The 86725-nt window shown below is 70.4% G+C and carries 81 protein-coding genes, 7 tRNA genes and 1 pseudogene; 29 read left to right on the top strand and 60 right to left on the bottom strand.

Annotated elements, in window-relative coordinates; genetic code table 11:
* From J7E87_RS19380 to J7E87_RS19370, 3 genes are all read right to left on the bottom strand, one after another.
* A partial coding sequence (locus J7E87_RS19380) for a vitamin K epoxide reductase family protein (protein ID WP_285427350.1) occupies positions 1–258 on the bottom strand: 258 nt, incomplete at its 3' end.
* A 283-nt stretch (positions 259–541) separates the two neighbouring features.
* Positions 542–1804 carry a histidine--tRNA ligase gene (gene hisS, locus J7E87_RS19375; protein ID WP_215095640.1) on the bottom strand — a complete coding sequence of 421 codons (1263 nt, stop codon included), beginning with the start codon at positions 1802–1804 and terminating at the stop codon, positions 542–544.
* A 12-nt stretch (positions 1805–1816) separates the two neighbouring features.
* Positions 1817–2524, bottom strand: coding sequence for an MBL fold metallo-hydrolase (locus J7E87_RS19370; protein WP_215095638.1), 708 nt, complete (start codon positions 2522–2524; stop codon positions 1817–1819).
* A gap of 175 nt (positions 2525–2699) precedes the next feature.
* On the opposite strand from J7E87_RS19370, the gene J7E87_RS19365 reads away from it, so the two are divergent.
* Both J7E87_RS19365 and J7E87_RS19360 read left to right on the top strand, forming a co-directional pair.
* Positions 2700–3494 carry a peptidylprolyl isomerase gene (locus J7E87_RS19365; protein ID WP_215095636.1) on the top strand — a complete coding sequence of 265 codons (795 nt, stop codon included), beginning with the start codon at positions 2700–2702 and terminating at the stop codon, positions 3492–3494.
* Positions 3495–3669: 175 nt separating this feature from the next.
* Positions 3670–4899, top strand: coding sequence for a DUF349 domain-containing protein (locus tag J7E87_RS19360; RefSeq protein ID WP_215095634.1), 1230 nt, complete (start codon positions 3670–3672; stop codon positions 4897–4899).
* A gap of 141 nt (positions 4900–5040) precedes the next feature.
* On the opposite strand, the gene J7E87_RS19355 is transcribed toward J7E87_RS19360, so the two are convergent.
* From J7E87_RS19355 to pgsA, 15 genes are all read right to left on the bottom strand, one after another.
* Complete coding sequence (locus J7E87_RS19355) at positions 5041–7611, bottom strand: bifunctional (p)ppGpp synthetase/guanosine-3',5'-bis(diphosphate) 3'-pyrophosphohydrolase (protein WP_215095632.1); 2571 nt, start codon at positions 7609–7611, stop codon at positions 5041–5043.
* 288 nt (positions 7612–7899) lie between these two features.
* On the bottom strand, positions 7900–8442 hold the full coding sequence (locus J7E87_RS19350) for an adenine phosphoribosyltransferase (RefSeq protein WP_215095630.1): 543 nt from the start codon (positions 8440–8442) through the stop codon (positions 7900–7902).
* Complete coding sequence (secF, locus tag J7E87_RS19345; protein ID WP_215095627.1) at positions 8439–9533, bottom strand: protein translocase subunit SecF; 1095 nt, start codon at positions 9531–9533, stop codon at positions 8439–8441. Before secF ends, J7E87_RS19350 begins: the two co-directional genes overlap by 4 nt.
* Before the next feature lies 1 nt (position 9534).
* Entirely contained in the window at positions 9535–11280 is a 1746-nt protein-coding gene (gene secD / locus J7E87_RS19340) for a protein translocase subunit SecD (protein WP_215095625.1), read from the bottom strand.
* 146 nt (positions 11281–11426) lie between these two features.
* Positions 11427–11996: a preprotein translocase subunit YajC gene (gene yajC, locus J7E87_RS19335; RefSeq protein ID WP_215095623.1), complete on the bottom strand. Its 570-nt coding sequence runs from the start codon at positions 11994–11996 to the stop codon at positions 11427–11429.
* A gap of 166 nt (positions 11997–12162) precedes the next feature.
* On the bottom strand, positions 12163–13242 hold the full coding sequence (ruvB, locus tag J7E87_RS19330; RefSeq protein ID WP_215095621.1) for a Holliday junction branch migration DNA helicase RuvB: 1080 nt from the start codon (positions 13240–13242) through the stop codon (positions 12163–12165).
* 76 nt (positions 13243–13318) lie between these two features.
* On the bottom strand, positions 13319–13936 hold the full coding sequence (gene ruvA, locus J7E87_RS19325; RefSeq protein ID WP_215095619.1) for a Holliday junction branch migration protein RuvA: 618 nt from the start codon (positions 13934–13936) through the stop codon (positions 13319–13321).
* Complete coding sequence (ruvC, locus tag J7E87_RS19320) at positions 13933–14463, bottom strand: crossover junction endodeoxyribonuclease RuvC (protein WP_215095617.1); 531 nt, start codon at positions 14461–14463, stop codon at positions 13933–13935. The genes ruvA and ruvC overlap by 4 nt, the downstream gene beginning before the upstream one ends.
* A 225-nt stretch (positions 14464–14688) precedes the next feature.
* On the bottom strand, positions 14689–15441 hold the full coding sequence (locus J7E87_RS19315) for a YebC/PmpR family DNA-binding transcriptional regulator (RefSeq protein WP_215095615.1): 753 nt from the start codon (positions 15439–15441) through the stop codon (positions 14689–14691).
* A gap of 63 nt (positions 15442–15504) precedes the next feature.
* The gene (pdxT, locus tag J7E87_RS19310) at positions 15505–16104 is read right to left on the bottom strand and encodes a pyridoxal 5'-phosphate synthase glutaminase subunit PdxT (RefSeq protein ID WP_215095613.1); all 600 of its coding nucleotides are present in this window, start codon (positions 16102–16104) and stop codon (positions 15505–15507) included.
* A complete protein-coding gene (pdxS, locus tag J7E87_RS19305; protein WP_215095611.1) occupies positions 16104–17018 on the bottom strand; it encodes a pyridoxal 5'-phosphate synthase lyase subunit PdxS in 915 nt (304 codons plus the stop codon). The genes pdxT and pdxS overlap by 1 nt, the downstream gene beginning before the upstream one ends.
* Positions 17019–17214: 196 nt before the next feature.
* Positions 17215–17760, bottom strand: a complete 546-nt coding sequence (locus tag J7E87_RS19300) for a hypothetical protein (protein ID WP_215095609.1) — start codon at positions 17758–17760, stop codon at positions 17215–17217.
* A 238-nt stretch (positions 17761–17998) separates the two neighbouring features.
* Entirely contained in the window at positions 17999–19159 is a 1161-nt protein-coding gene (locus J7E87_RS19295; protein WP_215095607.1) for a glycosyltransferase family 4 protein, read from the bottom strand.
* Positions 19156–20052, bottom strand: a complete 897-nt coding sequence (locus J7E87_RS19290; protein ID WP_215095605.1) for a phosphatidylinositol mannoside acyltransferase — start codon at positions 20050–20052, stop codon at positions 19156–19158. Before J7E87_RS19290 ends, J7E87_RS19295 begins: the two co-directional genes overlap by 4 nt.
* Positions 20052–20717, bottom strand: coding sequence for a phosphatidylinositol phosphate synthase (gene pgsA, locus J7E87_RS19285; protein WP_215095603.1), 666 nt, complete (start codon positions 20715–20717; stop codon positions 20052–20054). Before pgsA ends, J7E87_RS19290 begins: the two co-directional genes overlap by 1 nt.
* 271 nt (positions 20718–20988) lie before the next feature.
* Between pgsA and J7E87_RS19280 the strand changes: the two genes are divergently transcribed.
* Both J7E87_RS19280 and J7E87_RS19275 read left to right on the top strand, forming a co-directional pair.
* Positions 20989–23196, top strand: coding sequence for an elongation factor G-like protein EF-G2 (locus J7E87_RS19280; protein WP_215095601.1), 2208 nt, complete (start codon positions 20989–20991; stop codon positions 23194–23196).
* Positions 23197–23363: 167 nt separating this feature from the next.
* Positions 23364–25019, top strand: a complete 1656-nt coding sequence (locus tag J7E87_RS19275; RefSeq protein WP_215095654.1) for a hypothetical protein — start codon at positions 23364–23366, stop codon at positions 25017–25019.
* A gap of 21 nt (positions 25020–25040) precedes the next feature.
* Here J7E87_RS19275 and J7E87_RS19270 read toward each other — a convergent pair whose 3' ends face one another.
* Positions 25041–25598: an HIT domain-containing protein gene (locus tag J7E87_RS19270; RefSeq protein ID WP_215095598.1), complete on the bottom strand. Its 558-nt coding sequence runs from the start codon at positions 25596–25598 to the stop codon at positions 25041–25043.
* Positions 25599–25665: 67 nt separating this feature from the next.
* On the opposite strand from J7E87_RS19270, the gene J7E87_RS19265 reads away from it, so the two are divergent.
* A complete protein-coding gene (locus tag J7E87_RS19265; protein ID WP_215095596.1) occupies positions 25666–26331 on the top strand; it encodes a potassium channel family protein in 666 nt (221 codons plus the stop codon).
* Positions 26332–26431: 100 nt separating this feature from the next.
* Here the strand turns inward: J7E87_RS19265 and thrS are convergent, their stop codons facing one another.
* The 3 genes from thrS to J7E87_RS19250 all read right to left on the bottom strand — a co-directional run bounded on the left by thrS (position 26432) and on the right by J7E87_RS19250 (position 30618).
* Complete coding sequence (gene thrS / locus J7E87_RS19260; RefSeq protein ID WP_215095594.1) at positions 26432–28408, bottom strand: threonine--tRNA ligase; 1977 nt, start codon at positions 28406–28408, stop codon at positions 26432–26434.
* A 423-nt stretch (positions 28409–28831) separates the two neighbouring features.
* Positions 28832–30052, bottom strand: coding sequence for a hypothetical protein (locus J7E87_RS19255; protein ID WP_251017674.1), 1221 nt, complete (start codon positions 30050–30052; stop codon positions 28832–28834).
* Positions 30052–30618, bottom strand: a complete 567-nt coding sequence (locus tag J7E87_RS19250; RefSeq protein ID WP_215095592.1) for a DUF4365 domain-containing protein — start codon at positions 30616–30618, stop codon at positions 30052–30054. Before J7E87_RS19250 ends, J7E87_RS19255 begins: the two co-directional genes overlap by 1 nt.
* A gap of 172 nt (positions 30619–30790) precedes the next feature.
* Here J7E87_RS19250 and J7E87_RS19245 point away from each other — a divergent pair, with 172 nt between their 5' ends.
* Entirely contained in the window at positions 30791–31516 is a 726-nt protein-coding gene (locus tag J7E87_RS19245; RefSeq protein WP_215095591.1) for a 3'-5' exonuclease, read from the top strand.
* Positions 31517–31606: 90 nt separating this feature from the next.
* Here J7E87_RS19245 and J7E87_RS19240 read toward each other — a convergent pair.
* Positions 31607–31678 (bottom strand) — tRNA-Val (locus tag J7E87_RS19240).
* Between the two features lie 39 nt (positions 31679–31717).
* A complete protein-coding gene (locus J7E87_RS19235; protein WP_215095589.1) occupies positions 31718–32164 on the bottom strand; it encodes an SRPBCC family protein in 447 nt (148 codons plus the stop codon).
* A gap of 91 nt (positions 32165–32255) precedes the next feature.
* Between J7E87_RS19235 and J7E87_RS19230 the strand changes: the two genes are divergently transcribed.
* Positions 32256–35039, top strand: coding sequence for an SCO7613 C-terminal domain-containing membrane protein (locus tag J7E87_RS19230; protein WP_215095587.1), 2784 nt, complete (start codon positions 32256–32258; stop codon positions 35037–35039).
* A 57-nt stretch (positions 35040–35096) separates the two neighbouring features.
* Here the strand turns inward: J7E87_RS19230 and J7E87_RS19225 are convergent.
* Positions 35097–35168, bottom strand: a tRNA-Val gene (locus J7E87_RS19225).
* Positions 35169–35222: 54 nt separating this feature from the next.
* A complete protein-coding gene (locus J7E87_RS19220; RefSeq protein ID WP_215095585.1) occupies positions 35223–35678 on the bottom strand; it encodes a TIGR02611 family protein in 456 nt (151 codons plus the stop codon).
* A gap of 189 nt (positions 35679–35867) precedes the next feature.
* Between J7E87_RS19220 and J7E87_RS19215 the strand changes: the two genes are divergently transcribed.
* Together J7E87_RS19215 and J7E87_RS19210 are read left to right on the top strand one after the other, a co-directional pair.
* The gene (locus J7E87_RS19215; protein ID WP_003959770.1) at positions 35868–36281 is read left to right on the top strand and encodes an SsgA family sporulation/cell division regulator; all 414 of its coding nucleotides are present in this window, start codon (positions 35868–35870) and stop codon (positions 36279–36281) included.
* Between the two features lie 191 nt (positions 36282–36472).
* The gene (locus J7E87_RS19210; RefSeq protein ID WP_215095583.1) at positions 36473–37030 is read left to right on the top strand and encodes a CGNR zinc finger domain-containing protein; all 558 of its coding nucleotides are present in this window, start codon (positions 36473–36475) and stop codon (positions 37028–37030) included.
* Positions 37031–37033: 3 nt separating this feature from the next.
* Here the strand turns inward: J7E87_RS19210 and J7E87_RS19205 are convergent, their stop codons facing one another.
* Both J7E87_RS19205 and J7E87_RS19200 read right to left on the bottom strand, forming a co-directional pair.
* Entirely contained in the window at positions 37034–37186 is a 153-nt protein-coding gene (locus J7E87_RS19205) for a hypothetical protein (protein WP_215095580.1), read from the bottom strand.
* Positions 37187–37338: 152 nt separating this feature from the next.
* Positions 37339–37782 carry a hypothetical protein gene (locus tag J7E87_RS19200; RefSeq protein ID WP_215095578.1) on the bottom strand — a complete coding sequence of 148 codons (444 nt, stop codon included), beginning with the start codon at positions 37780–37782 and terminating at the stop codon, positions 37339–37341.
* A gap of 166 nt (positions 37783–37948) precedes the next feature.
* Here J7E87_RS19200 and J7E87_RS19195 point away from each other — a divergent pair, with 166 nt between their 5' ends.
* Positions 37949–38479: a DsbA family protein gene (locus tag J7E87_RS19195; protein ID WP_215095576.1), complete on the top strand. Its 531-nt coding sequence runs from the start codon at positions 37949–37951 to the stop codon at positions 38477–38479.
* Positions 38480–38506: 27 nt separating this feature from the next.
* On the opposite strand, the gene J7E87_RS19190 is transcribed toward J7E87_RS19195, so the two are convergent.
* The 3 genes from J7E87_RS19190 to J7E87_RS19180 all read right to left on the bottom strand — a co-directional run bounded on the left by J7E87_RS19190 (position 38507) and on the right by J7E87_RS19180 (position 41347).
* Complete coding sequence (locus J7E87_RS19190) at positions 38507–39346, bottom strand: GNAT family N-acetyltransferase (RefSeq protein WP_215095574.1); 840 nt, start codon at positions 39344–39346, stop codon at positions 38507–38509.
* Positions 39347–39460: 114 nt separating this feature from the next.
* Entirely contained in the window at positions 39461–40291 is an 831-nt protein-coding gene (locus tag J7E87_RS19185) for an aminotransferase class IV (protein ID WP_215095572.1), read from the bottom strand.
* A complete protein-coding gene (locus J7E87_RS19180) occupies positions 40292–41347 on the bottom strand; it encodes a chorismate-binding protein (RefSeq protein ID WP_215095570.1) in 1056 nt (351 codons plus the stop codon).
* A gap of 145 nt (positions 41348–41492) precedes the next feature.
* On the opposite strand from J7E87_RS19180, the gene J7E87_RS19175 reads away from it, so the two are divergent.
* The 5 genes from J7E87_RS19175 to J7E87_RS19155 all read left to right on the top strand — a co-directional run bounded on the left by J7E87_RS19175 (position 41493) and on the right by J7E87_RS19155 (position 41963).
* Positions 41493–41565 (top strand) — tRNA-Gly (locus J7E87_RS19175).
* 33 nt (positions 41566–41598) lie between these two features.
* Positions 41599–41672 (top strand) — tRNA-Cys (locus tag J7E87_RS19170).
* A gap of 1 nt (position 41673) precedes the next feature.
* Positions 41674–41745 (top strand) — tRNA-Val (locus J7E87_RS19165).
* A gap of 47 nt (positions 41746–41792) precedes the next feature.
* Positions 41793–41864: transfer RNA gene (locus J7E87_RS19160), tRNA-Val, on the top strand.
* A 24-nt stretch (positions 41865–41888) separates the two neighbouring features.
* Positions 41889–41963 (top strand) — tRNA-Val (locus J7E87_RS19155).
* A 223-nt stretch (positions 41964–42186) separates the two neighbouring features.
* Here J7E87_RS19155 and J7E87_RS19150 read toward each other — a convergent pair.
* The 4 genes from J7E87_RS19150 to J7E87_RS19135 form a co-directional block, all read right to left on the bottom strand.
* The gene (locus J7E87_RS19150) at positions 42187–42468 is read right to left on the bottom strand and encodes a zf-TFIIB domain-containing protein (RefSeq protein WP_215095568.1); all 282 of its coding nucleotides are present in this window, start codon (positions 42466–42468) and stop codon (positions 42187–42189) included.
* A gap of 68 nt (positions 42469–42536) precedes the next feature.
* Positions 42537–43502 carry an aminoglycoside phosphotransferase family protein gene (locus tag J7E87_RS19145; RefSeq protein ID WP_215095566.1) on the bottom strand — a complete coding sequence of 322 codons (966 nt, stop codon included), beginning with the start codon at positions 43500–43502 and terminating at the stop codon, positions 42537–42539.
* Positions 43503–43743: 241 nt separating this feature from the next.
* Positions 43744–43950 carry a hypothetical protein gene (locus J7E87_RS19140; protein WP_215095564.1) on the bottom strand — a complete coding sequence of 69 codons (207 nt, stop codon included), beginning with the start codon at positions 43948–43950 and terminating at the stop codon, positions 43744–43746.
* A gap of 189 nt (positions 43951–44139) precedes the next feature.
* Entirely contained in the window at positions 44140–44397 is a 258-nt protein-coding gene (locus J7E87_RS19135; protein WP_215095562.1) for a hypothetical protein, read from the bottom strand.
* 233 nt (positions 44398–44630) lie between these two features.
* Here J7E87_RS19135 and J7E87_RS19130 point away from each other — a divergent pair, with 233 nt between their 5' ends.
* Positions 44631–45803, top strand: a complete 1173-nt coding sequence (locus tag J7E87_RS19130) for a serine/threonine-protein kinase (protein WP_215095560.1) — start codon at positions 44631–44633, stop codon at positions 45801–45803.
* Between the two features lie 105 nt (positions 45804–45908).
* Here the strand turns inward: J7E87_RS19130 and J7E87_RS19125 are convergent, their stop codons facing one another.
* The 9 genes from J7E87_RS19125 to J7E87_RS19085 form a co-directional block, all read right to left on the bottom strand.
* On the bottom strand, positions 45909–46757 hold the full coding sequence (locus J7E87_RS19125) for an RNA methyltransferase (protein ID WP_215095558.1): 849 nt from the start codon (positions 46755–46757) through the stop codon (positions 45909–45911).
* A 70-nt stretch (positions 46758–46827) separates the two neighbouring features.
* Entirely contained in the window at positions 46828–48066 is a 1239-nt protein-coding gene (gene cobA, locus J7E87_RS19120; RefSeq protein ID WP_215095556.1) for a uroporphyrinogen-III C-methyltransferase, read from the bottom strand.
* Between the two features lie 146 nt (positions 48067–48212).
* A complete protein-coding gene (gene cobT, locus J7E87_RS19115; protein ID WP_215095554.1) occupies positions 48213–51443 on the bottom strand; it encodes a nicotinate-nucleotide--dimethylbenzimidazole phosphoribosyltransferase in 3231 nt (1076 codons plus the stop codon).
* 332 nt (positions 51444–51775) lie between these two features.
* Positions 51776–53065 (bottom strand): precorrin-6y C5,15-methyltransferase (decarboxylating) subunit CbiE, encoded by a 1290-nt coding sequence (gene cbiE, locus J7E87_RS19110; RefSeq protein ID WP_215095552.1) that lies wholly within the window; start codon positions 53063–53065, stop codon positions 51776–51778.
* A 104-nt stretch (positions 53066–53169) separates the two neighbouring features.
* The gene (locus J7E87_RS19105; protein ID WP_215095550.1) at positions 53170–53820 is read right to left on the bottom strand and encodes a GNAT family N-acetyltransferase; all 651 of its coding nucleotides are present in this window, start codon (positions 53818–53820) and stop codon (positions 53170–53172) included.
* Positions 53821–53967: 147 nt separating this feature from the next.
* The gene (locus J7E87_RS19100) at positions 53968–54828 is read right to left on the bottom strand and encodes a MetQ/NlpA family ABC transporter substrate-binding protein (protein ID WP_215095548.1); all 861 of its coding nucleotides are present in this window, start codon (positions 54826–54828) and stop codon (positions 53968–53970) included.
* Positions 54829–54898: 70 nt separating this feature from the next.
* Positions 54899–55570, bottom strand: a complete 672-nt coding sequence (locus J7E87_RS19095; RefSeq protein ID WP_215095546.1) for a methionine ABC transporter permease — start codon at positions 55568–55570, stop codon at positions 54899–54901.
* Positions 55567–56649 (bottom strand): methionine ABC transporter ATP-binding protein, encoded by a 1083-nt coding sequence (locus J7E87_RS19090; protein ID WP_215095544.1) that lies wholly within the window; start codon positions 56647–56649, stop codon positions 55567–55569. The genes J7E87_RS19095 and J7E87_RS19090 overlap by 4 nt, the downstream gene beginning before the upstream one ends.
* 375 nt (positions 56650–57024) lie before the next feature.
* Positions 57025–57672 carry an HAD family hydrolase gene (locus J7E87_RS19085; protein WP_215095542.1) on the bottom strand — a complete coding sequence of 216 codons (648 nt, stop codon included), beginning with the start codon at positions 57670–57672 and terminating at the stop codon, positions 57025–57027.
* A 70-nt stretch (positions 57673–57742) separates the two neighbouring features.
* Between J7E87_RS19085 and J7E87_RS19080 the strand changes: the two genes are divergently transcribed.
* Positions 57743–58102: a hypothetical protein gene (locus J7E87_RS19080; protein ID WP_215095540.1), complete on the top strand. Its 360-nt coding sequence runs from the start codon at positions 57743–57745 to the stop codon at positions 58100–58102.
* Between the two features lie 2 nt (positions 58103–58104).
* Positions 58105–58539, top strand: coding sequence for a hypothetical protein (locus J7E87_RS19075; RefSeq protein ID WP_215095538.1), 435 nt, complete (start codon positions 58105–58107; stop codon positions 58537–58539).
* Between the two features lie 27 nt (positions 58540–58566).
* On the opposite strand, the gene J7E87_RS19070 is transcribed toward J7E87_RS19075, so the two are convergent.
* The 3 genes from J7E87_RS19070 to J7E87_RS19060 form a co-directional block, all read right to left on the bottom strand.
* Complete coding sequence (locus J7E87_RS19070) at positions 58567–59070, bottom strand: GNAT family N-acetyltransferase (RefSeq protein WP_215095535.1); 504 nt, start codon at positions 59068–59070, stop codon at positions 58567–58569.
* A 36-nt stretch (positions 59071–59106) separates the two neighbouring features.
* Positions 59107–59646: a sigma-70 family RNA polymerase sigma factor gene (locus J7E87_RS19065; protein ID WP_215095533.1), complete on the bottom strand. Its 540-nt coding sequence runs from the start codon at positions 59644–59646 to the stop codon at positions 59107–59109.
* Between the two features lie 84 nt (positions 59647–59730).
* Positions 59731–60888, bottom strand: coding sequence for a glycerophosphodiester phosphodiesterase (locus J7E87_RS19060; protein WP_215095531.1), 1158 nt, complete (start codon positions 60886–60888; stop codon positions 59731–59733).
* A 232-nt stretch (positions 60889–61120) separates the two neighbouring features.
* Here J7E87_RS19060 and J7E87_RS19055 point away from each other — a divergent pair, with 232 nt between their 5' ends.
* Positions 61121–61810: a 1-acyl-sn-glycerol-3-phosphate acyltransferase gene (locus tag J7E87_RS19055; protein ID WP_215095529.1), complete on the top strand. Its 690-nt coding sequence runs from the start codon at positions 61121–61123 to the stop codon at positions 61808–61810.
* Between the two features lie 112 nt (positions 61811–61922).
* On the opposite strand, the gene J7E87_RS19050 is transcribed toward J7E87_RS19055, so the two are convergent.
* The 4 genes from J7E87_RS19050 to J7E87_RS19035 all read right to left on the bottom strand — a co-directional run bounded on the left by J7E87_RS19050 (position 61923) and on the right by J7E87_RS19035 (position 66848).
* Positions 61923–63467, bottom strand: a complete 1545-nt coding sequence (locus J7E87_RS19050) for an MFS transporter (protein ID WP_215095527.1) — start codon at positions 63465–63467, stop codon at positions 61923–61925.
* Complete coding sequence (locus J7E87_RS19045) at positions 63464–64015, bottom strand: TetR/AcrR family transcriptional regulator (protein ID WP_215095525.1); 552 nt, start codon at positions 64013–64015, stop codon at positions 63464–63466. Before J7E87_RS19045 ends, J7E87_RS19050 begins: the two co-directional genes overlap by 4 nt.
* Positions 64016–64149: 134 nt before the next feature.
* A complete protein-coding gene (gene argH / locus J7E87_RS19040) occupies positions 64150–65577 on the bottom strand; it encodes an argininosuccinate lyase (RefSeq protein ID WP_215095523.1) in 1428 nt (475 codons plus the stop codon).
* Between the two features lie 77 nt (positions 65578–65654).
* Entirely contained in the window at positions 65655–66848 is a 1194-nt protein-coding gene (locus J7E87_RS19035; RefSeq protein ID WP_215095521.1) for an argininosuccinate synthase, read from the bottom strand.
* A gap of 231 nt (positions 66849–67079) precedes the next feature.
* On the opposite strand from J7E87_RS19035, the gene J7E87_RS19030 reads away from it, so the two are divergent.
* The 4 genes from J7E87_RS19030 (at position 67080) to J7E87_RS19015 (ending at position 70858) form a co-directional block, all read left to right on the top strand.
* Positions 67080–67664, top strand: coding sequence for a pyridoxamine 5'-phosphate oxidase family protein (locus J7E87_RS19030; protein WP_215095519.1), 585 nt, complete (start codon positions 67080–67082; stop codon positions 67662–67664).
* A 130-nt stretch (positions 67665–67794) separates the two neighbouring features.
* Positions 67795–69162 carry a ferric reductase-like transmembrane domain-containing protein gene (locus tag J7E87_RS19025; RefSeq protein ID WP_251017671.1) on the top strand — a complete coding sequence of 456 codons (1368 nt, stop codon included), beginning with the start codon at positions 67795–67797 and terminating at the stop codon, positions 69160–69162.
* Positions 69163–69200: 38 nt separating this feature from the next.
* Entirely contained in the window at positions 69201–70082 is an 882-nt protein-coding gene (locus tag J7E87_RS19020) for an FMN-binding protein (RefSeq protein ID WP_215095517.1), read from the top strand.
* Positions 70082–70858 (top strand): FAD:protein FMN transferase, encoded by a 777-nt coding sequence (locus tag J7E87_RS19015; protein WP_251017670.1) that lies wholly within the window; start codon positions 70082–70084, stop codon positions 70856–70858. Before J7E87_RS19020 ends, J7E87_RS19015 begins: the two co-directional genes overlap by 1 nt.
* A gap of 71 nt (positions 70859–70929) precedes the next feature.
* On the opposite strand, the gene J7E87_RS19010 is transcribed toward J7E87_RS19015, so the two are convergent.
* The 6 genes from J7E87_RS19010 to J7E87_RS18985 form a co-directional block, all read right to left on the bottom strand.
* On the bottom strand, positions 70930–71466 hold the full coding sequence (locus tag J7E87_RS19010) for an arginine repressor (RefSeq protein WP_215095646.1): 537 nt from the start codon (positions 71464–71466) through the stop codon (positions 70930–70932).
* Between the two features lie 7 nt (positions 71467–71473).
* Positions 71474–72682, bottom strand: a complete 1209-nt coding sequence (locus J7E87_RS19005; protein WP_215095514.1) for an acetylornithine transaminase — start codon at positions 72680–72682, stop codon at positions 71474–71476.
* Positions 72679–73578, bottom strand: coding sequence for an acetylglutamate kinase (gene argB / locus J7E87_RS19000; protein WP_215095512.1), 900 nt, complete (start codon positions 73576–73578; stop codon positions 72679–72681). Before argB ends, J7E87_RS19005 begins: the two co-directional genes overlap by 4 nt.
* 6 nt (positions 73579–73584) lie before the next feature.
* On the bottom strand, positions 73585–74739 hold the full coding sequence (gene argJ, locus J7E87_RS18995) for a bifunctional glutamate N-acetyltransferase/amino-acid acetyltransferase ArgJ (protein ID WP_215095510.1): 1155 nt from the start codon (positions 74737–74739) through the stop codon (positions 73585–73587).
* Positions 74740–74809: 70 nt separating this feature from the next.
* Positions 74810–75838, bottom strand: a complete 1029-nt coding sequence (gene argC / locus J7E87_RS18990; protein ID WP_215095508.1) for an N-acetyl-gamma-glutamyl-phosphate reductase — start codon at positions 75836–75838, stop codon at positions 74810–74812.
* Between the two features lie 45 nt (positions 75839–75883).
* The gene (locus tag J7E87_RS18985) at positions 75884–77248 is read right to left on the bottom strand and encodes a pyridoxal-dependent decarboxylase (protein ID WP_215095506.1); all 1365 of its coding nucleotides are present in this window, start codon (positions 77246–77248) and stop codon (positions 75884–75886) included.
* Positions 77249–77668: 420 nt separating this feature from the next.
* On the opposite strand from J7E87_RS18985, the gene J7E87_RS18980 reads away from it, so the two are divergent.
* From J7E87_RS18980 to J7E87_RS18970, 4 genes and pseudogenes are all read left to right on the top strand, one after another.
* Complete coding sequence (locus J7E87_RS18980) at positions 77669–79888, top strand: NADP-dependent isocitrate dehydrogenase (protein ID WP_215095503.1); 2220 nt, start codon at positions 77669–77671, stop codon at positions 79886–79888.
* A 164-nt stretch (positions 79889–80052) separates the two neighbouring features.
* A pseudogene (locus J7E87_RS35150) lies at positions 80053–80279 on the top strand (4-hydroxybenzoate 3-monooxygenase); the annotation flags it as partial.
* 211 nt (positions 80280–80490) lie between these two features.
* Positions 80491–80844 carry a YciI family protein gene (locus tag J7E87_RS18975; RefSeq protein ID WP_215095501.1) on the top strand — a complete coding sequence of 118 codons (354 nt, stop codon included), beginning with the start codon at positions 80491–80493 and terminating at the stop codon, positions 80842–80844.
* Between the two features lie 8 nt (positions 80845–80852).
* Positions 80853–82091, top strand: a complete 1239-nt coding sequence (locus J7E87_RS18970; RefSeq protein WP_215095500.1) for an RNA polymerase sigma factor — start codon at positions 80853–80855, stop codon at positions 82089–82091.
* A gap of 133 nt (positions 82092–82224) precedes the next feature.
* Here J7E87_RS18970 and J7E87_RS18965 read toward each other — a convergent pair whose 3' ends face one another.
* Positions 82225–82800 (bottom strand): histidine phosphatase family protein, encoded by a 576-nt coding sequence (locus tag J7E87_RS18965; protein ID WP_215095644.1) that lies wholly within the window; start codon positions 82798–82800, stop codon positions 82225–82227.
* A gap of 120 nt (positions 82801–82920) precedes the next feature.
* Positions 82921–84360, bottom strand: a complete 1440-nt coding sequence (locus tag J7E87_RS18960; protein ID WP_215095499.1) for a PLP-dependent aminotransferase family protein — start codon at positions 84358–84360, stop codon at positions 82921–82923.
* Between J7E87_RS18960 and J7E87_RS18955 the strand changes: the two genes are divergently transcribed.
* Both J7E87_RS18955 and J7E87_RS18950 read left to right on the top strand, forming a co-directional pair.
* Positions 84359–85255: a DMT family transporter gene (locus J7E87_RS18955; protein ID WP_215095498.1), complete on the top strand. Its 897-nt coding sequence runs from the start codon at positions 84359–84361 to the stop codon at positions 85253–85255. The two genes, J7E87_RS18960 and J7E87_RS18955, sit on opposite strands and share 2 nt — an antisense overlap.
* Positions 85256–85322: 67 nt before the next feature.
* Positions 85323–85514: a DUF1918 domain-containing protein gene (locus J7E87_RS18950; protein ID WP_215095497.1), complete on the top strand. Its 192-nt coding sequence runs from the start codon at positions 85323–85325 to the stop codon at positions 85512–85514.
* A gap of 38 nt (positions 85515–85552) precedes the next feature.
* Here J7E87_RS18950 and J7E87_RS18945 read toward each other — a convergent pair.
* Positions 85553–86725: glycoside hydrolase family 10 protein (locus J7E87_RS18945; RefSeq protein ID WP_251017669.1), on the bottom strand; the 1173-nt coding region annotated here is incomplete at its 5' end.

The raw sequence follows: 86725 nt of genomic DNA, 5'->3' as shown, positions 1-86725 counted from the left end.
TTCCGGGAACCCGAACGCCGACGCCTGCTCGCTCTTCATGATGTTCCCGCACGACACCACCGGATTCAGACTGCACCCCGGCGTGAAGGACGGGTCCTCGAGCAGCTTGAACTTGTCGATCGTGATCACCCACGAAGCCAGCAGACCCGCCGCACCCGTGATCACCAGAAGCCACGCCAGAGCGCGGCTGCCACCGATCGTGCCCTTGGAGCCGTTGTCACGCGCGGAGGACACGTCGTCCACTGCTGCAGTCGTCATATCGCCGTTCCATCGCTCAGTAGCCTGCTCTGGCACGGTCATTCTGCCGCACCCACACCGGTGTCCACCGTTCGATGGACATAAGGATGTACGGACGGCCGTCCCGCGGGACTCAGCCCGGGAGCGGGATCCCGCGACCGGAAACCGCCTTGGGCGGTCCCGGATCGGCATTGCCCGGCAGGACGAATCCGCGCCCGCCGAGTTGACGCTACGTACGGGAGACGGAGGGGCAGCGGCGCCGGCTGACGCCCTGTCCCGGGGGCAGCGCCCCCGGGACAGGCCGTCAGGCCAGGCGTTCGCGGATCGCGGTCACCGCATCCGCCAGCGCCACCGGCGACTGCTCGCCCGACTCCATGTCCTTGAGCTGGATCACACCCTCCGCGAGGTCACGCTCACCGGCCACGATCGTGTACCGCGCCCCCGACCGGTTCGCGCTCTTCATCGCGCCCTTGAGGCCCTTCCCGCCGTAGCTGAAGTCTGCGGCGACCCCCGCCCGGCGCAGCTCGGTGACCACACCGAACAGCACACGCCTCGCCTCTTCGCCCAGCGGAACGGCGAACACGCTTGTCGTGGCGGGGAGTTCGAGCTCGATGCCCTCCGCCTCGAGCGCCAGGACCGTGCGGTCCACGCCGAGCGCCCAGCCGACCGACGGCAGCGCCGGGCCGCCGATCATCTCGGACAGGCCGTCGTAGCGGCCGCCGCCGCCCACCGCGGACTGCGAGCCGAGACCGTCGTGGACGAACTCGAAGGTCGTGCGGGTGTAGTAGTCGAGGCCGCGCACCAGCTTCTCGTCGTCCTCGTACTCGACGCCCGCCGCGGTCAGCAGCTCACGCACTTCCTCGTGGTACGCCTTGCACGCGTCGCACAGGTAGTCGCGCAGCATCGGCGCGCCCACCAGCTGCTTCTGGACCTCCTGACGCTTGTCGTCGAGGATCCGCAGCGGGTTGATCTCGATCCGGCGCCGGGTGTCCTCGTCCAGTTCGAGACCGCGCAGAAAGCTCTGCAGCGCGTCCCGGTAGACGGGGCGGCACTCCTTGTCGCCCAGCGAGTTCAGCAGGATGCGGAACTGGCGCAGCCCGAGCGAGCGGTATGCCTGGTCGGCCAGGATGATCAGCTCGGCGTCGAGGGCGGGATCCTCCGCGCCGATCGCCTCGGCGCCGACCTGCGAGAAGTGCCTGTAGCGGCCCTTCTGCGGGCGCTCGTAGCGGTAGTACGACCCCGAGTACCAGAGCTTGACCGGCAGATTGCCGGCCTTGTGGAGGTTGGCCTCCAGCGCCGCGCGGAGCACGGACGCGGTGCCTTCGGGGCGCAGCGCGAGCTTGTCGCCGCCCTTGGTCTCGAAGGCGTACATCTCCTTGGAGACGATGTCGGTGGACTCGCCGACGCCGCGCGAGAAAAGCTCGACGTTCTCGAAGCCGGGCGTCTCGATATAGCCGTAGCCGGAGTTCTTCAGCGGGGCGGCGATGGCGTCGCGCACCGCCAGGTACTTCGCCGAGTCCGGCGGGATCAGGTCGTACGTGCCCTTGGGGGCCTGAAAGGTGCTCACGGGAAACTCTCGTCACATTCCTCGTCGGGGAGCTTCGACGCTCCCGAGGCCGGCGGCCACATCCCGCAGGTACGGATTGGTGGCGCGCTCGCGGCCGATGGTCGTCTGGGGGCCGTGGCCGGACAGCACCACGGTCGAGTCGTCGAGCGGCAGGCACACACGCGCCAGCGACTCGAGCATCTCGTCCATGTCGCCGCCGGGCAGGTCCGTGCGTCCGATGGAGCCGGCGAACAGCAGGTCGCCCGAGAAGAACACGGACGGAACGTCCGCGGACTCGGGCATCCGGAAGGACACCGACCCCTTCGTATGGCCGGGCGCATGCGCGACCGAGAAGTCGAGACCGGCGAGGCGCAGCTCCGCGCCGTCGGCCAGTTCTTTGACGTCGTCCGGCTCTCCCACGGTCAGCTCGCCCATCAGCGGCATTCCGATCGACCGGCCCAGCGCCTTCTCCGGGTCGCTCATCATGTACCGGTCAGCGGGGTGGATCCACGCCGGTACGTCATGAGCTCCGCACACCGGGACGACTGAGGCGACGTGGTCGATGTGGCCATGGGTGAGGACGACGGCGACGGGCTTGAGCCGATGCTTCTTGAGCGCTTCCTCGACGCCTTCGGTGGCCTGGTGGCCCGGGTCGATGATCACGCACTCCTCGCCGGCGGCGGGGGCGACCAGGTAACAGTTGGTCCCCCAGGCCCCGGCGGGGAACCCGGCAATAAGCACGATCGTCCTCTGTGTTGGTCGTCGAGAGGGAATTGCTGTGTCGAATTGCAGCAGATCAGAGCCTACCGGCGCTGCTCGTCCCACAGCCAACCCGTATACCGTACGGGGCACACTCGGCCGGTCGGCATCATGCGACGCCGGCGTACAGGACTCGGACGTACAAGGAGAAGACCCGGTGGTCAGCAGCGATCAGCGGCGGCGGCAGCTCGCCAGGGAAAAGTTCGAGCGCCAGCAGCAGCGTCGGCAGCAGTCACGCAAGAGGAAACAGCGGAACACGGTGATCGCGGCCGCGCTCGCGGTGATGCTCGCGGCGGGCGCCGCGGCCTACGCCTCGGTCGGGCTGTCCGACGGGGACACCAAGGCCGACGGTTCGTCGGCCGGCGACAGCCAGTCCCCCAGCGCCAAGCCGTCCCAGAGCGAGAGCGCCGCGCCCGAGCCCGCCATGTCGATCGACAAGCGGGCGAAGTACTCCATGGCGCTCACGACGAATCACGGCGACATCAAGATCGCGATGGACGCGGCGAAGACGCCGCACACCGTGAACTCCTTCAAGTCTCTTGCGGACAAGGGCTTCTTCAACGGCACGAAGTGCCACCGGCTGACGACGCAGGGCATCTTCGTGCTGCAGTGCGGCGATCCGAAGGGCGATGGCACCGGCGGCCCGGGCTACACGATCCCCGACGAGAATCTGACCGGCCTGGGCAAGGCGGGCGCCGACGGCAAGGTGACGTATCCGGCCGGGACCGTGGCGATGGCCAATACCGGTCAGCCGCACTCCGGCGGCAGCCAGTTCTTCCTCGTCTACAAGGACACCAAGCTGCCGCCCGGCTACACGCCGTTCGGAACCATGGACGCGGCGGGCCTGAAGGTCGTCGAGGACGTGGCGAAGGGCGGCGTCTCGGGCGGGGCCCAGGACGGGGCTCCGACGAAGGCCGTCACCATTGAGAAGGCGGTCGTACCGAAGGTGTGAGCGGGGGAATTCGGCCGTGCTGAGTGCGGACAGCCGGGCGGCCGGTCGCCTAGATTGGCGTTGTGCAGCGCGGACCTCGATTCGCGCTGCGGAAGGCGGGCGAGGCCCGTCCAGGAAACTGTGGACGATGCCCGGGGGGCGAACCCCCTCGCAGGCATCAGGTGGAGGAGGCGCTGTGAGCAGCGACCCGTGGGGCCGTGTCGATGAGACGGGCACCGTGTACGTGCGTACAGCCGATGGCGAGAAGGTCGTCGGATCGTGGCAGGCCGGTTCTCCCGAGGAGGCCCTGGCCTATTTCGAGCGCAAGTACGAGGGCTTGGTGGTCGAGATCGGCCTCCTCGAGCGGCGGGTGAAGACCACCGATCTTTCGGCCAAGGACGCCCAGACCGCCATTGACCATCTGCGCCAGCAGGTGGACGAGCATCACGCCGTGGGTGACCTCGGCGCGCTGGGCAAGCGCCTCGACGCGCTGGTCGCGACGGTCGAGAAGCGCCGCGAGGAGCGCAAGGTCCAGAAGGCGAAGCAGAGCGACGAGGCGCGGCACGCCAAGGAGGCCCTGGTCACCGAGGCCGAGGAGCTGGCGCAGAGCGAGCAGTGGCGCGCGGCCGGTGAGCGGCTGCGGGCCCTGGTGGACACCTGGAAGGGTCTTCCCCGGCTCGACCGGAAGTCCGACGACGAGCTGTGGCACCGCTTCTCGCACGCCCGCTCGGCGTTCTCCAAGCGTCGCAAGGCGCACTTCGCCTCGCTGGACGCGCAGCGCGAGGAGGCCCGTAAGGCCAAGGAGAAGCTGGTCGCCGAGGCCGAGTCGCTCTCCGGCTCCACCGAGTGGGGCACGACGGCCGCCCGGTATCGCGATCTGATGACGGAGTGGAAGGCCGCGGGCCGTGCCCAGCGCGAGGCCGAGGACGATCTGTGGAACCGTTTCCGCGGTGCGCAGGACGTCTTCTTCGCCGCGCGCAGCGGCGTCTTCGCGGAGCGCGACGCGGAGCAGGGCGAGAACCTCAAGCTCAAGGAGGAGCTCGTCGCCGAGGCAGAGAAGCTGGTGCCGGTGACGGATCTGAAGGCGGCGCGTGCGGCCTTCCGTTCGATCAATGAGCGCTGGGAGGCCATCGGCCATGTGCCGCGGGACGCCCGTCCCAAGGTCGAGGGCCGGATGCACGCGGTGGAGCGGGCGCTGCAGGAGTCCGAGGAGAACGAGTGGCGCCGGACGAACCCGGAGGCTCGTGCGCGTGCCGAGGGTCTGACGGGCCAGCTGCAGGCGGCCGTCGACAAACTGCGCGGGCAGATCGACACGGCGCGCGCGGCGGGCAACAACGCCAAGGCCGACAAGCTCGCCAAGGAGCTCGAGGGGCGGCAGGCGCTGCTCGATCAGGCGCTGAAGGGCCTTGAGGAGTTCGGCGGCTGACGCTGCCTCTGCGCCTTGAGCCGGCGCCGCTCTCGCGGAGGGGGTTGCTCTCCGTACGGGTTGCTCATTGCTGGCTGATGCAGCTGTCGCGAAAAGGCGGCCCAGGTACGCGAGTACCTGGGCCGCCTTTCGTATGCGCTGCTACGGCCTGCGGGCCGAGGTGACCCGGTACACGTCGTAGACGCCCTCCACGCCCCGCACGGCCTTCAGTACGTGCCCGAGGTGCTTCGGGTCGCCCATCTCGAAGGTGAAGCGCGAGGTGGCCACCCGGTCGCGGGAGGTCTGGACGGCCGCCGAGAGGATGTTGACGTGCTGGTCGGACAGTACGCGCGTGACGTCCGAGAGGAGCCTGGACCGGTCGAGCGCCTCGACCTGGATGGCGACCAGGAAGACCGAGGACTGGGTCGGCGCCCACTCGACGTCGAGCATGCGCTCAGGCTGCTGCGAGAGCGAGTCGACGTTCACGCAGTCCGCGCGGTGAACCGATACGCCGCTGCCGCGTGTGACAAAGCCGATGATGGGGTCGCCGGGGACGGGCGTACAACAGCGGGCGAGCTTGACCCAGACGTCGTCGACGCCCTTGACGACCACGCCGGGGTCGGCGTTGGCACGCCGCTTGCGGCCGCGCGCGGGCGGTGCGCTCTCGGCGATGTCCTCGTTGGCCGCCTCCTCGCCGCCGAGGGCCTGCACCAGCTTCTGGACGACGCCCTGCGCGGCGACATGGCCCTCGCCGATCGCCGCGTACAGGGACGAGATGTCGGGGTAGCGCATCTCGTGCGCGAGTGTGACGAGCGAGTCGCCGGTGAGGATGCGCTGGATCGGCAGGTTCTGCTTGCGCATCGCCCGGGCGATGGCGTCCTTGCCGTGCTCGATCGCCTCGTCGCGGCGCTCCTTGGAGAACCAGGCGCGGATCTTGTTGCGCGCCCGGGGCGACTTGACGAAGCCGAGCCAGTCGCGCGAGGGGCCCGCGCCTTCGGCCTTGGAGGTGAAAACCTCCACCAGGTCGCCGTTGTCGAGGGTCGATTCGAGCGGTACGAGCCGCCCGTTGACCCGCGCTCCTATGGTCCGGTGGCCGACTTCCGTATGGACGGCGTACGCGAAGTCGACCGGCGTAGCCCCGGCCGGAAGCGCTATGACGTCGCCCTTCGGCGTGAAGACGAAGACCTCGTTGCGGGAGAGGTCGAAGCGCAGGGACTCCAGGAACTCGCTGGGGTCCTCGGTCTCCTTCTGCCAGTCCAGCAGCTGGCGCAGCCACGCCATGTCATTGACGGCATCGTCCTTGCCGGCCCGTTTCGGCACGTCCGTACGCACCTTGGAGGCACCGGCGGAGGGCTCCTGCTTGTACTTCCAGTGGGCGGCGATGCCGTACTCGGCACGCCGGTGCATGTCGAAGGTGCGGATCTGCAGCTCGACGGGCTTGCCGTTGGGACCGATCACCGTGGTGTGCAGCGACTGGTACATGTTGAACTTGGGCATCGCGATGTAGTCCTTGAACCGGCCGGGGACCGGATTCCATCGCGCATGGACGGTGCCGAGCGCCGCGTAGCAGTCGCGGACGGTGTCGACGAGTACGCGGATGCCCACCAGGTCGTAGATCTCCGCGAAGTCACGGCCTCGGACGATCATCTTCTGGTAGACGCTGTAGTAGTGCTTGGGCCGCCCGGTGACGGTGGCCTTGATACGGGCGGAGCGCAGATCGGACTGGACCTCGTCGGTCACTATGGCCAGATACTCGTCGCGCTTGGGTGCCCGCTCGGCGACGAGCCGCACGATCTCGTCGTACATCTTGGGGTAGAGGATCGCGAAGGCGAGGTCCTCCAGCTCCCACTTGATGGTGTTCATGCCGAGCCGGTGGGCCAGCGGGGCGTAGATCTCAAGGGTCTCGCGGGCCTTCTTCTCCTGCTTCTCCCGCTTGAGGTAGCGCATGGTGCGCATGTTGTGCAGCCGGTCGGCGAGCTTGATGACCAGGACACGCGGGTCCTTGGCCATGGCGACGACCATCTTGCGTACGGTCTCGGCCTGCGCGGCCTCGCCGAACTTGACCTTGTCCAGCTTGGTGACGCCGTCGACCAGGAGGGCCACCTGGTCGCCGAAGTCGCGGCGCAGGGTGTCCAGACCGTACTCGGTGTCCTCGACGGTGTCGTGCAGCAGCCCGGCCATCAACGTCGCCGGGTCCATGCCGAGCTCGGCGAGGATGGTGGTGACGGCGAGCGGGTGCGTGATGTACGGGTCGCCGCTCTTGCGCTTCTGGCCGCGGTGCCAGCGCTCGGCCACCTGGTAGGCGCGCTCGATCTGGCGGAGCGTGGAGGTCTCGATCTTGGGGTCATTGCTGCGCACTATCCGCAGCAGTGGCTCCAGGACGGGGTTGTACGGCGAGGAGCGCTGCACACCGAGGCGGGCGAGGCGGGCGCGCACCCGGTTCGACGAGCCGCCGGTCCGGGGGACGGCCGCGGGAGTGGGATTGGGCCGGGGGGCGGGCGTCGGGGTGGGAGCGGGAGTAGAGGCGGGGGCCGCACCGTTCGCCCTCTTCCCGGAGGCACCTTCCAGCGGTAGCTGGGGGGCTTCGGCCGCAGGGACGCGCGTCTCGCTCCGCTCGGGCGCTGCCGGCTTCGGGTTCTCGGCCGGCTTGCTCTCGGGCGTGACAGGGGCTGCCGCGGCCATTTCGGCCTGCTGGTCGGGCTGCGCGGCGGCGGGGTGGGCCTTGTCTGGCAAGAGCACTCCTCGTGCAGTTCCGGGTCCCCAGGTCAGGTCCGGAGAAGCCATGGTATCGACCTCGGGGTCCCGGTGCTCATGAGGCGGTGGGTCCGGGCATGACGCGTAGGACACACACGCCTGTGCGGGCGCCGTCTCATCATCCGCGTGCCGACCTGGGATCGCGGCCCCGCGGGGCGCCGTGCGGTCGTAGCAGGAGAGAACACGCTGTGCGGTCGTAGTACCGGACAACGAATGGGCGCCCCGGGAAGATTCCCGGGGCGCCCATCGGTACGACGACGCGTCGCGTCAGAGCGTGATCAGAGCCTCCAGCGGGGCCCCGCGCAGCGCCGGCTCCAGACGCGCCCGGCCGCCGAGGAAGCCGAGCTCCATCAGGACCGCGACGCCCGCGACATCGGCTCCGGCTCGCCGGATCAGCTCCAGCGACGCGCCGGCGGTGCCTCCGGTGGCAAGGACATCGTCGATGACCATGACGCGGTCGCCCGCCCGCAGATCCTCGGCGTGCACCTCGATCTCGGCCTGGCCGTACTCCAGCTCATACGCCTGCGAAAGCGTCGCTCCGGGGAGCTTGCCCGCCTTGCGTACGGGAATGAAGCCGAGCCCGGCACGGACAGCGACCGGTGCGCCCAGGATGAAGCCGCGCGCCTCCAGACCGACGATCTTCGTGGCCTCGTGGCGCTCGCACAGGGCGGCGAGCATGCCGGTGAGAGCCGCGAAGGCCTCCGGGTCCGCGAGCAGGGGCGTGATGTCCTTGAACATCACCCCCGGCTTCGGGTAGTCGGCGACGTCCCGGATGCGGCTGAGCAGCAGCTCCTGCGTGCCGACCGTCATCGGCGCCTGCCCGAGGCACGGCCGTGGCCGCGGCCACGCGGGCCCACGACGCCGGCCGTAGCGGCGTCGCCCGGCCCCACGTCCTGCGGCTCGTCCGAGTCGTCCGGCGACTCGCCCTTGGCGGCGGCCGCCGCGCGCTTGGCGAGCACCCGCTTCTTCAGGGCCTTCATCTGCGGCTCGCGTTCCTTGAGGTCGGCGACGAGCGGCGTGGCGATGAAGATCGAGGAGTACGCGCCGGCCGCCAGGCCGACGAACAGTGACAGCGAGATGTCGTTGAGCATGCCCGCGCCGAGGACACCGCCACCGATGAAGAGCAGCCCCGCCACCGGCAGCAGCGCGACAATGGTGGTGTTGATGGAACGCACCAGTGTGCCGTTCAGGCTGCGGTTGGCGATCTCGCTGTATGTGTAGCGGGTCTGCTTGGTGATGTCCTTCGAGCCCTCCTTGAGACCGTCGAAGACGACGACGGTGTCGTAGAGGGAGTAACCAAGGATGGTCAGCAGACCGATCACGGTGCCGGGTGTGACCTCGAAGCCGACCAGCGCGTACACACCGACGGTGATGGTGAGGTCGTGGATCAGCGCGATGAGGGCCGCGATCGCCATCCGCCATTCGAAGGCGACCGCGAGATAGAGCACCACAAGGATCATGAAGATCCCGAGGCCGGTCCAGGCCTTGTTGGCGATCTGCTCACCCCAGCTGGGGCCGACGATCTCGGCGTTGATCTTCTCCGCCGGGATCTTCAGGTTGTCGGAGAGAGTCTCGTTGACATTGTTCGCCTGGGCCTGGTCGAGCTCGCTGACCTGGATCCGCAGCCCGCCGTTGCCGAGCTTCTGGACGATCGCCTCGTGGCCGGACGCCTCCTGGGCGAACGACTGGGCCTGGGACACGGAGACGCTCGTGCTCGGGGTGGTGAAGACGGCGCCGCCCTTGAACTCGATGCCCATGTTCAGGCCCCTGACCGCCAGGCCGACAATGGCCGTGATGGTGATCAGGATCGAGATCCCGTACCAGATCTTCCGCTTGGCGACGAAGTCGTAGCCGACCTCGCCGCGGTAGAGACGGGCGCCGAGAGTGCCGAGTCGCGACATCTCACGCCTCCTTCGGGTCGGTGGGGGCGGAGGCGCGGCGGGAGCGGCGCAGCGGGGGCTTGGCGCCGAGCCGCTTCGGGTCCAGTCCGGACCACGGGTGACCGTCCGCGAAGAACTTCCTGCGGGCGAGGAGCGTCATCACCGGCTTGGTGAAGAGGAACACCACGACCACGTCGAGCACGGTGGTCAGACCCAGGGTGAACGCGAAGCCCTGGACCTTGCCGACGGTGACGACGAACAGCACCGCGGCGGCCAGGAACGACACGAAGTCGGAGACCATGATGGTGCGCCGGGCGCGCGGCCAGGCGCGCTCGACTGCGGGCCGCAGCGTACGGCCCTCGCGGATCTCGTCCCGGATGCGTTCGAAGTACACGATGAACGAGTCGGCCGTGATACCGATCGCGACGATCGCACCGCAGACCGCCGGCAGGTTCAGCGCGAAGCCGATGGCCGGGCCGAGCAGCGCCATGATCGTGTACGTCAGGACCGCGGAGACCATGAGGCTGAGGATCGCGATCAGGGCCAGGCCGCGGTAGTACGCCACCAGGTAGATGATGACCAGCGCGAGGCCGATCGCACCGGCGATCAGACCCGCCTTGAGCTGCTCGCCGCCGAGCGCGGCGGTGACGGTGGTGACGCTCTGCTCCTCGAAAGAGAGCGGGAGCGCGCCGTACGACAGGATGTTGCCCAGGTCCTGCGCGGACTCCTGGGTGAAGTTTCCGGAGATCTCGGCGTTGGCGCTCAGCGCTGTGCGCACCGAGGGCGCGGAGACCACTTCGCCGTCGAGGACGATGGCGAACTGGTTCATCGGAGCCTGCTGCTGCGAGAGCCTGCCGGTGATCTTCTGGAACTTCTTCGCACCGCTGTTGGTGAAGTCCATCGTGACGATCCACATGCCACGCTGCTGGTCCAGCTGGCCCTTGGCGTCGGCGACGTCCTTGCCGTCGACCTCGGCCGGACCGAGGACGTACTTCTCCCACTCGCCGGCCGAGTTCTGGCCGCAGCCGATGGCGGGCTCGCTGGGCTTGACGTTCTCACCGGCCGCGACGCGGGCCTTCTTGTTCGTGCAGTCGAGGGCCAGGAACGCCTTCTGCAGCTTGTCGGTGGCCGCCGTACCGCCCGAGGGGGGCGGCTTCGGGGTCCCGGAGGGCTTCGGCTTGCCCGGGTCGGAGGCGGCCGGCGTGGGCGTCGGCGCCTTCAGAGCGCCGGTCACCGCGCGGCCCTGCGTGGTCGCAGTCGGTGAAGGGGAACCGGACGGCGGGTTGGCCGCCGGCTTGCCGTCCTTGGCCTTGTCCGATGCCGAGGGGCTCGGGGCGGGCTGCGGGGAGGTGGGGCCGCCGGGTGCAACGGTCAGCACCGGCCGGAAGAAGAGCTGAGCAGTGGTGCCGACCTGTTCCCGGGCCTGCTTGGAATTCGTCCCCTTGGGAATGTTGACGATGATGTTGCGCTCGCCCTGAGTCTGGACCTCGGCCTCGGAGACGCCAAGACCATTGACACGGCGCTCGATGATGCCGACCGCGGTGTTCATGTTGGTCTCGTTGATGGCGTTCTCTTGGCCGGGCTGATTCTTCGCCTGGAGCGTGATGGTCGTACCGCCCGCCAGGTCGATGCCCAGACGCGGCGTGAGCTGACCCGCAAAGAACATCCCGCCCGTGAGCGCGACCATGGCGATCAGAATCAGTACCAGGGCGCGCCCCGGCCTGCTCTGAGCCCCCGCGGGCCTTCGGCCCCTATTCGGTGCTGCCACCTTCTCGATTCTCCCTGTCCAACCGTCCCGCGCCGGGTGTGCGCCAGGGCGGCCACGAAGTGTTGTGGGGACCTGTCCCCGCAGAAATCAACACGACCGAGGGACCGCCGGACACCGGTGGGTGCCCCTGCGGTCCCCTCGCATGGCTACTTCGCGTCGGTCTCGCCGTCGGCCTTGCCGTCCTTGGGCTCCGCGTCGTCCTTGGGCTCCGCAGCGTCCTTCGGCTCGGCGTCGTCCTTGGGCTCCGCAGCGTCCTTCGGCTCGGCGGCGTCCTTGGGCTGCACGGCGTCCTTCGGCTCGGCGGCGTCGGCCGCGGGAGCCTCGGGCTTCTTGCCGAGGTCGATCTTGGCGTCGTCCGAGGAGTCGGAGTCGCCGGTCCCGGTCAGCGAGGAAGCGTCGTCCGGCACGACGGGACCGTCGACCTTGTGGTGGCCGTCGCCGTGCACGATGCGGTTGTACTCCTCGTCACTGAGGACCGCACCGATGGAGTTCTTGGCGAATACGGCGTGGACGCCGGGGGCCACCTCAAGGAGGACGGTGTCGTCGTGAAGCTCCTTGACGGTGGCGTACATGCCCCCGATCGTCCGGACGCCGGCGCCCGGCTGCATCTGGTCACGCATCTGGGCAGCCTGCTGCTGCTTCTTCTTGGCCGACCGGGTCATCAGGAACATGGCCCCGATGAGCACAATGAAGGGGAGGAGGGTCACGAGACTCACGGGACGGAACTTCCTTCGCACGACCGCACTGACGAGGCGGCCTTATCTACGGGGGTGGATACGCCGACCTGTAAGGGCGGCATCGGCGGAGTCTAAGCGAGTCCGCATCATTGGAACAACGCCCAGCATCCCACCGTGGTTCCTGGCCCCGCGAGACTCCGCGCCGTCACGCCCCGAACAGGCCCCGTTGTCCGCTTGCGCCGGGGGCCTGCTGCGGAGGTACGAGTCCCAGGTGGGCCCAGGCGGCAGGGGTGGCGACCCGGCCGCGCGGGGTCCTGGCCAGCAGCCCCTCCCGTACCAGGAACGGCTCGGCGACCTCCTCGACCGTCTCGCGCTCCTCCCCGACGGCCACCGCGAGGGTGGACAGACCCACCGGTCCGCCACCGAAAAGCCCGAGCAGCGCCTGGAGCACGGCACGGTCGAGACGGTCGAGCCCGCGGGCGTCGACCTCGTACACCTTGAGGGCCGCGGCGGCCACCTCGCGGGTGATCAGGCCGTCCAGCTTGACCTGGGCGTAGTCGCGGACGCGGCGCAGCAGACGGTTGGCGATACGGGGCGTGCCGCGGGAGCGGCCCGCGATCTCGGCGGCGCCGTCGGCATCTATGTCGACATCGAGGAGCTGGGCTGAGCGGTGGATGACGCGCTCCAGCTCGGCGGGGTCGTAGAACTCCATGTGCGCGGTGAAGCCGAAGCGGTCGCGCAGCGGGGGCGGCAGCAGCCCGGCCCGGGTGGTGGCGCCGACCAGGGTGAAGGGGGGAAGTTCGAGCGGGATGGCGGTGGCCCCCGGGCCCTTGCCGACGATCACATCGACCCGGAAGTCCTCCATGGCCATGTAGAGCATCTCCTCGGCGGGCCGGGACATCCGGTGGATCTCGTCGAGGAAGAGCACCTCGCCCTCCTGGAGGGAGGACAGGATCGCGGCCAGGTCGCCGGCGTGCTGGATGGCGGGGCCGGAGGTGATGCGGATCGGGGCGTTCATCTCCGCCGCGATGATCAGGGAGAGTGTGGTCTTGCCGAGACCGGGAGCGCCGGAGAGCAGGACGTGGTCGGCGGTGCCACCACGCGCGAGGGCCGCTTTGAGGACGAGGTCCAGCTGCTCGCGGACCCGCTCCTGGCCGACGAACTCGTCCAGCGACTTCGGCCGCAGCGCCGACTCGACCGCCTGGTCCTCGCCGTCGGCAGACCCGCCGACGAGCCGCTCGGCGTCGATGTCGTCGGTCGGCGGTGCGGTGTCGTCCCAGTTCACAGTCGATTGCCTCGCGAGTTCGGCGGTCGGAGCGGTCGGAGCATAAGCGGGGTCAGAGGGGGTCAGAGGGTGCGGTTCAGCGGGTGCGGTTCAGGCTCTGGAGGGCGGCCTTGAGGAGCTGCCCCACATGCGGTGTGCTCTCGGCGGCCTCGGCCTGCGGAGCGACCGCGGCGACCGCCTCGTCGGCCTCGCGGGTGGCGTAGCCGAGGCCGATCAGCGCGGCATGCAGCTGGTCGCGCCAGGAGGCGGAGACCGCGGAGCCGATGCCCTGCCTGCCGATGTGCGCGCCGACCGGTTCGCCGAGCCGGTCCTTCAGCTCGAGCAGCAGCTTCTGCGCGCCCTTCTTGCCGATGCCGGGGACCGCGGTCAACGCCTTCTCGTCGCCGGTCGCGACAGCGACGCGCAGGGCGTCGGGGGTGTGCACGGCGAGCATTGCCTGGGCCAGCCGGGGCCCGACCCCGCTCGCGGTCTGCAGCAGCTCGAAGACCCGGCGCTCGTCGTCGTCCGCGAAGCCGTAGAGCGTGAGCGAGTCCTCCCGCACGACGAGGGACGTGGCGAGCTTGGCCTCCTTGCCGACGCGGAGCTCGGAGAGGGTGTTCGGCGTGCACTGGACGGCCATGCCGACGCCGCCGACCTCGATGACCGCGGTGGTGGGGGCGAGGGCGGCTACCGGGCCGCTCACAAAGGCGATCATGCGGTACGGCCTTTCGATGCGTGCAGTGCGACGGCTTGCTGGAGGCGGTTTTGCGCGGGGGCGCGCCAGATGTGACAGATGGCGAGGGCGAGGGCGTCCGCCGCGTCGGCCGGCTTGGGCGGGGCGTCGAGCCGCAGCAGCCGGGTCACCATCGCCCCGACCTGCGCCTTGTCGGCCCGGCCGCTGCCGGTGACGGCGGCCTTGACTTCGCTGGGGGTGTGCAGTGCGACGGGGATGCCTCGGCGGGCGGCGCAGAGCATGGCGACCGCGCTGGCCTGTGCGGTGCCCATGACCGTACGCACATTGTGCTGGCTGAACACCCGCTCCACGGCGACGAATTCGGGCCGGTACTCGTCGAGCCACTGCTCGATGCCCTGCTCGATGGCGACCAGCCTGGTGCCGAGATCGGCGTCGGCCGGTGTGCGCACCACGCCGACGCCGAGCATCGTGAGGGGGCGGCCGGCGAGGCCCTCGACCACGCCGACGCCGCACCGGGTCAGTCCTGGGTCCACGCCCAGTACCCGCATCGTGCGCCCCCTCCTTAGATCGCCTGTTTGTGCAGGCTATCGGCTGCCACTGACAAAGCGACGGGCCGACGGGCCTATGTCCCGTCGGCCCGTGGACCGCTGTCGTGCACAACCATCGGTCGAGCAACCCCCGCGGCGAGCAACCAACTTCGCGAGAGCGGCCGGGGATACCAACCAGCCCGCAAGGGCCAGGGGAGGTTCAGCCGCAGAAAGGGGCCTGCCTGTTCAGGCGTCGACCTTCTCCATGACCTCGTCCGACACGTCGAAGTTGGCGAAGACGTTCTGCACGTCGTCGCTGTCCTCCAGCGCGTCGATCAGCTTGAAGATCTTCCGCGCGCCCTCTTCGTCGAGCTCGACCTGCATCGTGGGAAGGAAGTTGGCCTCGGCCGAGTCGTAGTCGATGCCCGCCTGCTGGAGCGCGGTGCGGACCGCGACCATGTCGGTGGCCTCGCTGACGACCTCGTACGACTCACCCAGGTCGTTCACCTCTTCGGCACCGGCGTCAAGGACCGCGCCGAGGACGTCGTCCTCGGTCAGCTCGCCCTTGGGGACGATCACGACGCCCTTGCGGTTGAAGAGGTACGAGACGGAGCCCGGGTCGGCCATCGAGCCGCCGTTGCGGGTCATCGCGACGCGTACGTCGGAGGCCGCGCGGTTGCGGTTGTCGGTGAGGCACTCGATGAGCACCGCGACGCCGTTCGGGCCGTAACCCTCGTACATGATCGTCTGGTAGTCGACGCCGCCCGCCTCGAGACCGGCGCCGCGCTTGACCGCGGAGTCGATGTTCTTGTTGGGGACAGAACTCTTCTTCGCCTTCTGGATGGCGTCGACGAGCGTCGGGTTGCCCTCGGGGTCGGCTCCGCCGGTGCGGGCGGCGACCTCGACGTTCTTGATCAGCTTCGCGAAGAGCTTGCCGCGTTTGGCATCGATCACGGCCTTCTTGTGCTTCGTCGTAGCCCATTTAGAGTGGCCGGACATCTGCCTGTCTCCTTCGCGTAACCCACTGCTGCTGCGTTCGGCAGAGATCCTACCGGGATCACCTCACCGGGCGGAGCGCACCATGTCCACGAAGAGGCCGTGCACCCGGTGGTCACCGGTGAGTTCCGGATGGAAGGAGGTGGCGAGGGCATGGCCCTGCCTTACGGCGACGATGTGTCCTTCGTGCTCGGCGAGCACCTCGACCTCGGCGCCCACCGACTCCACCCAGGGGGCGCGGATGAAGACGCCGTCGACGGGCCCATCGGTCACGCCGGCGACCTCGACGGCCGCCTCGAAGGACTCGTTCTGCCGGCCGAAGGCGTTGCGGCGGACGATCATGTCGATGCCGCCGAGCGTCTCCTGGCCCGAACGCGGGTCGAGGATCTTGTCGGCGAGCATGATCAGGCCCGCGCAGGTTCCGTAGACGGGCAGGCCCGCCGCGATCCGCTCGCGCAGCGGCTCCATCATGCCGAACAGCACCGCGAGCTTGGACATGGTGGTGGACTCGCCGCCGGGGATGACGAGGCCGTCGACCTCGGCGAGCTCCTCGGGGCGCCGGACCGGCCTGGCCACGGCGTCAGCCGAGGCCAGGGCGATCAGGTGTTCCCGTACATCGCCCTGCAGGGCGAGAACCCCGATGACAGGGGTGCCGGGAGTGGTCATTACCAGCCCCGGTTCGCGTAGCGCTCGGCCTCGGGGAGGGTGTCGCAGTTGATGCCGACCATGGCCTCGCCGAGGTTGCGGGAGGCGTCCGCGATGATCTTGGGGTCGTCGTAGAAGGTGGTGGCCTTCACGATGGCCGCGGCGCGCTTGGCCGGGTCGCCCGACTTGAAGATGCCGGAGCCGACGAAGACACCCTCGGCGCCGAGCTGGCGCATCAGAGCGGCGTCGGCCGGGGTGGCCACACCACCGGCGGAGAACAGCACGACCGGCAGCTTGCCGAGCTCGGCGACCTCCTTGACGAGCTCGTACGGAGCGCGCAGCTCCTTGGCGGCGGCGTACAGCTCGTTGTTGTCGAAGCCGCGGAGCCTGGCGATCTCGTTCTTGATCTGGCGCAGGTGACGGACAGCCTCGACGACGTTGCCGGTGCCGGCCTCGCCCTTGGAGCGGATCATGGCCGCGCCCTCGACGATACGGCGCAGCGCCTCACCGAGGTTGGTGGCACCGCATACGAAGGGAGTCGTGAAAGCCCACTTGTCGCTGTGGTTGACCTCGTCGGCCGGGGTCAGCACCTCGGACTCGTCGATGTAGTCGACGCCCAGCGACTGGAGGACCTGGGCCTCGACGAAGTGACCGATACGGGACTTGGCCATGACCGGGATGGAGACGGCCTCGATGATCTCTTCGATCATGGTCGGGTCGGACATCCGGGCAACGCCGCCGTCCTTGCGGATGTCGGCGGGGACCCGCTCCAGGGCCATGACGGCCACGGCGCCCGCGTCCTCGGCGATCTTCGCCTGCTCGGCGTTGACCACATCCATGATCACACCGCCCTTGAGCTGCTCGGCCATGCCGCGCTTGACGCGGGCGGTGCCGGTCTCGGGAGCCTGCGGGGTGGTGGGGAGGGTGCTGGACACGGAGGGACCTCACTCGATGACGACGTTGTAGTGCGTTCCCGCATGGAACATCCATGGACCAGTCCACAGCAAGGGCCAATGAACAGCCGGTGGATCGTTCTGCACGGTGCCGAAGGTCGGCGCGAGGGCTCAGTACCGATGGGCAGGCGCCGTCGAGGGCTCAGTGCCGATGGGCAGGCGCGACGGAGCCCGGCGGTCAGGTGCCGGGGCGGTCGGCGAGGGCGGTGGGCGGCTCGTCGTCCATCTCGAAGGCCAGCGGGAAGGGCGCGTGCCCGGCCAGGCGGAACCAGCGGACCTTGCGGTGGCGGCGCAGGGCGCGCGCCGCGCGTACCGAGTCGTTGTGGAACCGGCGCGCCATCGGGACCCGGCGCACGGCCTGCGCGAGCTCTTCCGCCGCGTCCTCGCCGCCCGGCACCTCGCGAACGGCCTCGACCTGCGCCACCTCCCCGAAGACGGCCCGCAGCGCCGCGCTGAGCTCGCTCTCGGCGACCTCACGCTGTTCTTCCTCCGCCTGGCGGGCGGCGTGCGCGGCCTCGTACAGCACGATCGACGCGGCCGGATCGAGCACGCCGGAGGTGGCGAGTTCCTGGGTGACCGAGGCGCGGCGCAGGAGTTGGGCGTCGAGCGCTGCGCGGGAGGCGTCGATACGGGAGTGCAGCCGGTCGAGCCGGCCGGCGGTCCAGCTCAGATACAGGCCGATCGCGACGAGGGCGACGACGATCCAGATGAGGGTTACGGTCACGGGCGGCAAGGCTACGCCGTCGGTGTCGTCCCCCGCCCCGCCCTCCCCCCCTACGGCCTGGCGGCCGTGGGAGGTACCCCGCCCCGAACCGGGGCTCCGCGCCGGACCTCGCGCCTCAGTCTCCCCCCGGGCTTCGTCCGGGGGGACCCCCACGAGGCTGAACATTCATCCCTGACCGGGCTCCGCCCCGACCCCCGCAGGCGCTGGGCCCACGCGCAGCCCGTCCCGAAGCGCGAGCTCAGTCGCGCGCCAGGCCGAACCTCGAGCGGAATCCTGATCTCTCGTCCGCCGCCACCGCCGCCGCGCCGTGCGTCACCGTCTCGTACACCGACAGGATGTCCGCCCCCACCGTCGACCAGTCGAAGCGCCGCACATGCGCGCTTCCCCGCTCCCGCAGCTCCGCCCGCCGCTCCGGGTCCCCCAGCAGCCCTACCGCCGCCGCCGCCAGCTCGTCGGCGTCCTCGTTGGCGAACAGCTCGCCCGCCGCGCCCTGGTCCAGGACCTGCGCGAACGCGTCCAGGTCGGAGGCGAGCACCGGCGCGCCCGCCGACATCGCCTCGACCAGGATGATGCCGAAGCTCTCACCCCCGGTGTTGGGCGCGACGTACACATCGATGCTGCGCAGCAGCCGCGCCTTGTCCTCGTCGCTGACCATGCCGAGGAATTCGACCCGCGAGCGCATCTCCTTCGGGAGCGAGGCGACCGCCTCCTCCTCGTCGCCGCGCCCCGCGACCAGCAGCCTCACGTCCGGGCAGGCCGCGACGATCTTCGGGAAGGCCGCCATCAGCACCGGCAGCCCCTTGCGGGGCTCGTCGATGCGCCCTATGAAGCCGATCGTGTTGCCCTGCCACTCCGCCTTCGGCTCGGCCTTGTCGAAGAAGCCGACGTCGACGCCGTTCGGGATGACGACCGCGTCGCCGCCCAAGTGCTCCACGAGCGTCCGGCGGGCGTATTCGCTGACCGCGATCCGGGCGCTGATCTTCTCCAGCGCGGGCTGCAGGATCGGATACGCGGCGATCATCGCGCGCGAGCGCGGATTCGACGTGTGGAACGTCGCGACGATCGGCCCCTGCGCCGCCCAGCAGCTCAGCAGCCCGAGCGACGGCGAGGCCGGCTCATGGATGTGGATCACGTCGAACGTGCCGTCGTGCAGCCAGCGCCGGACCCGCGCGGCCGACAGGAAGCCGAAGTTGAGCCGGGCGACCGAGCCGTTGTACGGGACCGGAACCGCCCGGCCGGCCGAGACGACGTACGGCGGCAGCGGTGTCTCGTCGTCCGCCGGGGCAAGGACCGACACCTCGTGGCCGAGCCGGATCAGGTGCTCCGCAAGGTCCCTGATGTGGAATTGGACGCCGCCCGGCACATCCCAGGAGTACGGGCAGACGATGCCGATCTTCACAGCGGCCGCTCCTCGAGGTCGGTGAGCCACAGCCGCTGCAGCATGTGCCAGTCCTCCGGGTGCTCGGTGATTCCCGTGGCGAAGGCATCGGCCAGCGCCTGTGTCATGGAGGACGTCTTCTCGGCCCGGGTACCTGTCTCGGGTACCTCGAGCGGTGCGTGGATCCGCCCGCGCATGACCGGAGCTTCGTCGTACCACAGCGTCACCGGCATCAGCAGCGCGCCGGTCTGCTGGGCCAGCAACGCCGGTCCGGCCGGCATCCGTGCCGTCTCACCGAAATACTTCACCTCGATGCCAGAGGCCGACAGATCACGGTCGGCGACCAGGCAGACCAGGCCGCCGGAGCGCAGCCGCCGGGCCAGCGTGCCGAAGGCAGCGCCTCCGCTGTGGGGCAACACCTCCATGCCGAGGCTTTCGCGGTAGGCCACGAACCGGTCATAGAGCGTTTCGGGCTTGAGGCGTTCGGCGACGGTGGTGAACGGGAGGCCCAGGACCCGGGTGGCCCACACGCCCGCGAGGTCCCAGTTCGCCAGGTGCGGCAGCGCGATGACCACGCCGCGTCCCGACGCGAGCCCGTCCTTCAGATGGTGGACGTCCTTGATCTGCACGCTGTGCTTGACGTGCTCGGCGCTCCACGTGGGCAGCCGGAAGGACTCCATCCAGTACCGCATGTACGAGCGCATACCGGCCTTCGAGAGCTCGGCGAGGCGCTCCGGGCTCGCGTCGGGCACCACCCGGGCGAGGTTGGACTCCAGCCGCAGCACGCTCTTGCCACGCCGTTTCCACGCGGTGTCCGCGATGGTCCGGCCGAGCGCGGCGGCGGCCGGCTCCGGCAGCTTTTTGACCGTGCTCCAGCCGAGTCCGTACAGCCCGTCGGTCAGCCGGTCCCGCATCACGTCGCCTCAGCCTCGTTCCCCTGCGCCCCGGCGCCATCGGCCTCCGCGGCCTCCCGTCGTACGGTCACGACCCGCTGTCCAAGTGTCACCAGGCTGCCGACGGCGACGATCCACAGCGCGATCGGCAGCAGTACGTCGATCCCGGGCACCCCGAAGTCATGCAGTCCCGCGAGTCCGGCGGCGACCAGGGAGATCACCAGCCGCTCGGCCCGCTCGACGAGACCGTTCACCGCGACCGGCAGGCCGATCGCTTCGCCACGCGCCTTGGTGTACGAGACGACCTGGCCGCTCGCCAGGCAGAAAATGGCGACGGCGCACAGCACATTGTCGTTTCCGCTGCCCGCGTACCAGAGCGCGAATCCGGCGAACACCGCACTGTCGGCGACCCGGTCGAGGGTCGAGTCCAGGAATGCGCCCCAGCGGCTGGAAATCCCCGCCTGCCGCGCCATATTGCCGTCGACGAGGTCCGAGAAGACGAACAACGTGATGACGATCGTGCCCCAGAAGAACTCTCCCCGGGGGAAGAAAACCAGCGCACCCGCCATCACTCCGGCCGTGCCCACGAGGGTGACCGCGTCGGGGCTCACCCCTCGTCGGAGCAGAAAAGCGGCGAACGGTGTGAGGACACGCGTGAAGAATGCACGCGCGTACTTGTTCAGCATGGCCTTCCCGAGGGTCGGTGGGCCGCATGGCCCCATTGGCCACCGGCTGGCCCATCGTAGCCAGGACCGACACGCTCCAGCGCCGCGCACCCGTCTCCTGCGGTCACGTACGACGTATGGACGCACCGTGACGGGAGTGGAAAGCTCGAAAGACGACCGCGGGCATCCCCGGAGCTGCCCCCGGACGACGTCCGGGACCTCCCTCATGGCTCCCCGCGCCCGCGGCCCCTCTCCTCTCTCCTCACCGGGCAATCGATCGGGAGGCAAGATCATGGGCGACAAGGCGAACTCACACCCCGGAGCCGCCGGCAGGGCAGCTACGGCCGACCAGCCCGCATCCGTACGGAATGTGGTGCTGGTCGGCCACAGCGGATCGGGAAAGACGACGTTGATCGAGGCCCTCGCGCTGACCGCGGGAGCGGTCAACCGGGCGGGCCGGGTCGAGGACGGCGGGACGGTCTCCGACTACGACGAGATCGAGCACCGGCAGCAACGTTCCGTACAGCTCTCGCTGGTCCCCGTCGAATGGGGCGGGTACAAAATCAATCTGCTGGACACTCCCGGATATGCCGACTTCGTCGGGGAGCTCAGGGCCGGTCTGCGAGCCGCGGACGCGGCCCTTTTCGTTGTGTCGGCGGCGCAGGAGGCCGACGCGATCGCTGGTGCGACCCGCACGGTGTGGGAGGAGTGCGCGGCGGTCGGAATGCCGCGCGCGATCGTGGTCACGCATCTGGAGACCGCACGCACCGATTTCGAGGAGCTGAACCGGGTCTGCGGGAGCATTTTCGGTGGTGACGACCCCGATGCCGTACTGCCGCTGTATCTGCCGCAGTACGGAGCGCAGAATCCCGACGGCCATGCGCCGGTCACCGGTCTGGTGGGACTGCTCTCCCAGAAGATCTTCGACTACTCCTCCGGCGAGCGGAAGGAGATCCCGCCCGATCCCCGGCAGACGGCGCTGATCGAGGAGGCCCGCGGCCGGCTGATCGAGGGGATCATCTCCGAGAGCGAGGACGAGACGCTCATGGACCGCTATCTCAGCGGCGCGGAGATCGACCTCGACACGCTGATCGAGGACCTGGAGAAGGCCGTCGCCCGCGGCACCTTCCATCCGGTGCTGGCGGCCGCCCCCGCGCCCGAGGACGCAAAACAGGGGCTCGGCACGGTCGAACTCCTTGAGCTGATCACCGGCGGCTTCCCGACCCCGCTGGAGCCGGCGGCGCCGGACGTCACCACCCCGCAGGGCGCGGCGCGCCCGCAGATCACCTGCGACCCGGACGGGCCGCTGGTGGCCGAGGTGGTCAAGACCGCCTCCGACCCGTATGTCGGCCGGATATCTCTCGTCCGGGTCTTCTCCGGCACTCTGCGACCCGACGAGACGGTGCATGTGTCGGGGCACGGCCTCGCCGACCGCGGTCACGAGGACCACGACGTCGACGAGCGGATCGGCGCGCTCTCCGCGCCCTTCGGCAAGCAGCAGCGGCCGCTGGGCAAGGTCATCGCCGGTGACCTCGCCTGTGTCGCGAAGCTGGGCCGCGCCGAGACCGGGGACACGCTCTCAGGGAAGAACGATCCGCTGCTGATGGAGCCCTGGACGATGCCCGACCCGCTGCTGCCGATCGCGATCCAGGCGCACAGCAAGGCGGACGAGGACAAGCTCTCCCAGGGGCTTTCGCGGCTGGTCGCCGAGGATCCGACGATGCGGCTCGAGCAGAACCAGGCCACGCACCAGGTGGTGCTGTGGTGCATGGGCGAGGCGCACGCCGATGTCGCGCTGGAGCGGTTGCGCAGCCGGTACGGCGTACAGGTCGACGTGGTGCCGTACAAGGTTTCGCTGCGGGAGACCTTCGGCGAGGCGTCGGCGGGCCGCGGCCGTCATGTGAAGCAGTCCGGCGGCCACGGCCAGTACGCGATCTGCGAGATCGAGGTGGATCCGCTGCCCGCGGGGTCCGGCATCGAGTTCGTCGACAAGGTCGTCGGCGGCGCGGTGCCGCGGCAGTTCATCCCGTCGGTGGAGAAGGGCGTACGCGCCCAGGCGGCGCGCGGCGTCGTGGCCGGGTATCCCCTCGTCGACGTACGGATCACGCTGCTGGACGGCAAGGCGCACTCGGTGGACTCCTCCGACGCGGCCTTCCAGACGGCGGGCGCGCTGGCGCTGCGCGAGGCCGCCGGGGACGCGCGTATCAATCTGCTGGAGCCGGTGGCCGAGGTGCGGGTGCTGGTGTCGGACGAGTATGTGGGTCCGGTGATGAGCGATCTGTCGGGGCGGCGCGGCCGGGTGGTCGGCACCGAGCAGACAGCCGGGTCTCGCACGCTCGTACGGGCAGAGGTGCCGGAGATCGAGATCGGGCGGTACGCGGTCGATCTGCGGTCCATCTCGCACGGGACCGGGCAGTTCAGCCGCTCGTACGCGCGTCATGAAGCGATGCCATCACAATTGGCCGAGAAGCTCCGCGAACAGGCCGGAAACGGGTCGTAGTTGAGGATGCCGCCCGCCCGATCGCCCTGTGGCGGGCGGCATTTCATCGCCCACTGACGCGGACGGCCCGCCCCCGATACGCTGTGGTGCCCCAGCTCAGAAGGTGTGCGGGGCGAGGTAGTTGGGAACAGGCCGCAGTGCGAATGCTTGCGGCGATGGGGGCGGTAGTGGCGAACAACGGTTTCGACTTCACTCCGGGGGCTCAGGTCCCGCTCCTGGGCGCGGCCGGGCAGACGGCGGCGACGCATGCGCTCGCCTCGGCCGCGTACCGCGACGGACCAGTCGCCGAGATCCTCAAGGCCAACAGCGAGTGGCACAAGTCCGAGGTGAAGAAGGGCAAGTTCTCGCTCTTCGAGCCGAATCTGGGCGAGGCCTTCTCGCGGGCCGTACAGATGAGGACGCTCGGAGGCGCGCGCAAGGCGCTGATCCAGTCCTTCGGCACGGAGCCGCAGTCGGTGGTCGAGCACTGCCTGGCCGCCACCCGTATCCGTAAGGAGCGGGACACCAGGCTCACCGCCGTCATGGCGGTGTTCGGACTGCTGTTCCTGCCCGGGCTGCTGCTGTGGCTGATCGTCTTCCAGCTGCGCCGGACGATTGCGGGCGCGCAGAACAAGGGTGCCGGTGCGCTGGGCACGATGCTGCTGGTCGGCATCGGCGGCCTGGCCGCGATCTTCCTGATCATGCTGCCGCTGGGCGGAATCTGGGGGTACTACATACGCGGCATGATCGTCGCCCCGGTCATCGGCTGGGTGCTGGCCAAGCGGATCTGCGAGTCCACGGCGAAGGACATGCGCGCCCGCTGGGATTCCCTGCTCGCGGGCGGCGGCATCGGCGCCAAGGTGCCCGAGGCGGTGCCGGGCCACCCCAATGAGACCGCGCGCGAGCAACTGCGCCAGGGTCTGCACAAGCTCACCGCCGAGCAGCAGTCCAACTCGGTCTTCTACGCGGGCCCCAAGGGCATACTCGGGATGGGCACCCGCTGGGGCAGCTGGCAGATGGCCGAGGACCTGGTCTCCAAGGAGCCGGGCAGGGACATCAACCAGTTCCGCAGCTGGGACGTGATCCGGGTGGTCCACGACAAGCTCAAGATGCTGGAGCGCGGCCCGCTGAACTCCGGCGGCTTCCCCACCCCGTCCGTCAAGCACTGGATCGTGGCTCCGGTCGGTGAGAACGCCGCGGAGGTGGCCCGGCCGGACGGCCAGGACGTGGAAGCCTTCCAGGTCAAGGGCCACGAGATACAGCGGATCTGCAACCACCAGCAGTTCGGCGGCGGCAACCGCCACTATCTCGGCGTCCAGTTCACGCTCTGGGACGGCCAGTTGGTGATCACCATGATGATCACCGTCACCGTGCTCCACGAGACGCTGCGCATCGAGGTGACCGGGCACGCCCTCGGCCCGGTGCACTCCCTGTTCACCACGAAGCCCGCGCCCAAGACCGTGACCGTGAACAAGACGATCCGCTTCTGGGAGACCGTCGACCGGCAGCTGCCGCTGGTGGAGACTCCCGAGGTGGTACGCCTCGCGGTGCGCGCGCCCTTCACCTGGTACCCGCCGCTGCTGGACTTCCTCGGCGGCAAGCTGGTCCTGCCCGAGCCCTTCGGACTGCGCCATGCCTGGGCGGAGAAGCCCTGGCGGCACCGGTTCATGGCGGACGACGCGATGCGCGCGGCCACGCCCGTGCTGCGGGTGACGCACGCCGCGGCCCTGAAGGTGCTCGAGGAGAACGGCGTGGACACCGAGCGCTTCGGGAACCGCTCCATGGTCGTCAGCAGCTTCGTACAGGACCCGACGCCGCGCAACGCCGACGTCTACGACGCGTGAGCGGAGATCTGGCCCGTCGCCTCAGGCGGGCCAGGCCTCTGCCAGCATCTTGCGCGTATCGGCAAGGAGCTGGGGCAGCACCTTGGTGTGTCCGACGACCGGCATGAAGTTGGTGTCCCCGCCCCATCTCGGCACGACGTGCTGGTGAAGATGCGCGGCGATGCCGGCGCCGGCGACCGCGCCCTGGTTCATGCCGATGTTGAAGCCGTGCGCGCCGGCGGCCTTGCGCAGCGCGGTCATCGCGCGCTTGGTGAACGTCGCGAGCTCGGCCGTCTCCGCGTCGTCCAGCTCGGTGTAGTCGGCGACATGGCGGAAGGGGACCACCATCAAGTGCCCGCCGTTGTACGGGTAGAGGTTGAGCACCGCGTAGACGCGTGATCCGCGGGCGATGACGAGACCGTCCTCGTCCGACATGGCGGGGATCGCGCAGAAGGGACAGCCGTCGTCGGCCCCCGGTCCGGTCGGCTTGTTCTCCCCCTGGATGTACGCCATGCGGTGGGGCGTCCACAGGCGCTGGAACGCGTCCTGCGTCCCCACTCCGATCTGCTGCTCAGGCTCAAGCGTCATGTTGTGCAGCATATGACTTCGCCCGTACGCGGCGTGTCGTCGGGGCTGAGACGCACAGTGGGGCCGCGATGCTGGGCCGATGGACGTCAACGATGCCGCCGACCGGCAGCAGCGCTGGGAGCAGCGCATCGAGGTGCCCCTCTTCGTGGCCTCGCTGCTCTTCCTGGGCGGATACACGGTGGTCGTGCTGGCGCAGGACGCCGACCCGGTGCTGCGGAACCTCGCCCTCGTACTGACGCTGCTCATGTGGCTGATGTTCGCGCTCGACTACGCGGTGCGGCTGAAGCTGAGCGGAGAGGGACTGCGCTTCGTGCGCACCCACTGGCTGGACACCGTTGTGGTCGTACTGCCGCTGCTGCGGCCGGTGCGCATGGTGCGGGCCTACAACGCGGTGCAGCGGCGGCGCGGCGAGCCGCGGCTGAGCCTGCACGCGCGCGTGATCGCTTACGCGAGCATGTCGGCGGTACTGCTCGGCTACTCGAGCGCGCTCGCCGTCTACCAGCAGGAGCGCTCCGCCCCGGGCTCCACCATCCGCACTTTTGGTGACTCGCTGTGGTGGGCCTGCGCGACACTGACCACGGTGGGATACGGGGATGTCACGCCGGTGACCCCCCTCGGCCGGGTCATCGCGGTGGTGCTGATGGGCTGCGGGCTGGCGCTGCTGGGCGCGGTGACGGGGTCGTTCTCGTCCTGGCTGCTGCAGGTCTTCGCGCGGGAGGACGAGAAGAGGTCCCCGGGAAACTGATGTTCCCGGGGACCGATCCCCGCGTGCGCGGGGAGCAGAGATTCGCCAGCGCGTCGCACCGCGGAATCCCGCGGTCACCCCCGCATACGCAGGGCGTACGTCACACCTGGACCCGGCGCTCCACCACATCAACGAGCTTCGCCAGGGCTAGGTCGCGCGGAATCCCGTTCTCCTGCGAACCGTCGCGGTAGCGGAAGGACACCGTGCCCGCGTTCATGTCGTCGTCGCCGACGATGATCATGAACGGGACCTTCAACTTCTGCTGGTTCCTGATCTTCTTCTGCATCCGGTCCGAGGAAGAGTCGACCTCGACCCGCAGACCCTTCTTCTTCGCCTCGGCGGCGAACTCCTGCAGATACGGAACGTGGGCGTCTCCGACCGGAATGCCGACCGCCTGCACCGGCGAGAGCCAGGCCGGGAACGCGCCCGCGTAGTGCTCGAGCAGCACCGCGAAGAACCGCTCGATCGAGCCGAACAGCGCGCGGTGGATCATGACAGGGCGCTGCTTGGAGCCGTCCGGACCGGTGTACTCCAGGTTGAAGCGCTCCGGCAGGTTGAAGTCCAGCTGGACGGTGGACATCTGCCAGGTGCGGCCGATGGCGTCCTTCGCCTGCACGGAGATCTTCGGCCCGTAGAACGCCGCGCCGCCCGGGTCCGGGACCAGCGGCAGGCCCTGCTTCTCGGCCACCTTGCGCAGGGTCTCGGTGGCCTCCTCCCAGACCTCGTCCGAACCGACGAACTTCTCCGGGTCCTTGGTGGACAGCTCCAGATAGAAGTCGGTGAGTCCGTAGTCGCGCAGCAGGTTCAGCACGAAGGTGAGCGTCGAGTCGAGCTCGTCCGCCATCTGTTCCTTGGTGCAGTAGATGTGCGCGTCGTCCTGGGTGAAGCCGCGGGCCCGGGTCAGGCCGTGCACGACGCCCGACTTCTCGTACCGGTACACGGTCCCGAACTCGAAGAGGCGCAGCGGCAGTTCACGATAGGACCGGCCGCGCGCGTCGAAGATCAGGTTGTGCATCGGGCAGTTCATGGGCTTGAGGTAGTAGTCCGTGCCCTCGTCGAGCTGCATGGGCGGGTACATGCCCTCGGCGTACCAGTCCAGGTGGCCGGAGGTCTCGAAGAGCTTCCCCTTGGTGGCGTGCGGGGTGTAGACGAACTCGTACCCCTCTTCCTCGTGCCGCTTGCGGGAGTAGTCCTCCATGACGCGGCGTACGACGCCGCCCTTGGGGTGGAAGACGGCGAGGCCGGAGCCGATCTGCTCCGGGATCGAGAAGAGGTCCAGCTCGCTGCCGAGCTTGCGGTGGTCGCGCTTCTCGGCCTCGGCGAGGAATTCGAGGTGCGCCTTGAGCTCTTCCTTGGAGGGCCACGCGGTGCCGTAGATGCGCTGCAGCATGGGGTTCTTCTCGCTGCCGCGCCAGTACGCGGCGGCGTTGCGCATCAGCTTGAACGCCGGGATGTTGCGGGTGGTGGGCAGGTGCGGACCGCGGCAGAGGTCCTTCCAGCACAGGTCGCCGGTCTTGGGGTCAAGGTTGTCGTAGATCGTCAGCTCGCCCGCGCCGACCTCGACGTCCGCGCCGTCGTCGGAGGACGCGGAGCCCTTGATCCCGATCAGCTCCAGTTTGTACGGCTCGTCGGCGAGCTCCGCGCGGGCGGCCTCGTCGGTGACGACACGCCGCGAGAAGCGCTGGCCCCGCTTCTGGATCTCCTGCATCTTCTTCTCGATGGCCTTGAGGTCATCGGGGTGGAAGGGCTTCTCGACATCGAAGTCGTAGTAGAAGCCGTCCTTGACCGGCGGGCCGATGCCGAGCTTGGCCTCGGGGAAGAGCTCCTGCACGGCCTGCGCCATGACGTGCGCGGTGGAGTGGCGCAGGATGTTCAGCCCGTCCTCGGAGGAGATCTCGACGGGCTCGACCTCCTCGCCGTCCTTGATCTCGTACGCGAGGTCCCTGAGCTCACCGGCGACGCGGGCGGCGACGACGGTGCGCTCGCCGGCGAAGAGTTCGGCTGCCGTGGTGCCCGTGGTCACCACGCGTTCTTCCCGCTCGGAATCGCGTTGGATGATCACACGGACGTCTGACACCGGTCTCTCCTGACTGAAGGGGTGCGCCGCATTCGTACTGCGCGCGCTACGAATCGTACCGAGCCGGTGGGGTCCGCCGCGAAACGGTTTGTTCCCGTACCGGGGCTCCGCGTACGCACTGCGGGCGTGGGGGTCCCCCCACGCCTCGAAATCCGCCGGACTTCGTCCGCGGGGGAGGCCCCCAAGAGGCTTGAAAGCCTCACCGGACGGGCTCGTCTTCCGCCGGGCGGCGGAAGACTCAAGCCCGTCCGGTAATTGAGGTCAACGCCCGAAGGGCGTACGGGGTCTGGGGGCAGGCCTCCCACGCGGCGGAGCCGCACATCGATACAGCCTGGAAGGGAGTCCTACCCACGCCCGCAGGGGGCGTGGGGGGGAGGGCGGGTAGGGGAACAGCGCCGCAGGCAACCCGCACCCGCTCCCCCCTCACTCCCCCTGGCACGCCTCCTCAAAGAAGTCCAAATTCTCCTGCAGCGACTTCATCAGCCTGTCCCGCTCCGCGTCATCCACCTGCACCGGCACCACGTTCGACGCGTCTGTCAGCCGCCGGAAGCCGCCACGGCTCTCCAGCCGTCCGACCACCCGGATCGGCAGTCCGACCAGGTGCGCATGGCCCGCCGTGCGGTACGCGTCCTCGTCCAGCGCCACCCGTACGTGCGGCACCTCCGCCCCCGCCAGCACCCGCAGCCGGACTGTCCCCGCCCCGCGCGGGCCCGAGCGGCGCATCCGGACCACCGTGCCCGTGATCCGGACCGGCACCGAGGGCTCGTCCGTCAGATAGCGCGCGCCCGCCTCGCGCAGCGCGGGCAGGTCACCGGGCGAGAACTCCACCGGCTCGTTCCGCGGCGCGCACCCCTGCGGCACCCCCGCGGCAGGCGACCACTCCAGCGCGATCCGCGCGCCCTCCGCGCCGCGTACGAGCGCGATGACCGCCTCCGTGAGCTCCCGGCTCACGCCGGCCTCGACGGCCGCGTCGAAGGCCTCCATCCCACCGGTCGCCCGCTGGTAGTCGGCGGCATCCCGGGCCGCCTGCAGCGCGTGGTAGAGCCGGACCACGACGGCCCGGCCGGTCTGCACCGGCACGAACGCGGTCAGGCTGCGCCCGCCGGGAGCGGGTCCCACCAGGACTCCTTCCAGTGCGGCCTGCGCCTGCCGCCGATGCCGCGCGCCGTAGTAGCCCGCGCGGCCGCGCGCCGCGAGCGCCGCGGCCATCAGCATCTGCCGGGCGGCCGCCCGCAGTTGTTCCTGTACGGTCCACGACGCCGCGCCCGAAGGGCCCTGCGGGACATCGCGCCACCACCTGATCTCGTCGCTCGGCACTGTCAGCCCGACGAGCACCTCGCGGGCCGACGGCGCCGCGCTGCGCGCGAGCGCGGTCAGCGCCTCGCCCAGCAGATCCTCACAGTCGGGAAAGGACAGGCTCTCGGGGACAAGCAGACTCGTCCCGCCCGCCGCATGCCCCGGAGGCGTCCAGCGCGCATAGCGCCCGGCCGCTCCCCCGCGACGCCGCCACCCGTGCCGGTCGAGCAGCGCGCCCAGGACGACGGGGTCGACCTGGGCGGGGTCCAGCTCGCCGCCCCCGTACCAGGGTCCTGGCACATCACCGGTCGGATGTGGTCGTACAGACTCGTCGAAAGGCCGATGCATCAGGGTCTCCCTCCCACCCCGACCCGGGTCATGATCTCGCAGAGCGCCCGGTCGTCGAATATGCGCGAGGTCGGGATCCGAACGGTGGTCCTGCGCCTGCCCGTCACCGGGTGGCCGGCCAGGTTGGTCCAGTAACAGCAGTGCCGCAGATCGAGCCGGTCGTGACTGGCCCGCAGCCACTCGTCCTGTGTCCGGGGGACGAGCATCACGACCAGGATCTTGTGCACGGAGACCGGGGTACGGGCCAGCTTCACCAGGTGGTCGTTGTCGAGCGTGAAGGAGAAGGCCGGACCCGGCGGGTGCGGGGGAATCTGGTATGTGCACTTGAGCTGCACCTTGATGGTCACCTCGTCGTCGACTGTGTGACCGGCCGAGCTGTGGCTGACATGCCAGTCGATGCCGTTGTCCGGAAACGGCTGTGACAACGAACAGCCGGCCGCGGCGGCGACCGCGTGCAGATAGCCCACCTGAAGTGTCTCCATGCAGGCGGTGGTGGCGAGCGCGCCCCGCAGCGGTGCTGTCCGCTGCGGCAGCAGCCCTCCCGATTCGGGCTGCGCGAGCGCCATGGCTCCTCGTGCCTTCCGGGCTGTACCGGTCATTGTCCCCGCGACGGGGCGTCAATTTCCGTACACCCCATCTGTGTTGTCACCGCCCGGCGTACGGCGCAAACAGCCCGGGTATCACCGATTCGGGCAGGGGGACAAAGCCATCTGCCAGGCATGTGCGAGGAGTTCGGGGATGACGCGCTGGTATGACGGCCCCCTGGCCGCATTTGACACAGAGACCACAGGAGTCGACGTCGAGGAGGACCGGATCGTCTCGGCCGCCGTCGTCGTCCAGGACATGGCGGGAGGCCGGCCGCGTGTCACTCGCTGGCTGGTCAATCCGGGGGTGCCCGTGCCGCCGGGCGCCACTGAGGTGCACGGGCTGACCGACGAACATCTTCAGCGCAACGGCCGCTGGCCGGCGCCGGTGATGGAGGAGATAGCGAGGGCGCTGGCCGAGCAGTGCGGCGCGGCCCGCCCGCTCGTCGTCATGAACGCGCCCTTCGACCTGACCATCCTCGACCGCGAACTGCGCCGCCACCGCGCCGCGTCGCTCGGCCGCTATCTGGAGAACGTCCCGCTGTGCGTGCTGGACCCGAGGGTCCTGGACAAGCACCTGGACCGGTACCGCAAGGGCCGCCGCACGCTCACCGATCTGTGCACGCAGTACGAGGTCGTGCTGGACGGAGCGCATGACGCGGCCGCGGACGCGACGGCGGCACTGGAGGTCACCCGGGCGGTGGGGCGCCGTTTCGCCTCCCGGATGGAACGCCTCTCGCCGGCGGAGCTGCACACCCTGCAGGCGGTGTGGCACGCGGCTCAGGCGCGCGGCCTGCAGGCGTGGTTCGCCCGTAGCGGCACTCCGGAGGCGGTGGACCCCGCATGGCCGCTGCGGCCCGAACTGCCCGCGGCCGCCTGACGCGTGCACGTCGACGCCATAAAAGAGGCCATGAAAGCCGAGGCCCATAAAAGAAGGCCGGCCCGTCATTGACGGACCGGCCTCTCCCGGTGGGCGATACTGGGTTCGAACCAGTGACCTCTTCGGTGTGAACGAAGCGCTCTCCCACTGAGCTAATCGCCCGGGAACGACCTGAACCATACAGGCCCCCGCAGGTTTCCTTCAAACTCCTCCGAGGTACGCGGCAAGACCCCGCCGCCCCCCGCGCATCATCGCCGCGTGATTGGCGCGGAAGACCGGCCGGCAGGGCAGCGCCAGCCGTCTCATCAGCGGCTTGCGCACCTCCACCTCCTGTTCGTACAGCGCCCGGGTGCCACCGCCACGCTCCGTCAGCGTCCACCGCGCCCAGCCCTCCAGGTCGCCCTTCATCCCCACTTCGAGCACCCCGGCCGCCGGGTCGCGCCGCTGGGCGCGGGCGGTGACGAGCAGTTCGTACGGGAGGAAGGAGCGGAAGCGCGCGGTGCCGGTGATCTCATCGAGCGCGGTGACCTCGCGAACCTGCGGCCACCAGCGGGGGTACTCCTCGGCCCGTTCCAGCACCTCGTACACGGCCGCGGGCCCGGCGGTCAGATCCCACACGTTGCGGAAGCGGTAGCGACACCAGTCCATACTCCAAGTCTGCGCCCCCAGGGGCGTACTCACCCGCGATCTGAGTATCCGCACCCATGCCGTGCGGTGTGGCGCGGGCCACACTCCGACCATGGAGACCGTTCCGCCACCCGCCGAAGAACTGGCGATCCTCGATCGCGAGCTGGTCCAACTGGATGCCCGCCGGGCCCAGTTGCTGGCGCGCAGAGCCTGGTTGCTCACCTCGATACGGCAGTCACAGCCCGCCGCACGGCCGGCGCCGGTCGCGCGGCCCCTCGGCGCGCCGCCGCCCGAGACGTCCCCGCCGAATGTCCAGAACCTGCTGCTCACCCTCGGCGGGATTCTGCTGACCATCGCGGCGATCGCATTCACGCTGGTCAGCTGGGGGCACTTGGGTATCGGCGGGCGCTCAGCGGTGCTCGGCGCGGTGACGGTCGCGGCACTCTCCGCGCCGGTCCTGCTGCTGCGCCGGGGGCTGGCCTCGACGGCGGAGGCGGTGGCGGGCCTCGGCCTGGTCCTGATGGCGCTCGACGCGTACGCCCTGCACCGGGTGGCGCTGCCGGACACCGGCGGGCTGGGCTACACGGCCGTCGCTTCGGCCGCGCTCGCCGGGCTGTGGTCCGCGTACGGTCTCTCGCTTGACCGGCTGCGCACGCCCCTGCCGGTTGCCGTGCTGACCGCGCAACTCCCGCTTGTGCTCTGGGCGCTGACCGCTTCCGCGGGCGCGCCGCCGATGGAGTGGGCGCTGCTGGCGACGGCCGCGTTCGATGTCGTGGTCGCGCTGTCGGCGAATCGGGCGGGTCTCCGGGGAATCGCCACAACCGGTGCCGCGGCGGCGGGCGGCTCAGCGCTGCTGATCGGCGCCTCGCAGTCGGTGACGGCGGCCACGCCGCTCGCCGCGGTGGCCCCGGCCGTGCTGCTGCTCACGGCGGCGGGCGTGGCGCTGTTCGCGGCTTCGCGGTCGCCCGAGGCTGCTACCGCCGCGTCCGTTGCAGCGGGCCTCGCGGCGATCGCCGCGGTCGGCGGCGTGGCTCGGGCAGGGGTGCCGGAGAGGTGGTCGGTGCTGGGGTATCTGCTGTGTGCGGTGGCCCTGTCGGGGCTTGTACGGATGGGGATACCGCGGCGTCTGCAGCCGGGCCTGATCAGCGCGTCGGCCGCGGTCCACGCCGCTGCGGCGCTTTCGGCGCTGCCCCTGGTCGCCCTCACCCTGGCGGGCCCGCTGACGGTCCTGGACTCCATCTGGTCGGGCACGCAGACCGACGCCCGCGGGGCACTGGGCCTGGACCTCCCGGAGTCTGTCCTGTCGGCGACACCACTGGTCCTGCTGATCGTGGCAGCGACGCTGACGGCGGCCTCCCGCTGGTCACCCACGGCAGAGGGCCCGCCCACCGGGCCTCCCGCAGCGCCCGCCGGGACCGCCCCGCAGGCCGCAGCCGGCACGGCCGCGCATCGACCGGCCGCGGCGGAGGGCCCCACCCCGCCTGCCGGAACAGCCGTGGCCCCATCCCCGGAGGGGTACGCCGCCGAGCCCTCGGCCACGCCCACCGGCCGGGCGAGCGACGCCACCGGCCCCGAGGGCGTGCCCACCCCGGAGGGCCACCCCGGCCCGGCCGCCGGGCCCTCGCCTTCCGGCCCGGCCGCAGCCTCCCAGCCCGCCGGGGAGACGCACCCTGGCCCGGCCACGCCAACCGGCCCGGCCTCAGCCGCCCAGCCCGCCTGGGGGCCGGCTTCCCGCGGCCCGGTAGTCCCCGGCCCCGGGCTGCGTAACCTCGCCGCTCCCCTGGCCCTCGGGCTCGTGTGGGCCGCCCTGCTCGTGGTGCCGCCCGCGCTCGATCTCGGGTACGCCGTGACAGCGGCGCTCCACGTGTTCCTGACCATCGCCGCGCTGGGCCTCACCGTGCGGCCCGCGTGGCTCGCGCGGCACGCCCCGGCGGGCCCTGTCGTCGGCCTCGGCTGTGCCCTCGCAGGCGGCGTCAGCGTCGCGCTGCTGTCCCTGGCCACGCGCCCGGCCACGTTCGCGGTCCTTGCCACCCTGGCCGCCTCCTTCACCGCCGCCGCGGTCGCGACACGGGCCGGACGCGCCGTGCAGGCCGTCCTCGCCTGCGCCGCCACCGGCTTTGCGACCGCCCTCCTCGGTGCCATCGCAGGGGCGGTCGAACTCCCGCCCCACCAGGCCGCGTGGGTGATGCTCGCCATCCCCGCCGCCGTGGCTCTCCTCGCCGCCCGGCTCCGCCGGCACCCCGTCGCCCTCCCGATGGAGCTCACGGCCGCCGCCGCGGGCCTGCTCGCGGTCGGCCTCGCCGCCGGGGACCGCCCGACGCTCGCCCTGGTGCTGGCGCTCTGCGGCGTGATCGCCGCGGGCACGGCGGTGCGGGCCGAGCGACGCCCCGCGGCCGGGTATCTCGCGACGGCGCTGTTCGTCCTGGCCGGCTGGGTGCGGCTGTACGCCTCGGACGTCGCGAGCCCCGAGGCGTACACCCTCCCGGTGACCCTCCCCGCGCTCGCCGTCGGTGTGCTGCGCCGCCGCCGCGACCCGGAGGCGTCGTCCTGGACGGCGTACGGCCCCGGCCTCGCCGCGACCCTGCTCCCGAGCCTCTTCGCCGCCTGGGGCGACGAGCACTGGCTGCGCCCACTGCTGCTCGGCCTCGCGGCCCTGGCCCTCACGCTCACCGGCGCCCGGCTGCGCCTCCAGGCGCTGCTGGTGCTCGGCGGCACCGTGCTCGCCCTCGACGCGCTGCACGAGCTCGCGCCGTACGTCGTGCAGGTCGTCGGCGCACTCCCCCGCTGGTTGCCGCCCGCGCTCGCCGGACTGCTGCTCCTCGCCGTCGGCGCGACCTACGAGCAGCGGCTGCGTGACGCCCGCAGGCTCCGCGACAGCCTCGGCCGCATGCGCTGAGGGCCGTGAGAACGCCGAAGGCCCGGAGACATCAAGTCTCCGGGCCTTCGGTCCGGGTGGGCGATACTGGTTTCGAACCAGTGACCTCTTCGGTGTGAACGAAGCGCTCTCCCACTGAGCTAATCGCCCCGGCGCATCGCAAACATTACCCCATGTCAGCGAGTCCCCCAGACCATTTTCCGGTCACTCCTGGATCTTCCAGGGCATCTCCATCCCGAACTTCCACAGGTAGATTCCGACCAACACCGCGATGATCACGAGGCCGACCGTGGTGAGGATGATGTTCCGTCTCCGCACCCTGGGGTCGAGCGCTCGCTGCGCCGCCTCGGTCACCTTGCGCTTGGTCCAGCGCAGCACCAACTGCGCCCAGACGAACTCGGTCGCCCAGATCGCCATACCACCGAAGATCACCAGCCAGCCGGGACCCGGCAGCGGCAGCATCACGATGCCCGCGCCGACCACCCCGAGGCCGACGATGAAGATGCCGACCTGCCAGCTCAGGTGCAGTGTCCTGGACCGCTTGATGAAGTGGGGCGCCTTCGAGCCGAGCTCCGGCTCCGGCGCCGCCATGTCCCCCGTCGCGCGGGCCGGGGCCGTCGCGGCGACAGCCTCACCCCGCTCGTCACTCTCCGCATTCATGGACCCAACCTACCGGATTGAGCGTCGTCACCGGAATGGCCGTATGACGCAAAGCGAGACACCGCCATACGAGCGACATGAAGGATCACAAAACGGTCAGAGGGGTTTACAACGGCACCGTAGGTGGCATGTCGATTTCGCCGACGTGCGAATCCCCGAGCGCACACTGAGCGAAAGGCCCTGGCGCTTATGAACACCACGGTCAGCTGCGAGCTGCACCTGCGCCTCGTTGTATCGAGCGAGTCTTCACTGCCTGTACCCGCGGGCCTGCGGTATGACACGGCCGATCCCTATGCCGTGCACGCCACCTTCCATACCGGAGCCGAAGAGACGGTCGAGTGGGTCTTCGCCCGCGACCTTCTCGCCGAGGGGCTGCACCGGCCCACTGGCACGGGCGACGTCAGAGTCTGGCCGTCCCGCAGCCACGGCCAGGGCGTCGTCTGCATCGCTCTGAGCTCCCCGGAGGGCGAAGCCCTGCTCGAGGCCCCGGCGCGGGCCCTGGAGTCGTTCCTGAAGCGGACCGACGCCGCGGTGCCACCCGGCACCGAGCATCGTCACTTCGATCTCGACACGGAGCTCTCGCACATCCTGGCCGAAAGCTGAGCCAGGCCGCGAGCTGCACGGCGCCGTCCTACTCGGGGAGACGGCGCCGCGCGGACAACCACATACGGCACACACCGGCGCCGTCACCGCGGATTCCATCGCGGCGACGGCGCCGATGCGCTCTCGGCGCGAAGCGCTAGAGTCAGCGCAATTCGGCGGGCACCGGCCCGCAGCAGGCCAGGGAGCGAATCGTGCTGATTCCCCACGACACCCGGATCGCCCTCGACACCGTCGTCGATCTGGTGAACACCGCGCCGGAGAGCGAACAGGGCGACCGGCTCGCGAACGTCGTCGCACTGCACGACTTCGTGCACAGCCACGCCGTCAGCGGCGTGGGCGAACTGAGCCAGCGGGACCTCAAGGCGGTGCAGGACGTACGGACCCGGTTCGCGGAGATCTTCGCGGCGCCCGACGGCCGCACCGCGGCCGAGCTGGTCAATGAGCTGGTGGCGGCCGCGGGGACCACCCCGCAGCTCACCGACCATGACGGCTACGACTGGCATGTGCACTACTTCGCACCGGGCGCGTCGGTCGCCGACCATCTCGCCGCGGACTGCGGGATGGCCCTGGCCTTCATCGTTGTGGCGGGCGAGCAGGAGCGGCTGCGGCGGTGCGAGGCGCCGGACTGCGGGCGCGCGTTCGTCGATCTGTCGCGTAACCGCTCGCGCCGCTACTGCGACAGCCGCACCTGCGGCAATCGCCTGCATGTCGCCGCGTACCGCGCGCGCCGCAAGGAAGCGGCCGGCTGAGGCTCACAGCAGGAAGAGATCGTGTACCGCGGCCATCAGCAGCAAGAAGCCGATCACCGCGAGAAAGATCATCAGGGGTGGCTGGGAGAGCGCGAAGAGGCAGCCACGCGGCTCTTCGGTCGGTGCGGGGGCCTGGCCCCGGGAGGTATCGAGCATCTCGGGGTGATGATGTCGCAGCCCGGCCCGTCATGATCGACCAACACGCCCCGCGACTGCGGGAGTTCATTCGCATTTCGCACTGGATCCCGTCCGGATCTCGCGCCGGATCTCGCGCCGGACCTCGCGCCGGATGCGTGCTGGACGCCGTGCTAGATGCCGTGCTTCTTCAGGATCGCCTCGATGTCGCTGAAGTCGTCGCCGGAACCGGCCGCCTTCGGCTTCGCCACGGGCTGTCCTGCCGGAAGGACGGCCTGCCCGGCCGAGGGCGCCGACGCCCCGGGCGCGACCGCCTCGCGCTGCGCCGACTTCGCGGCCTTGCGCTCCTTGCGGGTCCCGCCGCCGCGCCGTTCGACGGCACGGGTCGTCATCAAGAGTAGCCACGCGCCGCCCAGCAGGCCGAAGCCGAGCCACGCGGACGGACTGAATGCCGTGTCGACGGCCCATTCCACGACGCCGGTCAGCACCAGGCCGATCGGGATCAGGGAGTAGGCGGCTATCCGGGTCGCGGCAAGGAAACGCTTGCGGTACGCCGTCACCGCGGCGATGCCCAGGCCCGCCGCGGACACCGCGGACAAAATCGTCTCTGCAATCATCCGGTCCTCCAGGCTTCGGCGGGCATGGGCGGGTACGTCCCCATCCATCGTGCACCGTCCGGCGGCATACGGGCCATGGTCCCGCAGACCTCAGGGAGATCTCCGGGACGGCCTCCTCCGCAGGTCCCGGTCGGGGACCGCGCCGGAAGGCTGGGAGACTGGTCCCATGAGCGACTCCACGACCGCCCGCCCCGTCGTACTCGACGTCTGGTGCGAGCTCCAGTGCCCCGACTGCCGCAGCGCCCTGGAGGATCTGCGAGCCCTGCGTGAGCGCTACGGCGACCGGCTGGAGCTGCGGCTGCGGCACTTCCCCCTCGAAAAGCACAAGCATTCCTTCGCCGCCGCCCAGGCGGCGGAAGAGGCTGCCGAGCAGGGCAAGGGCTGGCCGTATGTGGAGGCCACGCTCGCGCGTACCGAGGAGCTGGCGGCGAAGGGCGAGCCGTTCCTGCTGGAGGTCGCGCGTGAACTGGGCCTGGACGCGGAGGAGTTGGACACCGCCCTGGTCGACGGGCGGCACATCCTGGTCGTCGACGCGGACCACGCCGAGGGCAAGGCGATCGGCGTCACCGGTACGCCGACGTACGTCATCGACGATCAGCGCCTCGACGGCGGCAAGAGCCAGGAGGGGCTGCGGGCGCGCATCGAGGAGATCGCCGACCGGCTGCTCGCCGAGGCGGACTCCGGATCCGGCGCCTGAGGCATCTTTCAGAGCAGTTGCTTGCTTTCAGAGCAGTTGCTTGAAGGAATTGACGTCGGTCGTTCCGTAGCCGAGTGACTCGTAGAGCCTGACCGCTGGCGTGTTGTCCGCGAAGACATGCAGTCCGAGCAGACGCAGCCCGGCGTCCAGCGCGACGCGTTCGGCGAGCAGCATCAGGGACCGCCCGTGTCCGTGCCCGCGCTGTCCTTCGGCGACCTCGACGTCGTACACGTACGCACCGAGCTCGCCGGGGCGCACCTCGCGCCGGCCGACGAACAGGTGGCCCACGGCAACGCCGTCGTGGACCAGGACACCGAGCCAGGTCCCGGGGCTGGCGAGGCCGTCGGGCAGGCCCTTGCGGTGTTCGGCCGCCGACTTGGCGCGCGCCTCGTCCGCCGGAACTCCGCGGTCGATCCAGCTCCGCGCGTACGTCTCGACAGCCGTGGCCAACCACCGCCCGAACTCCGCCTCGGTCATCGGGCGGCCCTCGACCTGCGCAGGCAGGGCAGGCGGCTCTTCCGGCAGCTCCTTGAGCATGTTGCGGCTGCGCTCGGTGTAGCCGAGGGCGGTCGCGAGACGTGTGGCGGCGGTGGCTTCCGGCGGCACGGAGACCAGCACCTGGGTGCAGCCCCAGCCGCGCAGCACTTCCTCGGCGGCGAGCGCGGCGACGGTCCCCCGCCCGCGCCGACGGTCAGCCTCGTCGATACGGAGCGAGCGGATGGTGCCGGCCGTGGCGCTGAGTGCGGGGAAGGTGGCGATCTCGATCGTGCCGACGGGGCGGCTGTTCACACAGACCTCGTACGAACGCGATCGTGCGCCGTCCGCCTCGCGCTGAAGCGGCCCGGTCGGCCGCAGAGTGGTGGTCATCAGGGGTGTTGTACCTGCCCTGCGGCCCCACGTCACGCGGTTTTGCCGGTCCGGCCGGGAGTCCGGCCCGCCGCGGAGCGCCTCTGGGCCAAAGCGCCCCTGGGGAAACCTCGGCTACGGAGCCTTCGGATCGCTGTCGGCGGCCGAGCGCTCGTCGAAGATCCGCATCGCCTTGGCGGTCACCGGTCCCGGCGCGTCCGCCAGCTGTCGCCCGTCGATCCGCCGCACCGCCTGTACGTCGCGGAGGGTGGACGTAAGGAAGACCTCATCGGCCCGGTCCAGCACGTCGAACGGCAGGTCGGTCTCCCTGGCCCCCGTCCATTCCACGGTCATCGCGCGGGTGATGCCCGCCAGACAGCCGGAGGAGACGGGCGGGGTGTACAGCTCGCCGTCGAGTACGACGAAGACATTGGCGCCGGTGCCCTCGCAGAGCTGTCCGACGGTGTTGGCGAAGAGCGCCTCGGACGCGCCCTGTTCGCTCGCCCTGGCGAGTGCGACGACATTCTCCGCGTACGACGTCGTCTTCAGCCCGGCCAGCGCACCACGCTCATTGCGCGTCCAGGGAACAGTGATCACGGCCGTGGCGTCGGGGCGGCGCTTGGTCTCGCCGAGCGCGACGACGAGGGTCGGACCCGCGGTGCCGCGGTCGGAGCCGAGGGGCGAGGTGCCGCCGGTGTACGTGATGCGCAGCCGGCCAAGGGCCGCGGGGTTGGCTTCCAGCACCGCCGCGCAGGCGCGGCGCACCTCGTCATGGTCCGGGTCCGGCAGGCCGAGACCGCGGGCCGAGCGGGTAAGCCGGTCGAGGTGCTGGGTGAGGGCAAAGGGCTGCCCGTGGACGGCCTTGACCGTCTCGAAGATGCCGTCGCCCACGGTCAGACCGTGGTCGAACACCGACACCCGGGCGTCGTCAGCGTCCGTGAGTGCGCCATTGACCCAAAGCTTCATCTAGCTGGTCCTTCCGCTCGCTTCGTACACTCCCGACGCTACCGCGAGCAGCCGGGAAGCCTTCAGCTCGGTCTCCTCCCACTCGCCCTCGGGGTCGGAGCCCCAGGTGATCCCGGCGCCGGTGCCGAAGCGGAGCACCGGCCCGCCGGCCCGGGTCCGGTCGATCCAGAAGGTGCGTATGCCGACGGCGAGCTCGCCGGTGCCGCGGTCGGCGTCGACCCAGCCGATGCCTCCGCAGTACGGTCCGCGGGGCGCCGTCTCCAGCGACTCGATGATCTTCAGGGCACTGGACTTGGGCGCGCCGGTCACCGAGCCCGGCGGGAAGGTGGCGGCCAGCAGCTGCTGCCAGCCCGCCTTGGGCCCCAGCTCCCCGCGCACGGTGGAGACGAGGTGCACAAGGCCTGGATGCGCCTCGACCGCGCACAGCGCGGGGACGGTCACCGTGCCCGTGGCGCAGACCCGCCCCAGGTCGTTGCGGACCAGGTCCACGATCATCACGTTCTCCGCGTGGTCCTTCTCCAGCAGATCCTCGACGGTGCGTCCGGTGCCTTTGATCGGCCCGGACTCGACGGTGTGCCCGTCCCGGCGCAGATACAGCTCTGGCGAGGCGCTGGCGATCTCCACTCCGTGCTCGGGCAGCCGGATGGTTCCGGCGTACGGGGCGGGGTTGCCGCGTGCCAGCAGGGCGGTCAGCGCGTCGACGTCGGTGGCGTCCCGGTCGGGCAGCGGCGCGGAGAGAATTCGGCAGAGGTTCGCCTGATAGACCTCGCCCGCCGCTATGAGCTCACGAATGCGCCGGACGCCGGCGCAGTACGCGGCGCGGTCCAGCGTTGACGTCCAGTCGTCCGCCGACGGGCCCCGCCAGCGCCCCGGGACGGGATCGGGCACCGGCTCCGTACGCACATCGCCGAAGCGTGCGCAGGTCAGACCACCCTCGAAGTCTGCGGCGACGGCCCAGAAGCCGGCGGAGTCGAGCGCTTCGGGGTCGCTGGTGACATCCCGGAGGTCTGATGCGACGAGGCTGCCGAAGCGGGCCAAAGGAGCGAGGTCATGCACGTCTGCGAGTCTATGGCGGGCGCCGATGAGCCGCTGCGGCGTGAACACACCTCAGCACGCTGCGGAAACGCGTTTTTGTGCTGGCCCACTAATCCGCTAGAGTTCACCACGTCGCCGGCACGCGGGAGCGGGCCGGAACCGACATGCGGACGTGGCTCAGTTGGTAGAGCATCACCTTGCCAAGGTGAGGGTCGCGAGTTCGAATCTCGTCGTCCGCTCGATGGGGGATCATCCCGAACCCCTGCATTCAGGGTGGAGTGGCCGAGAGGCGAGGCAACGGCCTGCAAAGCCGTCTACACGGGTTCAAATCCCGTCTCCACCTCCAAGGACGATTAGCTCAGCGGGAGAGCGCTTCCCTGACACGGAAGAGGTCACTGGTTCAATCCCAGTATCGTCCACTGGATCCGCGAGGATTCTCTCCCTGGTCTTCGGCACGGGGAACCCGGCGCGATTAGCTCAGCGGGAGAGCGCTTCCCTGACACGGAAGAGGTCACTGGTTCAATCCCAGTATCGCGCACGCAATACAACACAAGATCGTCCCGCGCGATTAGCTCAGCGGGAGAGCGCTTCCCTGACACGGAAGAGGTCACTGGTTCAATCCCAGTATCGCGCACCAGCCAAAACCCCCGGCCGCATCCACGGCCGGGGGTTTTGTCGTTACGGGGGTCGGCCCGTCCCTCACCCCGTGACGAGCTACCGGCGGCGGACCGGCGGTGAGCAGCCGGCCGCCGCGGGCCCGGGTGGAGTGCCCGGGCCCGCAGCGGGGATTCAGGAGTGGTTCAGGTGGCCGTCAGACGTGGCGGCTCAGGTCGCCGTCACGTGGCGGATCAGCAGGCGGTTCAGGAGGAGAAGAGCATCCGGCCGAAGCTCTTCTGGCGGTGGTGCCCGCCGTGGTGTCCGCCATGGTGCTGCGGGGCGCCCCAAGCGGGCGCGGGGGCGGACGGGTAGGCCTGCGGGGCGGACGGCGGGGGCGGAGCCTGGGTCCACTGCGACTCGAGGCGGGTGAGGGACTCCAGCTCGCCGTAGTCGAGGAATATCCCCCGGCAGCCGCTGCACTGCTCGATCTGGACGCCGTTGCGGTTGTACGTGTGCATCGCTGCATGGCACTTGGGACACTGCATGGTCTGCTCAGCTCCTCGCCGTTCGGTCGACGTCGCCGGGATGCATGCCCGGTGACGAGGAGTTCAGACTACGACGGAGGCTCGAACTCCAACTCGGGTGGGAGGCACGCGATTCGGGCGCAGGCGTCGATCACGGCCTGCTCGACGTCGTCCGGATCGCGATGTTCCGCGGCGGATTTCGCCAGGGCGAGGGCGGCGGTCTGGACGGTCAGCGCGCGGGCGGGGACGTCGAGTTGGGGCCAGGGGTCGGCGCCTGCCCGGACCGCCGGGCCGTCTGCGGCGCTGTACGCCCCGAGGAACCGCTGCCAGATTTCTGGGGGCAGCAGACCGGCGGCGTACCAGGCGGCGGGGCGGGCCAGGTCCCAGGCGGGATCGCCGAGGCCGAGATCGTCGACGTCGATCAGCAGCCAGGGGCCGGCGGGGGCGGGGTGACGGACGAGCTGGCCGAGGTGGAGGTCGCCGTGGCAAAGGGCGCTTCTGCGGGGCGATTCGGCCTCGTCGCGGGCCCAGGCGGGGAGCCGCTCCCAGGCCCGTTCGACGGTGGCGGCCGCGGGGTGGTCCGCCGCGGCGGCGCGCATCCGCGCGAGGGCCCGGGCGGCCTTGGCGGGGCCGCGCATGGGCGGGATGGGGCCGGGGAGTGCGGCGGGCTCGACGCGGTGGAGCCGGGCCAGCAACACCGCGGCGTCCTCCCAGGGGGCGGCGTCGGGGTCCGCGGCGTCCACGGGCACGCCGTACGGCCAGGCCGTGACGGGGCGGCCGCACACATCCCGTACCCGGAGCGGGAGCGGTGGAAGCAGGATCCCGGCGAGGCGGGGGTGCGCGGCGACGGCGATGCGGGCGCGGTGTCCGTTCGGGTCGGTGCCGGGTGCGTGCGCCTTGGCGACGGCTTCCCCGTGCCGTACGACGGCGCCGTCGGCCCGGTCCGCGAGCACGGCCTCGTCCCGCCCGCAGGCCCGGCAGGCCGCGCGCGGACCTGGCAGATGCGCGGCGTCGCGGGCGGCGTCGGCGAGCGCGCGTACGACGGATGCGGTCACGGTGTCCCCCCGGGGTTGCGGTGCGGTCCGGCTGGAGAGTACGCGGTGGGGCGGGGGGTGTTTCCTCTGACCTCCAGGACGGCCGCATCGCGCGAAGGCGCGAATGAAAGCGGGCAGCGCGATGGCCGGTCAGCTCCCCAGCTGACCGGCCAAACGCTGCCGTCCGCCGCACCCCCGTCCCCACGGGGTTGTTGGCCGGATGTCCCCGGCCCGGACCGCTCTTCCGGGCCCAGGGCGCCGCTCAGCGCCCCAGCATCACGCCCACGGACGACGCTTGTGTGACTACCGCTTCCCAGCCGCCGAAGGCGACCACGAGCAGTGCCGCCAGAGGAAGGACCATGGCCGTCGCCACCAACGGGTGACGCCTGCCTGACGGGCGGTCGCCGAACGCGGCGAATGCCTTGCGCCCCTGCGTGCGGATGATGGTCCGCGATGCCGTGTCCGCCATGGTCCCTCTCCTGTTTTGTATGGGCAGCGGCGGGTGTCTGACCTCGGGGGACGAGTGCTCCACCCGCCGCTTGACTTCAAGATTAGGGAAGCGACAGGGCCCGGTCGTCATGCCCGCGTACCGATTGCCGGGCCTCCCGGAGGATGAGCCACCACCCAGCGACGTACTCCCCAGGGTGGAGACGCCGCCCTATGCCTTGGGGTCTTCCCGGAGGGGACGTTCCGAGGAGTCCTCCCGCGGTACCGGCTGCTCGACCAGCGCCAGCACCCGGGTGGCCATGAAGCGGGCCGTGCGCACCACCCCACCGCTGCGGGTGACTTCGCTCACTTCCACCACCCCCCTGCGCACCGCGGTCTCGACCCTGCGACCCGCCCGGCTTGCCACCACTTCGTAGGTACGAGTCGTGTCTCCCGCGTCCACGACTATCTCCACGCGGTCACCCTTCACTGATCCAATCCCCCTTCTGCGACGGACCTTTGAGATCTCGCACGGGCCCGGGGGCGACGGATCCGCCATCCCCTGACCACTCTTCAAGTTTCCCACCCGGCACTGACAATCGGTCGGGCCGCGAGGGCGCGGCCTATGAGCACACCGGGTCGGGGGTACGTAAGCTGTGCCACGTCAAACGGACGACCGTGGCAGCGGGAGTGGGGTCTCCCCACCGTAGGTAGGGGACGGACATGGCGATGATGCGGCTCCGGCGCGAGGATCCGCGTGTCGTCGGCTCGTTCAGGCTTCACCGGCGGCTCGGCGCGGGTGGCATGGGCGTTGTCTACCTGGGCTCGGACCGCCGCGGACAGCGCGTCGCGCTGAAGGTGATCCGGCCGGATCTGGCCGAGGACCAGGAGTTCAGATCGCGGTTCGCACGCGAGGTGTCCGCCGCACGGCGGATCCGCGGCGGCTGTACGGCACGGCTGGTGGCCGCCGATCTCGAGGCGGACCGCCCGTGGTTCGCCACCCAGTACGTACCCGGTCCCTCCCTGCACGACAAGGTCGCCGAGGACGGCACGCTGCCGGCCGCCGAGGTGGCCTCGATCGGCGCCGCGCTCTCCGAGGGCCTGGTCGCCGTGCACGAGGCCGGTGTCGTACACCGGGATCTGAAACCGTCGAACATCCTGCTCTCCCCCAAAGGCCCCCGGATCATCGACTTCGGCATCGCCTGGGCGACCGGCGCGAGCACGCTGACCCATGTCGGCACCGCGGTGGGCTCGCCCGGTTTCCTCGCGCCGGAGCAGGTGCGCGGCGCCGCGGTCACGCCGGCCACGGACGTCTTCGCGCTGGGCGCCACCCTCGCGTACGCGGCGACGGCCGACTCGCCCTTCGGACACGGCAGTTCGGAGGTCATGCTGTACCGGGTCGTGCATGAGGAGCCGCAGCTGTACGGGGTCCCGGACGCGCTGGCTCCGCTCGTCCAGGCCTGTCTGGCGAAGGATCCCGAGGAACGCCCGAGCACGCTGCAACTGTCAATGCGGCTCAAGGAGATCGCGGCACGGGAGGCCCAGGGGCTGTCCGAGGGGCGGCCTCCGGTCCAGCGGGAGCGCATCGAGCAGGACCGTCCGACCTCGCGCTACACGGAACGGACGGAGCGGACCGAACGCACAGGGCGGACGGAGCGGCGTACGGCGGGTACGCCCGCGCCTCGCCCGCGGCCCTCGCGCACCGGCGGCACCCGCCCCCAGCCGCCGCGCAACACCTCCCGTACGAACGGGCGTCAGGGCACCAGGCCCGGCGTCCGCACCACATCGGTCGGGCGGCGGCCCGCCAACCCGCGGCTGCTGCGGCAGCGCATCATCGTCTTCTTCGTGGTGACGCTCATCGTGGCCCTGGGGATCGCGGCGGCCCAGCAGCTGTAGGCCGGCCGGCGCGCCGCTTCGGCGAGCTGTTCCTGACTCATTCCCGTCCGGCGCCGATGGTCGCGGACGCGGCGGGCACGTCGAACAGCCCTCGGTCTTCCGGGGTCAGGCAGACCTCCACCGCGTGGCGTAGAAGGCGACGGCAGAGGCGGCGGCCACGTTCAGGGAGTCGACCCCGGCGTCCATCGGGATGCGGACATGCTCGTCGGCCGCGATGAGAGCCTCGGGCGTGAGTCCGTCTCCCTCGGTGCCGAAGATGAGGGCCAGCTTCTCGATGTTCCGCGAGGCGAGTTCGTCGATGGTGATCGACTGGCCACTGAGGCAGAGTGCGGCGGTGGTGAATCCGTGGGTCCGGAGAAGCTCGACGTCCTTCGGCCAGGACTCCAGCCGGGTCCACGGGACCTGGAAGACGGCCCCCATTGAGACCTTCACAGCCCGCCGGTAGAGGGGGTCGGCGCATCGCGGAGTAAGCAGCACCGCGTCGACTCCGAGGGCTGCCGCATTGCGGAAGGCGGCCCCGAGATTGGCGTGATCGACGATATCTTCGAACACGGCAACGCGCTGACCTGCGTTGACCGACTCCATGGCGATCGGGCGACGGGCCGACTGGAGCAGATCGTCGGCCGTAGAGAGGGGTTTGCGCTGCATGGAGGCGAGCGCGCCGCGGTGCACGTGGTAGCCGGTGACGCGTTCGGCGAGCTCGGGGCTCACCGCGTACACGGGCGCCGGGAGCTCGTCTATGACATCGCGCATCACATCGACCCACTTGGCCGAGAGCAGCATCGACCGCATCTCGTAACCGGCGTCCTTGGCCCGTCGGATGACCTTTTCGCCCTCGGCGATGAACAGGCCTTCCGCGGGCTCACGCCTGCGCCGGAGCTCGACGTCGGTCAGGCCCGTGTAGTCGCGCAGGCGTGGGTCGTCGGGGTCCTCGACAGTGATGAGATCGGCCACAGGGTGATACTGCCTTCTCCTGGGTGTGGTGCCAACGGCTGGGCGCAGTTCGGTTACTTGCGGTTACATGTCAGGCGTCGCGCCGTGCGCCCTGCGGGCCGACAGTGACGACTTCGCCGATCACAATGACCGCCGGCGGGCGTACGTCCTCGGTCCGCACCGTCTCGGCCACGGTCGCCAGGGTGGCGTCGACGCGGCGCTGGGCGGCGGTGGTGCCCTCCTGGACGAGGGCCACGGGGGTCTCGGGGCTCTTGCCGTGGGCGATGAGGGTCTGCGCGATCGCGCCGATCTTGTCGACTCCCATCAGGACGACGAGCGTGCCACGGAGCCTTGCGACGGACGCCCAGTCGACCAGCGAACGCTCGTCGTCCGGGGCGACATGGCCGCTGATCACCGTGAACTCGTGCGCGACACCACGGTGGGTGACCGGGATGCCGACGGCGCCGGGGACGCTGATGGAGCTGGAGATGCCGGGGACGACCGTGCACGGGATGCCGGCCTCGGCGAGGGCCTGGGCCTCTTCCATGCCACGGCCGAAGACGAAGGGGTCGCCGCCCTTGAGGCGTACGACGGCCTTGCCCGCCTTCGCATGCTCGATCAGGGCGTTGTTGATGGCCTCCTGGGCCATGTAGCGGCCGTATGGGATCTTCGCGGCGTCGATCACCTCAACGTGGGGCGGGAGTTCGTCGAGAAGGTCGCGCGGGCCGAGGCGGTCGGCGATGACGACGTCCGCCTCGGCGAGGAGGCGGCGGCCGCGGACGGTGATCAGGTCCGGGTCGCCGGGACCGCCGCCGACGAGGGCCACGCCGGGCGTCCTGGTGCGGTGGTGGGGGGCGGCGAGCGTGCCGTCGCGCAGGCCCTCGACGATGGCGTCGCGCACCGCGGCGGACCGGCGGGGGTCGCGCCCGGTCAGCACCGCGACGGTCACGCCCTCGGACCGCCCGGTGGCCGGGGTCCAGGCGGTGGCGGCGCTCGCGTCGTCGGAGCGTACGCACCAGGTGCGGCTGCGCTCGGCCTCGGCGGAGGCACACTCGTTCGCCTCGGCGTCGGGGGTGGCGATGAGTGCGTACCAGGCGTCGGAGAGGTCGCCCTCGGCGTACGGACGGCGCTCCCACCGGATCTCGCCGGCCTCGGCCATCGCCTCGACGGAGGGGGTCGCGTCCGGTGACACGAGGACGATGTCGGCGCCGGCCGCGATGAGCGCGGGGAGCCGACGCTGGGCGACCTGGCCACCGCCGAGTACGACGACGCGGCGTCCGGTCAGGCGGAGTCCGACGGGATAAGCGGGGTGCTCGGCGTGCTCGGCCATGACGGTGCGGGCTCCTCGGGCGGGGTGGTGCGTGTACGGAGCCGCTGCGGCGGTGAAGCGGCTGGTGGGGTGGGGTGCGAAGTCCCGGCGTCCACCTTACGGGCCGGGGGCGTTGAGGGCACCGTGCCCCCAACGCCCACGCCGCGCTACTTCTCCGTCACGCCCGCCGAGTCGAACGTCGCCACCTCGTGCATCGCCCTCGCCGCGCTCTGCACCACCGGCAGCGCCAGCAGGGCGCCCGTGCCCTCGCCCAGCCGCAGGTCCAGGTCGACCAGCGGGCGCAGGCCCAGCTTGTTGAGGGCTGCCACATGGCCGGGCTCGGCGCTGCGGTGGCCCGCGATGCAGGCCGCCAGCGCCTCGGGGGCGATCGCGCGGGCGACCAGCGCGGCCGCGCCCGCCGAAACGCCGTCCAGCACCACCGGCGTACGCAGCGACGCGCCGCCCAGAATGAAGCCGACCAGCGCCGCGTGCTCCAGGCCACCGACCATGGACAGGACGCCGACCGCGTCCGCCGCGTCCGGCGCGTGAAGCTGCAGCGCGCGTCGCACCACGTCGACCTTGCGCGCGTGCATCTCGTCGTTGATGCCCGTGCCGCGGCCGGTGACCTCGCCCGGGTCCATGCCGGTGTAGACGGAGATCAACGCCGCCGACACCGTGGTGTTCGCGATGCCCATCTCACCGGTCAGCAGCGCCTTGTTGCCTGCCGCCACGAGGTCCCGCGCCGTCTCGATGCCGACCTCGATCGCCGAGAGGACCTCCTCGCGGGTCAGCGCGGCGCCGGTTGTGAAGTCCGCCGTACCCGCGCGGACCTTGCGCGGCAGCAGGCCCGGTGTGGCGGGCAGGTCTCCGGCCACACCCACGTCGATCACGCAGACCTCCGCGCCCACCTGATTGGCGAACGCGTTGCAGACCGCGCCCCCGCCGAGGAAGTTGGCCACCATCTGGGCCGTCACCTCCTGCGGCCACGATGTGACCCCCTGCGCGTGCACCCCGTGGTCGCCCGCGAAGATCGCGACAGCTGCGGGCTCCGGGATCGGCGGCGGGCACATCCGGGACAGACCGCTCAGCTGCGCGGAGATGATCTCCAGCATGCCGAGCGCGCCCGCCGGCTTGGTCATCCGCTTCTGCCGTTCCCACGCTTCGCCGAGCGCCTTCGCGTCCAGCGGGCGGATGTTGGACACGGTCTCCTGGAGCAGATCGTGCGGCTCCTCACCGGGCAGCGCGCGCCGGCCGTACGTCTCCTCGTGGACGACCCACGACAGCGGACGGCGCTTGGACCAGCCCGCCTGCATCAGCTCGGGCTCCTCGGGGAACTCGTCGACGTAACCCACGCAGAGATACGCCACTGCCTCGAGGTGCTCCGGCAGCCCCAGCGCACGCACCATCTCACGCTCGTCGAAGAAGCTGACCCAGCCGACGCCGAGGCCTTCGGCGCGGGCGGCGAGCCACAGGTTCTCGACGGCGAGTGCGGAGGAGTACGGGGCCATCTGCGGCTGGGTGTGCCGGCCCAGCGTGTGGCGGCCGCCCCGCGTCGGATCGGCGGTGACCACGATGTTCACCGGGGTGTCGAGGATCGCGTCGATCTTCAGTTCCTTGAACTGCTTCGCCCGGCCCTTCGGCAGCGACTTGGCGTACGCCTCTCGCTGACGTTGCGCGAGCTCGTGCATCGTGCGCCGGGTCTCGGCGGAGCGGATGACGACGAAGTCCCAGGGCTGCGAGTGGCCGACGCTGGGAGCCGTGTGGGCGGCCTCGAGGACGCGGAGCAGCACGTCGTGCGGGATGGGGTCGCTGCGGAAGCCGTTACGGATGTCCCGGCGCTCGCGCATGACGCGGAGTACGGCTTCGCGTTCGGCGTCGTCGTAACCGGGTGCGGGCGCCCCGTCGACCGCGAGCGGCTCGGGCTCGGGCTCCGGTTCGGCTTCCGGCGCGGAGACTTCGGCCACGACTGCCTCCTCGGCGACCTCGACGACCTCGGCGATTTGGGGAGTTACGACAGGTTCGGCCTCCGCAGCCGGCTCGGCGGTGGGCTCAGCGAGCGGCTCCGAGCCGCCGTGGCGTGGCGCGGGCACATGTACGGACGCGGCCGGCTCGGGCGCGACGGCCGGAGGCACCGGCTCGGGCGCGACGGCTTCGGGCGCGGGCTCGGGCTCGGCGACCGCTGCCGCCACTTCCTGTACGGGCTGTACGGGCTCGGGCACCGCTGCGGGCTCCGGCACCGCTTCCGGCGCGGGCTCCGGCTCGACCAGCACGGCTACCGGCGTCGGCGTCAGGTGGGGGCTGGGGAGCGATCCCTCGCCGGGGACGAACTGCCCGGCAGGGGCAGACTCTCCCGGCTCAGCCTCCGGCTGCGGCTCGGGTGCCGGGGCAGCTACCGCGGCGGCTTCCGGAGTGACTGGCGCTTCAGGTGTGACCAGTGCGACTGGAGCGACCGACGCGGACTCTGGGACGACCGTTTCTGCTGGTACGGAAGGCGGCGTCTGGAACTGCGGAGGCTGCGGGTCCCAGGGGGTCCCGGCCTGCGGCGGGATCTCGCCCAGCTGCGGCCCGGGCAGCACGGCGCCCGCTTCGTCGCGCGGAATGTCGAGGTACTCCAGGCCCGATGTGGGCGGCCCGGGGGTGTGAACGCGCATGGCGTGCGGCGGCGTCGTACCCGCAGGACCGCGGTCCGCGAGAGAGCGCACCACGCCGCCGGTGCTGTCGGGCATCGGCGGGCCCATGTGCAGCGGGCGTCGCGTTGGCTGAGGCGTCGGCGCGGCCGACGCCTCAGCCGGGACCCGTACGGCACTGAGGTCGACGGAGCCGGAGTGACGGCCCCCGGCCTCGTGCGCGCCTGACTCGTGCGCGCCGGCCTCGTTCACGTCGTGGACGGGCGCGACCGGCTCGGCGACGGGCTCCTGCGCCGGAGCGAACTGCTCCTGCGCGAAGGCGGGCGCGGCGAAACCGGGAGCTGCGAACTCCTGGGCCACAGGCGCCTGCACCTGCGCGGGCACCTCGGCATGGGATTCGGAGACGAAGGCCCCGGACCCGTGGTGTCCAGAGACGGCGTGTTCAGGAACGAATTGCCCGGAAGCGTGGTACTCAGCAGCGACATACTCCGCCCCAGGAGGCCCAGGAGCCTGAGCGACCGGCGCCGGCATCGCCACCGGAGCCTGACCGCCATGCCCGAGCCCAACGGGGCCCTGCTGTACGGGCTGCGCCGGCTGCGGGTCGCTCCACGCTCCCTGCGCCCCCGGCATCAGCAGCAGATCGTCTTCTTCCGGACCGTTCTCGGAGGGTTCGAGGTAGGTGTACGCGCCCGGAGCGGGGATGCCCGGCTGCGCCACCATGCCTGCGTTCTCCGGCAGCCCCTCGCCCGGGATCTGGCCGGTGTCAGTCATGCGTACCCCTCGCCCATCGCTTGTGCTCCTTCGCCCATCGCCCGGGACGCCCGATCGCGGCACACCTGACGCCCGTCAACAAGAACGAGCGTGTGCGCCGAGCGGCACGATGACCCACGGACCCCAAGCATTCTCGCGGCCGTTCACCACCGCGGCACGGAGATCCGCCACGGTTCGCTGTGGGCTGCGCCACGTTGCGCTTCCCCCGGCTCCGACGTACCACAAATGGGAGCCAAAGCGCCCCCTTTTTCCGGACATTGACGAACGAAGCGACGAACGACCGGGTGCGGTACAACGATCGGCCAGCCTACCCCGCGCCGCGCGGCGCGGGGTCAGGGGGCGCGGTCCAGGCGCCTGCCGGAGAGCAGAAAGACGACGGAACGCTCACGCTCCGACCAGTCCTCGGTGTCCAGTTCGACGGATTGCAGCAGGGCGCACTCGACCGCGTAGCCGCCCGCGGCCAGTGCCGCGCCGATCGCCTCGGCGTCGTCCCGGGTGGAGGCATGGGTCACGATGCGCTGCGGGCGCCGGTCGGCGCAGGCGGTCACCACCGGTACCCCCCCGCCTCCGATCCGTACGACATCCGGTTCGGGCAGCCGCTCCAGCACATGCGGCGCGCGTCCCTGGACGACCTGGAGCTGGACTCCCGACTGCCGGGCCGTGGCGTCGGTACGACCGCAGGCTGCCGGGTCCGCGTCGACGGCGATGACGGCGGCGCCGAAGCGGGCCGCCTGCGCCGCGAGCGCGCCGCTGCCGGAGCCGATGTCCCACACCAGGTCACCGATGCGGGGGCCGAGCCGGGCCAGTTGGGCGGCGCGCAATTGCAGCGACTCGCCTTCGCCGACGCCCCGTCCGAGGCCTTTGCCGAAGCCTTGTGCCACGCCTTCGCCGGGACCTTCGCCGGGGCCTTCGTACGAATGTCCGTACACCTCGGAGGGCAGTGCCCAGCCGCGCGCCGCGGGCGGATAGCCGGGTTCGCGACCCGCGATCCAGCCCCCGCCGGGCACCGCGGCGGTCACCGCGCCGCCGATGACGATCACGACATTCGGGTCGCGCCAGACGTGGTCGGCGACCTTGTCGGAGGTGAGGACGGTGACCCGCTCACGCTCCGTGCCGAGTTCCTCGCAGATGACGAAGGTGCGGTGCACGCCTTCGAGGAGCAGGGCGAGCTCGGCGGGCCCGGCGCCCGGGGAGGTGAGGACGGCGACCTTGGGGTGCGCCCGGCAGACATTGACGGCGCGGCGCAGCGTACGGCCGTGGGCGACAACGATCTGGGCGTCGTCCCACGGCATGCCCGCCCGGGCGAAGGCAGTGGCGACGGACGAGACGGCCGGTACGACCTCTACCTCCAGGCCGTGCTCCGGGGCGCGCAGGGTGCGCACTACGCCGAACAAGCCGGGGTCGCCGTCGGCGAGGACTACGGCGCTGCCACGGTGGCCCGCGATCCGGCGGGCGGCGAGGTCGACACTGCCGAGCCGGATGCGCTCGGCGCCCTTCGGCACCTCGGGCAGCGCCAGGTGGTGGGCCGCCCCTGCCACCAGGGTGGCGGCGGCCAGGGCGGACCTGGCCGCGGCTGTGAGCGGCGAACCGTCCCAGCCGATCACCGTGACCCGGTCGGCCATCGTCGTCAGTCTCCTGGTGTTGTCGCAGGTCGGGGCAGCCCCGTATGAGTGCGGGCACGGTGAGAGTACCTGGCGCGGCGGTGGCCGGCCCCGACCGGCTGCCGTCAGTTCCAGTCGGTGAAGGAGGCGTAGCCCCCCGCATCCGCCATCTGCTCGGCGACGCCCTCGAGGTCCTCGGGCAGCAGGCTCCAGACGATCAGATCGGTGCGGATGTCGGCCCAGCTGCCGTCCTCCGTCTGCGTACGGGCTATCCAGGCATTGCGCAGGACGCCCTCGCTGATGCAGCCGATCTTCTGCGCGACCTGCTGGGAGGCGGTGTTGTCAGCGGCCGTGCGGATTTCCAGGCGCTCGAACTTCTGGTCGCGGAACAGCCACTGGGCGACGGCCAGCACCGATTCGGTGGCGTAGCCCTCACCGCGCGCCCAGGGGGCGGTGACGTACGCGGCCTCGGTGGCGAGCGTGCGCCAGTTGGTGTTCTGCAGATGCACGGTGCCGACGAGCCGCTGGGTGAGGAACTCGGTGACGGCCAGCACGATTCCACGGCCTTCCGCGCGCTCAGCAGGAGCGATACTGCGGACCCACTCCTCGGCGTCGGCGGCGGTGTACGGCTGCGGCACCGAGGTCCAGGCGGTGACCTGTTCGTCGTTCATCATCTCGGTGTGCGCCGGGACATCGGCTTCCTCGAAGGGGCGCAGCACCAACCGCTCCGTGCTGATGGACACGTCCGGGAAGGTGGTAGTCATGCGCAGCTCCATGCCGAAGACCGTCGTAAGGGTCGTAGCCGTAAAGGCACAGCATGCAGCATCGGGTGGCGGATGTGCATGGCCGGGTGGGCCTGCGACGAGGCCCCGCGCACCGGAGGGCGGTACGCGGGGCCTCGTTCAAGGGGCTTGCGGCGAGGGCTACTTGACGGGGCCGAAGGCCGAGACGATGGAGCCGGCGTACTTGTCGTCGATGAACTTCTTCACCTCGGGGGAGTTGAGGAGCTTCGCGAGCTTCTCGACGCGGGCGTCCTTCTCGTTGCCCTCCTTGACGGCGAGGAAGTTGGCGTACGGGTTGCCGTCCGCCTTCTCCAGTGCCAGGGAGTCCCGGGCGGGCTTGAGGTCGGCCTCGATGGCGTAATTGCCGTTGATGACCGCGGCGTCGACGTCGTTCAGGGCGCGGGGCAGCGTGGCGGCCTCCAACTCCTTGAACTTCAGGCCCTTGCTGTCCTTGATGTCGGAGAGCTTGGCGTCGGTGCCCGCGCCGTCCTTGAGGGTGATCAGGCCGTTGTCCGCGAGCAGCTTCAGCGCGCGGCCCTCGTTGGTGGTGTCGTTCGGGACGGCGACGGTCTGGCCGGCCTTGATCTCCTTGATGTCCTTGGACTTCTTGGAGTAGAGGCCCAGGGGCTCCAGGTGCACGTTGACGACCGGGACGATGTGGGTCTTGTTCTTCTTGTTGAAGTCGTCCAGGTACGGCTTGTGCTGGAAGAAGTTGGCGTCGACCTGGCCGTTGTCGGTGGCGGTGTTCGGCAGGACGTAGTCCGTGAACTCCTTGACCTCGAGGTTCAGTCCGGCCTTCTTCGCCAGGTTGTCCTTGATGTAGCCCAGGATGTCGGCGTGCGGCGTCGGCGACGCGGCGACGACCAGCGCCTTGGACTCGTCGGCCTTGGCGCCGGAGTCGGACTTGGCGGCCGGGTCGGACGCAGTACCGCAGGCGGTGAGGCCGAGGGAGAGAGCGGCGGCAGCGGCGGCGGCAGCGGTGAGCTTGATGTTCTTACGCACGAAGAGTGCCTCTTTCTGGTGGAGCGGAACAGCGCCCGGACAAGGAGTGCGGGCTGTGCGGGACGAGGTTTCAGGAAGCGGTACGGCCCCGGCGCGCCAGGAGTCGAACGGCGCCGTCACCGACGAGCTGCACGGCGGTGACCATGCCGACCAGGATGACGACCGTGATGAGCATGAACTGGGTCTCGAAGCGCTGGAATCCGTAGGTGACGGCCTTGGATCCGAGCCCCTCGCCGCCGACCGCGCCGGCCATCGCCGAGTAGCCGACGAGCACGATCACCGTGGTAGTGACGGCGGAGACGAGCGAGGGCAGGGCCTGCGGCAGCAGCACCTTGCGGACGATCGTCGCAATGGAGCCGCCCATCGACTGGACGGCCTCGACCAGTCCGTGGTCGACCTCGCGGATCGCCGTCTCGACAAGCCGCGCGAAGAACGGAATGGCGCCGACGGCGAGTGGCACGATCATCGCGGTGGGCCCGATGAAGGTGCCGACGACCAGCGTGGTGAAGGGGATCAGGGCGATCAGCAGGATGATGAACGGCAGCGAGCGGCCGATGTTCACGATCACGCCGACGACCTTGTTCACCGGGGTGTTCTGCAGCAGCCCGCCCTTGTCGGTCAGGACGAGCAGCACACCGAGCGGCAGTCCGCCGGCGACGGTGACGAGGGTGGACCACAGCACCATGTAGAGGGTGTCGAGGGTGCCCTGGCTCAGCAGCGGCTGCATCTCCGACCAGGTCACTTGGCACCTTCCTCGAGCAGCGCGGCGCCGCCCTGCGCGGGGAGGGCGACCGGCTCGGCGGGGGCGGCAGCCTCATCGGGGTCCACGATGTCGATCTGAAGGCCCTGCTCGCGCAGGAAGCCGACCGGGACGACGTTGTCCTCGTACCGGCCCGGGAGCTCGATGCGCATCCGGCCGATCTGCTTGCCGGCGACGGTGTCCATCGCGGCGCCGAGGATCGAGATGTCGATGTTGTACGTGCGCGAGAGCTGGGAGATCACCGGCTGCGTGGCGGCCTCGCCGTGGAAAGTGACGTCGATGACCGTGCTCTCGGGCCCGGAGGCCTCGCCGTCCACCGGGAACAGCTCCCGCGCCAGTTCGGAGCCGGGGGTCGCGAGCAGTCCGCTCACCGTGCCGGATTCGATGATCTTCCCCTTCTTCATCAGGGCCGCCGAGTCGCAGATCGTCTTGACGACGTCCATCTCGTGCGTAATGAGCAGAACGGTCAGTCCGAGCTGCTGGTTGAGGTCGCGCAGCAGCTGGAGGATCGAGCGGGTGGTCTCGGGGTCCAGGGCGCTCGTCGCCTCGTCGGACAGCAGCACCTTGGGGTCGCCGGCGAGCGCCCGGGCGATGCCGACGCGCTGCTTCTGGCCGCCGGAGAGCTGTGCGGGGTACGCCTTGGCCTTGTCCGCGAGGCCCACCAGGTCGAGGAGCTCCAGGGCCTTGCGCGAGCGCTCGGCGCCCGAGATCCCGAGGATCTCCAGGGGCAGTTCGACGTTGTCCTCGACGGTGCGCGAGGACAGCAGGTTGAAGTGCTGGAAGACCATGCCGACGCGGCTGCGCGCCTCGCGCAGTTCCTTGGTGGCGCGCCGGCCGCGACCAGCCAGTGCGGTGAGGTCCTGGCCGGCGACGGTCACGGTGCCGGAGGTGGGACGCTCCAGCAGATTGACGCAGCGGATGAGCGAGGACTTTCCGGCGCCGCTCTGGCCGATGACTCCGAAGACCTCGCCCTCACGGACGTGCAGGTCGACACCGTCCAGGGCGGTGACCTTGCGGCCTCGCGACTCATAGACCTTGGTCAGGCCTGTTGTGGTGATCACAGGGGTTTCCGTCACTGTCGAGTGCACGGCGCGGGTGTGCGCCGGGCACGGGGCATTCGGGTTCCGACGCGCACGGCTGACACGGCTGGTGGCCGGGGGCAACGCGTGCGCGGGGCAGGCTCGGCCCGATGCGGTCCGGGCGGTGCATCGGGTTCGGCTCGGCCGTCGGGTCTCGCTTCGGGGCGCGAGGCTCAGGCAGGGGCCCTCAGAAGGCGCACATTCGACACATACAACGAGCACCGGGCGTCGTGATCGCCTCGGTCGCAAGGGTGCGGCTGCTCATCGTGGTCATGTCGGCCAGTAAAACAGACAGGAGTACGGAGCGATCAGCATTGTCCGAATAGCGGACATCCCTGAAACGCCATGTGGCCAGGCTCAGCCGGCCGTGACGATCTCCACTCCCGACGCTGTGGCCTGCACGGATACTGCCGAGAGGTCATGGACGACCACATCGGCGAGCAGCTCGGTGGACTCGTGTGTTGTGGCCAAGGCCACGGTTCGCATGCCGGCGGCGCGCCCCGCGGTCAGCCCCGCCGGGGCGTCCTCGAAGACCACGCAGCGCGCCGGGTCCACGCCGAGTCGCCGCGCCCCGAGCAGGAAGGGCTCCGGGTCGGGCTTGCCGCGTGTGATGTCGTCGGCCGTGATCAGGTTCTTGGGCCGGATGCCGACCTCTTCGAGCCGGGCCTCGGCCAGCCTCCGGCTCGCGGAGGTGACCACGGCCCAGCGGTCGGCGGGCAGCTGCGCCAGCAGTTCGGCGGTGCCCGGCAGCAGGACGACTCCCCCGGGCACATCGTCGACCTCGAGCTGCTCGATACGGGCCACCGCCTCGGGCACCACGTCCGCGGGCAGCAGATCGGCGGCTATCTCGGCGGCGGGGCGGCCGTGCAGCTCGACGCGGGCGAAGTCCTCCGCCGTGATTCCGTACTCCTGGGCCCACCTGGTCCAGCAGCGGTGGACGGACTCCAGCGAGGAGATGAGGGTTCCGTCATTGTCGAACAGCAGTGCTTCGGCGTGGATCTTCATGGTCGTCGACCCTACGGGCCGCACGGGGCCGCGCGCATCAGGCCTTTTGGCCCGTAATACGCTCAGGGCCATGCTTGACGCCCTGACGGTCGCGGTCGCCGTGACCGCGCTCGCCCTCGCCGCCTGGTGCGGCTTCGCCGCCTACCGCGACCAGCCCACCAAGGACTGGCACTTCATCGGCATGGCCGTGGTGTCGGTGCTGGCGCTTGGGCAACTGGTGGTCGGGATCGCGCAGCTGGCGCGCGGCGAGAAGGCCCACGAGGGCACCGCGATCTTCCTCGCGTACCTGATCGGCTCGTTCGCGGCGGTCCCGGCGGCCGGCTTCCTGTCGCTGGCCGAGCGGACCCGCTGGGGGTCCGCGACAGTCGCCGCGGGCGCCGTGGTTCTCGCGGTGCTGGAAGTACGGCTCTACGACATCTGGGGAGGCTGACGATGGCCGAGTCCGCCACCGAGGACCACAAGGGCCGGGCCAGGCTGGTTCAGGGGCCCGGACTCCTGCTGGTCTGGCTGTACGGAGTGATGTCCGTCGGCGCCGTCTCGCGCTCGGTGTACCAGATCCTCACCGACTACGGCTCGGCTCCGCTGGCCCACACACTCTCGGCTGTGGCGGCCGTGGTGTACGCGTTCATCACGTACACCCTCGTACGCGGCGGGGAGAGGGCCCGCAAGGCGGCGCTGGTGTGCTGCGCCGCCGAGCTCGCGGGCGTACTGATCGTGGGGACCTGGACGGTTGTCGAGCCGTCCGCCTTCCCCGACTCGACGGTCTGGTCGGCATACGGGATGGGTTACATCTTCATCCCGGTGCTGCTTCCGGTCACCGGAATGCTCTGGCTGCGCCGGTCCCGGCAGGGCCGGGGCAAGTCCTAGTGCTCCAGCACTCCAGCCGTAGGAGTACTAGGCGGTGGCGACGTATGCCCGCGTCGGCGCCTCCTTCTCCAGCGTGACGAGTGTGAGTTTCGGGCCGACCTGCTCGCTGGCCACCGGCACATAGCCGCGGCTGCGGTACAGCCGCAGATTGCTCTCGCTGCGGTGCCCGGTGAAGAGCTGGAACCGCTTGGCGCCCGACTCGCCGGCGAATCGCTCCTCGATCGCGTCGAGCAACCGCCCGCCCAAACCGTGGCGCTGCAACCGCGGATGCACGATCAGCCTGGCGAGCCGGGCCGTGCCGCCCTCGTCGACCCTGCCGCGTACGGAGGCGACCACCTCGTCGCCGAGCCTGGCCACCAGGGCCTGCCCCTGGGCCAGTTCGGCCTTCAGATCGTCGAGTGACTGGGTGAGGGGCTCTATTCCGTAGTCGCCGTAGAGCCCGGCCTCGGTCTGATAGCACAGATACTGCAGCTTCAGGATGTGCTCCGCGTCCTGTGCGCTTGCCGCTGAGATGGTCACGCTCATGCCCATGTGCGCATGCCTCCCGCTCACCTGTCCGCCGGTTGTCTACCGCTCCTTTCCCCCGAGTTCAGGAGCCGCAACCTCTGCCGTCAGCATTCTGCGCAGGCATCCCAGGCAGCGGGAACGCATCGGCCCCAGACTCCCTTGTGAGATTCCCAACTCCCCTGCGATTTCGCGGTAGGTGGGGTCGTCGGGGGACAGTATCGCGGTCAACAGCCGGGGACAGTCCCCCGGAGTGCGGGCGACCGCCGCACGAATGAGGCGGCGCCGCTCGGACCTCAGCACGGCCCCCTCGGGGCTGCCCGCCGGGTCAGCGGGGTCAGCGAGGGCATGACCGTACGGGAGTTCCCGGGCAGCCCTGCGACGGGCGCGGCGGGCTTCCGCGCGTACCGCCGACCTGACCCAGCGCGCGGCGTCGGACGGCGGACCGTCCCGGCCGAGCCGCTCGAGGAGCCGTACCCACACGGCCTGTTCGAGGTCCCGGGCCTCTGTCGCGGCGGCCGGAGCCTCCGCCGTCGCCTCGGCGCTCACCAGCGAGCCCAGCGCGCTGACCACCTGGGCGGGGCTTTCGTGGCGAAGGCTCATACCCACCGTGACGTGCTGTCGCGCGGCGATGGTTGCCGCGCGACAGCACACTCACCCGTACGGGCGGACGGACGCCGGAAGCTGTCAGCCGCGGAAGTCGGCGGCGGCGAGCAGCCCGGTGTCGGCGTTGTCGGTGAAGATGCCGTCGATGCCTGTCTCGAAGTAGACCTTGAACGCGCCGAAGGCGTCACCGTAGGCGTTCGGGTCGGTGCCGCGCCGGAAGTCGGCGGGCAGGAAGGTGTTCTCGTTGCGCATTGTGTACGGGTGCAGGATCAGGTCCTGCGCATGCGCGTCCCGCACCAGCGTCGTCGGCGTGCCCAGTTTGCCGCTCGCGTCCTTCGGGATGATCAGGTCGAGGGTCGGGCCGATGCCCTGCGCGAAGGACGCGATCCACTTCAGGCCGGCGGGCTTGACGAGGTCGGCGACCGTGCGTGGGTCGCCGGCCTGGACGAAGTCCCAGGGGCGCGTGCTCGCGCCGGACAGCAGCACCACGCGCGGCGAGGACACCAGCTTCGCCAGCCGCTGGATGCTGGTCGGCTCGAACGACTGCAGGAAGACCGGCGAGCCGTGGCGGTCGCGTCCGTACCGGCGGAGCAGCTTCGCGAGCGGCTCCTCCAGACCGAGCCCCAGCCCCCGGAAGTACGTGGGGTGCTTGGTCTCGACATGGAGCCAGACGGGACGACCGCGCCGGCGGCCCTCCTTCTCCGCCCAGCGAAGCACCTCCTCGAAGGTGGGCACGGCCCAGCGCCCGTCGTAGAGCGTGTTCTCCTGACGGTTGCCGGGGATCCGCTCCTTGGCGCGCAGCGTCTTCAGCTCGGCGAGCGTGAAGTCCTCGGTGAACCAGCCGGTGAGGCTGACGCCGTCGACGGACTTGGTGGTCCTGCGGGAGGCGAACTCCGGGTGCGCGGCGACATCCGTCGTACCGGTGATGTCGTTCTCGTGACGGCATACGAGATGGCCGTCCTTCGTCGGCACCAGATCCTGCTCGATGACGTGCGCGCCCATGTCGAGGGCCAGCTGGTAGGAGCCGATGGTGTGCTCGGGCCGGTAGCCGCTGGCGCCGCGATGGGCGATGACGGTCGGGTGGGGCAGATCCCGGTAGGAGGATCCATGGCCGCCGTGGCGCTCGTCGGCCTCGGCGGGCGCCGCGGTGGCGCCGCCGACGCCGAGAGCGGCCGTGCCGAGCACCGCCGCTCCTATGACGGTCCGGCGTCCCGGACTTCTGTCCGCACCCTGAGTCATTGACATTCCTCCGTCTGTCCCGCGTGTGATGTCCCGCACCTGTCGAGCGACGCCTGATGCTAGGCGGCAGCGCCTTACCCGCGGCAGACGCTGGGCGAACGCAGCGAAAACACACATCAACACTGCGTATCCGCTCCGTGAACCCGATGTGCGATCACGTGTGACCCACGAGTATCGTCCTCACCTGCAGAGACTTCGCCTGCCGTCACCGTCCGCCCCCACGACACCGTCCATGACGCCGGAGGACCCGTTGTCCCGCTTGTCGCTCATCAAGGCAGTGCTCGGCCCGATCCTGCGCCTGATGTTCCGCCTCCGCGTGGAGGGCGTCGGGAACATCCCGGGGACCGGTCCTGTGATCCTGGCCGGAAACCACCTGACGTTCATCGACTCGATGATCATGCCGCTGGTGTGCGCCCGTCCGGTGTACTTCATCGGCAAGGACGAGTACGTCACCGGCAAGGGCCTCAAGGGCCGGCTGATGGCCTGGTTCTTCACCGGCAGCGGAATGATCCCGGTGGACCGCGACGGCGCGAACGGCGGCGTGGCCGCGCTGATGACGGGCCGTCGGGTGCTGGAGGAGGGCAAGATCTTCGGCATCTACCCGGAGGGCACCCGCTCCCCCGACGGCCGGCTCTACCGCGGCCGTACGGGCATCGCCCGGCTGACGCTGATGACCGGCGCGCCGGTGGTCCCCTTCGCGGTGATCGGCACGGACAAGCTCCAGCCGGGCGGGGCGGGGCTGCCGCGGCCGGGCCGGGTGACGCTCCGCTTCGGCGAGCCGATGGAGTTCTCGCGATACGAGGGCATGGACCGCGACCGCTATGTGCTGCGGGCGGTCACGGACTCGGTGATGGCGGAGGTCATGCAGCTGTCGGGGCAGGAGTACGTGGACATGTACGCCACGAAGGCGAAGGCGGCCTGACGGACGCGAGCACGGGCGAAGGGCCGGACCCGCACGGGGCCGGCCCTTCGTCGTGCCGCACGCTTCGGTCACGAGCGCGCGATGCTTCGGTCACGGGCGCGCGATGCTCCCCTCACGGGTGCGCGACGCCCTCCTCGAGCTTCTGCCCCCGCAGCAGGAACCACGCCGCGACCGCCGTTGCGAACAGCACCGCCGCGCCGATCGCGGCCGCCGCCTGGAAGCCGTCGGTGAAGGCGTCCTGCGCGGCCGACAGCATCGCGGCGCCCTGTTCCCGCGGCAGATCCCTCGCCGAATCGACCGCGCCGCCGAGGGAGTCGTGTGCCGCGGCAGCCGCCTCGGCCGGAACGCCCGGCGGTGCGGTGAAGCCGCGGTAGATGCCCGTCACGATCGAGCCGAGCAGCGCGATACCGAGGGCCGCGCCCAGTTCGTACGCCGTCTCGGACACCGCGGACGCCGCGCCCGCCTGCTCCTTGGGCACGCTGGAGAGGATGACGTCCGCCGTCACGGTGAACGCCAGGCCCGCTCCCACGCCTCCGGCGAACAGTGCGATACCGAGCGCCGCGACGCCGGTGGACGCGCTGATCGCCGTACAGGCGGCGAGGGCGAGACCTACGGCCGTCAGTCCGCCGGACACGGCGCTGCGTACGGAGGCTCTGCGGGCGAGATGGCCGGCCATCAGTCCCGCGCCCACCGCGCCGATCGCGGCGGGCAGTTCGATCAGTCCTGCCTCCAACGGCGAACGCAGCTGGACCAGCTGCAGGAACTGCGAGAGGAAGAAGACCAGGCCGGACAGGCCGAAGATGGTCAGCAGGTCGGCGAGCACGGCGCCGGAGAAGCCGCGGTGGTGGAAGAGCCGCATGTCCAGCAGGGGCGAGGCGAGTGTCAACTGCCGCCGGACGAACCAGTACAGCGCGGCGAGCCCGATGGCCGCGGCCGCAGCGGCGTCCGCGCGGACGCCGTGCACCGCCGCTTCCTTGACGGCGTAGACGACGCTGACGATGCCGATCAGGGAGAGGGCGACGCTGGTCAGGTCCCAGGGGCCGGGGCTGGGGTCGCGGGACTCAGGCAGGAGCTTGATTCCGACGAGCACGAGCACGGCCATGACGGGCAGGTTGATCAGAAAGACCGAGCCCCACCAGAAGTGCTCGAGCAGGAAGCCGCCGACGACGGGCCCGACGGCGGCGCCCGCGGAGGCGGCCGCGCCCCAGATTCCGACGGCGAGGCTGCGTTCCTTGGGGTCGTGGAAGATGTTGCGGATCAGCGCGAGGGTGGACGGCATCAGGGTGGCGCCGGCCACGCCGAGCATGGCCCGCGCGAGGATCATCAACTCGGGGCTTGTGGCGTACGCGTTGAGCACGGACACGGCGCCGAACGCGACCGCGCCGACCAGCAGCAGCTTCTTGCGGCCGATACGGTCGCCGAGGCTGCCCATCGAGACGAGCAGACCGGCGATGACGAACGAGTAGACGTCGCCGATCCACAGCAGTTGGGTGCCCGACGGCTTGAGGTCCTCGCTGAGGAACGGCGTGGCGAGGCCGAGGACGGTCGCGTCGACGGCGACCAGCAGCACCGCCAGGACAAGGACGGCGAGCGCGAGCCACCGGCCGGGGCTGCGCGTGGCTTCGGTTGCCGTCGCCTGCTGGTCGGTACTGGTCATTGCTCCACGCTCCGTCGTGCGCCGCCGAGCAGCAGCTCGGCGATCATGTACTGGAAGTCCTTGGCCGCGACGCGGCCCTCCTGCACCGACCAGGCGCCGGCGCCGACGAGCCCGTAAAGGGCCTCGGTCAGCCAGGCGGGCGTGAGGTCGATGCGGAACTCGCCCTGTTCCTGTCCGCGCCGGAAGAGCGCGGAGACACGGGCGTCGAGGCGGTTCCAGCCCTCGTGCATCTGGTCGCCCTCGAAGAGCTGGTTCTCGGTGACGAGAAAGGCGAGCAGCGGGGCGGCGGGCTCCACTTCGGCGATGAGCCGGCGCAGAGCGTCCTCGGCGGTGCCGTCGTCGAGGCGGGCGGCTTCGAGTGCGGCCTCGAACTCCTTGATGCCGAGGTCTTCGAGGGCCTTGACGAGGGAGTGCCGCCCGGCGAAGTGCCGGTGCAGCGTGGCGCGTCCGATGCCCGCGGCGCGCGCGACTTCGTCCATGGTCGCGGTCGCTTTGCGGGAGAGCAGGGCGGCGGCGGTGCGCAGCACCTGGTCACGATCGACTGTCATGAGACAACCATAACCCACATGAGACACGAATGTCTCATGTGGGCTGTGAGGACGCCGCCCGAAGGGCAAAACTCAGGGCCGCCGCCCGTCAACCGGGCGGCGGCGCTGGAGGACCTCTGACGGGGCCGGGACGGCTACCGCTTCGCCGTGGCCCACTCGTGCTGGATTGCCAGGTCCGCCTTGACCTCCGCCAGCTGCGCCGCCACTGCCGACGGGGCCGTACCCCCGCGCCCGCTGCGGGACGCCAGCGCGCCTGCGACGTTCAGGACCGTGCGGACCTCGGGCGTCAGATGCCCGGAGATATTCGCGAACTGCGCGTCGGTCAGCTCGTCGAGCTCGATGCCCCGCTGCTCGCATTCCTTGACGCACTCGCCCGCGACCTCGTGCGCCACACGGAACGGCACCCCCTGCTTCACCAGCCACTCCGCGATGTCGGTCGCGAGCGAGAAACCGGCCGGGGCCAGCTCCTCCATCCGCGCGCGGTTGACGGTCAGCGTCGCCATCATCCCGGTGAACGCCGGGAGCAGGACCTCCAGTTGGTCGCAGGAGTCGAAGACCGGCTCCTTGTCCTCCTGGAGGTCGCGGTTGTACGCGAGCGGCAGGGCCTTCAGGGTGGCCAGCAGGCCGGTGAGGTTGCCGATGAGGCGGCCGGACTTGCCGCGCGCCAGCTCCGCGATGTCCGGGTTCTTCTTCTGCGGCATGATCGACGAGCCCGTCGAGAACGCGTCGTGGAGCGTGACGAAGGAGAACTCCTTCGTGTTCCAGATGATGATCTCCTCGGCGATACGGGAGAGGTTGACACCGATCATCGCGGTGATGAAGGCGAACTCCGCGACGAAGTCACGCGACGCCGTGCCGTCGATGGAGTTCCCCACCGATCCGTGCTCGAAGCCCAGGTCCGCGGCGACCGCTTCGGGGTCGAGCCCGAGCGATGACCCGGCCAACGCGCCCGAGCCGTAAGGCGATACGGCCGTACGCTCGTCCCACTGCCGCAGCCGCTCCGCGTCCCGCGACAGCGCCTGGACATGCGCCAGCACATGGTGCGCGAAGAGCACCGGCTGGGCGTGCTGGAGGTGCGTACGGCCGGGCATCGCCACGTCCGGGTGCGCCTGAGCCAGGCCGACCAGCGCGTCCTGGAGCTCTGCGATCAGGCCGCCGATGACCCGGGCGTGGTCCCGCAGATACATCCGGAAGAGTGTCGCGACCTGGTCGTTCCGCGACCGGCCGGCCCGCAGCTTGCCGCCGAGGTCCGGGCCGAGCTGCTCCAGCAGCCCGCGCTCCAGCGCCGTATGGACGTCCTCGTCGGCGATCGTGCCCACGAACTCACCCGACGCCACGTCCGCTTCGAGCCGGTCGAGCCCGGCGAGCATCCGGGCCAGCTCGTCCTTGGTGAGCAGCCCCGCCTTGTGCAGCGCGCGCGCGTGAGCGCGGGATCCCGCGATGTCGTACGGCGCGAGCCGCCAGTCGAAGTGGACGGACGCGGACAGCTTGGCCAGCGCCTCGGCGGGACCGTCGGCGAAACGACCGCCCCAGAGCCGGACGTCACCGCTGTTGCTGCTCACTGCTGTGCTCCTCACGGCTGTGTATGTACGACCGCTTCCCCACCCCGCGGGTGAGGAGGCGGAAATCACGCTACTGCTCAGATCAGGTCGCGCTTCGCGGCGATCTTCGCCGACAGGCCGAAGAGTTCGATGAAGCCCTGCGCCTTCGACTGGTCGAACGTGTCACCCGAGTCGTAGGTCGCCAGGTTGAAGTCGTACAGCGACTCCTCGGACTTCCGGCCGGTGACGACTGCGCGGCCGCCGTGCAGGGTCATCCGGATGTCGCCGGTGACGTGCTGGTTGGCCTCGTTGATGAAGCCGTCCAGGGCCCGCTTGAGCGGCGAGAACCACAGACCGTCGTAGACCATCTCGCCCCAGCGCTGCTCGACCTGCCGCTTGTAACGGGCCAGTTCGCGCTCGACCGTGACGTTCTCCAGCTCCTGGTGCGCGGTGATCAGCGCGATGGCGCCCGGAGCCTCGTACACCTCGCGGGACTTGATGCCGACGAGCCGGTCCTCGACCATGTCGATCCGGCCGATGCCCTGCCCACCGGCCCGCTCGTTGAGCTGCTGGATCGCCTGCAGGACGGTGACGGGCCTGCCGTCGATGGCGACCGGGACGCCCTCCTTGAAGGAGATGACGACCTCGTCGGCCTCGCGCGGCTCCGCCGGGTTCGAGGTGTACTCGTAGATGTCCTCGATCGGCGCGTTCCAGATGTCCTCCAGGAAGCCGGTCTCGACTGCCCGCCCGAAGACGTTCTGGTCGATGGAGTACGGCGACTTCTTGGTGGTCGCGATCGGGAGCTGCTTCGCCTCGCAGAAGGCGATCGCCTTGTCCCGGGTCATCGCGTAGTCACGGACCGGAGCGATGCACTTCAGGTCGGGGCCGAGCGCGGAGATCCCGGCCTCGAAGCGGACCTGGTCGTTGCCCTTGCCGGTGCAGCCGTGGGCGACGACGCCGGCGTTGTGCTTCCTGGCGGCGGCGACGAGGTGCTTGACGATCGTCGGCCGGGAGAGGGCCGAGACCAGCGGGTAGCGATCCATGTACAGAGCGTTGGCCTTGATCGCCGGGAGGCAGTACTCGTCGGCGAACTCGTCCTTCGCGTCGGCGACCTCGGCCTCGACCGCACCGCAGGCGAGCGCGCGCTTGCGGATGACGTCCAGGTCCTCGCCGCCCTGGCCGACGTCCACGGCAACGGCGATGACCTCGGCGCCCGTCTCCTCGGCGATCCAGCCGATGGCGACGGAGGTGTCCAGACCGCCTGAGTAGGCGAGTACGACGCGCTCGGTCACGGGTTTCTCCTTACGGTGCATTCGGTGATGGGTATAACTATGCAGACCTCCGTATGTTTTGTCAACGCGCTCTGTGGGCGTGCACATATTCGGGGGCGCCGGGCCATGCGCTCCTGGACCGCTGCACGCATCTGTTCAGCGACTACGTACTGGCACGGCTGCGGCAGGAGTTGGGTATCACCGGGTGAAATCGAACGCGGCGGACGTCCCCGATCACCAATAATCCATGGCATGGGAAAGATTCATGAGCGGATAGACGGCCGACTGCGCACCTTCATCGAAGAGCAGCAGATGTTCTTCACCGCCACCGCACCACTCGGCGGTGACGGCACGATCAACCTGTCCCCCAAGGGCCTCACGGGCTCGTTCGCCGTCCTCGACGAGCAGACCGTGGCCTACCTCGACTTCGCCGGCAGCAACGCCGAGACCATCGCCCACCTCCGGGAGAACGGCCGCATCACCCTGATGTGGTGCGCCTTCCAGGGGCCGCCGAACATTGTGCGCGTGCACGGCCGCGGTGAGCCCGTCTTCCGTGACGACCCGCGCTTCAAGGAACTCCTCGCCTGCTTCCCCGACGTCGATCCGAGCAGGCACGGGCTGCGCGCGATCATCGTGGTGACAGCCGAACTCGTCCGCGACACCTGCGGATACGCAGTGCCCTTCATGACGTACGACGAGGACCGGGATCTGCACGCCAGGCGGTTCGAGCGCGAGGACGACGAGAGTCTCGACGGCTACTTCCACAAGAAGGAGCACATCGCCAGCAGCATCGACGGGCTCCCGGGGCTGCCGCTTCCGCTGCCGCCGACGCCCTGAGCCATATCACCCGATACCGACAGGGCCGGCGACTCACAGATTGCACAAGCGTCCCCCGAGTTGAACTCCACGCGCCTCGCATGCGTATCCCCGTACGCGAATGATGCACAGCCGAGGAGCAGTCGTGGCGATGTTGCAGACCGGTCGGGCCGCGAGACGCCAGACCATGCGGGCGATCCGGCCCCGGCGTGACCCGGCGGTGGCGCTGCTGGCCATCGCCTGGGCAGGGGCGGTGGCCGTGCTGTCACTGTGGTGGCAGAACACGGCGGTGGTGCACATGACCACCGCCGAGTGGCTGATCGGTGCCGGCCGGATCACCGGGCTGCTGGGCGGATACGTGATCGCGCTGGTGGTGCTGCTGATGGCACGCGTCCCGGCTCTGGAACGGCGGGTGGGTTCCGACCGGGTGACCCGCTGGCACGCGATGAGCGGCCGCTACGCGATCAGCCTGATCGTCACGCACGTCGTGCTGACCGTCTGGGGATACGCGGTCCAGGCCCGTACCGGCCTCGTCGAGCAGACCGTCATCGTCGTCGTCGACTTCCCCGAAATGATCAAGGCGGCGATCGGCACGGCGCTCCTGCTGGTGGTCGGCTTCGTCTCGGCCGGCGCCGTGCGCCGCCGCATGCGCTACGAGACCTGGTACTACCTGCACCTCCTGACCTATGCCGCCGTATACCTGACCTTCTGGCACCAACTGGCCACCGGCGCCGAGTTCGTGGCCGGCTCGACCGCCCGCACGGTCTGGTACGTGCTGTACGCCGCGGTCGGCGCGCTGCTCCTCTGGTACCGGATCCTGGCGCCCGTGCGGCTCAACCTCTGGCACCGGATGCGGGTGGAATCCGTCGTGGACGAGGCTCCGGGCGTGGTCTCCGTGCTGATCACCGGGCGACGGCTGCACCGGCTCGGCGCCGAGGCGGGTCAGTTCTTCCGCTGGCGGTTCCTCACCAAGGGGCTGCGCTGGAGCGCCAATCCGTACTCGCTCTCCGCCGCGCCCCGCCCCACTCTGATGCGTATCACCGTCAAGGCGGTCGGCGAGCACAGCACGGCCCTCTCCCGGCTCGAGCCGGGGACGCGGGTCTGGGCGGAGGGGCCGTACGGAGCCATGACCGCCGGGCGCCGGAGCCGCAACAAGGTGCTGCTGATCGCGGGCGGCGCCGGGATCACCCCGCTGCGGGCGCTGTTCGAGACACTGCCCGGCGGCCCTGGCGACCTGACGCTGCTCTACCGGGCCAGCAAGACGCGGGACCTGGCCCTCTGGGACGAGTTGAAGCAGATCGCTGAGCGCCGGGACGCACAGCTGATGTACGCCGTGAACGGTCCCGACGGGGCCCGGCCCGAGATCACCGCGCAGCGGCTGACGGAGGTGCTGCCCGACATCGACGAGCACGACGTCTACCTCTGCGGGCCGCCCGGTCTCGCCGAGGAGTCGTACCAGGCACTGCGCGAAGCAGGAGTGCCGTCCCGCCGGATCCACCATGAGTCCTTCGAGATGTGAGGCCGTCCTTGAAGAGGAAACATCCGATTCGCCGGATCATGATCGGCGCAGCCGCCACCGTGTCAGGTGTCGTCCTGCTGCTCGCACTGAAGCAACCGGGTAACACCGTGGCGGGGGCGGTGCAGGCCGGCTCTCAGGTGCCGCCCGCCGGCTCGGCGTCCGCCGGGACCGGGGCCGCGGCCGCGGGGGCACAGACCGTGCTCGGTGACGTCGCCGGCACGCAGTACGGCGACGTCCAGGTCCAGCTCACCCTCAGCGGCGGCAGAATCACCGGGGCGCAGGCGGTGAAGGCGCCCAGCGCCGACGCCAGGAGCCGGCAGATCGCCGCCGACGCGATCCCCAAGCTCAACCAGGCCGTGGTGACGGCGCAGGGCGCGCGGATCGACACGGTCTCCGGGGCCAGCTACACCAGCGAGGGCTATATCAAGTCCCTGCAGAGCGCACTCGACAAGGCCGGGGCGGCAGAGGCGGCAGGCTCTGCTGCCGGCGAATCCGGCAGCGATGGATCCGGCGCGCAGGCCGGGGCACAACCCGGGGCAGGGACTCAGCCCGGAGGGGGCTCAGGCTCCGGTTCGAGTTCGGGCTCCGGTACCGGATCGGGTACCGGCTCGGGCTCGGGTTCCGGCTCCGACGACGCCCCGGCGGCGAAGACCGTCCTCGGCGATGTGGCCGACACCCAGTACGGCCCGGTGCAGGTCAGGATCACGGTCGGCGGCGGCAAGGTCACCGCGGCCGACGCCGTCAAGACACCTTCCTCCGACCCCAACAGCAAGCAGATCGCCGCCAACGCTGTGCCCAAACTGAACCAGGCGGCGGTCAGGGCACAGAGTGCGCAGATCGACGCCGTTTCCGGCGCCAGCTACACCAGCGAGGGCTACATCAAGTCCCTGCAGAGCGCCCTCGACAAAGCGGGCCTGTGATGCCGGCCGGCCAAGAACGCCTGCGCCATGTCGAGCACTCCATGGGGACGGTCTTCTCGTTCGACATCCGGATCGGAGACAGCGGCACTTCCCCCAGGGTGCGCGCCGGACTCGCCGCCGCCGTGGCCGGTCTGCACCGCGTGGACGAGATCTTCTCGACGTACCGTCCCAGCAGCCAGCTCAGCCGACTGGCCCGCGGCGAACTCTCCCTCGGAGACTGTGTCACCGAGGTCGCCGAGGTGCTCGATCTGTGCGCGGACGCGGAGCGGGAGAGCGACGGCTGGTTCACCGCCCACTACGCCGGCCGGCTCGATCCGACCGGTCTGGTCAAGGGCTGGGCGGTGGAGTGCGCGGTCCGCATGCTCGCCTCGTCCGGTGCGGATTCGGTGTGCCTCAATGGAGGCGGCGACATCCAGCTGTACGGCGGCCACTGGCGGGTGGGCGTCAGTGACCCGCTGCACCCTGGCGAGCTCGTTACGGTGATCGAGGCCGACGAGGGCCTCGCCGTCGCCACATCGGGCCCGGCCGAGCGCGGCTGTCACATTCTCGACCCGCACACCGGCCGCCCACCCGCCGAGGTCCTGGCGTCGATGACCGTCGTCTGCCCGGGGCTGACCCGTGCGGACGCCCGGGCGACCGCCGCGTACGCCATGGGCGGGCGGGCCCGGGACTGGCTGGAGGAGCTGCCCGATACCGAGGGCTTTGCGGTCAATGCCGACGGCAGCACCTGGCAGACCAGCGGATTCGCCCGCCACACGGCGAAGTTGACTGCCTGACGCCCGACCGCGGACGGCCTCGGCGGTCGCTACCGGTCGGCGGCCTCGACGGTCGCCACCGGTCGGCGGCCTCAGCGATCGTTCTGGGCCAGGCGCAGCAGGTGGTCGGCGAGCGCCTGGCCGCCGACCGGGTCGCGGCTGATGAGCAGCAGTGTGTCGTCGCCCGCGATGGTGCCGAGGATGTCCTGCAGTTCGGCCTGGTCGATGGCCGATGCGAGGAACTGGGCCGCGCCCGGCGGCGTACGCAGCACCACGAGGTTGGCCGACGCCTCGGCCGAGATCAGCAGTTCGCCGGAGAGGCGGCTCATGCGGTCCTCCTTCGCCGACTCGCCGAGCGGGGCCTGCGGGGTGCGGAAGCCGCCCTCGCTGGGCACCGCGTAGATCAGCTCGCCGCCGGTGTTGCGGATCTTCACCGCGCCCAGCTCGTCGAGGTCGCGGGAGAGCGTCGCCTGGGTGACGCTCAGTCCGTTGTCCGCGAGGAGCTTGGCGAGCTGGCTCTGCGAGCGCACCGGCTGCCGGTTGAGGATGTCCACGATCCGGCGGTGGCGGGCCGTGCGGGTCTGCGGTACTGCGGGTCCGCCATGCTCGGTGTCCTGCGCCTCGGTCATCGTCGTCTCATTCTCCGGATCGTCCATCCCCGCTTGCTGCGTCGAGAACGCCGGGCAGGGCCAGGAGGAACGCGTCCACCTCGGCCTCGCCGATGACCAGGGGGGGCATCAGCCGTACGACATCGGGGGCAGGCGTGTTCACCAGGAAGCCGGCGCTCTGAGCCGCCTGCTGCACCTGCGGCGCGAGGGGCTCGTTGAGCACGATACCCAGCAGCAGGCCCGCGCCGCGGACATGGGAGACCAGAGGGTGGCTGTGCTTGCCGTCGGCGCCCTCGATTCCGTCCCGCAGTTTCTCGCCGAGGCGCTTGACCTCGTCAAGGGTTCCGTCGGCCGCGAGGGTGTCGAGTACGGCGAGCCCGGCGGCGCAGGCGACCGGGTTCCCGCCGAAGGTGGTGCCGTGCTGGCCGGGCTTCAGCAGCTCGGCGGCCTCGCCGAACGCGATGGTCGCGCCGATCGGGAGCCCGCCCCCGAGCCCCTTGGCGAGCGTGACCAGATCGGGCTCGACGCCCTGGTGGGCCTGGTGCTCGAACCAGTGTCCCGTGCGGCCGATGCCCGTCTGGACCTCGTCGAGCACGAGCAGCGTGCCGGTGGCCCGGGTGATCTCCCGGGCGGCCTCCAGATAGCCCTTGGGCGGGACGACCACGCCGTTCTCGCCCTGGATCGGCTCGATGATCACAAGCGCGGTCTCTTCGGTGACCACCGCCCGCAGCGCTTCGGCGTCCCCGTACGGGACGTGCGTGACGTCCCCGGGCAGCGGCAGGAACGGCTCCCGCTTTCCCGGCTGGCCGGTGAGCGCCAGCGACCCCATGGTGCGGCCGTGGAAGCCGCCGACGGCGGCGACCATGTGCTGACGGCCCGTGAGCCGGCCGATTTTGAAGGCGGCTTCGTTCGCCTCCGCGCCCGAGTTGCAGAAGAAGACGCGTCCGGGGCGGCCGAAGAGCTGGATGAGGCGCTCCGCGAGTGCGAGGGGCGGCTCGGCGACGTACAGGTTGGAGACATGGCCGAGAGAGGCGATCTGCCGGGAGACGGCTTCCACGACGGCGGGGTGGGCGTGGCCGAGCGCGTTCACTGCGATGCCGCCGACGAAGTCGGTGTACTGGACGCCGTCCGCGTCCCAGACCCTGGCGCCCTCGCCGCGGACGAGAGACAGCTTCGGCGTGCCGTAGTTGTCGGTCATCACGCCCTGCCAGCGCCGCACCAGTTCCTGGTTGCTCATGGTTCCCCCTGTCCGTCGGGCACGACCATCGTGCCGATGCCGGAGTCGGTGAAGATCTCCAGCAGGATCGAGTGCGGGACGCGGCCGTCGAGCACGCGGGCGGTGTTGACCCCGTTGCGTACGGCGAACAGGCACCCCTCCATCTTGGGGACCATGCCGCTGGAGAGGTCGGGCAGCAGCTTCTCCAGCTGGCTCGCGGTGAGCCTGCTGATCACCTCGTCGCTGTTCGGCCAGTCCTCGTAGAGGCCCTCCACATCGGTGAGAACCATCAGCGTCTCGGCGCCCAGCGCGGCGGCCAGTGCGGCTGCGGCGGTGTCGGCGTTGACGTTGTAGACGTGGTGGTCGTCGGCGGAGCGGGCGATGGAGGAGATGACCGGGATACGGCCGTCCTCCAGCAGCGCCTCGATGGCACCCGGGTCGATCCTGGTGATCTCGCCGACCCGGCCGATGTCGACCAGTTCGCCGTCGATCCGCGGCTGATGCTTGGTGGCGGTGATGGTGTGGGCGTCCTCGCCGGTCATGCCGACGGCGAGCGGGCCGTGCTGGTTGAGCAGCCCGACGAGCTCGCGCTGGACCTGGCCGGCCAGCACCATCCGTACGACGTCCATGGCTTCGGGCGTGGTGACCCGAAGGCCCGCCTTGAACTCGCTGACCAGGCCGTGCTTGTCGAGCTGCGCGCTGATCTGAGGGCCGCCGCCGTGCACGACGACGGGCTTGAGCCCGGCGTGCCGAAGGAAGACGACGTCCTGGGCGAAGGCCGCCTTGAGGTCCTCGTCGATCATGGCGTTGCCGCCGAATTTGATGACGACGGTCTTGCCGTTGTGCCGGGTCAGCCAGGGCAGCGCCTCGATGAGGATCTGTGCCTTGGGCAGTGCGGTGTGCTTACGAGTGCTCATGAGTCCTCAGGAGGAGTACGCGCTGTTCTCGTGGACGTAGTCGGCGGTGAGGTCGTTGGCCCAGATGACGGCGGACTCGGACCCGGCGGCGAGGTCGGCGGTGATCTTCACCTCGCGGTATCGCATGTCGACGAGCTCACGGTCCTCACCGACGCCGCCGTTCTTGCAGACCCATACGTCGTTGATGGCGACGTTGAGCCGGTCGGGCTCGAAGGCGGCCTTCGTGGTGCCGATGGCGGACAGCACCCGGCCCCAGTTGGGGTCCTCGCCGTGGATGGCGCACTTGAGAAGGTTGTTACGGGCGATGGAGCGGCCCACCTCGACGGCGTCGTCCTCGGTCGCCGCGTTGATCACCTCGATGCGGATGTCCTTGGAGGCGCCTTCGGCGTCGCCGATCAGCTGCCGGGCGAGGTCGTCGCAGACCTTTCTGACGGCCTCGGCGAACTCCTCGTACCGGGGCGTGATCGCGGCGGCTCCGGAGGCGAGGAGCAGCACGGTGTCGTTTGTGGACATGCAGCCGTCGGAGTCGATCCGGTCGAAGGTCAGCCGGGTGGCGTCGCGCAGGGCCTTGTCGAGGGTCGCGGCCTCCAGGTCGGCGTCGGTGGTGAGGACGACGAGCATGGTGGCGAGGCCGGGGGCGAGCATGCCCGCGCCCTTGGCCATCCCGCCGACGGTCCAGCCCTCGCCGTCGACAACGGCGGTCTTGTGCACGGAGTCGGTGGTCTTGATGGCGATGGCGGCCTTCTCGCCGCCATGCGGGGAGAGTTCGGCGGCGGCGTGCTCGATGCCGGGCAGCAGCTTGTCCATGGGCAGCAGTAGGCCGATCAGGCCGGTCGACGCGACGGCGACCTCGCCCGCGCTGTGCCCGGCGAGGACCTGGGCGGCCTTCTCGGCGGTGGCGTGGGTGTCCTGGAAGCCCTTGGGGCCTGTACAGGCGTTGGCGCCACCGGAGTTGAGGACGACGGCGGTGACCTCGCCGCCGCGCAGGACCTGCTCGGACCACAGGACGGGGGCGGCCTTGACACGGTTGGAGGTGAAGACGCCCGCGGCGGCGCGGCGCGGACCGTTGTTGACCACGAGGGCCAGGTCCGGATTGCCGTTCTCCTTGATCCCGGCGGCGATGCCCGCCGCCGAGAATCCCTTGGCTGCTGTGACGCTCACTGCATCTCCTTGTTCAGCAGCCCGGCGGCTGCGTGTGCTCCCTCAGCTACCGCTGGGCGGTGCCCCCAGCTCATGGAGCGACTCCAATCGTGGAAAGTCCGGTGTCCTCGGGGAGCCCGAGGGCGAGGTTCATGCTCTGCACCGCGCCGCCCGCTGTGCCCTTGGTGAGGTTGTCGATGGCGCTGATCGCGATGATGCGGCCGGCTGCCTCGTCGTACGCGGTCTGGATGTGGACGGCGTTAGATCCGTACACGGACGAGGTGGAGGGCCACCGTCCTTCGGGCAGCAGGCGAATGAACGGCTCGTCCTGGAAGGCCTTCTCGTACGCAGTCCGTACGGAATCGGCCGTCACGCCCTTTTTCGCCTTCGCGCTGCACGTGGCGAGGATGCCCCTGGGCATCGGCGCGAGGGTCGGCGTGAAGGAGACGCTGACCCGCTCCCCCGCCACCGCGCTCAGGTTCTGGATCATCTCGGGGGTGTGCCGGTGGCCGCCGCCGACGCCGTAGGGGGTCATGGAGCCCATGACCTCGGAGCCGAGCAGGTGCGGCTTGGGCGCCTTGCCCGCACCCGAGGTGCCGGACGCGGCGGTGATGACAGCCTCGGGCTCGGCGAGAGAGGCCGCGTACGCGGGGAACAGCGCGAGCGAGACGGCGGTGGGAAAGCATCCGGGCACCGCGATGCGCTTGGCCCCCACCAGGCAGGCGCGGGCGCCCGGCAGTTCGGGGAGGCCGTAGGGCCAGGTCCCGGCGTGCGGCGAGCCGTAGAACGCCTCCCAGTCGGCGGCGTCCTCCAGCCGGAAGTCGGCGCCCATGTCGACGACGAGCACCTCGTCGCCGAGCTGGTCGGCGACGGCGGCGGACTGCCCGTGCGGGAGGGCGAGAAAGACGACATCGTGCCCGGCGAGCACTTCGGCGGTGGTCGGCTGGAGCACCCGGTCGGCGAGCGGCAGCAGATGCGGCTGCAGTCCGCCGAGCTGCTGCCCGGCGTTGGAGTTGCCGGTGAGGGCGCCGATCTCTACGCCGGGGTGGGCAAGGAGCAGCCGGAGCAGTTCCCCGCCCGCGTAACCGCTCGCTCCTGCCACTGCTGCTCGTACCGCCATCGAATCCTCCTCGTCGAAGGCATGACTATACGCAGTCCCGTAGGTTTATGCAATCGATGCGCGGCGGATCGCGTCGAGCGCCCGCGTCACGTCGTCGTCGGTCGTCGACCAGTTGCTCACCGAGATCCGCATGACGCGACGGCCGTGCCAGGTGGAGCCGCTGATCCACGCCGTGCCGTCGTCGAGCAGCCCGGTGAGTACCTGTTCCGTGCGTTCGTCATTGCCGAACTCGGCGCAGACCTGGGTGAATACCACTTCGTTGAGGACTGTCGCGCCGTCGATCCCGGCGATGCCGGCGGCGAACGCGGAGGCGTGTCGGCACAGCCGCTCGACAAGGTCGGCCGCACCTGATCGGCCGAGGGACCTGAGTGCGGCCCACACGGTGAAGGCTCTGCCGCGCCGGGAGAGCTCGGGGACCTTGTCGACGGGGTCGCCGTGTTCGTCCTGGATGAGGTAGTCGCCCTGCAGGCCCATCGCCGCCCGGACCGCGAACGGGTCGCGCACGATGGCGAGGCCGCAGTCGTAGGGGACGTTCAGGGTCTTGTGGGCATCCGTCGCCCAGGAGTCGGCGTCCGCGCAGCCCGCCGTCAGGTGTGCGTAAACCGGGGAGGCCGCCGCCCACAGTCCGAAGGCGCCGTCGATGTGCACCCATGCATCTGCCTCACGAGCGGCACGGATCGTCTCCACGAAGGGATCGAAGGCGCCGGAGTGGATGTCTCCGGCCTGGAGGATCACGATCGTGGGGCTCTGCCAGTCGGCCGCCAGGGTGTGCCGCAGTGCCTCCGTCTCGATGCGTCCCTGATCGTCAGCCTTCACCAGCTCCGGTTTGCCGAGCCCCAGGTAGCGCAGCGCCAGGTCAATGGCCATGTGACGGTCCTCGCCGACGATGACGCGTACAGCCGGCCCACCTGTGAGTCCGTCGCGGGCGACGTTCCAACCGGTGCGCCGCAGTACCTCGTCGCGCCCGGCGGCGAGGCAGGTGAAGTTCGCCATCGTGGCACCTGTGGTGAAGCCGACGGCGCTGTCGCTCGGCAGGCCGAGCAGATTGAGCAACCACGCCCCGGCGATGTCTTCCGCCGCCGTGTACGCGGGCGAGACGGCGCGCATCACGCAGTTCTGGTCCCAGGCACTGACCAGCCAGTCCGCGGCCAGCGCGGCCGGTTCGGTGCCACCGACCACGAACCCGTAGAAGCGGCCACTGGGAAACGCGGTGAGCCCCGGCTCGCAGGCCGTGGCCAGCAGGTCGACGACCTCGGCGGGCGTGCTCGGACCGTCGGGCAGTTCGACACCGAGCGCGCGCACGATCTCCTCGACCGAGGCACGGGCGGGAACCCGGCGATCGGGCAGGCTCGCCAGCCAGCGGACGGCATGGCCGTATGCCTGTCGGAGCGCCGTCTCGCGCGCGTCCATACCTCGGACTATGGGACAGTCGCCGCCGCCACGCAAGCGACGACTCGCACGGCCACTCCCACGCCTTGATCACCGTGCAGCGGAAGGAATTGAGGCCGCGCCGAGGGGCTCGACCACCTCATCCCCGGCTCGCTCCCCCGGCAGTCGAAGTTGAACGCGCGCCACGAACTCCAGTTACCGGCTCGGCGCTTCTGGAGCCTCGTCAAGGACGAGTTGCGCGTGGGTCGTACCGGCCCTCTACGTCCGGCCCAGCACCGATGCTCCGCGCTTCGGGCCGACTCAAGTGCCGAGGTGCCAACCGAAGCGCTCGGTCACCGTGCGCCACCGGCCCCGGTCCAGGTGCAGGGCCCTGTCCGGAGGGGGCGGTGTACGAGATATCTTGATGTCGAGCAATGTTGCAGACGTGGAGCGGAGCACCCGGTGACTGACTCGACCATCATCTATACACACACTGACGAGGCGCCGGCCCTGGCGACCCATTCGTTCCTGCCTGTCGTCCAGGCGTACGCCTCGACGGCCGGGGTCAGTGTCGAGACCCGTGACATCTCTCTGGCCGGGCGGATCATCGCGCTCTTCCCCGAGCACCTCGAGGAGAGCCAGCGCATCGATGACGCGCTCGCCGAGCTTGGCGAGCTGGCCAAGACTCCCGGGGCGAACATCATCAAGCTGCCGAACATCTCGGCGTCGATCCCGCAGCTCAAGGCTGTGATCGCCGAGCTGCAGGAGCAGGGCTATGCGCTGCCCGACTACCCGGACGACCCGAAGTCCGACGAGGACCGGGACGTCCGTGCGCGCTACGACAAGGTCAAGGGCAGTGCCGTCAACCCGGTGCTGCGCGAGGGCAACTCCGACCGCCGTGCGCCGGCCTCGGTGAAGAACTACGCCAAGGCGCACCCGCACCGGATGGGCGCGTGGGTCTCCGACTCGAAGACGAATGTCGCGACCATGGGTGCCGACGACTTCCGCTCCACCGAGAAGTCCGCGGTCATCGCCGAGGCCGGCTCGCTTCGCATCGAGCTCGCGGGGGACGACGGCAGCACCACCGTCCTGCGTGAGTCGGTTCCGGTGCTCGCGGGCGAGGTCGTGGACGCGTCCGTCATGCGCGTGGCGGCGCTGCGTGAGTTCCTCGCGGCGCAGGTCGCACGCGCCAAGGCCGAGGGCGTGCTGTTCTCCGTACACCTCAAGGCCACGATGATGAAGGTCTCCGACCCGATCGTCTTCGGCCACGTGGTGCGCACCTTCTTCCCGAAGACGTTCGCCGCGCACGGCGAGGCGCTCGCCGCGGCCGGCCTGAGCCCGAACGACGGTCTCGGCGGCATGATCAAGGGCCTGGAGTCGCTGCCCGAGGGCGTGGCCATCAAGGCATCCTTCGAGGCCGAGCTCGCCGAGGGTCCCGCGCTGGCGATGGTCGACTCCGACCGCGGCATCACCAACCTGCACGTACCGAGTGATGTCATCGTCGACGCCTCCATGCCGGCCATGATCCGCACCTCCGGTCACATGTGGGGTCCGGACGGCCAGGAGGCCGACACCCTCGCGGTCCTCCCCGACAGCAGCTACGCCGGCATCTACCAGGTCGTCATCGACGACTGCCGCGCGAACGGCGCCTTCGACCCGTCGACGATGGGCTCGGTGCCGAACGTCGGCCTGATGGCGCAGAAGGCAGAGGAGTACGGCAGCCACGACAAGACCTTCGAGGTTCCCACCACGGGCACGGTGCGGGTCGTCGACGAGGCCGGCAATGTCGTGCTCGAGCAGGTCGTGGGCGCCGGCGACATCTTCCGTATGTGCCAGACCAAGGACCTGCCGATCCAGGACTGGGTCAAGCTCGCCGTCACCCGCGCCCGCGCGACCGGCGACCCGGCGGTGTTCTGGCTCGACGAGGGCCGCGCGCACGACGCCACGATCATCGAGAAGGTCAAGACCTACCTCGCCGAGCACGACACCGAGGGCCTGCAGATCGAGATCATGTCGCCGGTCGAGGCGACCGCCTTCTCCCTGGAGCGCATCCGCCGGGGCGAGGACACGATCTCGGTCACCGGCAACGTGCTGCGCGACTACCTGACCGACCTGTTCCCGATCCTCGAGCTCGGCACGAGCGCGAAGATGCTCTCGGTCGTCCCGCTCATGAACGGTGGCGGACTGTTCGAGACCGGCGCCGGCGGCTCCGCGCCCAAGCACGTCCAGCAGCTCGTCAAGGAGAACTACCTGCGCTGGGACAGCCTGGGCGAGTTCCTCGCGCTCGCGGTCAGTTTCGAGCACCTCGCGCAGACCACGGGCAACGCGCGCGCCCAGGTACTCGCCGACACGCTCGACCGCGCGACCGGCAGCTTCCTCAACGAGAACAAGTCGCCCAGTCGCCGAGTGGGTGGCATCGACAACCGCGGCAGCCACTTCTACCTGGCGCTCTACTGGGCGCAGGAGCTGGCGAAGCAGACCGAGGACGCGCAGCTCGCGGAGGCGTTCGCCGCCCTCGCCAAGACCCTGAGCGAGCAGGAGCAGACGATCCTCGACGAGCTGATCGCGGTGCAGGGCTCGCCGGCCGACATCGGCGGCTACTACCGGCCCGACGCGTCGAAGGCCACGGCCGTCATGCGGCCGTCGACGACCTTCAACCAGGCTCTCGCGATCCTCGGCTGACGCGACAGCCGCGGAAGGGGCGCGCCCTCCGCACGTGTACCTGTACCGCCCCGGTCGGCATCCTGCCCGGCCGGGGCGGTTCCGTCTTCGTTCCCGGACATCAGGCCGTCGGGATATGCGTGAAGCGCGGCTTCGCCGACGGCGGTGAGCGACAGTTCCGGCCGGACACCGGCTCGACCGGGCTGCTCGAGGCCTTCTCCGACACGTGCCTGCGCCGCGTCCGGCGGGCCGAGCACTTCTCGTACTCCATGACCACGATGCTGCACACCGATCCGGCCCGGTCCGCGTTCGATACCCGTCTGCAGCTCTCCCACTCAACCGCGTGGCGACCTCGCCGCACGCCGCGGCCGAACTGGCGGAGAACTGCACGGGGTTGCCGCTCACGGGCTGAACCTCACCCGGTACCTCACCCCCGGTCCCGGGCGACGCGCCCCGGCACCTGAACGCATGGCCGCCCGCCGCGGCTGAACGCATGGCCGCCCGCGGTGGCGCGCAAAAAAATGTCCGGCCCGGCCGTGTGCGATGTCGATCCGGCCGGAAGCCGTTCGTATAGAGGGTGAGAGGCAGGCACGACGCCGGCCACCGCACCGAGGAGAGACGCCATGCAGCAGTACCTGCTCAGCATCTACCAGCCGGACGGAGACCCGCCGCCGCCCGAGGTCCTGGAACCGATCATGCGGGACCTGGAGGCCGTGAATGCCGAGCTCAGGGCGGCCGGCGCCTGGGTGTTCGCCGGCGGTCTGCACCCGCCGAGCACTGCCACCGTGGTGCGGCTCATGGACGGTGAGCTGCTGACCACCGACGGCCCGTACATCGAAGGCAAGGAGCACATCGGCGGGTTCACCGTCATCCAGGCGCCCGATCTCGACGCCGCGCTCGAGTGGGGCGGCAAGCTCGCCCGGGCGATCACGCTCCCGATCGAGGTCAGGCCGCTGCAGCACGGGTCCTGTGGGTGACGTCCGGCATGCCGGACGTGCCCGCGTCCGTGACGGAGCGCGTGTTCCGCGAGGAGTACGGACGCGCGGTCGCCGTCCTGGTCCGCGTCTTCGGTGACATCGACATCGCCGAGGAGGCGGTCCAGGACGCGTTCACCACGGCGTTGCGACGGTGGCCGTCGGCCGGGCTGCCGCCGAGCCCGGCCGGGTGGATCATCACCACCGCACGCAACCGGGCGATCGACCGCCTGCGCCGGGAGGCGTCCCGTCAGGACCGGCATGCCCAGGCCGCGCTGCTGCACGCCCCCGACGCCCCGGCCCAGGAGGAGGATCCCGTGCACGACGACCGGCTGCGCCTGATCTTCACCTGCTGCCACCCGGCGCTCGCCCCCGCCTCCCGGGTCGCCCTGACCCTCCGCCTGCTCGGCGGGCTCACCACCGCGGAGATCGCGTCCGCTTTTCTGGTCACCGAACCGGCCATGGCCCAGCGGCTGGTCCGCGCCAAGGGCAAGATCCGCGACGCCCGCATTCCCTACCGGGTCCCGCGCGAGGCCGACCTCCCGGACCGCCTGCGGGCCGTGCTCGCCGTCGTCTACCTCATCTTCAACGAGGGCTACAAAGCCAGTTCGGGCGAGCGCCTGGTCCGCGAGGACCTCTGCGCGGAAGCCATTCGCCTCGGCCGGCTGCTGGCCGGGCTGATGCCCGACGAACCGGAGGTCAAGGGGCTGCTCGCGCTGATGCTGCTCACCGAGTCGCGCCGGGCCGCCCGCACCACGCCCGACGGCGACCTCGTCCTGCTGGCCGACCAGGACCGCGCCCGGTGGGACCACGCGCTCATCGCCGAGGGCCAGGCGCTGGTCCGCCAGTGCCTGAGGCGCGATCGGCCCGGCCCGTACCAGATCCAGGCGGCGATCAACGCGGTCCACAGTGACGCGCCGGTCGCGGCGGACACCGACTGGGGCCAGATCCTCCGGCTGTACGACCAGTTGCTCGCCCTGTCCCCGAACCCGGTCGTGGCCCTCAACCGCGCGGTCGCGGTGGCCGAGCTCGACGGCCCGGCCGCGGCACTGGCCCTGCTCGACGACATCGACCTCGCCGGGCACCATCTGTTCCACGCCATCCGCGCCGATCTGCTCCGCCGGCTGGGCCGCGACGAGGAGGCGGCCCGGGCCTACGAGGCGGCGCTCGCCCGCACCGCGAACGAGGCGGAACGCGCGTTTCTGCGGCGCCGGCGCGAGGCGCTCCCCGGAAGTGACGGCGGGTCGTAAACCCCCTCGCGGGCTGGTCCTTGGCGGCCTGACCTGCTGCGCATGTCCCTCTCGCTCAGTGCGGCCCACTCGCCGGATCATCGACGCGCCGGATCATCGACGCTCCGAACCCCGCGATCCGTAACGCGCAGGATCAGGCCGCCGTCTCCAGGCAGAGGCTCCAGCGGCCCGCCTGACCGGTCAGGGCCACGGTCGACAGTGGGCGGACGTCCACGTTCCAGTACGAGGAGGGCGGCGCTTTCAGGGCGTAGACCAGTGCCGCTCGCACGACCGCGGGTTCGGCGACCGCGACGATGGAGTCGCCGTCGCCGACGGGCCTCGTGTCCAGCCATCCCCCTATGCGCGATATGAACGCCAGCAGCGGCTCGCCGCCGTGCGGCGCGGAGCGCGGGTCGGCGAGCCAGGCGTCGACGGCCGCCGGTTCACGGGCCGTGACCTCCGCGAACGTGAGACCGCGCCAGCGGCCCATGTCGCAGTCGCGAAGCGCGGGCTGGGCGAGCGGGGCGAAGCCGAGTGCCTCGCCGGTCGCCCGGCTGCGGGCGGTCGGCGAGCAGTAGCGCAACTCGGCGTAGCTGAGCGGCACCAGTCGGTACGCGTTGAGCTGCACCTCGTGCCAGCCCGCCTGGTCGAGGGGCCGGTCGTCGTCGAAGCGCTCGGTGAGCAGGGAGGAACTGCGCGCGGCGGCGACCAGCGTGATCCGGACACTCATGGCGCGATCGTGGATGCGAAAGCCCCGCAGGTCAAGGGGGGATTTGTCCATCGTGGCCGGGATGCTGCGGATGGCCTCCGAGTTGCTCATGATCGTCCGATCCCGGAGGCCTGACGGCGCTCAGCACAGCACCTCGTCGCAGGCCTTTCGCAGCCGTCGTACGCCCTCGGCGATCTCGGCGTGGCCCGCCACTCCCGCGAAGCTCAGCCGGACATACCCGGCCGGAGGTTCGGCGCAGAAGTAGGGGCGGCCGGGGGCCAGTGCCACCCCCGCGCGCAGAGCCGCGGAGAGCAGGGTGGCCTCGTCCGTGCCGTCGGGGAGGCGCAGCCAGAGGTGGTAGCCGCCGGACGGGATGTACGGGAGGGACAGCTCGGGCAGTGCGAGGCTCAGCGCCGCGGTCGTGGTGTCGCGGCGGGCCTTCAACTCGGCAGCCACGGCGCGCAGATGGCGGTTCCAGGCCGGTGATCCGACCAGCTCCAGGGCCGCTTCCTGGAGCGGCCGGGGGACGAAGAAGGTGTCGACGACATGGATGGCGCGCAGCCGCTCGAGTACGGGGCCGCGAGCCGCCAGCATGCCCACCCGCAGGCTGGGTGAGGTCGCTTTGGTGAGCGAGCTGACGTGCACGACGACGCCGTCGTGGTCGTCCGCGGCGAGCGGGCTCGCCAGGGGGCCCGCGTCCTCGTGCACCAGGCGGCGGGCGAAGTCGTCCTCGACGACAAAGGCTCCGGCCTCGCGGACGATGCGCAGCACGTCAGGGCGGCGCTCGGGCGAGAGCACCGCGCCAGTGGGGTTCTGGAAGAGCGGCTGGCAGACGAAGACACGGGCGCCGGTGGCCTTGAAGGCGGCGGCGAGCAGTTCCGTACGTACCCCCCGGGAATCGACCGGGACCGGCACAGGACGCAGTCCGGCAGCGCGGGCGATGGCCAGCATGCCCGGGTAGGTCGGGGACTCGACGAGGACGGGGGCGCCGGGCGGTGCGAGCGCGCGCAGGGCGGTGGTCAGCGCGGACTGGCCGCCCGCCGTGATCAGTACGTCAGCGGCACCGATGCTGTCGCCCAGGCCACGGGCGAACCACTCGCGAAGCTCCGGGAGCCCGTCGGTGGGCGGCCGCCCCCAGGCTCCGGGCCGCCGTCCCGCCCGGGCCAGCGCGGCGGCCATCGCCCGTTCCGGCTGGAGCGAGGCGTGCAGATAGCCGCCGTTGAACTCCACGACGCCCGGCGGGGGCGCGGCCAGCGTGGCCAGGACCCCCGACGCGTCCACGGCGCGCGGCACCAGCTCGGTGGCGGCGTCCGCGCTGAGGGTGACCTCCTGCCAGGAGGTGTCCCCCGGCGCCGGGGCGGTGTCGGTACGGGGCTGCGCACGGAACGCACCGGCGCCGGGGCGGGTGACGACCAGGCCCTCGGCAGCGAGCCGGGCGAGTGCTCGGGAGACGGTCACGGGCGAGACCCGGTACCGCTCTACCAGCGCCCGGCTCGACGGCAGCTTCCCACCGGGTGAGTAGCGGTCCAACTCCCGCTTCAGCGAATCTGCCAACTCCGCCACACTGCTACGCTCTTGCATGACAGCACAGGATAGCGCTACCCCCATCACACCGATAGCGGTCAGCAGCGGCACCCTCCTCGCCGCACTCGGCGTCATCGCGTTCTCGCTCACCTTCCCGTCCACCGTCTGGGGCCTGGAGAGCTTCGGCCCCTGGTCCCTGGTCGCCTTGCGGAGCGTCCTCGCCGCCCTGATCGCCGGGGGCTTTCTGCTGGTGATGCGGGTACCGCTCCCCGGCCGCCGGCACTGGGCGGGCCTCGCTGTGGTGGCCGGCGGTGTGGTGGTGGGTTTTCCGCTCCTGACGACGCTCGCGCTGCGGACCTCCACCACATCGCACGCCGCCGTGGTGGTGGGTCTGCTGCCGCTGACCACCGCTGCTTTCGCGGCCGTACGCACCGGGCGCCGACCCTCGCGCACCTTCTGGCTGACCGCGCTCGGGGGCGCGGCCGTGGTGATCGCCTTCACCGTGCAGCAGAGCGGCGGCGCGCTTCAGACCGGTGACCTGTATCTCTTCGGCGCGCTGCTGGTCTGCGCGGCCGGTTACACCGAAGGCGGCAGGCTGGCCCGCCAGATGCCTGGCTGGCAGGTAGTCGGCTGGGCGCTGATGCTCTGCCTGCCGATCGCACTTGCGGGATCGGCGCTCGCGCTCACCTTCGAGCCGGTCCGGCTGACGGCCCACGGCGTGATCGGACTGCTCTGGGTCGCGGCCGGTTCAACCTTCTTCGGCCTGTACGTCTGGTACCGGGGCATGGCCTCCATCGGCATCGCCAAGGCCAGCCAGCTCCAGCTCGCCCAGCCGCTGCTCACCCTCGTCTGGTCGGTGTCCCTGCTGGACGAGCGGCTCTCCCCCGCCGCCCCGGTTGCGGCGGTGGCCGTCCTGGTGTGCATCGCGGTGACCCAGCGCGCCAAAAGCTGAGGGTGCAACTCCCGGCCCCGGCCTTAGACTCGAAGCACGGACACCGCCTTCGAGGAGGTCACTCCCGATGCAAGCAAACGTGGGCGACACGCTGCTGGTACACGGCAGGATCGTGGGACAGCACGACAAGACCGCCGAAGTCGTCGAGGTACTGGGGCAGAAGGGCAACCCCCCGTACCGCGTGCGCTTCGACGACGGGCATGAGGCGCTGCTGTCTCCGGGCCCCGACACCGTCGTGCGCCACCACGAGAAGACCTGACCCGCACCCCTTGACCAGTCCCCAGAGCCGGCTCGCCCCTAGGCGGGCGGCAGCACCATGGTCGGATAGTGGTCGGCCACCACCGTGGCCATCGCCCCGATCCGGTCAGTCGTGACCTCTTTGGCCGAGAAGAAGCAGTGGCCGCGCACCTCCGGGTAGGTGGCCGCCAGAGTGAGATGCCGGGAGAGCTCGGCCGGGTCCTGCCAGGGCGCGGGCTGGGCGGGGTCGCCCGCCTTGTAGAGGGCCTCACCGGCGTAGAGACACACGCCCGTGCCCCGTACGACATCGCTCCACCAGGGCAGCAGCTTGGCGTAGTCGGCGGGGCCGAAACCAATGTGCCAGTACAGCTGCGGTACGACGTAGTCGATCCAGCCCTGCTTGACCCACTTGACGACGTCGGCGTGCAGATCGTCGTAGGTCTGTACGCCCGCCGAGGTGTCGGAGCCGAGCGGATCGGTGGCGACATTGCGCCATACACCGAACGGGCTGATTCCGAACGAGGTGTCTTTCTTGGCCTTCTTGGCCTTCTTGATCCGGTCGGCCATCTCGCTGACCAGGCGGTCGATGTTGTCCCGCCGCCAGGCGGCCTTGTCCGCGAAATCCGCGCCGTACCGGGCGTAGGTCTCGTCGTCGTCGAAGACCTGGCCGGCCACCGGATACGGATAGAAGTAGTCGTCGAAGTGGACGGCGTCGATGTCGTAGCGGCTGACGGCGTCCATCATCGCGTCCTGGACGAAGGTCCGGACCTCGGGGATGCCGGGGTTGTAGTACAGCTTCCCGCCGTACGGCAGGACCCACTCCGGGTGGACCCGGGCCGGGTGGCCGGCGACCAGACGGGACGGGTCGGTGTGGGTCGCGACGCGGTACGGGTTGAACCAGGCATGCAGCTCAAGACCGCGCAGATGGGCCTCGCGCACGGCAGTGCCCAGCGGGTCCCAGCCGGGGTGCTGCCCCTGTACGCCGGTGAGGTACTGCGACCAGGGCTCGTGCGGCGAGGGCCACAGGGCGTCCGCGGTGGGCCTGACCTGGAGGACGACGGCGTTCAGCTTGCGGGCGACGGCGATGTCGAGGTGGTGGAGGAGTTCGGCGCGCTGCTCGGCGGCGGTGAGCCCGCCGGCGGAGGGCCAGTCGCGATTGGCGACGGTCGCCAGCCACATGCCGCGGAACTCCGTGCGCGGCGTGCGCCGGCGCCGAGCCGCGCCGGCCGGCAG

This window comes from Streptomyces sp. ISL-1 (genome assembly GCF_018614585.1).
Lineage (GTDB): Bacteria > Actinomycetota > Actinomycetes > Streptomycetales > Streptomycetaceae > Streptomyces > Streptomyces maoxianensis.
This window is presented reverse-complemented; position numbering and strand designations above follow the sequence as displayed.

Excerpts from the sequence above, each read along its gene's own strand:
- J7E87_RS19080 (WP_215095540.1), top strand. The coding sequence starts at position 57,743 with ATGCTTGACGCCCTGACGGTCGCGGTCGCCGTGACCGCGCTCGCCCTC.
- J7E87_RS19025 (WP_251017671.1), top strand. The coding sequence starts at position 67,795 with ATGTTGCAGACCGGTCGGGCCGCGAGACGCCAGACCATGCGGGCGATC.
- J7E87_RS19255 (WP_251017674.1), bottom strand. The coding sequence starts at position 30,052 with ATGCATCGGCCTTTCGACGAGTCTGTACGACCACATCCGACCGGTGAT.
- argB (WP_215095512.1), bottom strand. The coding sequence starts at position 73,578 with ATGAGCACTCGTAAGCACACCGCACTGCCCAAGGCACAGATCCTCATC.
- argC (WP_215095508.1), bottom strand. The coding sequence starts at position 75,838 with ATGGCGGTACGAGCAGCAGTGGCAGGAGCGAGCGGTTACGCGGGCGGG.
- J7E87_RS18950 (WP_215095497.1), top strand. The coding sequence starts at position 85,323 with ATGCAAGCAAACGTGGGCGACACGCTGCTGGTACACGGCAGGATCGTG.
- pdxT (WP_215095613.1), bottom strand. The coding sequence starts at position 16,104 with ATGACCACTCCCGGCACCCCTGTCATCGGGGTTCTCGCCCTGCAGGGC.
- J7E87_RS19205 (WP_215095580.1), bottom strand. The coding sequence starts at position 37,186 with ATGCTCGATACCTCCCGGGGCCAGGCCCCCGCACCGACCGAAGAGCCG.
- J7E87_RS19245 (WP_215095591.1), top strand. The coding sequence starts at position 30,791 with ATGACGCGCTGGTATGACGGCCCCCTGGCCGCATTTGACACAGAGACC.
- J7E87_RS19065 (WP_215095533.1), bottom strand. The coding sequence starts at position 59,646 with ATGAGCCTTCGCCACGAAAGCCCCGCCCAGGTGGTCAGCGCGCTGGGC.
- J7E87_RS19050 (WP_215095527.1), bottom strand. The coding sequence starts at position 63,467 with ATGACCAGTACCGACCAGCAGGCGACGGCAACCGAAGCCACGCGCAGC.
- J7E87_RS19215 (WP_003959770.1), top strand. The coding sequence starts at position 35,868 with ATGAACACCACGGTCAGCTGCGAGCTGCACCTGCGCCTCGTTGTATCG.
- J7E87_RS19075 (WP_215095538.1), top strand. The coding sequence starts at position 58,105 with ATGGCCGAGTCCGCCACCGAGGACCACAAGGGCCGGGCCAGGCTGGTT.
- J7E87_RS19230 (WP_215095587.1), top strand. The coding sequence starts at position 32,256 with ATGGAGACCGTTCCGCCACCCGCCGAAGAACTGGCGATCCTCGATCGC.
- J7E87_RS19010 (WP_215095646.1), bottom strand. The coding sequence starts at position 71,466 with ATGACCGAGGCGCAGGACACCGAGCATGGCGGACCCGCAGTACCGCAG.
- J7E87_RS19150 (WP_215095568.1), bottom strand. The coding sequence starts at position 42,468 with ATGCAGTGTCCCAAGTGCCATGCAGCGATGCACACGTACAACCGCAAC.
- J7E87_RS19290 (WP_215095605.1), bottom strand. The coding sequence starts at position 20,052 with ATGCGGGACCGGCTGACCGACGGGCTGTACGGACTCGGCTGGAGCACG.
- J7E87_RS19060 (WP_215095531.1), bottom strand. The coding sequence starts at position 60,888 with ATGACTCAGGGTGCGGACAGAAGTCCGGGACGCCGGACCGTCATAGGA.
- cbiE (WP_215095552.1), bottom strand. The coding sequence starts at position 53,065 with ATGGCCGACCGGGTCACGGTGATCGGCTGGGACGGTTCGCCGCTCACA.
- J7E87_RS19020 (WP_215095517.1), top strand. The coding sequence starts at position 69,201 with ATGATCGGCGCAGCCGCCACCGTGTCAGGTGTCGTCCTGCTGCTCGCA.
- ruvA (WP_215095619.1), bottom strand. The coding sequence starts at position 13,936 with ATGATCGCCTTTGTGAGCGGCCCGGTAGCCGCCCTCGCCCCCACCACC.
- J7E87_RS19105 (WP_215095550.1), bottom strand. The coding sequence starts at position 53,820 with ATGGAGCTGCGCATGACTACCACCTTCCCGGACGTGTCCATCAGCACG.
- J7E87_RS19055 (WP_215095529.1), top strand. The coding sequence starts at position 61,121 with ATGACGCCGGAGGACCCGTTGTCCCGCTTGTCGCTCATCAAGGCAGTG.
- J7E87_RS18960 (WP_215095499.1), bottom strand. The coding sequence starts at position 84,360 with ATGCAAGAGCGTAGCAGTGTGGCGGAGTTGGCAGATTCGCTGAAGCGG.
- J7E87_RS19195 (WP_215095576.1), top strand. The coding sequence starts at position 37,949 with ATGAGCGACTCCACGACCGCCCGCCCCGTCGTACTCGACGTCTGGTGC.
- cobT (WP_215095554.1), bottom strand. The coding sequence starts at position 51,443 with ATGACTGACACCGGCCAGATCCCGGGCGAGGGGCTGCCGGAGAACGCA.
- J7E87_RS19200 (WP_215095578.1), bottom strand. The coding sequence starts at position 37,782 with ATGATTGCAGAGACGATTTTGTCCGCGGTGTCCGCGGCGGGCCTGGGC.
- J7E87_RS19030 (WP_215095519.1), top strand. The coding sequence starts at position 67,080 with ATGGGAAAGATTCATGAGCGGATAGACGGCCGACTGCGCACCTTCATC.
- cobA (WP_215095556.1), bottom strand. The coding sequence starts at position 48,066 with ATGGCCGAGCACGCCGAGCACCCCGCTTATCCCGTCGGACTCCGCCTG.
- J7E87_RS18985 (WP_215095506.1), bottom strand. The coding sequence starts at position 77,248 with ATGGACGCGCGCGAGACGGCGCTCCGACAGGCATACGGCCATGCCGTC.
- J7E87_RS19045 (WP_215095525.1), bottom strand. The coding sequence starts at position 64,015 with ATGACAGTCGATCGTGACCAGGTGCTGCGCACCGCCGCCGCCCTGCTC.
- J7E87_RS19130 (WP_215095560.1), top strand. The coding sequence starts at position 44,631 with ATGGCGATGATGCGGCTCCGGCGCGAGGATCCGCGTGTCGTCGGCTCG.
- J7E87_RS18970 (WP_215095500.1), top strand. The coding sequence starts at position 80,853 with ATGCCGGACGTGCCCGCGTCCGTGACGGAGCGCGTGTTCCGCGAGGAG.
- J7E87_RS18975 (WP_215095501.1), top strand. The coding sequence starts at position 80,491 with ATGCAGCAGTACCTGCTCAGCATCTACCAGCCGGACGGAGACCCGCCG.
- J7E87_RS19085 (WP_215095542.1), bottom strand. The coding sequence starts at position 57,672 with ATGAAGATCCACGCCGAAGCACTGCTGTTCGACAATGACGGAACCCTC.
- J7E87_RS18965 (WP_215095644.1), bottom strand. The coding sequence starts at position 82,800 with ATGAGTGTCCGGATCACGCTGGTCGCCGCCGCGCGCAGTTCCTCCCTG.
- J7E87_RS19185 (WP_215095572.1), bottom strand. The coding sequence starts at position 40,291 with ATGAAGCTTTGGGTCAATGGCGCACTCACGGACGCTGACGACGCCCGG.
- secF (WP_215095627.1), bottom strand. The coding sequence starts at position 9,533 with ATGTCGCGACTCGGCACTCTCGGCGCCCGTCTCTACCGCGGCGAGGTC.
- pgsA (WP_215095603.1), bottom strand. The coding sequence starts at position 20,717 with ATGCTGAACAAGTACGCGCGTGCATTCTTCACGCGTGTCCTCACACCG.
- J7E87_RS19250 (WP_215095592.1), bottom strand. The coding sequence starts at position 30,618 with ATGGCGCTCGCGCAGCCCGAATCGGGAGGGCTGCTGCCGCAGCGGACA.
- J7E87_RS19070 (WP_215095535.1), bottom strand. The coding sequence starts at position 59,070 with ATGGGCATGAGCGTGACCATCTCAGCGGCAAGCGCACAGGACGCGGAG.
- J7E87_RS19005 (WP_215095514.1), bottom strand. The coding sequence starts at position 72,682 with ATGAGCAACCAGGAACTGGTGCGGCGCTGGCAGGGCGTGATGACCGAC.
- J7E87_RS19220 (WP_215095585.1), bottom strand. The coding sequence starts at position 35,678 with ATGAATGCGGAGAGTGACGAGCGGGGTGAGGCTGTCGCCGCGACGGCC.
- J7E87_RS19265 (WP_215095596.1), top strand. The coding sequence starts at position 25,666 with ATGGACGTCAACGATGCCGCCGACCGGCAGCAGCGCTGGGAGCAGCGC.
- J7E87_RS19235 (WP_215095589.1), bottom strand. The coding sequence starts at position 32,164 with ATGGACTGGTGTCGCTACCGCTTCCGCAACGTGTGGGATCTGACCGCC.
- J7E87_RS19270 (WP_215095598.1), bottom strand. The coding sequence starts at position 25,598 with ATGCTGCACAACATGACGCTTGAGCCTGAGCAGCAGATCGGAGTGGGG.
- J7E87_RS19140 (WP_215095564.1), bottom strand. The coding sequence starts at position 43,950 with ATGGCGGACACGGCATCGCGGACCATCATCCGCACGCAGGGGCGCAAG.
- J7E87_RS19315 (WP_215095615.1), bottom strand. The coding sequence starts at position 15,441 with ATGTCCGGCCACTCTAAATGGGCTACGACGAAGCACAAGAAGGCCGTG.
- J7E87_RS19280 (WP_215095601.1), top strand. The coding sequence starts at position 20,989 with ATGGGCGACAAGGCGAACTCACACCCCGGAGCCGCCGGCAGGGCAGCT.
- J7E87_RS18955 (WP_215095498.1), top strand. The coding sequence starts at position 84,359 with ATGACAGCACAGGATAGCGCTACCCCCATCACACCGATAGCGGTCAGC.
- J7E87_RS19190 (WP_215095574.1), bottom strand. The coding sequence starts at position 39,346 with ATGACCACCACTCTGCGGCCGACCGGGCCGCTTCAGCGCGAGGCGGAC.
- J7E87_RS19015 (WP_251017670.1), top strand. The coding sequence starts at position 70,082 with ATGCCGGCCGGCCAAGAACGCCTGCGCCATGTCGAGCACTCCATGGGG.
- ruvC (WP_215095617.1), bottom strand. The coding sequence starts at position 14,463 with ATGCGGGTACTGGGCGTGGACCCAGGACTGACCCGGTGCGGCGTCGGC.
- J7E87_RS19350 (WP_215095630.1), bottom strand. The coding sequence starts at position 8,442 with ATGACGGTCGGCACGCAGGAGCTGCTGCTCAGCCGCATCCGGGACGTC.